Below are 115343 nucleotides of genomic sequence, written 5' to 3'. Positions count from 1 at the left end.
AGTTCGTTGGCTTTGATTTTGTGAAGTGTTATTTGCTTGCCATTGGCTGCCCAAACATTGTGCTACTTGATTTACGGCTAAGTCAAACGCGTCACGGCTTTGCGATTCATTATCGTATTGCTTTGCGCACTTGTAAGACACTCTTTCGTTATTCATACCGAGAATTTGACAACTATTGCCTAGCAAATGGTACTTTGGTGTCCATACATCGCCAAACTTAGTTTGAACGCGTGTCGCTTTTAGCGGCTCGAATTGATTTTCAAAACCATCAACTAAACCTTGAATTTTTTCACAAGGTGTTAAGTTATCAACGTAGGCTGTTTGTGTTGGAGTGAGTGTTGAGCCACAGCCAACTAGAAACAAAAACAGCGATGCAGCAGAAATTTTACGAAACATAATGCTATCCCTAATAATTTGTCATCAGCATAGCGAGACTTAAAAAGAAAATCTATGCTTAACGTATGCAATATTGTGATTTATCAAGTATCAACACGCGTATTGCGTAGCATTTAATCAAGCATCAAATTAATTAAATAAATAAAAGCTAATTTTTAACTTAGATTTAAAATTGTGGCATAGGAAATTGAGCCATTTGGCAGTAAAAACCGTACAACTTATGTTGTATTACCGTTTATTTATGAGCACTATTTGGAAGTTTAAATGAATTACCCTTGGATTGAAAAAGCAAACCGGATCTTCTCTGCGGTATTAATTGGCCAGTTTATTATTACGTTAATTATCGCATTCTTTACCGATACCTGGTTTGAAGGTATCGCAATTGGCCTGCTTATTGTCGCATTGCCGCTATTTTTAATTAACACTGCACCGTTTGCATCGGTTACTCGCCATGCTGTGGGTATCGCGGTTCAGTTATTTGCAGCACTCCATATTCAACAAGCCATGGGGTTAACCGAATTACACTTTGAAATATTTGTAATGCTGGCATTTTTGAGTTTCTACCGCGATTGGCAGGTGATTTTGTCCAGCGTATTATTTATAGCCGTTCATCATATTCTGTTTTTTATTGTGCAGTCGCAAGGCGCCTCGATTTACATATTTGAACAAGGGCATTTAGCGTTTTACATTTTGACTATTCATGCATTGTTTGCCATAACCGAAGGCGGCGTATTAATGTATGTCGCTAAATTAACGCATAGAGAGGCGGTAAGTGCTTATAAATTGTCAGAATCAATACACGACGTATTGAGTAAAGAGGGTAAGTTTGACTTAACCGCGTTTACAAACAAGCAATCAGATGGCTCTGATTATCAAAAGTTAATGACCTCATTAAGTGGATTTATAAAACAAACCAAAACCGTCAGTGAAGGTGTGTTACTACGCTCTGAAGCTGTGTTAGATTTAACTAACGATGTAGAGCGTGCGACCGACGAAAATGTCAGTCAAATAAACTTAATTGCGACTGCAACGGAAGAAATGACAGTAGCAAATGCGAACGTTGCGAGCCAAGCAAGTGAAGCAAACGAAAGTGCAAGCGATGCGTTTACCCGTACTGATAAAACAAAGCAAATAATTGATAGTTCAGCACAAAACATCGAAGGGCTTAAGGGAGACTTAGCGGCGACATCACAAACAATTGGTGAACTTGCGTTAAAGTGTAATCAGATTGAAGAAGTGATGAATGCAATTAAATCGATTTCAGACCAAACAAACTTATTAGCGTTAAATGCTGCAATTGAATCAGCTCGCGCCGGTGAGCACGGCCGTGGATTTGCAGTTGTTGCAGACGAAGTAAGGCAGCTTGCGATGAAAACGCGTCAAAATGCAGAGCAGATCAGTGAAATTACTGCGGCGTTAATTAATGAGGCGTCGTCTTCGGTTGAGCAAATGGACAAGTGTTTAGTTCAAGCAGAAGACACGGTTGCACAAGCAAAAGACGCATCTAACATGATGATGGGCGTGGTTGATAATATTGAAAGCATGGTTAATAACATGGCTTCTGTTGCAAGTGCAGCAAATGAACAAGCAACGGTGTCGGCGAGTATTTCTGAGTCGACACAGCGCTTATCACATAATTCTGAGCAATTAAAACACAATACTAATGAGTCCGGGCAACGCTTTAAAGAGATGAAGAACGATATTGAAAACTTAAACCGCGAGTTATCACGCTTTGATCTCTAAATTACATTGGGTTGTGTTAGCTGTATGGTCAGTTATTTTAACCAGCAGTGTGTTGTACTTGTCTACATTAAAAGCAAAGCAATTTGATGTAAACGGCTTGCTTTTGAGTAACGCGATGGACACTCAATTTGATAATCGCTTTACATCGCTTATTGAAGAAACTATAGGTACTAGTAATGGGGCTGTAGTGCATTTTAAAATGGATAATTGCTTTTGTGAGTATGTTGCCCAAAGCCATGTTATGTCAGTGAAAAACCTTGCATCGGAACACGGCTTTAAAAATCATGTTATAACGCTTAAAAGTAATAATCGTTTTAATATACCTTCGGTACCTGCGGTCGCAGTTATCAACCAAAATGGTAAGTTAACCTATCTTGGTCCGTATGCAACAGGAATGTTTTGTAGCGAAGGCGAAGGTCTTGTCGAGCAGTACATAAACGACGATACCGGTCACAACGCACTAGGCGCGACTATTTTAACTGATGCCCAAGGTTGCTATTGCAACCTTGGTTAAAGAGTAGAGATTATTTATGTCTATTTTTTAGTACATTAATAACTTGGCTAATATTGAGGCTTTGTCGTTGTAACAGAACTAATAAGTGATACAGTAAATCAGCTGATTCATTGAGTAACTCTTCGTTGTCATTTTTCATTGCTGCTAAGGCAACTTCAACACCTTCTTCGCCAACCTTTTGGCAACTTCGACTCAACTCTTTGGCAAATAAACTTGCAGTATAACTTTCGGCTGGGTCGTCATTTTTTCGCTTTGCAATAACACTGTTAAGCGTACCTAAAAAGCTTAAATCGGTGCTCGCATCACCAAAACAACTCTGTGTGCCTAAGTGACAAGTTGGACCTTGCGGTTTTGCGAGTATTAATAACGAATCTTGGTCACAATCAGTATGCATTGATACTAATTCCAGATAGTTTTCAGAGCTTTCGCCTTTTGTCCATAAACGTTGTTTTGAACGGCTATAAAAGGTTACTTTACCAATTTCTAAAGTCGTTTGCACAGCAGCTAGATTACAAAAGCCCTGCATTAAAATTTGCCCCGATTGCACATCCTGTACAATCGCGGGAATAAGCTCACTTTTATCAAAATCAAGAGCAGAAATATTGCTTAAATCTAATTTCATAATCGCACCGGAATTGTCTGTTGATTCAGGGTTTGTTTTAGCTCGGTTATATCAATTAAGCCTTTGTGAAAAACCGATGCAGCAAGTGCGCCATCGACATTGCTTTGTAGAAACACGTCGGCAAAATCTTGAATTTTACCCGCGCCGCCAGAGGCAATTAAAGGGACATCACAAATCGCGCGTATTTCACTTAATTGTCGGTTGTCATAACCCTTTCTTACGCCGTCTTGGTTCATGCAGTTAAGTACAATTTCGCCGGCACCTAAGTCTTGAACTTGCTTAACCCATTCATGAGTTTTATAACGTGTTTGGCTTGATGAGTTAGGATCGCCCGTTAGTTGATATACGAGGTATTCACCTGTGGTTTTGTCGTAAAAACTGTCGATACCAACCACAACACACTGTTTTCCAAACTCATCATGTAACTCTTTAATAAGCTCAGGCCTTGCTATTGCAGGGCTATTAATGCTGATCTTATCCGCGCCCATTTCGAGTACTTTTGCAGCGTCGGCGACCGATTTAATGCCGCCTGCAACGCAAAAAGGGATATTGATATAACGGGCAATTTGCTCCACCCAAGTGACATCAAGTAAACGCTTTTCGACGCTCGCTGTAATTTCATAGAACACTAGCTCATCGGCACCTGCTTGCGAGTACGCTTCGGCAAGTTGCAAAATATCGCCCACGATTTCGTGCTCTTTGAACTTAACGCCTTTTACAACTTGATTATTTTTAACGTCTAAACAAGGAATTATGCGTTTTGATAACACGTTACAGCCTCCTTAGCGCTAAACGCATTATCAAGTAATGATTTACCTAAAATTACACCACCGACACCAAGCGCTTTTAACTGCTTAATATCCTCAAGGGAACTAACACCGCCTGATGCTTGTACGCGAATATCATCAAACTTTGAAAGAATGTCTTGGTATAGCTTAAATGAAGGGCCGGTCATTGTGCCATCTTTACTAATGTCAGTGCACAAAAAGTCTTTTACGCCCAATTCTTTATAGAATTCTATAAATTCAAACAGATCGTAAGGTGATTTTTCGAGCCAACCGTGGGTAGCTGGGCGCCAGGTCTCGCCGTCTTTGTTAACATCCAGTGCGATTACAAATTTAGCTGCGCCGAATGTGCTTATCCAATTCTTTACTTGGCTCTTGTCCGTCACTGCTTTCGAGCCAATCACCACTTGATGTACGCCTGCGTTCAGCCAAGTGGATATGTCTGACTCGCTTCGAATGCCGCCGCCGATTTGAAAGGGTAGTTTGAGCTCGTTTGATGCTTCTTGAATGAACTGCCATTGCTTTTTGTCCGGATCACGGGCGCCTTCAAGATCAACAATGTGAATTCGTTCAGCGCCTGAATTTGCGTACTCTGTTAACCGTTGTTTAAAGTCAAAATCATAAAATTGTGCCGTGTCGTACTTGCCTTGGTATAGTCTAACAATTCGATTTTGTAAAATATCTAATGCGGGAATAATCATTATTGTTCCTATAACGCTAAAAAGTTTTTCAGCAAACGTTCGCCAACGCGGGCTGATTTTTCAGGATGAAATTGCATGCCAATAAAATTATCTTTGGCAATAATAGCTGAAAATTCAGTACTATAATTGCTTGATGCCAATGTGTATTGATTCGGCACATGAGCAAAACTATGCACGTAATACACTTGGTCGTTGCCATTGATGCCCGCTAAAATAGGGTGGTCTGACTTTAAATCTAAATTATTCCAGCCCATATGCGGTAGTGTTAGGCACTCGCTTTTAAGCGCATTTAGTTCTCCAGGAATGAGGCCAAGGGTCTTCACTCCACCTTCTTCAGTTTCATCGCACATTAACTGCATACCCAAACAAATGCCTAGTAAAGGCTTTTTGTAATTGCGTATAGCATCTTGCCAGTTGTTATCAATTAAGCGTTTCATTGCAACCGAGGCATGACCTACACCGGGTAACACAGCACGAGGAAAATCGTTAAGTTTTTCTGGCTCTGTAATAATTTCAACCTGAGCGCCTAAACGCTCAAATGCAAATCGAACCGAATTAATGTTTGCACAACCGGTGTTAATTATGGCTATCATAAACATCCTTTAGAACTGGCAGTGGTTTGGGTAACATCTTTGGCAATTGCCATGCGCAGTGCACGTGAAAACGCTTTAAATAGCCCTTCAACTTGATGATGGCAATTACCGTCTGACACACTTAAAATTAGGCTAATTGCCGCATTATCAGTGAGGCTTTTGAAGAAGTGCTCAACCATTTGCACGTCCATGTCTCCCACTTTTTCGCGAGAGAAATTAGCATTTAGTACGAACGATGCACGACCCGATAAATCAATCTGTGCGTCTGTTTTACACTCATCCATTGGCAACGAAAAACCATAGCGGCCAATTTGTGTTTTGGTACTCAGCGCTTGTTTAAGTGCTTGACCAAGTGCAATACCAACGTCTTCAACAAGGTGATGTTCATCGATGTGTAAATCACCAGATGCCTTAATATTAAGGCCGATATTACTGTGCGTACGAATTTGGTCGAGCATGTGGTCAAAAAAGCCAAGTCCCGTTTGTACTTCCCCTTGTTTGCCCGAATCAAGGTTTACGCTAACTGAGATTTGGGTTTCGCTGGTATTGCGATTAACTTCGCCGGTACGATTACGCGTCGTGAGTTTAGTTACGATCTCAGGCCAGTTGCCTGTATACAAAATACCTTCACAGCACAGGTTTTCAGCAAGTTGAATATCGGTTTGGCGGTCGCCAATCACATAGGAATTGGATAAATCGACATTGCCTGATTGCATCAGCTTTTTTAGTAACCCTGTTTTTGGCTTTCTGCAGGCGCAATTTTCATCGTCAAAGTGTGGGCAAATTAATACCTCATCAAAAGTGATGTTCGATGCGCTAAAAACCTGCATCATTTTATTGTGCGGAGCGTCAAAGTCGGCCTTTGGGAAACTATCTGTGCCTAAGCCATCTTGGTTAGATACCATAACCAGTTTATAACCTGCAGCTTGCAGTTGTAACAGCGCAGGTATAACGCCTGGCTCAAAAACTAACTTTTCGAGTGTATCAAGTTGTTTATCGATAGCTGGCTCTTCTACTAAAGTACCGTCTCTATCTATAAATAAGTAAGGAACTGCCATAATTATTATCCGTTTATTTCTACTAGCCAGTTGAATACAACGTTAAGCTCTTGTTCTGATCCAATACTGATGCGTAGCCAGTTATCTTCGCCATAAAGTGTAAAAGGGCGCATAATTAAGCCACTTTGCATAGCTGCTGCGATGTGTGCTTTATCGCTAAGCTGGATAGTGACAAAGTTTGCAAAACTCGGTAGCACCTTACGCACGTGCTTGCACGCAGATAACTGATTAATTAGCGTTGCACGATTGTTGTTTATAATTGACACTTGGCGTTTAACGCTACTGATGTTGCAGCTTGTAAGCGCTTGTTCGGCTATTGCGGCAACCACACTCGATACAGGGTACGGCGCTAGCACCTTTCGCATGGTATTAATTAGCTCTGGATTGCTTAACACAAATCCCGTGCGTAAACCTGCTAATGCAAATGCCTTTGATAAGGTTCTTAAAACCACCAGGTTTTGATACTTTTCTATTAAACCTGCCGCTGTAAATTCTTCACAAAATTCAATATAAGCTTCGTCAACGACGACAATGGCTTTATCTTCAAACGCTTTTACAATCTCTTCGATTCGAGACAGTGGAAGCACGTTACCGGTTGGGTTATTTGGATTACAGACAAATACCAACTTGGCGTTACCAACACTATCTAAAAGCTCTGACTGTGGTGCATTAATTAAAAGCGCTTGGCTTAAATCTACTAACGCAACATTGGCACTTTCTGCGGTTACCTTATACATGCCGTAAGTCGGTAAAAATTGTGCGATGCTGTCTTTACCATTTTGACAAAAGGTGCGTACCAATAACTCAATACCTTCATCTGCGCCACGTGTCATCAAAATGTTTTCGTCTGCAAGATTGCTATATCGCGCGTAGGCGTTGATGACGTTTTCAGGTTGCGGATCTGGGTAACGGTTTAAGTTATCTAAATTTAATTCATACTCTTTTGCATAAGGGCTTTCATTGGCGTTTAACCATGTTGAACCAGTTAGTTTTTCGCTTTTTGCAGAGCTATACGCTTTCAGTGATTGAATATATTCTGGGGCAAATTCACGGCTCATAATTTGGCCTCCTGTAACCTGATTGACACCGCGTTTGCGTGTGCGTCTAACCCTTCAGCTTCTGCTAGCGGCAAGATACTGTTTGCAAGTTGTGCTAAGCCAGACTGTGAAATGGTTTGCACTGAATAGGTTCTAAAGAAGTCCATTAAGTTAAGCGCGGAATAAACTTGGCTATAGCCATACGTTGGTAACACGTGATTTGTACCAGAGGCATAGTCGCCAGCTGATTCAGGCGTATAATCGCCAACAAACATCGAACCAACGTTATAGAATTTATCTACAATATCTGCAGCATTACGTGTTTGTACAATTAAGTGCTCCGGCCCATATTGGTTTGACACCTTAATTGCACTCTCAATGCTATCAACTAATATATAAGGCGAGTTTAACAATGCTTTTTGAGCAATCGCCTTACGCGAAAGCGTACTTAGTTGCGCGTCAATCTCACGTTTGGTTTCGTTTATTAACGTTTCGCAGTTTGATACTAAAACTACTTGAGAATCTTCACCGTGTTCGGCCTGTGATAGTAAATCTGCGGCAACAAAAGTGGGGTTTGCGCCATCATCGGCAATTACAAGCACTTCAGAAGGACCCGCAGGCATATCAATTGCAACACCAGTAGCTTGCTGAGCAACTAGCTGTTTTGCCATCGTCACATAGCTGTTACCCGGGCCAAATATTTTATTTACTTTGGGTACGGAATCCGTACCGAAAGCCATTGCTGCAATAACACCTGCACCACCTGATTTAATAAGCGTGGTCACACCACACAATTTTGCGGCGTACAAAATGGCTGGATTAATCGCCATATCGCCTTTAACCGGTGTTGCTAACACAATGGTTTTAGCGCCACTTAGTTTTGCAAGGGCTCCTTGCATTAATACCGACGAAGGCAGGGGAGCAGTACCACCAGGTACATAAATTCCAACTGCTTGAATTGGTTGATAACGTAGCTCACAACACACACCAGGTTGTGTTTCAATAATTTTCGTAACGGGTAATTGTGCTTGGTGAAATTTAGTAATGTTATTAAACGCAATATCAATAGCAGTTTTTAATTCAGTACTTAATAGCGCTGGTGAATTATCAATTTCGCTTTGTGGCACAATAAGCTGTTCACTTTGGTTATTATCGAACTGCTGATTAAAATCCAGTAGCGCTTTATCGCCATTTTCTTTGACGGTATCGATAATAGTTTGAACATGCGCTTGCAGTGCGCTCTGGTCTTGTTGAGCAGGGCGCGCCAATAAAGCCTTTTGTTTTGCAGCGGAAAGTTGCGACCAAACGTTCACGGTTTACTCCATCATCTTTTCGATTGGCATTACAAGAATCGAGCTTGCACCTTTTTCTTTTAATGCTTCCATGGTTTCCCAGAAAAGCGTTTCGCTTGAAACCATGTGCAACGCAACTAAATCGTCAGTGCCCGCAAGTGATAATACGGTTGGTTTGCCCGTACCTGGTAACAATTCGCAAATTTCGTCTAATCCCGCTTTAGGTGCGTGAAGCATAATATATTTGCTTTCTTTAGCCTGGCGCACCGCTTTTAGCCGAGGTAGCAAAGTATCAAGCAATGCTTGCTTTTGCTGGTTATCCATTGACGGGTTTTGAATTAAACAAGCGTTAGACTCTAAGATGGTTTCGCCTTGCAAAAGACCATTTGCTTCGAGTGTCGCACCCGTTGAAACCAAATCACAAATCGCATCGGCAAGGCCTGCACGCGGCGCTACTTCAACTGACCCTGAAAGTAGCACTGTCGATGCGTTGATCCCTTGATTTTTAAGATATTGCTTTAAAATTTCAGGGTAGGTAGTCGCAATCTTTTTGCCTTCAAACCAACTTAACGGCAACTGACCTAATTCTTGCGGCCAAGCAAGTGCTAGGCGGCAATAACCAAAATCGAGTTTTGCAAGTTTAGTAACCTCGGCATTTAGACTTTGTGCAGCGCGTTCTGCTTGGCTTTCAACAAGAACGTTTTCGCCGACGATACCTAAGTCACACACGCCGTCCATTACCAACCCAGGGATATCGTCATCACGTACACGTAATACGTCAATTGGCATGTTTGTAGCGTGTGCAATTAAGCGTTGTTCACGCAAGTTTAGTTTTACACCAAGTTGTTTAAGTAGGTCTTGGCAGTCTTTTGATAAACGTCCTGATTTTTGAATCGCAATGCGTAGACGGTTGTTATCACTCATTTTCTCATTCCCAATATTTAATTCTAATAATGCGTTAAATTTAATTTGGGCTACAAAAAAGCCCGAGGTTGTCCTCGGGCTCATTTTTGTTGATTACCAGAGGACATATTTTCGGAATAGCCCTCCAGCGAAATACCTGAAAGCTACTCCGTTGTATGATGGTGATGAATAGTGTTCAGTGTATTTAGCATGATATAAACCTTTTAAATAATAAGCCTGTTTGGCTTTTTGTATTTATAGAAAAACATGAATTTTAATGCTTTGCAATAAAAAATAGCATCTTAATTGTGAATACTATATTTCAAAAAATAACATATTAATAAAAACAATGCCTTATCCTTATTGGTTAACGCTTTAAAATTAGCTTGTATAGGCCTGTATATACAAGTTAAGTTGTCATTTTTAGGGTGTTTTGGAGATTTAATTGGTTAATGGGGTGTTTTGTCTTGTTTGATGGTTTATGTTTAACCTGTCGACAAAATTAGTCGAATAATTAGTATCAGATTTGATTAAGAAAGCAGCTTATCAAAGGGAAAATTATCAGCACTGCAATTTTAATGTACTCAATAGCTCATACATTAATGTTGAAAGATAATTAAAGTAATATGAACATTTTAAATGCAACAGAAACTCCCTAATTAAAAATAAAAGTATTAGGTCAAATTACGCTTGTTTTATAAAATAGTGTTTAATTTATCACTAGGGCTTAGCGTAAAGCGTAATTTGGACTTAGTTTGTTTGGTCTGGTAGTAAAGTAGCTGTTTTAACAACAGCGTTAGATTAGTTAATTGAGGTTAGATGTGAGTAAAACTTTGTGTGAATGGAAGCGCAAAGAAATTGAACAAAAGCTAGAAAAGCTAGCGGCGTTAGTTAATACCCCTCGCTTTGTCTGTAAAAAGTGCGCGCGCTGTGCAAATGACAAAAAGAGTTTATGTAAACCCATGCCATTATAAATGGATTTTATTGGACTCGTTTGGCGCGTTTTTTAAGTTACTGTTAACACGTAATAATTGTGCAATAAAAAATACATAAACTAATCTATAAGTTAATTGCATAAATTAGTTTTACATGGAAATGGAATCTAATATCTCGGCGACGCCGTTATATTTTGAAAAAGAATTAAGTTGGTTGTCTTTCAACGAACGCGTGTTACAAGAAGCAAAAGATCAAACTAACCCGATTATTGAGCGCATTCGCTTTTTAGGCATATTCTCTAATAATCTTGATGAGTTTTTTAAAGTACGTGTTGCCGATGTTAAACGCAGAATTTTACTCGATGAAGTTAAAAAGCTTCCTTCTACGCACATTCAGTTACTTGCCGAAATTCAAGAGAAAGTACTCAAGCTCAACGAGAAGTTTGACGATATTTACCAACAAATTTTAATCGATTTAGCGCGTTATAATATTTACATCTCAAAGCCAGAACAGCTAGATGAAGCAGCACGAGCATGGTTAAGTGAGTATTTTATAAATAATGTACTCGATCACATGACGCCGATTAAAGTGAGTGATGCCCCAGAGAAGAAAATTCACCTAAATGATTCGTGTGTTTATATATTGGTTTCGCTTAACGGTGAGCGAGAGCAATATGCAGCACTTGAAGTGCCACAAACCATTAATCGCTTTGTTATTTTACCTAGCAAACGTAACAAAAAAGATAAGCACATTGTCGTAATAGATGACTTAATAAAGTACTTTTTGCGCGATATTTTTACCGGGCTTTATAAGTTTGATGAAATCTCAGGTCACGCGTTCAAACTGACTCGCGATGCTGAGTACAACCTTGATGATGAAGTAGACGAAGGTTTACTTGATAAAATGTCTAAAGGGTTAAAACAACGCTTAAATTCTGAGCCTACGCGCTTAGTATATGATGATGATATGCCCGAAGCAATGTTACGAATTTTGTGTAAAAAATTGGGTGTTAAACAATATGATTCGACTATTGGTTCGGCACGATATCGTAATTTTAAGGACTTTATCGGATTTCCGAATGTTGGGCGTAAATACCTTGAAAACCGTCCATTACCGGCCTTAAAAAATAAAGAATTTAGTCAGCAAGACAATGTTTTTAAAGCGATTAGTCTTGGTGATATTTTACTTTATTATCCCTATCATACCTTTAATCACCTCACTGAATTTTTAAGGCAGGCAAGTTACGACCCAAAAGTGACGCAAATTAAGATCAACATTTACCGAGTTGCAAAGCACTCACGTGTGATCAGTGCGCTACTCAACGCGGCGAGAAATGGTAAAAAAGTCACTGTGATGGTGGAGCTAAAAGCGCGCTTTGACGAAGAAAATAATATTGAATGGTCTAGGCTGTTAAAAGATGCGGGCGTAAAAGTAATATTTGGCATTCCAAGTTTAAAAGTACATTCAAAATTATGTTTGGTGTACCGTAAAGAAAAAGGTGTTATTGAAAAGTATGCACACATTGGTACTGGCAATTTTCATGAAAAAACCGCTAATATTTATACTGACTTTAGCTTGTTTACTAAACATCCTGACCTAACTCGCGAAGCCACCGATGTATTCCGTTTTATTGAATACAGTTACAAGTCGTTTAACTTTGAACATTTAATGGTTTCGCCGGTAAATGCGCGTGAAAAAATCTATCAACTAATCGACAGCGAAATTAGCCAAGCAAAGTTAAAGCAACCAGCTGCAATTACGCTTAAGGTCAATAACTTAGTTGATACGGGCTTGGTTGATAAGCTTTATGAGGCGTCGACCTTTGGGGTGCAAGTTCGAATTATCGTTCGCGGTATGTGTAGTTTGATTCCCAATATTAAGGGAATTTCAGAAAATATTCGTATTATCAGTATTATCGACCGATTTTTAGAGCATCCTCGAGTTATGGTTTTTCATAATTCGGGTGACGAAAAGGTCTATATTTCGTCGGCCGATTGGATGACGCGAAACCTCGATCATCGAGTTGAAGTGGCGACACCAATTTACGATAATGCGTTAAAACAAATAATAATTGATATTCTTGAATTGCAATTTAAAGACCGCGCTAAAGCGCGGTTAATAGACTCTAGCCAACGCAACCATTACGTTCGTAGAGGCAATAAGATGAAGCTTCGCTCTCAAATTGCAATTTATGACTACCTGAAAAAGCGAGAAAACTCTTAATGAAAAGCACTGCAACAATTGCTGCGTTAGATATTGGTTCAAATAGTTTCCAGTTGATTGTTGCAAGGCAAATAAGCGGCCGTTTAGAAATCTTACACAAAGAAAAACTAAAAGTGCATTTAGCTGAAGGGTTAGACGCAGCCGGCAATTTAAGTGATGACGCGATAGTCAGAGCTGAAACTGCATTAAAAGAGTTTGCGACAACGCTGCAAGGGTTTAACGCAAATCACGTAAAAATCGTAGCCACATACACGGTACGAAAAGCAAAAAATAAATATCACTTTATTCAACGTGCGAAAAAAATCATTCCATTTAATATTGATGTAATTTCTGGATTGGAAGAAGCACGGTTAATTTACCAAGGCGTTGCTAATTATCGTGTTGATAACGATACAAGACTGGTGATAGATATTGGCGGTGGCAGCACCGAGTTTATTGTTGGCAAAGGACCCAATACGCATCAGCTTGCTAGCCGAAGCATGGGATGTGTTACATTTCAGCAAATGTTTTTTGCTGATAATACTATTTCACATGATAGTTTTAACCGTGCCATTGTTGCTGCGAGCCAAGAAATAGAGCCTATTCTTAATGCCTATCAAAATACCAACTGGCAGTGCGCTATTGGTACATCGGGTAGCTTTAAAGCAATTTTGAGTATCGTACAGCACACTCTCATTAATGACTCAGAGCATGATCAAATGACTTTGTCAGACTTAAACGTAATCAAACATAAATTGATTTCGTTTGGCGATATTAAACATATTGAGTTGCCAGGACTGAGTGAAGAACGTAAGGGTATTATCTGCTCTGCTGTTGCGATTGCCATTGCGTGCTTCGAGTTACTCAATATAAAGTCGTTAACGTATTGTGATTTTTCGTTACGCGAGGGGGTATTACACGAGTTAATTGATTGCAGCGATAATCACAACCTAAAGCAGCAAAGCATTGATAACTTCGCCCAGCGTTTTGACTGTGATAAAAGTCAATCTAGTCGTGTAAAAGCGATGCTTACTTGGTTGTTTGAACATGCAAACAAAGATTGGAATGTAAACTTGCAATTGCAGAAAATCGTTTTTTTTGCTGCAGACGTATATGAAGTCGGTTTAAGCATAAGTTCGTCTAACATTCGTAAGCATTCAGCTTACATAATCGCGAATAGTTTACTTCCCGGTTTTAGCCAAGAAGAACAGCAGTTATTAACCTTATTAGTACGGAATCATCGAAAGAAATTAAAACTTGAATCTGAACAGCTTGAATCAAACACAGATTTTAAAGAATTTATGCAGGCGATTTCTATCTTTAGATTAGCACTGTTGTTTACACAAAAGCGTCAATGTGACTTTGTTAAAATTGACCAGATCAGGTTTTTGGAGCACTCAATTGATGTAACGTTTGAGCAAAATTGGTGGCAAGAACAACCTCTATTACAAGCAGACTTCGAAAAAGAAGCTATGTTACTGGAACCCCATGGCATCAACTTAAATTGCATAAACCGTTAATATTAAAGCAAACTATAACCTAGCCGATATATAGATAAGTTCTAGGAGTAATGTATGGATATTTTAATCCCATTTTTGCCGCGTATTAACACTGTGCACCCAGTGGATAAATCTACCTTATATGTTGTTGGCGTGAGCGATAATAAGACTACAAAAGTGCGCCTTAAAAAGAATGAGGCGACTCTGTCCGAACTTAAAAAACAAAAAGAAGATACGACAAAAGAAAGCCATACAAGTGAAGATGATGAGGAGCATATTGACACTTGGGCTTGATTCTCCCCTAAGAGCTCATGTTTTAACACTGCCTTTAGTCTTATTAATACGCGCAAAAATTGCTGAGAACCCATAAAGCTATCTGTAGGGTGCTGATTTATTGAAAGCGGATTTACCATAACACCCATGTACATCCTACTTAGCCAATCAACACCGAAATACACCCTTTAACACATAAACTAAGCGGATTTATTGTGCTTCTAATACGCTACTAAATCAAAAGAGTAGGAGTAAAAAATGCGTTGTGTGTGTAAAGAATGTGATTTTCAGGTGTGGAAAGGTTTTGGGGAAATAGGTTTTGGTTGTAAATGCGGTTATTCATGGCTACCTGAAAAGTACTATGCAGCGCTTGATGGTAAGGGAAGATTTAACTTTAGCACTTTTTCAACGCATTTAAACACAACTAAAGGCACGGCAAGTAAATACGCATGCCCGCAATGTTCAAATACACTTTTTGATAAAAACTTGGCTGAAATAACACTTACACATTGTGAGAATTGCAAAGGCGTTTTGTTTAACCTTACCCAATCCCAAGCCTTTTTTGAATATTATAAGTTACCTAACTACGATAACCGTGCGTTACACATGCTAAGTGATTTGCCATTTATTTCGCTTTTGTTTAGTTGAGCTGTAAAGAACACATCACACTTATTAGTTGTTAAAGTTCAAAACGATGCTAATGCGTTAAACGCTTACATTTTTCACACCAAAGATATGCGAAGTACTGTTTCTTACAAGAGGAAAGTAACCTTACGAGGAACTCAAAAAAAGGCCCAATCTTTGAGTAATTCGGAATCTTTATAAGCTGGGCCTTTAGGGTTTAATTATTTACCTTTGGTCGGGGTGGTAAACAGTCGAGCGATAATATATCAGTAAGCTTGGGCCAAGGTTTGTCATAAGCTTGTCAATTTGTGAAAAAGTGTAGCATCTAACTTGCTTTCAATATTTGCGCTTTGTCGGCGCAATTAAGCCAAACTAGACCAAAACCGATTATATAATTCTCAAGCTTATATTGCCTTATTTGTGAAATTAGCGCCGCTTTGTCTTCATCATCAAGTCCAAGTAAATTTACGGTTGCTAATAACACGCTTTGACTAACTTCTGAATAATCATATTGGTACATAGGTTTAGAGCGCTTACCAAAATGCCCGTTTAAACCAAACCGGCTGAGTAAGCCTGGGTATTTTTGGCCAAATGTTAACCCGCGGTTTAAAGGTTTGTGCGTTTTGTCCCAAGGTAGTGCTGCAAGTTTCGGCGATAAATCAGATATTAGTTTGCGATGAAAAGCACTGTGTAATTTGTACTTTGCAGGTAGATTCAACATTGTACACACGACCTCATCATTTAAAAATGGGTGTGTGCGATTATAGTAACTGTCGAGTAATTGCTGTCCAGCGACAACCATTCGCTGGCAACGGGCTTTTAAGTAAAATTGATCAGCCTGCTTCGCTGCATCGACATATTTACAGATGTGCTCTTTGATAAAATCGTTAAGCGTTTTTTCCATACTAACACTGCCTTTTAAAAGCAGTTGAGCGATTGGCCACGTTTGTTTTGTTAATTCTTCACTGATATAACGTTCGATGCGAGGCACTGTATACTTGTTAAGTGAGCTTTGCCCGAAGAAACGAAAACCTGGCATGCCTCGGTCGTAGTAAAACGCACGATACGTTTCTGCGCCCGTACCGGTTATAATTGTTCGACCTTGGGTTTGATCTAATAGTTGATTGTCAATTAACGCATGCGCATGGTGAAACGGGACTTCGCCAATGCTCGCTTGCGTAATTCTTTTTATCGTTTGTGTATCAAAATGCGTGGTTGAACTTTTTGAATGGAACAGTTTCAAATTACATGCATTAGCAAGCTTAATCGCATACTGAACATCCGTACTATTAACTTCGCCATAACACAGTCCTTCGGGTTTCAAGTTCAAAACCTCACACACAGATAATATAGCGCGTGAATCTAGACCGCCTGACAAAGATACTAATGGATTACTATCGTTTTTGAAGCAATTTCTTACTGCTTCAATAAACGCATCTTTTGCATGGCTATATTTGGTGGTTTTGTTCAAACATTTAACATATTGCGCCTGTATTTTTTGTTTCTCAAGCGTGTGGTTGTTAAGGTTAACCTTAATCAGAGATTCACCTGTAAAATGTTGGGTGTGCTTAATTATACAATCGTTGTTAAAAAGCTGGCCAAGTGCAAGCAGGTTACGTAAGGCTGTCTGATTAAATTCAACGTTATCTTCTAAGCAATTGATTAGTGCAGTTCGCGAACTTGCAATAATGGTAAGTTGTTGATGCTGATACACCAGTAGCGGAAACGTACCAAATTCATCACTTGCGGCGTAAACAATGCGTGTTTCTTTATTAATTAGTACCCAAGAGCGACCGGTATAACACTTTTTTAGTCCATTCAGTAGATCATCGGTTATTTGCCTGTCTTGATTTCGATAGGCAACATCACCCCAAATATAAATGTCGAACAGATGTGTCGAATGACAGGTTGAGGCAAGGCTAGTGTTAAAGTCGGTGATATTTGCTTGAAACCATTCGCCAATTTCGTTTCCAATAGATTTTGCTACGTTAAGACTAAATTGCGCCATATCAGGTACTCAAATAATAGTTTTCTTTATCTGAGCAATGAACGTGCCTTAGTTAATTCGTTGATTTTTAGCGAATACTAAGGCTGAGTCAGTAAGTTTTCGCATTTTGCGACGCAATTTAAGTTTAAATCTACTCAATTACCATCAGTTTTCGGTATGTATCATAGGCAAATTGATCAGTCATATTGCCAATAAAATCTTGTATTAAACGTGCACGATAATAAAACTCGTAGATTGGATCGTTTTGATCAAACGCATCCAATGCATCGACCGATTTTTTATATACGGACAGATATTTCGATGAAATTCGGTTTAGTAAGCGCGATTCAACTGAAAAATTAAATTCACCAGCGAGTAGTTTATTAAAGTCGTTACGGGAATAGTCGAGCAAACACGCATATTCATTAAGCAACGTAGTAATAATCTTGTGTCCTTGTAATTCAAGCTGCTGCACTTCGTGATGACAAAATACATATTTAAACGCTACTGACTTAAGGGCTTTCGTAATCGCATGTTGATAGCTATTGTCTTCAATGAGAGAGGCATTAAAGCTACCATGGAAAATTTCTTCAATATTATCGCAAAATCGAATTGCACTGTGTTTTACTAACGGGTGGAGCAAGTTAACGCGCAGGCGAATAAAAAAATTATTCTCAATATTGTAATCGTGTTTTTGTGCGTAATCGTAGGCATGTTCGCACTTACGCTGCATAAATGAGCTAAGTTCATCTTCATTAATATTAAACTGTGATAGTACATTGCGGTATTCTCGGTCTAATATGTCTATTAAGAAAGGGATGGAAATCAATCCTTTTTCTACTGCATCCTCTATATCAGCTAAACAGTATGCGATATCGTCTGCGGCTTCCATAATGTAACTGGCAGGATGGCGGTGACCTAACTCTATGCCTAGTTCGCCACAAAGCGTTTCAATAAATTCACTTTCACTAAAGTAATAGCCAACTTTTTTCATTAAATACTGCTTATTTGCTGGCACCTGCTGTTTAGGCAATGTGCCACAGCGTGTGTATTTTAAGATACTGGCTGTTTGACAATAGGTTAGGTTAAGCGCAAATAAGCTGTGAACATTTCTTATCGCCTGTGCGTTACCTTCGTAATGACAAAGTTCGTGTAGTATCGATTGCGTCGGTGAAAGCGGGGAATCTTCACCCATATTGTTAGAAAATGCGTGCTTTGAAAGCGGATGAGCCTTTAAGTATTTACTAAACCAAGCATTTATCGCGGCTTCACCAAAATGACCAAACGCAGGATTACCGATATCGTGCATCAAGCACGCCATTTCAACTAAACTTTCTAATTCACGCTCAAGAGGCTTCAACCCGTATTGGGTCAGTTGGACTTCGTTCAGTGTATTAAATATGGTGTGTACAATAAATCGGCCATTTTGTTGCACTTCGAGAGAGTGGGTGAGGCGTGAACGAACGGCAGCATTGCGCTCAAGGGGAAATACTTGTGTTTTTTGCTGTAATCTTCGCAATCCTGCGCTATTTATAATACGTCCACGATCGCTCTCAAGTGCGGTTTTTGTATTGTTCGTTTGATTCAACGGACGTTTAGCATTTATTTTCTGTTTGAAATCCATAGCGATATCGTTTTTCTGTTTTTTACAATTTAACACTCAGGCAAAACGGATTCTAGCGTGTTTTACTTGGTTCACTTAATGTTCAGTTTAATTTTGGCATGATGATTCTAACTTAAAGCCTAAAAGATGATTTTAAGTTTATATCCCGAGTATTTATGAGTTTATGAAAAGCAAAAACCCGCTGGGCTAGCGGGTTTTTTATTATATAACGCGGCAAAAAATGCTCAAATCTGTTCGAATAACTTGTAGGTATTAAGAAATATAATTATTTTTTCAACCTTTTTTGATCTCGCTGCGACTAAGTAATAAATACTCAATATCTGGGATGATAAAAATGGATTTAAGTTACTTTTTAGCAAACTATGCAGACCTTCTAAGCCTATTACTTTCGCCGGTTGTAAGCCTATGGCTTTGTTTTATTGCAACACAATTACTCGTAAAGTCTAAGCATCAGGCCGTTTAAGCAACAAGATCATTAAATTACTAACTTAAAATCAATTTTTTTGGTGATTTTGCTTAAAAAATGACAAATACGTATTGCCAAGCCAGAAAAAATGCATAACTATAGGGTCTGCAAAGGCAAAATAATAAAGATAGGAATCTATAATGAACAAAGCACAATTAGTTGAAAAAATCGCTGCGGACGCAGAAATTTCTAAAGCAGCAGCAGCTCGCGCATTAGACGCATTCACTGGTGCAGTGTCTACATCATTAAAAGACGGTAACTCTGTAGCGCTAGTTGGTTTCGGTACTTTCTCTGTTAAAGCACGTGCAGCGCGCACAGGCCGTAACCCACAAACTGGTGAAGAAATTCAAATCGCTGCAGCTAACATCCCTACTTTCAAAGCAGGTAAAGGTCTTAAAGACAGCGTTAACTAATTTGTAAAAGTTATCATCCCAATAACTTTAAAAAGGAGCGTTAAGCTCCTTTTTTATTGTTTGTTATTCAACTGTAGGTTAAACCCATTTGGTAATTATTCGATAAAATGGTGCTGGGTAGAAACATGCTAACCAGGCTGAACCTGCAACGTAGTTATTTACATTGAATAATCCAACCTAGTTAGCAAAACAGCGTAATTATCTAACACGCTTTATAATTACTTTGGTCTTAACGCTTTGTCGCCACGACTTAAACCAACTGCGCCAGATCGCACGACCTCAATCACCTCTGTCTCATTCTTTAAGGTATCGATAAAGGATGCGAGCTTATCAACTGCGCCAACTAACTGCAGTGTGTAGGTTGTTTTACCCATATCTAAAATTGATGCACCGAAAATATCAACCACACGGGTTACGGCCGCACGTGTTTTCTCTTCATGAGCCATCACTTTAACTAACAATAACTCACGTTCAATATGACTTGCATCACTCAGGTCAATCACTTTATGTACATCTACTAGCTTATTAACTTGCTTAGTGATTTGTTCAAGAATACGGTCATTACCTGTAGTGGTTATTGTAATACGCGATAATGAGTCATCATCAGTTGGACCCACAGTTAAGCTGTCAATGTTGTAGGCGCGCTGCGAAAATAAACCAACAATACGTGATAGGGCGCCTGGCTCATTTTCTAAAAGAATGCTTAAAATATGACGCATTATGCTTTTACTCCTTTTTTCAGCCACATCTCATCAACTGAGCCATGACGAATTTGCATTGGGTACACGTGTTCATTTTCATCTACATTGATGTCGATAAATACCAGTTTGTCTTTATGGGAAAATGCTTCTTTTAACTTTTCATTCAGCTCGCTTGGGTGGTCAATGCGAATACCAATATGACCATAGCTCTCTGCGAGTTTTACAAAATCAGGTAGGGATTCCATGTAAGAACATGAGTGGCGACCCGAATAAATCATATCTTGCCATTGGCGTACCATGCCAAGTGATCGGTTATTTAAAGACACTATTTTTACTGGCAAGCCATATTGCATACAGGTTGATAATTCTTGAATATTCATTTGAATAGACCCATCACCGGTAACACATACTGATTCTTTATCAGGAAAAGCGAGTTTTACACCCATCGCTGCAGGAAAACCAAAACCCATAGTGCCAAGGCCACCAGAGTTAATCCACTGACGTGGTTTTGCAAAAGGATAGTGCTGTGCGGCGAACATTTGGTGCTGACCTACGTCTGAACTAATATAGGCATCGCCCTTAGTTACTTCGTAGAGCGCTTTAATTGCGGCTTGTGGTTTAATTTTTTTTGAGTCAGTTTCAAAACTTAAACAACGCTGTTCGCGCCAATTATTAATTTGTCGCCACCAATCTTCTTGCGCAGCGCGGTCAATTTGAATGTCGCTTTTACTAATCGCACTTTGCAATTGTGCAAATACAGTCGCAAGATCGCCAACAACCGGTATATGACAGTGAATGGTTTTAGAGATAGACGTCGGGTCAACATCAACCTGAACAATCGTCGCGTTGGGACAAAACTTCTTAACATTATTGGTTACGCGGTCGTCAAAGCGTGCACCCAATGCAAGAATAACATCGGCATTTGCCATTGCTTTGTTTGCTTCCAAATTACCGTGCATGCCAAGCATACCGATAAAGTTAGGGTGCGTGCCTGAAATACCGCCTAATCCCATAAGGGTGTTAGTACAAGGTGCGTTCAAGCTTTCAACTAGCTCTGTTAATTGCTCTGATGTATCAGATAACACAACGCCGCCGCCTGAGTAAATAACAAGTCGTTTAGCATTTAATATAGCGGATGCTGCTTTTTTGATTTGCTTTGGATGACCTTTGGTATTGGGGCTGTAGGAACGCATCGATATGTCATCTGGCATAATGTAATCAAACGCAAGTGCCGGATTCAATATATCTTTTGGCAATTCCACAACAACAGGGCCTGGTCGACCTGACGCAGCAAGATAAAATGCTTTTGCTAGGGTTTCTGGGATCTTTTCTGCATCACGACAGTTAAAGCTGTGTTTTACGATTGGACGTGAGCAACCAACAATATCCGTTTCTTGAAAGGCGTCATCGCCAATTAAATTGGTGGGTACTTGGCCAGATAAAACCACCATTGGAATTGAATCCATGTAAGCAGTTGCAATACCAGTAACGCAGTTAGTTGCACCAGGTCCTGATGTGGCAAGTACAACACCCACTTCACCTGTTGCTCGCGCAAAACCATCGGCCATATGTGTCGCAGCTTGCTCATGACGCACTAAAATATGATCAAGCTCGTTCTCGGCAAATAGGGCATCATAAATATCTAATACGCTACCACCGGGATAACCAAAAATATATTTAACCTTAAGTGCTTTTAACGCTTTAACAACAAGCTCAGCACCCGACATTTTATTACTGTCCATCCTCATTCCTCTGTGCAGTAGATAAAAAAAACCCCCGCTAGTTGCGGGGGCTTATTAAATTCAGTATGACAAAATTAACTAATAGCTCCCCGCTGGCGACTTAATTAAGACCAGGACGAAGACTGTTAGTAGAAGAAATAATGTCATTTAAATTTGCTCTAAAAATTGATTAACGTATTTGTATTATTTTTGTTAACTGTTGTCAACGGTGAATTCTTCAATTGACATAAATAATTCATTATTATCAGTATTAAAATTAAAAATGTGGTTTTTTTGGTTATCTTTGATTGCTGGTGAATTGAAAATGCAATCTTTTCAAAGTGTATACAATAATTTATTGTTACTGAATTAGTACTTTAATTTATTTCGGAATTTTGTACATAAAAAAAGGCCCAAATAGGGCCTTTATTTAAATAAGAAGCTAATTATTTATTTTCTTCTTTTTTCGCTTTTAAATTTGCTGCGTGGTCAATCTTGTACTCTGGCATTTCAGTTTTACCATTTAACAAGTAGTTATCCATCCAACGCATTAAACGTAGGCTGTAATCATATTTAGCAGCCATACGCTTGTTACCGTGACCTTCGCCTGGGTAGTAAATTAAGCGTACGTCTTTACCTTGTACTTTCATATAACGGTAAAGTTCCATTGATTGTGCAGGGTGGACACGAGGATCGTCTTTACCGTGCATGATCAATAATGGTGTTTTAGATTGACCAGCCCAATAAATAGGTGAACGCTCTAAATACCATTGCCATTTGTCCCAAGGGTAAGAACGCGCGTGTACTAGATGCATTTCGTTTGAAATGTCAGTAGTACCAAATTTTGATAATTGGTTAGTTACACCAACAAACATTACCGATGTTGCAAAATGTTCAGTGAGTTTTGTAGCAGCCCATGCTGACGCATAACCACCGTATGAACCACCTGTAATACCAACGCGTTTAGTATCAACTAAGCCTTTATCAACAAGGTGTTGCTTAAAACGAACAAGATCGTTGAACTCTTCTCCTGCATAGTCATTTTGACCAAGTTTAGAGTAGTCAACGCCTTTACCTGTTGAACCACGGTAGTTAGGGTACAGAACTGCGTAACCACGTGCAGCCGCTACTTGACCAGGACGAGAGTAGTTAGTTACCCATCCATCTTTGTCGTGACTTTCAGGGCCACCGTGAACCGACATAATTAGCGGATAACGAGTACCTTCTTGATAGTCTAATGGATAAACAAGTACGCCATCTAAACGTGTTCCATCTTCGGCTTTGAACGAGATAGTTTCTTGTTTAGCTAGACGCTTATCGTTTAACCACGCGTTTGAATCTGATACTCGAATATCTTTTTTACCACGTAGCATAAACGCTTCAGTCGGGTGTTTACGTGAGTGACCCGCAAACGCAACTGTCTTATCTGAATCTGAAATAGATAAACGGCCAGCAATTAATTTACCGCGTTTAAGCTTGGTTTTGTATTTACTTGAGCCTGGCTTAATTGTTGCGATAAAGCTTTCTGTATCAATTTGCGCTACGAAATGCAGGGTATTTGACTTATTTGCCCATTCGAAATCGCTGATGTGGCCTTCAAAATTAGGTAACCAGTTTTCAATTTTACCTGATTCTGCATCTGCCAAATATAAGCGGCCTGTTGCAGGGTCGTGCTTGTCTTGTGCACCAAGAATTGCGATATACTTACCATTTGGTGAAAATTCAGCTGCGCCTAATTTGCCTTCAGTTGCAAATGAAGTAACTACTTTTTTGCTCGAAAGATCAAAGATATGCCATGTTGATTTCATGTACTTATCGTCGATAAGTGCTGAAGGCTGTGTTTTAACTAGTAGTTTTTTAGCATCACTTGACCAGTTAACATCGCTTACGTATTGATCAATTCCTAACCCTTCAAGGGCGATTGGCTTTTCGTTTACAGCTAAATCAACAACCATTAATTCTGCAGTTGTTAAACCAAGCTCATAAGTTTCTGCTTTAAAGCCTAATTTTGCCAATTCTTTGTCTGTTTTCGGTTTAGCAGGCTTTGCAATTATCGCAACGTGTTTGTTGTCTGGACTTAGGTCATAAGACGAAATAGACGTGCCTTTTAAGGCAATTACTTTTTGCCATTGACCACCATTTACCGGAATGCGATAAAGGGTTTTAAATTTGTCTTCTTTAAACTTTGCTAAGAAGTAAACAAACTTACCGTCCACAGAATACTCAAGACTTGAGATATTTACTTTACCAGTAATGAAAGGGCGCTCATTACCTTTAGCATCAGTAAGATAAAGTTCGCTGTAGTTAAAACCATCTTTTTCTACATAAATTTCACGTGGCACAGAGCGGGTAAATGCAACTGCATCGCCATCTGGGCTAATTGCAGTTTGGCCAACTGATTGGATTTTTGTTAAATCTTCTAGTGTTAGTGTGTCATTAGCAAAGGCAGCGCTTGTAGATAAACCTAGCGCGACAGCTAATGCTGATTTGATTAGTTTCATTGTGTCCTCGTTTACTGATTGTCAGCGGGTAGTAGTCTAAAATGACGAAAGTAAAAGGCAAGAAAATGCGATAAAAAAAGGTGACTTACGTCACCTTTTTAAAAATTATAATGCTTCGATAACTGCTTGGGTAAAGTCAGTCGTTCCGTGGCTACCACCTAAGTCGCGTGTAGTACGGTCGCCTGTTTTAATTACGTGAGCAATGGCTTTACGAATACGCTCAGCTTTTTCTGCTTCACCTAAATACTCTAGCATTTGAATAGACGCAAGAATCACAGATGTTGGGTTTGCAAGGTTTTTACCAGCGATATCTGGTGCACTACCGTGTACCGCTTCAAAAATAGCAGCATCTTTACCAATATTTGCCCCTGGTGCCATACCTAAACCACCAACAAGGCCAGCACATAAATCAGAAAGAATGTCACCGAATAGGTTAGTTGTAACCATTACGTCGAATTCTTCTGGGTTCATTACTAGCTTCATACATGTCGCATCTACAATCATTTCAGCAGATTCAATTTCAGGATAACGCTCAGCAACCTCACGCGCTACTTTCAAGAAAAGGCCCGATGTCGATTTCAGAATGTTTGCTTTGTGTACAGCAGTTACTTTTTTACGACCTTCACGCTTTGCTAGTTCGTAAGCGAAAGTAACGATTTTCTCAGCACCTTCACGTGTGATCTTTGACATTGCCTCTGCTTCAGTACCATCTTCAGATACAACTTGGCCAAGACCTGAGTACATACCCTGTGTATTTTCACGGATTGTGATGATATCAATGTCGTCGTAACGCGCTTTAGTACCTTCAAATGACTTGACTGGGCGAACGTTAGCGTACAAGTTAAACTTTTTACGTAATGTAACGTTAATTGACGTAAAGCCTTCACCTACAGGTGTTGTTAGTGGGCCTTTTAAAGTGATTTTGTTGCGTTCGATTGCATCAAGGGTTGCTTGTGGTAAAAGCTCACCTGTTTTTTCAAGTGCAGCAAGACCCGCATCAACAAATTCATACTCATAATCGCAACCAACTGCATTTAGGATCTCAAGCGCTGAATCAATGATGCTTGGACCAATACCATCGCCTTTAATAACCGTAATGGTTTGCTTAGACATTAAATTTTCCTTTAACTGAATCGAGCTACCCGGTTGGGTAACTGTGTACGTGAGATTGTCACGAACAAGCATAGCATCGTGATGCCAACTGGTTAGTTATTAATGCTTGCTCATATTATTATTCAACGGCTATTTATAGCAATTTTTAGCAGATTAATCCACAAAAGGCGTAAAAATGACGGTATTTGTAATTATAAAACCCTGTTAACAGGACTAAAGTCTAATAACTTGGTTAAATAATTATCTAAATTTTCTATTTGAAGTTGTTGTTGAGCATAAATCATCTGCTGTTTTATGTACGCCGGCTGTTGTTCTAACGTTTGACCTAAGTAAACCAAATTACAAAGTACTAAGTGGACAAAACATGCACTGTGTACCTCTGTACCCTCAGTTAATTGATACCCGCTTTGGCTAATTTCAAAAAACGGATTTGCTTTTACCTGATCAGGTAATTCTTGGTTATGTAACGCATAGAAATTAACTAACGAATTGATATCTGTAATGCTGTGTTTGGGTGTAGTGGTGTTTATCGGCAAAACTATGCCGTGCGGAAACAGTTTAAACGTAAATGCGATGTACTTTAATGCGTAATTGATGACTTTTTGACATGGAAAATGCGGGTCGATAATTTTGTAGCTTTCAATAAACGCAATCAACAGCGAAACACGATTTTCAACGTAATGCCAATTGAGCTTTCCTAAACTACATAAACGTTGCAATAATTGCTGATTTTCTAATAAGTCAGGTAGTTGTTCAATGCCTACCAGTGCAATGGCGTGCCTAATATCTGATATGGGATTGTGTGAAAATCGCTGTGCTAAATTAAGCACTAACGTGTTGGCATTTGGATTTTTTTCAAGCTCGCCAAGTAATTTTCCAATACTAAAATGTGCCGCTTTGCGAATTACGCGTAAATCATGAGTAGTAAAGTATTCATTAATATGGGGTGCGTTGACGAACTTCACTAGCTCGGGCAATTTTTGCCACAAACCAATAAGCGATTCAATTTGATTCGTCGCGGCAACGCGATGCTTGACTAAACGTGCACTGGTTTTTACTTCTTTAAATGACTTACTATCGGTGTGGTAACACAGTAATTTATTGTTTGATACTTGTCCCAATACACGTAATTCGAGTCCTTCGTTTCGAACCGTCTCTCCGGGTAATGGGCTATTAAATAGTTGGCCAAGTTCAGTTAAAAGTGACTTATCTTCAGTACGGGTTGTCTTTAAATAAACAGTGTGTATAGCGTCACGTAAGGTGTGCGCTGGCATATCATCAACACAGGTAATTGCTTTAGCCAGTACGTAACTTAAACGCACAATTCGGTTATCGATAGAATAGTGCGGTTGCTGTTTTATTTTAGCGACAAGATCCGTTTGCAATAACGGTAATTTGCTTAAATGTGGTTTAACAAACTGATAGGTGTAGCGATAACGGTTTTTGTAGCGCTCATGTTGTTTTGCATTTAACAATGTTTTTGCAGCAACACAATTAAGTTCGTTAGATATGGTTACACAATGCGATATCGCACTTTGCAGTAATTTTACGCACGCGATACGATTTAAACCGCTTATCTTTGCAAAAATACAAATTAAAATACATTGGCGACTAATCAAATTAGTTGCGTAACTGTACTTTGCGTTATAAACAGCAAGGGTTGCTATCGAAACGTGTTGATTAGCGTGAAATGTTTCTTCAATGCGTGTCGCGGCATCAACAAGTAATGGGTAGGCTGAGCGCCATTGGGTTTTGTCATTATAAACGTTAAATAGTTTGTCTAAACTATCCACGCTCTCCATTAATTGCTGGGCTAAATCCACTCAAATGTTCACTTATTCTTCGTTAATTAACTCTATCATACGCAATTTCTGCGCCAGGACCCCACGCAACGAGTTGTTCATTTTTGAAAAACATCCCTGTGCATTCATCTTTGGTAGTAATACCATCAGAATGTTCATGCTGCGTGCGGTAATAGATAATTTGAAATACGTCGTCACCTTTGCGCTTTGCAAACGTTAAGTCAGGCGAACCTAAATTGTTGAATACTTGGTCTAAAAATACAGGAGAGTCGGCCTTTAATTTACTAAGATACCTTTTATTGAAAGATTCCCTGTCTTGCCAATACATGCCTTGTGGGTCGTCTTTATAAAAGTTGATAATAAGGCCCGCGGCAATCGCATAAATCCCTAACCCTAAGACAATGTATTTCAGAATTTTATTATTCATACTAAGAACTCGGTAAACGTAGTGCCTTCAAACTGAAACCAAGATGAATATCTTGGCGTAAACTTACCAATAGCTTAGCACGAATATAGGCATCATGATTGTCGTTTAACTTGTTGAAAACACGTTTTAACTCATCTGGATAGTCAGTCGCTAAAAGGGCGTCTTCAACTGACGGGAATTGCGTTAATAAATTGACTGCGCCTTGCTTGCCAATTCCACTTACCCCCGGAATATCATTCGTTTTATCGCCGTTGAGTGCCCAAAAATCGGTGAGTTGTGAGGGGGCTAACGAAAATTTTTCAATTACAGACTGAATCGAAATATATTCGCTTTTAAAGTAGTCATACACATGAATGTAGTCGCCAAGTAAAGGTAAAAAACCTTTGTCGGTAGAGACTATTGTTGACGTTACTTTATTGGTAGACGCTTTACTTGCCAGTGTTGCGATTACGTCATCTGCTTCATCGTGCTCAGGAACATAAACCGTTATGCCAAGTTCTGAAAATGCTTGGTAAAGTTTAGGCAGTGCGTCAGCCAACTCATTAGGCATTGGTTTTCGTGATTGTTTGTAATCTGAATAATAGTGATAGCGCCAGCTCGTATCACCATCAAAAACGGCAATAGCATGTGTAGCGTTCGTATTTTTTAACAGTTTTCGCGCCGCATTAACGACCCTAAAATAGGTGTTTTTGGTAGCCAAATTTGCATCATTTCCTGCTTGTTGACTATCAACAGCATAAATTCGCCTTATTAAATTAAGCGCATCAATGAGTAGTAAATGAGTTGCCATGAATACCTTAACGTTAAGAAAAACTAATACGCGTTGTAAATGAACTAAATTATGAACATAAAAAAGGCGCTAATGAAGCGCCATTTTACCTGTTTTTGTCCAGAATATTAAGTTTCTATACGATAGCAGGGGGTATAAACCGCACCAGGTAGTTTCATTCTTCCTTGAGCTACAAATGCAGCGAGCAGCTTATCCATTTTAGTCATTAATTCTTTGTCGCCCGAAAGTGCAAACACACCATGGCGCTTAATTGCTTTAATGCCTTCATCTTTTACGTTACCGGCAACAATGCCAGAAAACGCACGCCTTAAATTAGCGGCGAGTTGCTCTTTGGGTTGGTTTAAACCTAAGTTGAGGTTCGCCATATTTGTGTGAGTCGGCTCGAACGGTAATTGAAATTCAGGTTCAATTTTCAAAGACCAATTATAGTGGTAGGCATCGCCTCGTTCTTTACGGTACTCTCTAACGTTTGCCATATTTTGACTAAAATACTTACCAACCGCTTCAGGGTCATCAATGATCACTTTAAATTTAGAAAGCGCTTCGTCGCCAAGGGTCTCTTTTACAAAGTTAACTAACTCATCAAAATAAGCACGCGACGATTCAGGACCTGTTAACACCACCGGCAGTGCTTGTTTTGCATTATCTGGGTGAAGCAAAATACCCAATAAATAAAGTAATTCTTCGGCTGTACCTGCACCGCCCGGAAAAATAATTATACCGTGCGCAGTTCGAATAAATGCCTCTAAGCGCTTTTCGATATCAGGTAAAATTACCAGCTGATTAACAATTGGATTAGGGGGTTCGGCCGCAATAATACTTGGCTCAGTTAACCCTAAGTAACGGTTTTGCGTAAAACGTTGTTTAGCATGTCCAATTGTGGCGCCTTTCATTGGGCCTTTCATTGCACCTGGTCCACAACCAGTGCATATATTTAAATTACGTAAGCCTAGTTGATAACCCACTTCTTTGGTGTACTTGTATTCAACTTCTTTAATAGAATGACCGCCCCAACACACGATCATGTTGGGATCTTCGCTTGGCTTTAATACCCGAGCATTACGCAACATATCGAATACAACATGGGTAATGTGTGATGAACTCGTAAGGTTTATTTTACCATCTTGATATTTGTCTTTAATAAACACGATGTCGCGAATAACTGCGAGTAAATGTTCGTTAATACCGGTAATAATTTTACCGTCGACAAATGCATGCTGAGGAGGATTAATAAGTTCCACTTTGATACCACGCTCACGACACAGTAAGTTAATATCAAAGTCTTGGTATTTATCGTAAATTTCTACACTAGAGTCGGTATGGCTACCGACATTAAGAACTGCGAGCGAACAATTACGGAATAAGCGATAAAGCTCGCTGGTTGATGAGCGTTTAAGCGCTTCAACTTCTAATTGTGAAAGTAAATCTAACGCGCCTGTTGGATTGATCTGTACTTGCATAGGCGACTCCTTGTACGTCTAAACTATATTTAAATTATGCAAATTATAATAAGCACTTAATTTAAATATAGTTTTTTATCATCACTAAGCAAGCTAATTTTTTAGAACAATGCGGTCACGTCCTGAGTTCTTCGCTTGGTACAAAGCTTCGTCTGCTCGGTCGAAGGCTTCTTGCATTGAATCGCCTTCTTTTAATTGTGTTGCACCAAACGAGATAGTAATGGTTACTGCTTTTTGTTTAAATTTAAATGGAATTGCCTTAACGGAACGCCTTAGTTTTTCGAGTGGTACCGAAATTTGCTCTAACTTGCTATGGGGCATAATAAGTACAAATTCTTCACCACCAAAGCGAGCAATAAAGTCGGTAACACGAATGGCTTTTTTGAGTGCTTTAGCCACTACTTGCAGGGTTTTATCACCAGCGCTATGACCGTAATTATCATTAATTGATTTGAAGTGGTCGATGTCTGCAACAACAATACAGAGATCGTGGTGGTCACGTTTAAAGGTATTGTATTCAAGGGCAAAGCGCTCATCAAATGCGGCGCGATTTGGCAGTTGAGTTAGGCTATCTTGTAAACTCTTGAAACGTTGCTCGGCTAGACGCTCTTGATATTGCTCGGTTTCTTTCTCGAGTTTGTTAACACGCTCGCCCATTTCTTTTAACGTAGTGACCAGCTCTTCGCGTTCTTGTTGTTCTAGCTTTTCTTTATTAGCGAGATCAACCGTTAACGATTCCATTTTCTCAGAAATAAGCTGCTTCAGCGTTGTAATATTTTGCGCTTCATCTACGTCTTGGCTAATAGTGCGCATTTTGTGCTGAATTTGCGCGTTTAGATCTTCCATTTGCGAGTTTATTTGGCTAGAGCGCTTTACTGACTCCATTAAACTCGCTTGCAATAAACTTAGGGTTTCATTGATTGCAAATAAGAACTTTTGTGCAGACGCACGTTCTTGTGAAATTGTTTCAACAATAATTCGAATAATTTCAACGCAACAGTCGAGTAGTACAGGTAAGCTGAATTCCTGTGACACTTTTTGTTTTATTGAATCAATGCGTTTACCACTTTCGCCTTCAAACGCTAACTCACTGAGTAAATTTTGTAACTCTTGCGCAAGCTCTGCTGATTCAGCGATGGCGTCACTGCTGTCTTCCTTGTGCTTTTTCTCTAATACCGCATGGTAAATTTCTACAAGACGCGTTAAAACGGGAATAAACTCGGTAGTTGCTTTTACATTTTCTAAATCACTTGTCAGTAAAATGCGAAGATTGCGACGCAAGTCATCAGGCAACCCTTTTTGGCGCTGAAGTTTTCTGCCAGCGGAATCGACGCTTTGATGTAATGCTTTTAGATTGGTTTCTGCGCGAGTGGCTTGCTCTTTAAATAGTTTCGAGATCTCTTCAAGCAACGGTACTAACTGTTCGTAATCAACACCTTTTTGAATCGTGCTGCGATACTTTGCTAAGCGATTATCCAATTCAAGGTCTAAGCCTTTGCAAACTAATGATAGTTTGGCGATAAACTGGGTTAAATAGTCAACTTGTACTTTATAAGCATGTTCGAGTTGTTTACGCCCTTTGATTGCTGAGTCTAACTTTGTGCGTAGAATACTAACTTGCTGAGACACCGTGATTTTTACCTATTTCTTTTGAGCAGTTGAAGTTTATCTCAATGCGCTGTCAATTTCGAGTCAAAATATGCTTATACTAAAGCATAGTTGCTTTTTAAGAATTTGTTCTTATTAGATTAAATACATAAAATTTAAATAGTTAGCTTAGCTAATGTTGTGATGATTTGGATTAAGGTTTTGAATCTTCTAAGTTATAGCGATTTTGTTGTAAGTAGATTGTTGTTAATTTAATGATAATCATACTTCACAGTTATAATCATTTTGTTACCTCATGGTTACTCAAATTTTCATAACGTTACATATAGAATATAAACAGTAGGCGACTACCTCAGATGCTGGTATTAAAAAGTTAAAATTGCTAGGGTTACGTAATTTTCTACTTTGCTTAATGGTATTATGAAACGTTTTATTCCTGCTTTTCTCCCGTTTGCTACGGCGTCATTATTTTATACAAGTCCGGTATTTGCCAAGGTTGATTATCAATTAACGATTGCACAAGGTGAACATCATTTAGGTAATGTCAGCGCCGAGTTTCCGAGTGGTTCAGAACAATTAATCGTGAAGTTACCATCGTGGCGTACTGGCCGTTATGAATTACTGAATATGGCAAACGGCATTCGTTTATTTAGTGCACAAGACGAAAGCGGGAAAGCGTTAAATTGGCAAAAAATTGATTCTAACTCTTGGCAGATTAGCACCACACCTAATCAAAAAGTAAAAATCAGCTATCAAGTTTACGCAAACGAGTTAGGCATGCGTTCACGTCATATCGATGATAGCCATGCATTTATCGATGCATCAGGCTTTTTTATGTTTTCAGAAGCCTATCGTGACCAAAAGGTGACTGTGGACTTAAACGTACCATCTGATTGGCGCAGTGTATCAGGCATGGATAATGGTGAGCACGCACATCAATTCGTCGCAGATAACTATGATATTCTTGTTGATTCACCCATTGAAACCGGTATTAACAAGCTATTCAAATGGCAAGTAGATGATCGCGACTATGAACTTGTTGTATGGGGTCAGGGTAACTACGATACCGATAAAATGATCACCGACCTTAAAAAGTTAGTTAAAACCGGTTCAGATATTTGGCACGCCTACCCATACAAACGCTACGTATTTATGGTACATGCAACAAGTGGCGCACGAGGTGCGACAGAGCATCTCAACTCAACGATTATCCAACGTCAGCGTGACTCTTTTCGTGAAAGAGATGATTACATCGGATTTATTACCACCGCTTCACACGAATTTGTTCACACTTGGAATGTAAAAGGGTATCGCCCACAAGGCTTAACGCCTTACAACTATACAGACCATAATTACACAGATTTACTTTGGGTAGCGGAAGGCTCAACCAGCTATTTTGACGACTTATTGTTAATTCGTGGTGATATTATTACGTTGAAAGAATACTTTAAGGGGTTGTCTAAAAACATTAATAAACATCTTGCACGTCCTGGTCGTGAAATCCAATCGGCATCTGAAACCAGCTTTGACAAATGGATAAATCAAGGTGGCGACCATGATACTAACTTTTCGACCAATATTTACAGTGAAGGCGCGTTGTTATCGTGGGCGCTAGATGTAAAACTTATTTCAGATAGTAATGGTGATGTCAGTTATCGCGATGTACATCGCGCACTTTATAAAGATTTTGCCTTGCCAAAAGGATTCACTAGCGGTGATGTAAAAGCGATTTTAAAAGCGGTATCGGGCAACGATTACACCGAGTGGTGGCAACAAAATATTGATAGCCCCGCAACGCTTAATTTTGATGACATGCTAAACACTGTTGGCCTTAGGTTTGATTATCCAAAAAGCGTAAGTTTTAAAGCAAGTGCTGATTTAAGTGGTGATTATAAAGATGGCCAAGTATTTATAAATAAAGTTAAGCGCGAAGGAAGCGCATGGAAAGCCGGATTAACCACTAGCGATATTATTGTTGCGATTAACGGCAAACGAATTAGCGAACCATTTGATAAATATCTAAAACGCTTTAAGCCAGGTCAATCAATTGATATCAGTTATTTTAGACGTGACACCTTACATTCAACTAAATTAGTACTGAGTGAAAAAGCGAGTAGCCCTAAGGTGATTAGTTTAGTTAAAAAACCGTCTCGCAAACAAAAAGCATTGTTTAAAGCGTGGTTAGGTGTCGATTACCCTAAGAGCTTATAAGTTACTATTCAGTAGCGTGCTCAAACCGATTTTGAGCACGCTACTTTAATTTTCAATAAACCATTTCTGTTATTATTCATTTCCAATAAACGTACTTAGTAAATAACGTTTTGAAAATTAGTTGTTTACTTTGACCGCATTACACTCAAAAATAACATGACTCAATTACACCCTAAGGAATAGTCGTGTTTAAAAATATACTTAAGCCAGCGTTTTTATTGCTAGTACTTGTCAGTGTTTCAGCTTTTTCAAAGGATTATAGTAGCCTTTATAAAAAGCTCGATAAATCTGTTGTTATTATTTATTCAGACAGCCAAGAAGTAAGAGCGGAAGACGACAAGTTAGTGACCAAAACAGCAAGCAGCTTGGGCTCAGGCACACTGATAAATCAACAAGGCTTGATATTAACCGCGGCGCATGTAGTAAATAGCGCAGATGAACTTACGGTCACGGTAAAAGAACGCGGTACTTACAAAGCGAAAGTATTGGCTAGTTTTGAAGCTGCGGATATTGCATTAATTAAATTGATCAGCAACGAAACAGATTTTCCGTTTGTAAAACTGGGTGATTCAAATAAAGCTGAAATTGGTAATGAGGTGTTTGTTATTGGTACGCCTTATGGGTTAGAACACACATTAACAGTAGGTCACTTCAGTGGTAAACGCATTTATCAGCGACCTGGATTTAATAAAATTGAGTTTATTCAAACAGACGCTGCAATAAACCAAGGCAATTCTGGCGGCCCCTTATTCTTGGAAAATGGTGAATTAATTGGTGTTGTCAGCTATATCCAATCACGCTCTGGTGGTAACGAAGGTCTCGGTTTTGCAGCTAGCACTGCAATGGTTAAAGATATTTTAATCGCGCAACCTATGGTGTGGTTTGGTTTTGAATACACATTTTTAACACCGGTAATGGCTGCAGCGTTAAACATTCCGCAACGGGCAGGGTTGTTGGTTGAAAAAGTAACAACGCAAAGTTTTGCGGAAAAACTCGGGCTTAAAGGCGGAATAGTGCCAGCAATTGTTGATAACAACCCGATTATCTTAGGCGGTGATGTTGTTCTATCGATTGGTCCGCATATGTTAACGGGTGAAGAGCAAAATTATCTTAATATTCTAAATTACATGCGTTCACTGAAAGGTGGCGATAAAGTAACGTTTAAAGTGTTGCGCTTAGGTCATGAAATAGAACTTGACGCAGCGTTACCAAATTTGAAAATTAAACTTAAGTAAAACATTAAGCTCAAAGTAAAAAATAAAATTAGCACCTTAGTATCGTAAAGGTGCTAATTATTACTTTAATTAACAAGCTGATATCGAACGCGCTACAAATAAAAAAGAATATTTAACCCTTTCTTTTCAGGTAGTTTATAATTATGATAACGTCACATTAAAAGGAGTTTAATAATGGCAAAATCACAAGGCAAAGGATCTGTTCATAAAGACATCATATTGTACTTTATTCTTGTACTAGCGATCGCCGCAATTCCAATCTTATATTTTCAATTTATTCAGTAAGCGATATCAACACGCACAGTATTTGACTGTAGATAAACGATTCTCACCGTTGACCCTTTACTAAATTGCATTTGGTTATCGTAATCTTGTATTACCATAACGCGTTGTTTATCTTCAGTTAAAATCATCATTTCGATCAGCTTTAAAGTGCGCTGTCGGTAATCCGGAACATTATTTTTAGCAATCGACGCGCCAATGATTGAGCCCAGTATGGTTGCGGCAACTTGACCGCTGCCATCACCAAATTGATTACCAATAACACCGCCAATGAGTGCTCCACCAAAGTGTTTCCAACCAGCTGATTTATCGCGGATTAATTCGGTATCAGTAATATGACGAAGTGTTTCCACTTTGCCATAAACCACTTTTTCTACCGGAACCGCTTTATTACGTTCATAACCAACCGTTTGAAAACTGAATATAGCTAAAACGAGTGTCGAAATTATGACAACAATGCGCATATTCATAGCATTACCAACCTACACGTTTTTTCTCACGATTTTTACGTATCTCTGTTTCATCAGCCCATTCAACTAAGCCTGTTTTAAGGTCCATTAATCGCATGGTGAATTTGTAATAAACATCTTGTTTGTCTTTGTTGAACTTTACAATGCTTGAAAGGTTGCCATATAGCATATATTCAGCGCCAACATGCTGTCCAAAAGCAATCGCCTTACTTTGATCCACCATGCCACCATCTTGCTGAAACGTTAATTGCTCACGGGCTGCTTCAACACGCGCCATATCAACAAAACGCACGCTCCCTGAGCGTAATAGTTTAGTCGAGATAGAGTCTGTAATTGATTCTGTATCTATGTGTTCGCTGGTTTTGTTCTTGATACGTTCAACGAAAAAGATAGGCCTGCCATTTTGACTAAACTCTTTCATTGCAGCTGAAACTAATAGCGAATCCGTCATTTCTGCGGCGACTTTTTGCAAGTCGGTTGAACCAAAACCAATGTCGACGGTTTCAACTTCTGTTGCATCGCCGTATGTCACCACTTCTCGGTTTGCACACCCACTAATCGCTAACGTTGTTAATAGGCTTAATGTAAGTAAACTGTTTTTCATAGTAATTCCTTAATATTTTTCGCACAGAGGTTATGTACTAAAAACGATAAATTGTTTCGTTAATTTCGCGTACATACAAACGAAATTTCACAACGTCTTTTGTTGGCGCAATCGCACCTAAATTTACAACTTGATAACCATGAAGCGGTAATGACTTCCACGGCTCTTTACCTTGCTCAATTACAAAACCGTCTTTATCAAACCAATTAAAATGGTATTGAAGGTTTTGCGTTTTGTTATAGTTGCTGGTTAATTCTAAATTTACGTCAAGCAAGCCATTGGTTGTACGCGTGAGTACATTTGAAATGACTAATCGTTTTGCAAGTGTCGGGTTATCAACTTTTAAATGCGCCTGCCAATTATCGTTTGCTGTGATCTGTTCGGTTCCTGTGCCTGATGTGACGGGTTTACCGGCACAACCTTGTAACAACGCAAAGAAAATTACAATGCCAACTATGTTTTTCATTTTAATCACCTATATTGTATAAACCGTTGTGTTTAGCGTCGAACCAAGGTTAACGACCTTAATCAAAACGGGCTTGTTACCATCTGTTGAAAATGAAACGGGATGTGTTATCCCATTTAAATTAATCGAAAGCGTATGCTCACCGGTTGTAAGATACGTTTTTGCAATTTGATAATTATTCGCAAGCGTTAACCACGAGCGAGTATCTGCACGCTCGCTCGCAAGGTTGTAAAGTGTTGCGATTATATTGCCAACATCACCGCCATTGCGCGCGGCGCTTTTTCTAAATTGCTCTTTTGCGATTAGCCGTGTTATTTGCCTTGCAACAATGCCAGGCATACGCTCCTTTAAATCTTTTGCCGCAAGGGCTGACAATTTAACGATTGTTTCGCTTTGTAATGTTTGTTCACCAATATTAATAGATAGAGGTGCTGCGTGTTCATGGTTATTTGCATAACTTGGTAATGCAACACTATAAAAACGAATATCATCGCGGGATGTAAATATTGGCAAATCGATACGAGCTTCTGTTTTTTCAGGAATTAAGCCTTGCTCTATTAACACAAGCACTGGCACTTGGTTATTCTTTGTTTGGGGCAAATCAGCATTAAATCGTGCTTTGAAATAGTTATATTCGTCATCAAAGCCAAGGTACTTAGCTAAACGCAAAATATCTTGCTGTAAATAGGTGTTTTCAGAATATATATCGATTGCACGTTTGTAATCGATATAAGCGGCATTGTATTCACCCGTAGCTTCGTATAAAAACCCTGACAAATAAAACGTAAACGCATTTTGAAAGCCATTTTTAACCGAACCAATCATATCGTCCATAGTTGGATAGCGGCTGTATAGATCGTTTAAGTCTAACGATGTATTTGCTACTGCTTTTTCTAATTCGTCTTGGTTTTTCTTAAGTGCTTGTAGCTGTACTAAATTAGCGCGTCGAACTTCTACTAATGCACCTTCTATATTATTTAAAGCGACATAGTTGAGCGATTGCAGGGTGTGCACCATAGTCTGTTCAAAATAGGGGACGCGGTAGTCTCTTACATTGTCATTAGTTAAAAACGACGCCGTTGTTTGCAGTCCTTCACTGATTTCAATATTTGCTGCAAAATTTTGTTTATCAATCTGATACAGGGCATTTTCGAATGCAACTTTGCTGTCTGTGTAATTTTCAGAGAGTTGTGACACCCTTGCATTTTCAAGCTGACCTAGCGTATTAGATACGTTGTTTGCTGAATGTGTTGGTAGCAAACTCGCGGCTTGTTGCATATTTGCGCTCTGTAATGCGTTACGCGTAGGGGTGAGTTGTTCAGTGTAGTTTGAAAATAGCTGTCCGCTGGTTATGCTGCTGCAAGCAGACAAAAACACCAGTGCACATGTAATAATTAAAGCTTGAAATACTAAACGCAAATTTCACCTAACAGCCATAGTCATTAAATTTAATTCATATACAGTATGAGCGTCTAAATAGTTTATTTCACGTTTTATGTTGTTGAAATTTGTAAGTGATTAATAACAAAAAAGCCATGCAATGCATGGCTTTTTGTGGAGCTAACCTTAATTAGTTAAACGTTGGCATCGAACGCTCATCTCTTCTTGGTCTGCTTTTCTTTTTAAATGTTTTAATAGAGCGATCGTCGTTGCTACGCTCACGTTTACGAGGTGGACGCTTACCACGATTTTCAGAATCATATTGACCCGTTGCACCTTCAACAATGCTTGGGTTGATTTTATGGCGGCGAATTGTCACGTTCTTTAATTTTTCAAAACCTTGGCTAGGCAACGTTTTTGGTAATTCAACGTGACAGTGGTTATCAAACAGTTTGATATTACCGATTTCACGAGAATTAATACGTACTTCATTAGCAATTGCGCCAACGATGTCACTTGGTTTAACACCTTGTGCACGACCAACTGCAAATTTATAGGTAGCAAAATCACCTGGATTACGACGTTCACGACCGCCTTCACGACGACCATCTCTGCCACCGCGCTCACGGCCACCTTCACGACGACCATCACGTGCGCCACGCTTATCTACCGGATCCGCTTGTGGGAATAGTGGTAGTTTTTGCTGTAGTTGATACAACATTGCAGCTGCTAATTGTTCCGTTGTAATTTCACTTTCTTCAGTGAACCTTGCAAGTACCTCAGTGTATTTTTCAAGGTTCGGGCTTGCTGCAACGCTTAGTAGCTTTTCTTTTGTTTTTTCAATGCGGTGCTTGCTTAATTGGCTTGCATCAGGCATTTCAAATGGCGTAATTTGACCTTCAGTTGCACGCTCTAAACGGTTAAGAAGGCGCATTTCACGGTGTGATGCAAATAAAATAGCTTCACCTTCACGACCAGCACGACCAGTACGACCGATACGATGAACATATGATTCACTATCAAATGGTAAGTCGTAGTTAATTACGTGGCTGATACGTGGTACGTCAAGACCACGCGCTACAACATCGGTTGCAATAAGAATGTGAATACGACCATTTTTAAGTTGGTCAACGATGCGTTCACGGTCTTGCTGCTGCATATCACCATTTAGTGCTGCTGCCTTAAAGCCTTTGTTAACAAGGTGCTCTGCTAGCGTTAGGGTGTCGTTACGAGTACGTACGAAAACAATCATTGCATCGTAATCAACAACTTCTGCAATACGCTCTAGACCCGCTGTTTTACCAATAGCACCTACACGCCATGCACGTTGTGTGATGTTAGCTTTTGCTTGTTTTTCAACAGCAATTTTAACGTGAACAGGATCAGTTAAGAACTGAGACGTAATTTTCTTGATAGGTGCTGGCATAGTTGCAGAGAAGAACGCCATCTGCGTATCTTCTGGCACATGGTCTAAGATCCATTCAATATCGTCTAGGAAGCCCATGTTAAGCATTTCGTCTGCTTCATCTAATACACATGCTTTTAGGTTGTCTAGGTTTAAACGACCTTTTTCAATGTGATCCATCATACGACCTGGTGTACCAACAACAATTTGTGGGCCACGTTTTAGGTCGCGGTTTTGGATAGTATAAGATTGACCACCGTAAACAGTCGCAATATTTAAACCGCGAATGTTTTTAGCGAAATCTGTAATTGCTTCTGCTACCTGAATAGCAAGCTCACGTGTAGGACATACCACTAACATTTGTGGTGCGTTTAGGTTTGCATCTAGGCGTGCTAGTAGTGGTAAACCAAATGCTGCAGTTTTACCAGTACCTGTTTGCGCTTCACCTAGTACATCTTTACCTGCTAATAATGCTGGAATTGACTGTTGTTGGATTGGAGTTGGCTCTACAAAACCGAGTTCTGTAATTGCACTTAGAATAGGGGTAGGAAGGTTTAGTTCTTCGAATAAAATTTTGTCGTTTGACATCTACTACTCAACTTTTTTGCGGCTTTCGCCTAAATAAGATACACGGAGGTAGAGGCCAAAATGTAGAAATATACATGGCAGCATATAGCACCCAAATAGCGTTAGCTATTTTAGTTATGTTTGGTCTTTACCTCGTCACACAGTTAACGCGTAATTTAGCGTTCATTCCGACGATTGGCTGATAAAGTCCCAAAACACAGCGCTTGCCGGAGTTGGAGCACTATACAGCAATATACTGCCAATGCAAGTAATTTAACGGTTTCGCGTTGATTTTTTAAAATTGATCAGTTTATTATTTAACCACCCATTACTGTTAACAGCTTCTTTATTAGGACATTTTATCTTATAGGCTATACCCGTCCACGAGCTTTTAGTTGCGAGATTTTTAATAAAGGATTTACCGTTTTGTGCGTATGATTTTCCATTGTTATATTTTAATGTTAGGTGCTCAGCGGCACGTTTCGCTGAATGGGAAACGCCATTACGTATAAACGAACAATCGCTTTGTTTTATCTCGTTTATTAAAAATTTTACCTCAAGCGGCATTGCTCCGTGCGCAAACGTAGACAAACATAATAGTAATGTACTTAGTTTAATGCTTATTTTAGAGCTCATTGAATTCTAGCTCCGCAACAACAAAGGCATGATCCGATAAAGCGCCTTCAACATTGTAATATGACTTAAAAGTAAAGTGTTGCGAGACCATTATCCAATCGAGTCTTTTTGCGCCAAAGGTGTTGAGTTCATTAGACTGTGCGTTATAAATACGTAAGCCATAGCTATCTGATAAGGTTTTAACGATTGAATTTTGCCACCGCCAATCGGTATTAAAGTCGCCCATAATTATAATAGGGGCGTTCAAATCTTTGAGTTTGGTAAGAAGTTCCTTTATTTGCTTATTACGTACTGATGCTCTCGAGAAATCTAAATGCAAAGAAACCACAATGATATCTTGAGCTTGCTTATTTAAATTAACCTTAGCGTAACTAAAGCCCTTATTAGTTGTAGGCCAACTTGGGGCAAACGTTATGCCATCACAATTGATAAGCGGAAGTTTAGAAAAAAGCGCGGTTCCATAGTCTCCCCACCAGGCATTTACATGACTCGTAGCGACGTAATTTTGAAAATTTGTTCGTTTTAATAAGTAATCCACATGACTAAATTGACCACTCCACCAAGAGGCTTTGTCTATTTCTTGAAATGCAACAATATCGGGATTGATTTGATTCACCTTTGTCGCAATCGCGTTTAAATTTGTTTTAATCTGCTCAATTGAGCTGGTTATCTGAGAGAAATTGGTACCGCGCCCGTGGGCGATGTTGGCGCTCATTACCGTAACTGTATTTTTCTGAGTATGTGAGGCAGAGCGAGTGTTATCACAATAACTACTGGCTGCAACATTTAAACACCAGACGCTTATCATCAAAATGGTTAACTTAAATACTTTTTGCAAATTGGTCACCTTTAGCTTGCTAATTTCATCGTTAATATGAAAACAGCTTGTTAATGATGTGAGCTTAATGATTACTGAGTTAGTTTAATTTGTAGACAGTTTGGTTTTAGCTATATTCTCCATTGTTAAACTAAATTTAGCGTATATAATTCGCTCAAAATTCATTTAGGAGCTATATTATGCTTAAGTTAATTTCAGTACTTACTCTCACTATGTCGTCATTTGCCTTTGCAAGCAAAGATGTTTCTAAAGATACATTCTATACTTCTGTATGTAATGTAGCCAAAACGAATGGATTTCAAGCTGCTAAAGCATTTGCAAAAGAGCAGGGCGTATTTATCAGTGAACATTATTCAGATATCGCGTGTAATGGCGTTTCACTTAAAACCTTTGCGAAAACGCAAAAAGAAAATCAAAACTCATCGCAAGAGTTTAATTTAGTAGATGATAGTGACGCGACGCAATTATGTGCAAAAGCGGCAAAGCTTGGTGTTAAAGCGGTTGAGAAGCGAAGCAAGAATGTTAAAGCACTTACGTGTAATGGCATGCCAGTCACTGAGTTTGTGAAAAGCATTAATACTGCAAGCTAAAGTAAAATTGTATTTAATTAAAAAAGGTGTGATTTTTAATCACACCTTTTTTTGTATTAATTCGCTAAGAACTCAGCGCGAGTATTGCTATTGGTTTTGAAATCGCCACCTAATGCAGTGGTTGATGTTTCAGACGTGGCATCCATTACACCACGGCTTTTAACACAATAATGAGTTGCGTTAATTGATACTGCGACATTGTCAGTTTCAAGCAGAGCTTGTAAAGCAATGAGTATTTGCTGTGTTAGTCGCTCTTGTACTTGAGGGCGCTTTGCAAAAAAGCGCACAATACGATTGATTTTAGACAGACCGATGATCTTTTCATTTGGAATATAAGCGACCTTGGCGTAACCATCGATGGTAACAAAATGATGCTCACAGGTACTCGTTAGTGAAATGCTATTCACTTTAACCATTTCATCTACTTGCATTTTATTTTCAATTAACGCAATTTTTGGAAAGGTTTCGTAATCAAGCCCCGAAAAAATCTCATGCACATACATTTTTGCAATGCGATGTGGCGTTTCGGCTAGGCTATCATCATTAAGATCAAGCCCAAGTGTATCAACAACTTCTGTAAATAAGCCTTTTAGTTTGTCATATTTTTGTTCTGAACTAAGGCCTACGTCTTTGAGAGGTGTTTCTAACCCCTTAGCAATAAGCGCTTCTTTTACAAGAGTGGCTTCTTTGGAAATCATGTTACTTCCTAAATATGGCTGAACGATAGCCAGTGACCTCAATCAATAGTAATTGAGATGATTAACGACGCATTTAAAGGAGTATATTGTAGAGATTTTGCCGAAATTCACAATCATAAAAACGAATTCTATATTTCAAAACAACTACTTTGCGCAATTTATGCACTGGTAGTTATTTGGCAATACGCTATTAACACTTCATAAATAGTTTATTTTCTAATACCTATATCTAATTTACACACGCAAATGTATTTAACGCTAAAACTAGTAAAGTGAAAATAAGTAGGGTAGTTTTGTAGAATCTATGAATAAATAGTCAGTGCTTATTATGAAATTACTTGCGTTACTCTCTGTAGTAATTCTGTTTGTTTTGTTACTCAATCTCTTTGGAAAATTCTTAGCTAAGAAAGCGGGTAAAAATAAATAGGAATTTAAATTCGCTTCTTGGTAGAATAACTTCACGATTAGTAAAGAAGTACATACTATGGATTTAGTTCAGTCCCTTTTTAATTATGCTTGGCAGATTGTTGTTTACTTATTTTTGCTTTGGCTCGTTTATTATTTCTTTACTAATACCTCACGTACCACCAAAGTGTCTGTCACAATCGCATCAGCAATTATCATTACAGTAGGCGTAAGCACCGGCATGTTAGAAAGCCAATTCAACAATATTGATGCTGCGTCTGAGCAACACATTAAGCATATCAAAGCGATCCAAGAAACTTACGACTCTTAGCTATCACTTCCGTTTGAGTTATCAGCAAAGCTTTTTAAAGTTTTATACAACACATTCTTATCAATTGGTTTAGCAATGTGGCTGTTAAACCCGATGTGGTGATAGTTTAATACATCGTTTTTCATCACATTTGCCGTTATAGCAATTATTGGAATGTCACCATTTTCGCCTCTAATACGACGACAAGCTTCCATGCCATCCATTTTGGGCATTTGAATATCCATTAAAATTAAATCGGGTGAGAATTCAGTGAATTGTTCAACCGCCTCAGCACCATCAGTGACAAAGTGAAGAGAAGCATTAGTTGCCTCCATCATAGCTTTGATAATAACGGTGTTAAGCGCGTTATCTTCCGCTACTAAAATTGATAGATGCTTTAAATCGGGTGGGGTAATTGTTTGTTCTTCGCTCACCAGCGTGTTTTTATCGCTTTGCGGTAATGGTAAAAACACAGATACCTGCGTACCTTGGTTAATACCACTGGTTGCAGTAATTTTTCCACCCATTAAGGTAACAAGGTTTTTTGTGATTGCCATTCCTAAACCAGTGCCACCAAACTTGCGGGTGATACTTGAATCGGCTTGGGTAAATCGTTCAAAAAGTTGAAATAATGCCTCTTCACTCATACCGATGCCTGTATCGGTTACCACAAAATTTATTCCATCAATATCATTTAATTGTTTGCGGCAAACAGACACAGTTACACCACCAGTTTCAGTAAATTTGACTGCATTTGACGTTAAATTAAGTAAAATTTGCCCGACACGAACCGGATCACCAACCCACAAATCACTCATGTTGTTGTCTTTTTCTATGGCAAATGAAATGCGTTTATCACTAGCTAGCGGCAAAACATTAGATGATAAACCTTCTAAAACTTCACCTAATGAAAAATCAACCTGTTCTATATCAATTCGATTTGCTTCAATTTTGGAGAAATCCAAAATATCGTTAATGATTGTCAATAAAGCTCTACACGAAAATAATGCCTTTGAGGCTAAGTCGATATTTTTAACTTGTTTTAAATTACCTTGAAGTAATTGCAACGCTCCCATAATGCCGTTTAACGGTGTTCTAATTTCATGACTCATATTTGCAAGAAAATCAGATTTTACGCGCGCGCCTTCCAAAGCTTTGTTTGTTAACTCGTGTTCTTTTTTGTTTGCTGATATTAACTTAATAAAATAAATTGCGAATAAACAAAGAAAAATAACAATACTGGCAATATGAACGCTATACGCAACAGAAAAGTGGTTGTTAATTAATTTTCCTTCTTTTGTTAAACGAGAATTTAGTTGACTATCAAATTGTGCAAGCGCTTTAAGCGCGGGTAAATCATCCACTTTAACAACAGCATCAATTTGTTCACTGCTTTTACCTTGGCCAATCATGACTAAAACAACATTTAACTTTTGTTCGTAAGCGGTAACCGTTTTGCTTATAACCTTAATTGACTCAGGTGTATATTGATTAAACTCCTTAAGCTTCTCCAAGGTCAATTTTATGTCTTGTAGATTTTGATTAAGTAATGGCTCATATCGTTCAATGTCTTTACGTAACACCAAGTTCTTAAAATCATGTATGAACCCGCCATATCCCATTTTTTGTATAAGCGTGTCATGTAATGAGTATACTTGCTGTGCATCAGTTGAATACAAGCGCCATTGTTTATCAACCTGGCTATAAAAGTACAGTGAGACGAATGTAAGCGCGATACCAGTTACAATAACCGCGATTGTGTATACGCTAAGTAGATGACGTTGTTTTTTAAAGTCACTCATGTAAAACGTAATTTATAAAATAATTTGTTCTTTATATAGTTAAGAACTTAATTCGAAAATTGCACTAAAGAATTGATATAGCGAAACACATTAAAGCTTATAATGCACGTTATGTTAAATTGCGTGTTTTGCGTCATAAATGTGTCTAACTTCTTCCTGTCGTCTGGTGATTCTCGCGAGAACTCAGAATAACGCTCTATTCTGAGTTAATCAGTTTATTCTAAGGTGTAAGATTAATGTTGCAGTTTTTAATGCATAGAAAATATATTAACTAATAAATGGATCGTAGAATCGTGTATTCATATAAATTAGTACGAACTACGATCCAGCTTCAAATTAAGGATGGAGTTACTTTAAACTTTGTTATTTTAACTTTATAACGTTGTCTAAATGATATGGACCTACACCATATTCATCGTTGTTTAAATCATCTAACACCATCGAAGTACAGAAAATCAGTTGAAAATCACCTTCAATTTGGGAAAACAACTCTATAATCTTTTTCTGGAATTGATGGCTTCGAAAAGGTTTCATTCCTCCATTCTCGATAGAATCTAGCATTAGAAATCTAGGCAATCGATAAGCATTGTCTTGAAGAGACCTTAACAGTGTAGAAATGTGGAAAGTATTTTTCTTGATAAAGTTAGAGCTGGCTGAGAACTTTACTCTGCCATCTAAGAGTAATCTATCTTTAGCAAAGTCGATCTCTACATCATTTACACCAGACGAAAGAAAGCTTTCTTCGTAAGGTGAACCATCTTCTCTTTTCTCGCTATTTAATATGTTTACAATAGATTTTGATAATCCGTTGTATACATTATTTGAACGTCTTTGATTGGAAAGAGTTGCGTCTTCAATCTTCTGTTTAATTTCTGCAATTTTTTCTATTAGAGCAGTTTTTCTTGATTTCTTGGCATCTAAGCTTTTAATGATATTGATTTTATTCTTAGAGTTCTCATTTTGAGCTTCTAGAAACCCAATCTTCCTCGCATTATCTTCTCTTTGGCTTTGAGTAAGATCTACTACTTTTGCAACTTCAACAAGCCTGCTTTGTGCTTCTTTAAGCTCTCCCACAGTAATTTCAATTATCGCCTCAAGACCTTCTTTTTGGTCTAGATAATTTGTCATAACAGTTGAGTTACTCTTTATTTGAAAATTTAATTCAGTCAAAAGCTCTAAATAATTATCACTCTCTTCTTCTTTTAGTTCACATTTGCACAATGAACAATGTCCCTGTTCTACAGGTTCTACTTTCTCAAGGCACACTGGGCATTTATCAAAGCTAATTTCGCCAAGTGAGTTATATAATGCTTGTGACTCAAGAAGGGTTTTCTTCCTAAACTCAAGTGATTCCGAGTAAAGCTCACAATCAACAATTTCGCCAACTACCGTCCCTAAATCATCTTTGAAACTTTTCAACTTCCTAGAAATCAAGTTGATTTCATCTTCAACTCTTTTGTATTTTCTAGCTCTCTCTTTTTCTAAATTATCATTAGATACTGATTCAAATTTTTGCTCTCTTAGTAATACAATTTCCTCATTGTTTTTTACAATTTCAGTTTGCATACTCTCAAGGGTCAAACCAGAATCTTTCCCTAATATTTTATAAATAGCTGATAATTCAGATTTAATTGATTCAAACTCACGATCTGCCATTAAAAGTTCTTGTCTAAGCTGATGCGTATCTAGGTTATCTAAACCTAATAGGAACTCAGCAACAGCAATTCTCATTGTATCGCTATCAGCTCGTTTATTATCTTCAGCTCTAAAAAGTTTGAACGATGAAGTTTCCTGATCTGCGTATAGAAATCGTAATAACTGATGCATCGTGAGATTGGCATATTCTTCAGATTTTGATGACTCCCAGCCTAGTAGCTCAAACATACACTCTGAAAATGAAGCTCTTTTCTCGGTTCTCCTAGGGCCAAAATGTTTCCAGCCCAACACAGATTCGAGTGCAGCATTCATGTCATTAGAGAACATAGAAATATCAGGAATTTTCCCAACTTCAATCGCTCGCTTTAAGGTAAATGTTTTTCCATTTATATTTAACTGGCAAATAACGCTGTCACACTTATCCGCAGGATGTAGCCATTGATTAGCTTTGATCTCCCCACCTAATACATAGAAAATCAATTCTAAAATTGTTGTTTTCCCGACTGAGTGTTCACCTCTGATAACATTTATACCTTTGTGAAACTCTTCGTCATATACGAAGCGTCCTAGCTTCTCAACAACTAATCGCTCAATATAGAAATTTGACTTAATCATATTTGTATTCCATTAATCCACTACGAGCTTTTAATCCATTATTTCCAGACAACTGTACCTTTGGTAGCTCATTAACTAATAGCTTAAAAATGTCTGTTTTACTGAAAGAATCTTCTTCAAATGTTTTAACTAGCAAATTCGGAAGTTTTGTATCTATTAAACAAACATTGTTGTTAGTAACTGTGACCAATCCTCTATATTGAAGATTTGCTAATGCCACTTTTTGAAGAGATTTTAATTCGAAAAATAAAGCCCTAGAATTTGGAGTTACTTCGAATGGGTTCTTAATCCCTGAAATAAGCGACTTATAACGATGTAAAGGGGACGGCAGCTTTTTCATTTCATTTAGTAGATGAGGGTAAACGTAGTAAAAATCTACAAAGCTCAAAAGTGTTTTATCACACTGAAAGTTTGGAAATGACCGTAATAAATTTAGATATCTATAAGCACAGTGATGAGCATCATAGCTAGGATGGTACATGATCATTAGATCCACTCCACATGACACTTTTCTGTTAAAAAATATAGCATCCCTTCAACTAACTCACTGCTCATCATGCCACCCGCCATTGAGACTTCCTGCGATAAAGGCTCCAAAATTGTTGAATTAATAGCGCTGGCAATGATGACTTCGTCACATTGTTTTTGTAATAGCGGGAGTATATGTGCCTTAAATCGAGTTAAAATCAAACTCAAAACATGATCAAATATAATTTGATATGACTTAACATGCTGAAGTTTAGTGATCATTTTGGCTGCTTTTTGGCTTGAAATTAATGCGCCATCGTAATAATGCGCTCTATTCGCCAATCTTAGCTTATTTTCTAACCCTATTACTTTTCGGTTAGCTTTAGCGGTGATTTTTTCTTGTAGTTGCTCCAAAAAAAACTCGTATTCAGGAGAGTCCTCCCTCAATTTCTCATGGGTTGCAATTAATTCTTTTAAAGCTGCTGCACTAACATCAATATTAAAATTTGGCAGTTTTACTACAGTGCTTCCAACATTTAAGTCACCAGCCACTTCATTATTATTTATTTCGTTATTATGGACTGAACTTACCATTGCTAAATCCTGCTATCGGCATTAACCGATGTTCAAATCACCCTTAACTTTGTTTTTATTAATTTTATTATTCTTGATATCTGCTACTTTATATTTTTGGCCAATGTTTAAAGAGGATTCAACTTCATTTTCTTCAATTTCATTATCGAGAATTTGAGGTTTATTAGAGGAATCATTCTTTGGCATCGTCACGCGATAACAAACAAAAATGCAAAATAAGAAAACAATCGCCAAGAAAACGATATTCAGAAGAAGGTTATTTTGAAGTAGTTGAGATTCTGCCAGATAATTATTTGTTAAATTGTAAAATACATAAGTAACAATTACCGATGGTCCACCAACTTTTAATGCTCTATTCCAATCCATAGAAAAATTCCAAAACTAAAATATATATTTTTCAGATACTAACAAATAAAGTTTTCAATGCATAGAAAAGAAAACTAAAACAACCGACTACCACCTTCAGCAGAAGGATAAGTGGCTTCATAAACCTCAAATAACTTCTTGCGACTTACATGAGTGTAAAGTTGCGTAGTGAGGATGCTTGCATGACCTAGCATTTCTTGGATATGGCGAATATCAGCGCCATTATCGAGCTGTGTTGTGAGGATAAAGATGGCACGCACCAGTACGGTCAGACTTCCTCATTTCACATACTGTGATGCCATATCAGACAACTTACCCGGCACATTGCATTTACCATTGTTGGCTAGGAGTAGAGACTTGCCAGATCTAATACATGCAAAAATAAGTCTGATCTTACTAATGTAGAATGCTAGCCAATCACATCCTCGCTGGCTAATTTGTACCAAACACTCTTGTTTACCTTAACCATGATTGCGAACCAATTTGGAATTAAAGATAAAGTTAATACAGAAGAAAATAACCATTAAATTGATAACAATTTTAGGCTTATCAAGCTTCATAGATCATATAGCTTTTCATTAGAATATTGCTTTTTTCGTAATTTAATTACATTTTTTTGAAAAAAATTACATCGATTAAAATCAATGATTTGGAAAAGTGTCAAAAAATATCAAATTGTGTCAAAAACAATTTTAATTATAAAAACACACCTCTTTTCATTAATTTATGCCCTCTCCTTTAAAAATGACAGTTTATATAATTATAGTTATATTATGTTATTGAAAAATAACAGTATTTGATCAACCTAAAATCTTTGCTATTACTATATTACATTCAAATTTTAAATGAATATGAAATGAGCAAAGTAAAAGATTTAAAACTTCCTTTTGCAAAAGAACCCACGAGGTCATCTTGGTGGGCAAATATCAGTTTTCTTCCAAATATTAAATCGGACGGTTCGGATATGCTTAGGGTTGAAAGTTCACTTGAAGCTTTGTTAGTTATGAAGTTACTAATGGATCCAAAAGTAAAGTATGTAACAAGCGCTTGTAACTCTAAATATATTCAAAGCTTAGGTCGTCGTTATACCGATGATATTCAATACACTTATTCTGATGATGTATTACATCTTGTTGAGGTAAAACAGTCTTTAAAATTAATGGACGAAGATCTTAAGGAAAAAATTAAATTAATAACTTACGAATTAACAAGTAAAAACAGCGTATATGAAGTCATGACCGAACACGATATTTGCCCTGGCGAGGCTGCTTCAAATATCCTGAGATTTTTTAGACATTTCTACTGTAGCTACTCAAGTGAAGAATTAGAAAAAGTTGAAAAAATAGCGTTGTTACTTGATTCAGGCTCAGGTATCTCACTCAAAAACTTAATCGACTATTTAATATCTAAAAAAGTTTCATATCCTGCCCAAAAGGTGTGGCATTTACTCGCACACAAACGGTTGTCGGTAGAGGATGAATCAAAATACATTAACAGTAACACGCTTATATGGGCTTGATTATGTACAAGATAAATAATGAGTTTCTAATCAATAATGAAATTGTGAAGGTTACCTACTCAAGCTATGGCTACACTGTATTTAAATATAAAAAGGATGGTGTTGAGAAAGGCTATGACAATTATCAATTACATAGGCTTCACAAAAAAGGCTTATTCAAACCAGTTTTGAGAAAAGAAATTGATGAAGAATCTTTAAAAGCATCATTCACATTTCTTCCTGAAAACCAAAAAAATGAACTTAGAATAAAAATAGCTCTAGTAAACCAATTTATTGCCTCGCCGGTAAAAGCAGGAGAAGAAGCTAATAAAATAATACTAGATACACTTTTACTTTTGGGGGTTAGAACGCGTTTTGCTGAATCTACCGTTCGTGGCTGGGTTACTAGGTTCAAAAAAAGCGAGGGGAACATACTCTCACTTTTGGATGGCCGAAGAAAAAAGCCTAATTTCTGAGATGAAAAATGACTATCGAACATACGCACAAACAACTTTTACTTGAGCAACAACAAATGTTGTTCAAAAAAATTGTCCAAAAGTATATAGCAGTCAAACACCCATTAAATAGAACGCAAGCTCATAAAAGACTGGAAAAGTTACACAATAAGCTTGGTTATGATGGCGAGCCGATTGGATACTCGACTTTTTGTCGTTGGTTGAATGAAACTTATGATTCAGCATATATCGCGCAAAGACAAGATGGTCGTGTCGCTGGTAAAAGAGCTAGGCAAACAAAACTGAAGTCTAATGAAATGTTCGCGTTTATGGCAAACGTGCAAGTAGATTGTCTTCATGCCCCTATATTTTTTATCGATTCTTATTCATACAAACCTCTAGATAATGTTCCGATAGAATACTTTTCTCATGAGCAAGTCACTACTTGTCTCCTTGCAAATACTACAAATTTTGAGTCTGGTTCTGAACGGCGAGATTATTTAATTGAACACTTTAAATCCATGTTTTTGAGTAAACCGGATTTACATATTGATGTTGGTTATCCTAAGCCTTGGTATCCTTGTGGCTTGGTCATATCAATTAAGCTTGATGGTGCTAGTGCAAATAAATCAAATGATGTTCATCAATTCCTAGCTAGGTGGTTTACGATTGCGCATATGGCTAAAACGCAACACGGAGAGCAAAAAGGTAGTGTAGAGAGCTTCAATGACTGGTTTAAAGATAATGTTTTAAATGGTTTACCTGGCAGTTTTAATGACAAGCTACCTATTCATTTGAGAGACACTATTAACGCAAGAGCTAATGCGGCTTTAACAATCCGTGAATACCACATAATTAAAACAAGAATACTGTTAGACTATTTATATAGTAAGCACAAAGACAGTAAAACAGGACAAACTTTTTCACGTGAAGAGGAATGGATTAATCAATGTAGTTACAACCCTCCCCCCTATGTTGAAGATGTAGACGAGCTTTGCCTTTTCGGTGGTGTTAAAGAGCACCGTACAATAAACGCTAACGAAGGTATAACAATTATTCGTAACGGTATTGCTTATTGGTACAACGATACTGAACTTCAAACGTTGCGTAGATACCTTAGTCGTTCTATGGGAAAAAAATTCAGCGGTGAAGTAAGCGTTACCTATTCAATAATAAACGAATACTTTATTTGGGTGCTCAACCCAAAAACTAAAGCGATGCTCAAAATACCTATGGTAACCCCACCAAAGCAGACACCAAGAAATTCTGAAAATGACGACTTTTTGAATGAGATTCGAGATTACGATAACTCAATCGATCTAACTTCTATGACAAACGATGAAATCATTAACCATGCAGTTAAGCGAAAGCACAAAATTTTAGATTTTAAAAAAAGACGGAAACAAGCTTCAAAAAAACACGCTATCGATAGTAAAGAAGCACTTAACATCGAGTCACAAAAAGCTAAAGACTACAAAGAGAATCAAAGATTAGAAGCTATACAAGCAGTAAAGATAGATACAGGTGAAGCTGCTCAAATAAAGCCGACAACGACAGATGAAACGCCTACCTCACAAAATTATATAAACCAAGAAGATTGGAAGGATGATTTAGATTATGGAGAGTCATCATGATCGACCAAACTAAGATAAATGCGTTTTTAAATAGCGTAGTTTTCCATCGAAATCTAAAGCAATGTATTCAATCTGTATTAAACGCAGTCAAAGCAGTTGATACTGGCCCTTATGGTGTTTGTATTTTTTGCGAACCGGGTACTGGAAAGACAATGCTCGGTGACTATTGTGCTTTAAAACTTAATGAGGCAAGCAAGGTAACACGCGAAAGAAAAGAAATAAGAGCGATTAAAATTAATTTAGAAGAAGGTGCATTGGTCACGGATGTTAAAAGAAGCATCATTTATAAAATAACGAATGTTTATCCTAATGGTTACACAAGGCAGTTTTTAAATAACTATCTACTAAAGCAATTGCAAGTAGCTGGTGTGAAAATAATCATTATTGATGAATTCCATCATCTATTAAGAGGTGAGAAAAAAATAGACCAAAAAGTCGGCCAGTTTGTAAAGTCGCTTATAAGTACATATGGTGTGTCTGTTTTATTACTTGGGGTTCCGAGAGCTAAGAAAATACTTGAATTAGATCGCGAACTATTTTCAAGAGTTGTATATGGTGGAGTATTAAATTTATTAAATTGTAGAACAGACGAATCAAAAGCATACTTTTGCGAATTTTTACGTGTTTATAGCGTTAACTTCCCCACCCCTATAATAGACCTGTCAACAGAAAATATTGCTTATCGGATGGAGCTTGCTACTGGCGGCGACTTGAGACGGATACGTCTTCTTTTCCAGCAAGTGTTATTAACAGTTAAAGATAATGAAAAAGTAACACTTGAACATTTAGATGAAGCGCATCGTAGTATTGCACCACCAAATTTAAATACACAAAAGAAACATGAAACAGTGTGGCCGTTCTCTAAAAAAACTTCATTAAAAGAAGTTAAAACTGCGTTGACATATGAATAGCCCCTTCGAATTTACTTATGCGCCACTACCTTTTACAGATGAGTCACTTAGGGGCTACTTTGAACGATTGAATACCGTTAACGGTATGAAAGGTGCTCAAAATATTTGTAACAACCTAGCTACTACTTATATACCCGCAACCCGCCCTTATTCAAATCAATTTAATAATTATATTGCCTATTTGTCCAAAGCAATTCGTCTCGAAACAAATGAATTAGCCAGAATCTTTTACAAACAAACGTCCATTCAATATGTAAACGAAATAAAGTCAATAAATACTGTCCATATGCATCACAAGGGGTTTAGGTATTGCCCTGTTTGCTTAAAAGAAAAGTTATACATGAAAAGTGCATGGGACCTATCCATCGTAACTGAATGTGTAATACACAACTGTTCATTGATGAACTCCTGTCCGAAATGCTCTACAAAACTAAAATGGAATAGTTGGAAATTGGATGAATGCAACGAGTGTGGAGAGTCCATAGTTGATAACGTTCAACCAAACAGCAGTCCTTCCTTGCTATTAGCAGTAAGTGGTTTGGTCAATAGCATGTCGAATCTAGCGTATTTAGAGGCATTAATAATATCTCTACGGCGAATGCATAGACCTTTTGATAACTTACTCTCGATGCCTAATTTAGAGAAGTACGATATCAATACAACGCAAGATCTTCTTGAGCAAGCGTTAGGATTACTGCATAGCTCTCATTTTAGGCATGATTATTTTCTAGATTTAAAAAGGATAAAGTTAGTTTACCGAGACATTTCTATAGATTCTGTTTTAGAACCATGGGAAGCGTTTAACTATGAATGCGATTACCGATATGATAATGAGTTACCTAATTGCCTGTACACACCTATTGCAAAGTTAGATGTAAAGGATGGTGTTACAAAATCAAGGTTAAATACATATAAAAAAGTGACTTCAACAACGCTTACCCATCAAATCACATCAAAACGTTTAGCACACCTTATTGGTATTAGTGTCGATGAAATTACAACACTTGTTGAGCATAAATATTTAAAACCAGTAACGACATCAAGAAAAGGCAATGAAGTTTTATTTGACCTGAACTTAATTGCTAAGAAAATTTGTAAACTAGAAGTACATAGTACTGACAAGTTACATCATCCAATCAACTTTGAAGAAGTACAAGTTATCCTCCCTTTGTTTAATGCAAACATAGCCAATCTGTTTGAGTTAGTCTTATCACGAAAACTCCCAATGTATTGCCCTGGGGAGCACCGGCAACTTAAAAACTGTGTTTTTGAACAACAAGAGTTGTTTGTAATATTGAATGAACAATTAAGCAACCCTTCCATAGATGTAGGTATTCATGCATTAACAAAATTATTTTTTAGTAATGAAACACTAATAAAAAGACTTGAGAGTGCTGAACTAATTACATCTAACCACTGGGGTACGAATTTTGAAGTACATGCCTCAGACTTTTCAAAATTCATGAACAAATATATTTGTTTAAATCGCGTCGCTTATTTCGCTGATATTGGTTTAGATGATCTCTACTCAAGTTTACAAAATTCAAACGTTGAACCGATATTTATGGAGAAGTTCAGAGGTAAAACACTTGTTTTTACGGCTAAAACTCTTTTTGTGAAAGAGACTATTTATAAAATTATTCGATATTTCAAAAAGCATGACAATAAACGCTACTTTGGATTTTGACAACATAAGTAATTTAATTGAGGCCAAAATGACAGATGCTAACACAAATTATAACGATGCTTTTATAAAGGTTAAGAAATGGGCAAGTCATGATAAAGAATGTCCAAGCCTTGTTATTTCTGAAGAAACAGAGCTCATATACCTTGCATACTCAACTGGCATGGGGAACTCTGATTGCACACCAATTAATAAACTCCCTAGCCTTTATCTAAAGATTATTGAGGGCTTATATGAGTCAGGGGAACTTAAAGTATCAGGTAAAGAGTTTTCGTTATACCCAGGTAGTGGCTTTTTTAGAAAACTACAATATAAACCGAGTAATATATGACTGATTACGAGCAACTCAAAAAATTAGAAGAAAAGCACCCAGATCTATTCATTGAATTAAACCGGATGTTTGGTAGCGAAGAAATTATACTAAAGTGGCTCAAAACACCAAAACCAATGTTAAGAGGGAAATCTCCTGTATCACTGTTAAAAACGCATCCAGAACAGGTTATGGATTATCTGTACAAGATTAAGACTGGAGATTTTTCTTAAACTGCTCATATATTTTGAGCTGTAGCAACTCATTTCTGTTCTTAGAGTTTAGTTAACAGGCAGTTACTTTCTAGAAGATTCTGCTGTTCGTAATACCTGCATAAACAGCCGCATAAAATAGCGGCGATTGGTATAGACGTTGTTGGAACACTAAAACTAATCATTGTGTAGTTTTAATGTTCCAAACCATGTGTTTTGATGAGCGGCTAGATGAAATTATTGTGCGACTTAATCCACAACTCCGACAGCCATTCTTTGGGCAATTGCTTTATCTATTAGCTGCTGAACCGTTGGCATAACATTTATGAATGTGAATTTATTCATAAAAGTTAGAGCACCTGTCTGCATAAATAGTTTTCCAAAGGCCTCATCAGCAAAGCTACTTGACATTATTGGTATATTCTTTAAATCAACTACAATTTGTGAGCCGCTTACCATTTTCTCTAAATTAGATAGTTTAGTTCTCACTGGTTTACCTGAGACTCTACTACCGAATGATTGTGCTTCTTGTTCGACGATAAAGTGAATACTCCCATCATCATTTCTTTCATATTCAACTTCAACAAAATCAACAGGGCTATGCTCTTTACCCTTAAAATTAAGAGCCTTTTCTAGCAAACCCTGCTGTGTAAAATCGATGGTAGCCTCAACCATCGTTCCCCCGTAAGGTATCCTTTCATTAGATATAGATAAGCCTTTTTTATTATGAAATACTAACTTTGCATTCCCTGCGTCAATACGAAAGTGTCCTTCACACAAACTGCATATTTGGTAACTACCAAATAGCCCATTTCCTTGACCTACTTTAGTATCCCTAGTAACCCCTTCTCTAATAGCTTGATCCAGCGCATCAGTATCTGAAGTAAGCTCGGGTCGTCCAAGCCTAAGTGATTTAGGTATGCCCATACCAGCATCTGCAACTACAAATTGTACCTGTTTACTATTCCGTTTAAACGTAGAGACTTGGACAAGCCCTCCAATAGAGGATTCAGAATGAACTAACACATTATCTGTAATCTCATTAATCGCCCACTCAAATGCAGCAAAATCTTTACGCTGCATATCAGGGATAGCACCTAATATGACATTTACAATTTTATTAACTGCTTCATTCTGTTCAGATGGAGTTTGATATTGTGTAGCGGGTATTCGGGAATGGCCTCTAAACTGTGACTTTTTAAAGTTCTTAGGATCTAGTAGATAGTTCCAGTTAGCATTTTTAAATAAGTTGAATAATTTCATGTCTTTTGGGGCTTTTAGCGTAAAGTCAATCCCCGCTTTTCTATATGCAAGGACCTGGGCACAAAGTGAGAGCATTGGCCCTGGAAATGCGCTAGTACATTCCTCCATATCAAGCACTACATCTCTGTATTCTGCATCTTCAATTGCTTGATGTATTTGAGATAGAAGCCGGTGAAAATCGTAAAGATCTCCTTTAACAACAATACAGTTTTCTTTTCGATAAACAGAACTCATTTTAAGCCTTCATCCTTAATTATTTTTCTGTAAATTTCACACACAGTATTTGCTTGCTTAGTTGCATTTCGCACAACAAACCGGACATGTGTATTGGCACGTTTTTTTGCGAGTATTTTGGGATAAGCCCAATCTAAATTTGTTAAAAAAACAATTCCGTATAATTTTTATCAACAAAGTCATAAGGTTATCAGGTTAAGTTTTAGATGTCTAAGTGAAACTACTTTGTTGAGGACGGGCATTGAGGTATTCTTGCCAAAATATAATCCAAATAACCTGCCAATTTTAAATTGTTATCAGAGAATTTGACTAAATACAGGTATTAAATTTTTATAATTTTAACTATGGCCATGTTTCTTGTTATTCCAATCAGTTAATGAATTGTAAAAAAGAATATTCTGAGAATGAAATAACTAAAAACCTTCATTTTGAGTTATTTCACAACATACTGATTTATCTTCTGTCAAATTCTGAATTATTATAGGAATCACCACGTCGTTGTAACTCAAATCGAGAATCTCACGCAACCCCGTGAGATTTGTAATACCTCAGTAATTCTGTGAGTAGAGAAACTTAACGCAACTTAAATATTTTTAATTAAAGTCAGAGCGTTTCTAATACTAGAAAATTAAAAAGTTATTTAAATTTTGTTTTCAATATCAAAGAGCCATATTGAGTCGTCTAGCTACTGCTAATGGTTAAAATAAATAACAAACGCTAACCACAATTCATTTTTGGACAGAAACGAGCTAGACTCTCTGTGTTTTATTCGTACACTTTTATTTTAAGCTTTCCTGTAAAAGAGCATTAAATTTAGACAGGTTGTCTACTGATAATGTCTCGGACCCAATTATGAAGAGGATCTGCTGTCATCCTTTTGTGCCACGCAACTATGATTTCAAACGAAGGAAGTTCACGATCTTTATCAAAATATAAACATAAACTTTAAGTTATTTAATGACATTGACTTGGCCAAATCTTGGTTAAAAACATATGACATTGTATTAAATGATGAGCTAATTAATAAGCTACTTTGAATTTAGCTGTACATCATTCGATTCTGACCAGGTTCTTAACTCTTCCAAGATATGTAAAGCTGACTTCCCAAAATCAGTAAGTTCATAAGTAACTGCGATTGGTCTATCGCTTATAACTTTTCTAATTACCATACCTTCGTCTTCAAGTTCCTTGAGACGCTGATCAACCATTTTCTTTGTTGCGCCGCCTAACATTCTAGTTAAATCATTAAACCGGACGGGCTCATCTTTTAAATGATATATGATTGATCCTTTCCATTTTCCGCCGATTAAACGCATGCCTTTTTCAATTGCACAAGGCTCTGTACATGCGTTATAAACTTTTTTTCTTCCCTTACTATCTGTTTCTATTGAACTTTCCACAATTACCCACTTATTTATTCTAGGTTACTAAAAGTATACTAATTGATTGTTGTTAAAAGGTACCTAAAATATACCACAAATAACCGTTCAAAATAAATTTTAATTTTGGAGTAAACACAAATGAGCAATATTTTAATCATCAATGGTCATCAGTATTACCCTTTTTCTGAAGGCAAGCTTAACAGTACCTTAGTAGATAAAGCAGCTAGCTTATTAGAAGGAAAAGGTCATAAAACGCGTGTAGTAACAATGTCTGAAACGATAGATGTTGAAAAAGAACTAGAGAACCATCAGTGGGCGGATTTCGTTATTTTCCAATCACCAATTAATTGGATGGGGGTTACTTGGTCTTTTAAAAAGTATATGGATGAAGTGTATACAGCAGGTATGGGCGGTGCTTTGTGTAATGGTGACGGTCGCCACCATGACTCACCTAAAGAAAACTATGGTATGGGTGGCACACTAACTAATACGAAATACATGATGTCATTGACTTTCAATGCGCCAGAAGAGTCATTTAATGACGAAACTGAGTTCTTTGATGGCAAATCTGTTGATGATCTTCTGTTCCCTATGCATATGAACTTCAAGTTCTTTGGTATGAAACCAATGGAAACATTTGCGTGTTTTGATGTGATGAAAAATGCCGATGTGGAAAATGACTTAAAACGTTTTGAAGCGCACATTAACAAACATTTTTAAGGAGCAGTCATGAGCGTTGAATATACCAGTAAGTTACATGCAGGTGCTAATTTTCCAATTATCGAAGCCAAACTTTTGAATGGCGATATTAAAAAGTTGTCGACTCCTGAAAATGGTTTGGATTGGAAGATGGTCGTTGTATACAGAGGTCAGCACTGCCCGCTCTGTACCCGCTACTTAAACCAGTTAGAAAATGCAAAAGGCTTACTTGCTCAAACAGGCGTAGATTTGATCGCCGTTTCTGGTGACAGTAAAGCGCAACTAGAAAGTCATATGGAAAGACTTAATGTGACCTTCCCTATCGCATACGGCCTTACTGTTGAACAGATGGAAGAGCTTGGACTGTATATATCAGATCCTAGATCGCCTGAAGAAACGGATCACCCTTTTGCTGAGCCGGGTCTATTTGTTGTGAATAGCGAAGGAAAGCTCCACGTAGTGGACATTTCAAACAATCCATTTGTTAGGCCAGAACTTCAGTCATTGATAAGCGGCTTAGATTGGATAAGAAATCCCGCTAACAACTACCCTATTCGTGGTATGCGTAAATAGGAGCGCCTATGAAAAAGGTTGTATTGTCAGCTGTTATTTCAACGCTATTGTTTGGAAGTGCGCTTGCAGAGGACACGAAAGTCGAATCTGCGCACATTGCGTCTCCAAATCACTATGAGCTGCTGCTTGAGAACGCGGAAGTTATGGTGCTCAAGATGACACTAAAACCAGGTGAACAGGATAATTGGCATAAACACAATGCTGAGACTGTTTACTTCGAAAAAGGTGGCAAGGCGACGATAACAACGAATGAAAAAGACATGACTTTGGAGATCCCAGACGGCTATGTTATGTGGCATGACCAATGGGAACACCAAGTTAAAAATGTTGGTGACACAACAATCACTGCAATTATCGTTGAAAAGAGAAAATGATGTCAAAGATACAAATTAACATTGATATCGTTTCTGATGTGGTTTGCCCTTGGTGTGTCATTGGCTATGGCCGCTTAAAAGCGGCATTGGCCAATTTTGACACTAAATTCGACGTTAATATTGTCTGGCACCCCTTCGAGCTTAACCCCAATATGCCGAACGAAGGTGAAAACCTAAGACAACATTTGTCAAAAAAGTACGGAACTACATTAGAAGGCAGCATTCGAGCCAGGGCCATGTTGACTGAAGAAGGCAAGAAAGTCGGCTTCACGTTTAACTACTTTGATGAAATGAAAATGCTTAACACCCATCAATGCCATCAGCTACTTCATTGGGCGAAAGAAAGTGATTTGCAAAACCAATTAGCAGAAGCACTTTTTGAGCATTTTTTCAGTAATAGAGGCACATTTACAGCATCTGAACTTATCCAGATTGTTGACAAGGTTGGCTTGAATTCTCACCAAGCTCAGTCTGTATTAGCTAACAACTCATATAGAGAGGAAGTGAAGTTAAGCGAAGCGCACTGGCATCGAAATGGGATACATGGCGTGCCATTATTTATTTTTAATGGCAAGCAGGCCCTATCAGGTGCACAAGAAGTAACAACTTTCGAACGTGTACTCAATCAATATTTAAAATAGAGACAACTTATTATGTTTACATATTATGAACCGGATACGGCTCCAGAAGAATCGAAACCACTGATGGAGCAATCTTTAGCTGGTTTTGGCATGATCCCAAACCTCCACAAAATTTTAGCTGAAGCGCCAGCAACGTATAAAGCGTACAACCAAACCTTTACAAGCTTCATGAAAGAAACAACATTTAGCCCAGTTGAGCAACAAGTTGTTTTTATGACGTCAAACTTTGAGAATAATTGCCACTATTGTGTTCCGGGCCATACATGGATGATGAAGTCATCAAAAATGCCAGATGATGTTATTGAGGCGTTGAGAAATGGCACTAAACTGCCAGACGCAAAACTTCAAGCGCTTCATGATTTCACAAAAGCCTTATTAGACAACCGAGGTCATATTGGTGACGATAAGTTAAATGAGTTTTTGAATGCTGGATATACTAAGCGCCAAGCTTTGGAAGTGTTAACCGGACTGGCATCAAAACTAATCTCAAACTTCACAAATGCGTTAACCCATACAAAAGTAGATGACGCTATGAAGCCGTACGCGTGGGAAAAGCCGGAGAAATAGTATGTCACTAGAAAACCATCCAATGTGGCGATTGCCAAAGCACCACTTAGATCATGATGATGCCCATGCCCATGCCCATGCCCATGACCATGTGCATTGGGTTGAGTTATTTTATGACTTGATCCATGTGGTCATTATTTTCTTACTTGGAAACTTTTTAAGTGACCACTTAAGTGTGGATGGTTTTCTAGCATTTGCGGGACTATTTATCGCTGTGTGGTTTGCATGGGCGGACTCTAGTGTATTTAACTCGCTTTATGTCAGCACTGATGTAAAACATCGACTCATCATGTCTTGCCAAATTGTAACCGCCATGGTTATGGCAGCGTCGATTCCTCATGTTTTAGATAAAGGCTGGATGTATTTTGCTCTTGCTTATGCAGCGAATCGAACGATCACCGCCTATTTATATCACAGAACAAATAAGCTTGGTGTTGAAGCAACAGTGCTTTCACGAACAGTAAGCCGCAACTTCTTTGTTCTTGCTATCGTATTCGCAATAAGTGCTTTTCTACCCGCGCCATATAATTTTGCGTTATTTGCTCTTGCCATACTTTCGATCCAACTTCTGTATATGCTTCCCAAAATTGGCGTTTTAGAGTGTAAGCGATTTTTGCCTCGGTTAGGGCATATGTCTGAGAGATTTGCTCTACTGTTACTCATTGTTGTTGGCGAAGGATTCTTTAAGCTAGTGATTACTCTTTCCGAAAAGGGCGTCTATAAAGTTACTCCAGAAGTCCTATTTAACTTTATGTTTGGGGGTATAGCTGTATTTGTTCAATGCTGGATTTATTTCGACTTTGTAGGCAATGGAAAACCAAAAAATCAAGAAAAATGGACACTTGTGAACTGGTGGTTAGCCCATTTGTTTCTGATGCTTTCTGCTGTGATGGTGGGTGTTGCGCTTGCTGGTGAAGTAAAAGTAGGATTTTGGGACCCATACCCGCTTAAATATGGTGCAATAGGTTGTATCGGGCTTGCCTCATATTTACTGTGTCTACTTTGGATTCAATTCAATATCGAAGAACGCATTGCTCATCGATTTGCTACCGCAAATGTACGTATGTTTGGTGTTGCTTTGGCTTTAGCAACATTAATGGTCTTACCCTATGTGCCAGCTTTAGTAGGTAATCTTTTATGGGGAACGGCATTAATCTCTCAAATAGCCATTCCAGTGACAAGAGCCTACCTTACATTTTCCAAAGAAGAACAGACTAAAGCTTAAGAATTACGCATTAACAGTTAACTCAAAAATTAGCGGAAAAATTGATGAGCAAGGCACTAACAACTAGAAAAAAAGTATACGACATTCTCGAGCATGGGTTCGATGGCTCGAGGACTAGTGGATTATTTAGCGGCTTTATCGTAGTGCTTATCATTTTAAATGTGAGTGCCATTATTCTTGAGTCTTATAAACCCATAGGCGAAATGTACCATCAAGAGTTTGTCTTGTTTAACATGTTTTCTGTTGTTGTGTTTACGCTAGAATATTTCGTGAGGATCTGGGTTTCAGTTGAATCACCGCACAGTGACCGTTCTGAACCTATAAAATCAAGAATTAAGTATTCATTAAGTCCAGTGTCACTTATCGATTTGTTGGCAATAGCCCCTTTTTACTTATCGTTCATATTTGCAATAGATTTAAGATATCTGCGTATGCTTAGAATGCTTAGGTTATTGAAACTAACTCACTATTTCAAAGGACTTCGACTATTCATTGACGTCTTGAGAAAAGAATTACCCAGCATAGGCGCTGCAATTATAATAATGAGTGTTTTAGTAATAATGTCAGCCAGTGTTATGTATAGCGTTGAGCACGAGGCTCAACCAGATGTGTTTGATAGTATCCCTAGCGCCATTTGGTGGTCCGTAGTGACTATGACGACGGTTGGCTATGGTGATGTAACACCAATCACTTTCTTAGGGAAATTTATATCCATTTTTATCATGTTGTTAGGTGTTGGTATAGTCGCGTTACCTGCTGCTATGCTTGCAGCTAAGTTCGGAGATGAGCTGAGAACACGGAAACAACTACTAGAACGCGAGATAGCAACCGCACTGCAAGACGGTATAATTACGTCAGAAGAGCAAGCTGCTATTGAGAAATTATCTCAATCAATGGGGATCTCATCTCAAGAACTAGAGCAGGTAATATTAAACTATAACAGACACAATTCTAAACCTGTGACATGCACACATTGTGGTAAAACCTAGCTTTTTAGCGATTCAGCCTAAAAGATATAATAAACCAAGATCTCTAAATAATTTGGTTCACAAACGAGTTGGTTTAAGTCCACTCTGTAGAAGTCAGCCTATGACAGCAAATAACTGCGACTGCTCCTTCATCGCTCTATAGTGCCGGCTAATAATCATGTTTATACGATAAGCTAATAGGAGCTTCACCAGAAGACTGTACATAAGGTTTAAATTGAGGAAATAAATGGTTCATCTCACAGTAAAGGAATAAAGCGCTTCAATTTTTTCTAAATTTACACGATAAAAACAAGTCAAAAACTAAACTATTAATTGTTAGTTATTTATAAGTATGATTAGTCTGAGATTGAAATAACGAAAACTTCTAATTATGAGTTCTTTGATAACTTGCTGATTTATCGTCTATCTAATTCTGAATTCTTTCTGGAATCACCATTCACCTCTACTTAACATTACGCTAATACGTGTGCAAACAAGTTTATATATTTCACTTTACATAAGCCTGCTTTAAATTGGACGTTTACGTTTGATACGTTGAATTCCGCTAACGAGCTTAGTTTGCAACGTACTTATTATTTATATTTATAACGAGCGATGAATTTAACGCTGAAATTTACCAAATGAACTTTTAAAAGGCACACTCGCATTATAAGGTATTTGTTTTAAGTGATTTTTCCATTACATCTTTAGTGATGTTGTTATTTCTGTGATAACCAACGATGCGTTTAACGTTTAGTTTTTCTTGTAAAACGAATTGAATAAATTGATGACTATAGCTTGGTAGCAATTTTGCTATGGTGTTGTCGTTAGCGATTTCTAAAAAATCAGTTTGGAAAATAATACCTGCATTTTTAAAGTACGCAAAGCTTTGCTTTTTTGCCCGTGCGTTTTCTAACACAAAAAACTGGATGTCATACATTTTATGGCCATGTGTAATTGGCGAAAACTTAAAACGTGAAATATCATTTTTAAATTTTGCATACTGCTTAATGGCACTTATGGTGTAGCTATCAGCATAAACTGTTGCGCCATTGTCTACAAATGGCACTAACCCCGCAATATGATCGCTATATGGGTGTGTTACGTAAACGCCTGTAATAGATTTATCTGGTTGAACTTGTTTTATTTTTTCAATGATATCAACCGCCATATTGGCATTTCTAGGTACGCCTAAAACAGTAATATCATTATCATTCACATAAAATAATGTATTGTAATGATTGCTTTCATCAGTAATTAAATAAAGCTTGTTAGCAATAGAAGTTACTTTAAGCGCCCTATTGTTTGGGCTTTGTTTAAGGTAAAACCCTTGTGGTAAAACGAGTTTTTCAGGCTCTATTCTATCTATCGTATTAAACGCTTCAATTCGTGTTATAAAGCTCGGTAACGTGTCCCCGTTATAATGCTTAATTAGTGAATGCGCTAAGTAAAAACCATTATTGTATTTGTAGTCATCGTAAATAAAAATACGATTGCGCGTTTTATTATTAATTGAGTTTAAGCGTATCGGATTTGTGCTAAACGTATATTCTATTTCACTTTTTTGTGATGCGTGGTGAGTTAGAGTCACTTTATTATTTGCTTTCGAATACACGACATTTTGTGCAACGTTTTGTTCTTCTAGCAATGGATTGACTGCAAAAAAGTCAATATTCATCAAAGTTAGGTTTTTATAGCGCTCATAACTTTTCATATTCTGCGGCGCTGCACGTTTACCTAATGAAATACCGTTTCTTTCGTAGCGTAGACTATGTCTATCATTTTGAAAATGCACCTCATCAAAATACAAACCTCCAGTGTAATGATGCACAACATTTTGATAATAATGCTCGTTTGTCATATCAATGTCGGTTACTTTAAACGCTTTATAGCGAGTAGGAACCTTAAAGTCCCATGACTGATACGGGTTACTTTGCCCTAAATAACTGTGTGTTAACGAAAATGCTTTAATTGAACGGGTACTTTGGTAATGCTCTTTTAGTTCCTTTACAAACTCAGTAGCATTATTTGCATATGCTACCTGTGTAAAATTAAATATTAGTGACGCTGGGGCAAAAATAGTTAGGTAGGATTTCAAAATAAATTCCGTTTTTTCGTTTACACGCATCATTGCGAGCATATTGTTATTATTGATTAACTATTGCACAACTGTGAAAATATTGAAATCTTTAATTCGTAATTAACTCTTATTGTATTAAAGATTAAAGGGTAAGGGTCATGGGTATATCTACCATACCGTCTCTATTGCGTATGCCTGATAGTCGCTTAAAACCAAAAGATAAATAAACACTTTCAGCTGTTATTGCCGAATTAACCGTGAACTGCTTGGTATTATTGATACGCTCTGCATCACGCTTGATGATTTGCCACAAGGTTTTAGCAATGCCCCGCCCTTGGTGATTATCACAGACAAATAAATGATAAAGATGGCTATAATCTTTTAACCCCGCAACACCGATAAGTTGTTTGTTGGCGTTTTCTGCAAGCAAGTAATAGTAGCCATTTTGTAGGTTGTTGCTTACCTGCTTAGAACTCATTGAGTTCAGTAGTATGTGGTGAACCTTACTTTCACATGATGGTAATACGTACTTTACCGTTAATCTGCTTATCAGTTCACTAATCGCCACTGAATCGTTAAGTATTGCCTGTCTTACCAACATACGTGTCTTTAATTTAGAATAGGTAAAGATTTATTTTACATATAAACAAGTGCTTAGAAAGTAATTTATACGTTTAGATATGTAATTTTTAAATTTAAAATACAAAAAAGCCACCCGCAGGTGGCTTTAAACAATAGCTGAATAATATTAATCAGTAATGATACGTAACATTCTACGCAGTGGCTCCGCAGCGCCCCAAAGCAGCTGATCACCAACCGTGAACGCACTTATATATTCTGGGCCCATCGATAATTTACGAATACGACCGACAGGAATAGATAGGGTTCCGGTTACATTAACTGGCGTAAGTTCTTTACTTGTTACTTCACGTTCATTAGGTACAACTTTTACCCATTGATTATGTGACGCTAAAATTGATTCAACTTCTTCTACCGAAATGTCTTTTTTCAATTTAATTGTCATCGCCTGTGAATGACAGCGCATCGCGCCAATTCTTACACATAGTCCATCAACTGGAATAGGCTGCTTATTGCTACCTAAAATCTTGTTTGCTTCAACTTCCGCTTTCCATTCTTCTTTACTTTGACCTGAAGGCATTGGCACATCAATCCATGGAATTAAGCTACCTGCTAACGGCACACCAAATTGATCGGTTGGCAAAGTATCTGATTTAATTTTTTCAGAAACGAGTTTATCCACTTCTAAAATCGCCGATGCAGGATCAAGTTTGTCAGCCACTTCGTTATGAATTTCACCCATTTGCGCAATGAGTTCTTTCATATTACGTGCGCCTGCACCCGATGCTGCTTGGTAAGTCATTGGGCTTACCCACTCAATAAGGTCTTGCTCAAACAAGCCACCTAAAGCAAGAAGCATAAGTGAAACAGTGCAGTTACCGCCAACAAAAGTTTTAACCCCCTGCTCTAACCCTCGTTTAATTACATCAAGGTTTACGGGATCTAATACAATAATACTGTCATCAGCCATACGTAGTGCAGATGCAGCATCAATCCAGTAACCATTCCAACCGGTTTCACGTAATGCTGGGTACACAGCTTTGGTATAATCGCCGCCCTGACACGTGAGTACCACGTCCATTTTAGCCAGCTCATTGATGTCATTTGCGTCTAATAATGGTTTTGCGTCACCTGCGATATCAGGTCCAAGTTGGCCGGTTTGTGAGGTGGTGAAAAAGGTCGCATCAATTTTCGTAAAATCACCTTCCTGTTGCATACGCTCCATTAATATGGAGCCAACCATACCACGCCAACCGACTAAACCAACTTTTAACATAATTCTAATTCCTAAATAAAATGTAATAACTTTGATGCGTGAGAGTTATTAATGTTCTACAAAGTGCAGAAATTTGAATCTATCATTTAGACTTCTAGAAATCTACCGTATAAAAGGCTTTGTTGAATAAAAATCATAAAAAAAAGCCCAACCGAAGTTGAGCTTTTTGGCTAGGTAAATTAATACGCTAGGTTTAGTTGAAAGTCTATGTTGTTAGAACTCGTATGAGAAGTCTAAGCTGATTTCCGTTGGCATTTCTTTTTGACGAATTAATACGTCATTTTGCTCAACTTCAAAGTCTTGACCTAGTAGGTTTTTAACTTTGAACGTAATCGTTGAGTTAAAGTTTGGATAATAACTATATACAAGGTCTAACGAGTTAATTGGTTGCTCGTATGCATCGTCAAAGTTATTAACACCAGCCGCAAGAATACGGTCGCCAAATACATTGTAGATAACGGACGCTTGATGATTACCATTGTGAGAATCATAGTTAAGCTGAACGTTTGCAACGTACTTAGAGTGACCTGTCATTCGACGTTTAAGATTTGTTAAATCGCCGCGCTGACTCTCTAAAATTGTAACTTCTGAATCACTTATCGTTAAGTTACCTGATGTAAAGAACGCACCGCCTAACATATCAGCACTTAGTTCTGTCATCCACTCCGCTTCAATACCGTAAACAACTGCGTTGTCTGCGTTATCAAATTGCAGTGTAAAACGACCATCACTTTCAGTAAGTAACGCTTCAATTGGGCTATCAATATCTTTATAGAATGCACCAATTGAGTAGTTATCACCGTTGTCTAGGTAAAACTCCACACGTGTGTCAAAGTTATCAAGGTAACTTGACTCTAAGTACGGATTACCAAGGGTACGATAATCAGTTAGTGGGTCTTGATATTGAACAGGCGTAAGTTCACGTAGATCTGGGCGAACAACCGTGTTGCCGTAACCAAAACGTACTTGGTAGCTATCTTGACTGTACGTCATAGAAAGTGAGCCAAAGTAGTCGTCTTCCATTACTGTCGCTTGCTCAATGGCTTCGCTGCTTAGCTTATCTTCAAGTAATGCAGGATCAAATGCACTTCGTGAAAACGCTAACGCAACTTGACGGAAATCTTCATAACGCACACCACCGCTTAAACGCCAGTTGTTATTAATGGTGTAATCGAATGCACCAAAATATGCGTCAATCATTTGCGCTGCTAAGTAGTCATCTGCTGTTGGCTCTTGGAATAATAGCTCAACATCTGTGTTATCTACTGTGCTGTCGTTACTGAAGAAACTGCCAATGTTTAATGCATCATCTTCACTTTGAGCCAGTTCTACTTGCTGAGTTTGTGCAAAGCGGTAGTTAAAGAAGTCAGTGCGATAATCACGCGCTTTTTCTATAAAGTAACCACCACCTGAAAGCTCAATGTCAGAACCATCAAAGTAAAATACCTTGTTTACATTTACGCCCCAGTTTTCAACCTGATCTTCCATATCAACAAAGCGATATAAATACGGGTTGCCACCGAGTGAGCCATTATAGAAGGTACGTTGGTATTGACCGTCTTGATACTCATCGCGCACTGTGATTTCAAGTTCACCTGGAATTTCTGTCGTCGCCGTTGAATCGGTATAATGCCAATCTACACCAACGCCATCTAATACACTCCACGTTAAATTATGCTGACCGCGAACTTGAAGAATATCTAATTCACGCTCTTCAAATGACGTTGTATGACTGCGCTGAACTTGACCATCATCAATACTTAATGATTTTGATGGCTCTTGATAAATAGCAACTGACGCTTCGTCTTCGGTATCACGAAGTTTCATGTATGTTGCCGTTAATTCATGGCCATCAAGTTTATAACCTAAATTTAAAGAGGTATTTAGCTTGATATTATTTTTGGTAGTTTGCTTTTCATTTTTAGCCGAATAACAGGCAAAAGTTTTTGTTGAACACTGCGCTGCCTTGGCTGCATCGGCTGACGATAATACGGCACCAAACTCATTTGCATTAGACCACTCATTGTCATATGCAACGCTTGCCAAAAAGCCAAGCGACCCGCCAAAACCCAATACATCGTCAAAACGGTCACCATAAACTGCTTTAATGCCAAAATCTGGATTTAAGCTTTCTTCTTGTAATCCATAATCACGTGGCAGTGCTTTAATCAGATCTTTGTTTAACGCAATCGCAGCGTCTTGACCGATATCTTCACCAAGCGCTTTTGACTCAATATCACGAATGTTTCGAATAGAAATATCCGATAAACCGTTAACATAACGATTAAGTGCAGCACGCACCGTGCCAGGCATAGCACGTGTGCCGTCGTCGGTACCTAACCAATCATCGCTGCCACCTTCGTAGGTGTAACCTTCATCATTGGTGTCTTTATAGCTTGCACCGATATCCACTTTAAACACGCGATCATCAGGAATGCTTTTAGTACGAATATTTACGTCACCACCACCGAACGCCGCTGGCATATTTGGTGAATAGGCTTTTTGTACTGAAAGTGACTCGATAATGCTTGATGGGAAGATATCAAGTGGAATAACGCTACGCGTTAAATCTGGGCTCGGTACAGATGCGCCATTTAATCGAACGCTTGAGTAACGCTCACCTAAACCACGTACATAAATAAATTTATCGTTTACTAAGCTTAAACCTGTTACACGACGAAGCGCAGATGCAGCATCTGAATCACCGGTACGTGAAATTTGCTCAGCACCCATAATGTCGGCAACGAAAGCTTGGTTTTTACGCTCTTCAATTACTGCACTTGCACTGCCTTTTAAACGGCTTGCGGTTGCAACAACTTCTTCAATTTCCTTTTGTACTTGTGCCTGTTCATTCTCATCTGCAACAGAGGAAAATGACGAAAACGCACAAAGCACCGAAAGCGTAACTAAATTAGCTTTAAACTGCTTTTTTGGTTTCATTATATAATCCTCTAAACCTATAGTTTTTATAAAGAGGTGTGGCTAACGCCACACCTAAACTCACTACTTGGCTTAGATTAGTGACCAGCGCGCTCTAGCGACGCTTTAACAAATTCTGCCCAATCGCCTGTTGCACCTTCTTGAATTGCGCCAACAAAACCGGCGTTATCAAAGAACGGATTGACTTCGCTCATGTCTTTTGCAACAACTGTCACAGCGTTACCGTCTTTATCCATCATTGCCGATTTAGTAGATACGCCATCTGCTGCAAAAATGTTTTCAAAGTTAGCAAAGCCAATCGTTTGGTTGTTGTTACCTGCCGCAAACCACGCTGCGATATCGAAATCAGCTAATTCACCAGTTAACGGAGTGTCAATTTCTTCAAAGTTAAGACCACATGCAAAAATCGCGCTTTCAAATGAAATATCGCCATTTTTCGCGTTTGCATGAACACCCGCTGCACCTGATAAATCTTTATCGTTAAATAAATCTAAACAGCCTGCTCCAGCTTCTGTAGACGAGTTGGCAAACAGGATATTTGCCATTTGCACTTTACCCCATTCTTTCATTTCCATGCCAGCTCCGTCACGGCGGCCTTCTGCACCTGCAGATCCAGTTGCAACAACCGTTGCGTTAGCAATAATTGGGTTTGATACTGTTGTTACTAAGCCTTGGCCATCACCTGAAAGCGGATCTTTTTTCGCACCGTCAGTTTCAAAGCCGTGGTTACCGTATTCTTTTGAGTGAACAAGGATGTATTGGCCCATGCCTTTCCAACCCTCATCCCAGTCAATACCGTCATCGCCAGTTTCTGTTACAACAATGTGCTTAAGGTTCACTGAACCACCGAATAGCTCGATACCGTCATCGAAGCCGTTGTGAACGTGAACGTAATCGATTGTAGTGCCTGAACCTACCGCGTTAAGCGTTAAACCGTTAAGTTCATCACCTTCAACACCAAAACCTGCGTATTTGATAACAATATGCTTTAAAATACCGCTGTTATCTTGTGGATCGTTACCACCGTAGTATGAAACGATACCTTCTGCTGGGTGGTTACATAGGTCTTGGCTTGCAGCGTCTGCAGTACAACGAATTGAATGACCGCGACCATTTACTTGAATACCACCCCAGTCACCAATTTGTGCTGTTGTTGAATCATCGCCATCAATCTCTGAAATAGAGGTAAATACGATTGGCTTGTCTACTTCACCAATTGCTTCGATATTTGCACCACGTGCAATACGAATAAAGCTTTCTGGTTTAGTGAACGCAATAGTTGCGCCCGCTTCAATTGACAGTGTTGGACCATTATCGTCAATGGTTGCGCCCGTTGACGTATCAATGTCTTTACCAATAAATAAAGCACCTTCGAAGATATGTGCGCCGTTATCTTCAAGCGCTGGGATTACGAAAGAGCTTGTGATGTCTTTTGCGTTACTTGCAAATGCTTGGCTGTAAACACAGTTTACGCCGTCTGCTTCACCTGTGAACGATGCACCGTCAAGCGTATACGTTGCACATGAAATTGGGTCTGGATTTGAACCACCTGGGTTTGTTACAGAGTTGTCTACGCTGTTATCGACTGTAGTTGGTGTAATATTGATATCGCCGCCACAACCTGCAAGAGTAAGTGCTGATGCAACCATGCTCACTTTAAATAAACCAGAAAGTTTCATTGTTTTCTCCGTTGATAGTTTTTAAGCTTTTTCGCTTTTTATGTGCGTGTGCACTAATTTAGAACTGGCTCTAAGTTAGAGGGTTTATGTGTCAAATGGGTTACACTTACTTAACATGTGCGTGACAGTTTCTTGTCAAATTTCTTAAACACTACGAACTTACACGTATACATGAGTTGTTTTAAAAGTGTTTGAAATACAAAGAAATAAGGGACCATGAAGGTCCCTTAGGGTTGATTACAAATTTATTTTGATAGGTATGTTACAAATAGGCCTTGGCTAACGTGTCTTTATCAAGTTTTTCACGTTTCACATATTGCAGCCACTGGGCCGCTAAGCGTTCTGACTTTTTGTATTTTTTAGCTTGCTCAAATGCAAGGATAGCTGCATCGAAGTTTTCGAGATTGTATTGCGCCATTCCAAGCGCAATATAGGCGTTTGATTCTTGCTTTAAACTGCCTTTATTTAACGCAGCACGTGCCGAATCAGCCGCTTCATCAAATAATTCTAAGTTTAAGTACACCTCTGCTAAACGGCGATCATATTCACCAGTATCAGTTTGTTTTGCAGCCGCAATAAAATACGGCACCGCTTTTTTATCTTCTCGCGCTTGCATATAGGCTTCTGCTACAAAGATAAGGTTCTTTGCTGATTTTTCGATATTGCCTTTTTCAAACCCAAGCTCCATCGCGTTTGCTGCTTTGTAAGCAAGACCTGAATACATGTATATTTGTGCCAGATTTTTAAGCTTAGTTGCATCGTCCAAGAAACCACGTTGTTTTGCTGTTTCAATCAGTGCTAGTTGTTTATCGTCCTGGCCTACTTCGCCGTACATGCCAGCCAGCTGTACCCAGTATTCAGGTTTGTCAAAACGCAGCACCATTTCTTCTAGTACACGTACCACTTCTTTTGGTTGGTTTAGCGAATAGTGAGACGCACGCAGTAAGATAAACCAGTTTTCTTTTACGTCTTTATTGTCAACTTTGTTAAGGTTAATCGCGGTATTAATGTATTTAATTGCGCTTTGGTAATCCTTCGCTTGATAACTAGCGTTGGCTTTAAGCTCATAATAGTTTGCTTGTGGCGGTTTGGTATTAAGCGACTCCCAACTATCAAGATAACTCAGCACTTTATCGAATTGGCCTTCAGCCATTGCTAATTGCGCTAACGAGAAAATGGTATTGAGCTTTAAACTTTCTGGGATCGGGTCTTGCTTTACTACATTTTCAAATGCAGCCATAGCCTCACTAACACGGTTTTCGTTGTAATAAATAAAACCGTAAAAGTTGTACATCATGGCTACTTCATAGCTATTCATACTTGATGACTTTTTCTGTACAATATCAAGTGCTTCAAGGCCTGCTGCTACATCGCCGTCGTCAGCCAGTTTTTGTGCACGCGCTAGTTGCGTATACACTTTATTGCGAAGAGCTGGAACACGTTTCGTTTTAACTTCTTCAGCTGATACTGATGCAAGCTGTGTCTGGAACATCGCGTCGCTCATTGGCGCGCCAAATACACAACCAACTAATGCAATACTAATTAAATTTCTTTTCAACATTGTAATTCAACCTAACTATTTAAAGTGTTAGCGGGATGTTCCCGCTAACAAACTACCCATTAATTTGGAATGTAATTTTGTTTTGTACACCCGCTACTTCAACGGCTTCACCGTTAACAACGCGCGGTTTGTATTTAAACTTTAGCGCGGCGTCCATTGCGGCACGGTTAAAGATTTCTTCTGGCTCCGCTTGTATTACACGCGGCTCGCTTACAGTGCCAGATTTAGTTACGGTAAATTCAACAATAACGTAACCCTCAATACCGCGGCTTAACGCTCGACGTGGATAGACAGGTGATACCTTAACAATTGGTAGGTATTCACCATCACCCGAATCAAGCGCAAGCCCTGCAGCTAAATCAACATTGGTGTCAACATTGGCAGAAAAATCAAAATTACTCGCAGTATCCGTGCTTTCGCTGCTACTCGCTTGTGGCGCCATTGGCGGTGGTGGCTCTTTTGGCTTTGGCGGCTTTTGCGGCTTTCGTTCTTTCTTTTGTACAGTCTCTTCTTGTTTAAGACGCACAAAATCAAGAACATTGCCTTTTACCGGTTCACTTGCCACACCATCACCACTTTGAATTAGCGCCTGCATGCCGAAAAACAACAAGGCAGTTACAACAATTGCGATTAAAGTGGAAATTAAATAACGCATTGTTACGCTTCCTGAGCCGCAATTGATACGTCAAATACACCTGCCGAACGCGCCGCATCCATTACCTTAATTAAGGTATCAGTAGTGGCTTTTTTATCAGCTTGAATAACCACGCTGCCCTGCGGGTTTTCTGCGTGTAAACGTTCGATATTAGCTTGAACCGCACGTACATCTACTTGGCGTTTGTTAATCCAAATTTCGCCTTTATCTGATATAGCGACAAGGATATTGGCACGTTCTTTTTGTACTGCTGTTGCCGCTTCAGGTCGGTTTACATCGATACCCGCTTCTTTGACAAAAGTGGCCGTTACAATAAAGAAAATCAGCATGATAAATACAACGTCCAGCATTGGCGTCATATTAATTTCTTCGTTTTCTTCTTCTTGAAATACATTTGCTAATGGTGCTCTCATTACTAGCTCCTAAAATTCGTTTAAAATTGGTGTTAGTGGTCTAAGACCAATTTATCGTCAAGTAGCGCTACTTCGCGCTTTGCTTTACGCTGTAAATACGTCGAGGCAAATACCCCTGATAACGCACCTACCATCCCTGCCATTGTTGGAATAGTGGCTTTTGATACACCAGACGCCATTGAGCGTGCGCTACCCGTACCGGTAATTGCCATCACATTAAACACCTCAATCATGCCGGTAACCGTGCCAAGTAGACCAAGTAATGGACACAGTGCTACTAACATATTGATCATGGGTAAATTGTGATTTAGCTTTAAGCTAATACGCGAAATATTTGCTTGTTTGATTTGCTCCGCTTCCCAGCTATTGCGCTCTTCGCGTGCGAACCAGTTGGTGATCACTGATTTTTTACTTGAACGGTATGTTGTAAACAAAAACATAAAGCGCTCAATCACCAATAACCACATTGCGCAAATCAGGACTCCGATCACCAGCAGCACAGAGCCGCCGGTGTCTAGAAAATCGCGTATCGCGTTGATGAAGTCCGCAAAGATAACCATCTTACTGCGCACCTTTCTCACTGCGCTCAGCAATGATGCCTGCGCTTTGCTCTTGTAAAATTACCAGTAGGTTTTTAGAGCGGGTATTAAGTAGTGTGTAAATAAATACCGTCGGAATTGCCACAACAAGGCCTAACACTGTGGTTACAAGCGCTGTTGAAATACCGCCAGCCATTAGTTTCGGGTCGCCAGTACCGAATAACGTAATTGCTTGGAAGGTATTAATCATACCGGTTACAGTTCCGAGTAGACCGAGTAACGGCGCAACCACAGAAATGATTTTAATCAGCGTTAAGTTACGTGTAATACGCGGCATTTCACGTAAAATTGCTTCTGATAATTTGAGTTCTAGCGTGTCATAGGTCACATCTGGGTATTGATCTTTCACCTTCATTACACGACCAAGTGGGTTGTCATCTGATGCAACGTCCGTTTTAAGCTGACGTTTGATTTTGCCACCCATAATCATTAGCGAAACAAAGCGCTCTAAGGCAATTAATAAACCGATTAAACCTACCGCTAAAATAACGTAGCCTACCGCTCCACCTTGGTGAACTTGCTCTTCGGTACTTGGGGCTTGAACTAATAAACCAAGAATTGAGCCACCTGTTGGGTCTAGGGCAAAATCAACAAAACCTGAGTTTGCTGCTTGTAAATCTGCCGCACTTGACTGGAAACGTGAAGCGGGTTGACGCGTCAATTCTGATAATGTGTTTGTGGTCTCGTTGTAAGTAAGGTATTTGCCATCCGCGATTAGGTTGAATGAACCAACACGTACCACTTCTTTATTTACTTTTTCGCCGCCAGCAACAATCACATCGCGGTTAAAGCGCGATACTTTACCTTGCTCAGTCATTTCACGTTGTAATTCGAACCATACTTTTTCAATATCTTCGATTGACGCAAGTTTAGAGCTCGAACCCATTTTTTGTGCAAGTTCACTTAAGAAAGCACCACGACCTGGCAATTCAGCAGATACGTTTGACGTAATAAATTTACTTTGTGTATCGCCCGCTACTTGCTGTAACACACCAAATAGTTCTTTTAATGAACCCATACGTTTGTTTAGCGTTTCGCTCATATTCGCTAGTTTGATTTCATTTTCTTCAAACTGAGTTTCAAGACGCGTTGACGCAGAAATTAATCCGTCACGTTCATTAATACGCGAACGTAACATCGCTGCTTGTTGATTATTTGCTTTCGCAAACTCAGCTTCACGGCGTTGATTATCTTGTGATTGTTGGTAGTTACCCTGCTCAAGTGTTTTTAACAGTGAATCAAGATCTACTGGCTGTGCGACAACTGCACTTGCTGTGAATAGCGTGCTTGCAGCAATAACAGATTTTACGAATTTCTTAACTAACATAATGGCCTCTAATTAAACTGCTTTAACAGGTAGCGTTAACATGTCTGGTGCAAGTTGCTTTTTAGCAATGCGAATTGCTTTATTGATTTGTGAAATATTGCTATCTGGTAAGCGTTCAAACGCCTTAGCGTCGGTATTCCATACTCCCGCTTTTTTGCCATCTTTCGTTAGGTAAATAAGGTCAAGGCGACCAATACGTAAAAAGTCCACTTCACGCTCTTGGCCATCAACATCGATAAGACCGGTGTACGCTTCAATGGTACGGCCATAGTCAACTTCGATTTGATAAGCTTCTAATACGCGGCGGAATTTTTCACTTGATGCTACATCTGCGCGGTCCATTAACTGCTTTAATGTGGCTAAGCGTTCTGCGCGCTCGTTTGGTAAGAAAGGCACATCTAATGCTACAAACTGCTCAAGTGAGGTGATCATCTTAAGCATTAATGGCGTAATTTGACGTTCAATAACCGATACTTGGTCAATTGATACGTTAATGTTGTCCATTTCTGTTAATTGATTTGCGATTTGTTTTTCTAGTTGCTTGTTATAAATCGTTAAACCATCAATCTCTTTATTAACAGTTTTAAATTGCTGTAGGCGACCTTGCATTGTGTCAGCAATTTTATCTATTTTTGCTTGCGACTTTTGTGCTGATTTATTAATTTTATCTGCGCTGTCGATCACAGGCTTAAGTTGATCATTAGCAACGGCCGTTAGCGAACATCCAACTAGCGCTGTTACCAATATCTTTCTACTAAACTTAGTTGTAAACATTTTATGTAACCCTATTAAATGATTGCGCATAGTCTAGAGGCACAAAATGACACAAGGGTTTCATAAACATGTCATTTACATTACATGGCAGTAAATTTGAAATCTTTAGATATTTTTACGTTATAAATCAATTGTTAATGATTTGCATTTTATCTCGCACAGGGATTCTGTTAACGAATATGTAACCGTGATTTTTCATTGACATGACAAAAAATCGTGCGCGTTGTCATATTTCTTAGATGACTTTGAGCAAAACAGATACGGCAAAGTTGGCATGAAGTTGATTGGTAAGAATTGGCTATGCGGCAAAAATACGAATTAATGCCGCATGTGAAAATGAGATTGCTAGTTTTTCTTTTTAAACGTAACGCGATTATTGTTATCGCGATTTTGCAACAAAAACTCTCTTGAGTAGTCAGTGTTAGTAGCCTTTGCTAATCTGTCGTATAAAACAACATTAACCGTTGCTGCAAGATTCATACAGCCAACTGTCGGTACATAAACAACATCATCGCAGTGCTTTAGTACGTCTTTACGAATTGACCCATCTTCGGGTCCTAATACATAAATGGCGTTTTCGGGGTGCTCGAAATGCGGTAACGGTGTTGCCCCATCAATTAATTCAACAGCGATTATTTTAGTATCGGACTTAACAAGTGTTTCAATATTTTCAAGTGCACACAGTGGTATTTCATCGATACGCTGTTTTGTGTCGGTTGCAAATTTTTGCGCAAAACCATAACGATTACCTGTGTGATGAACCTTTTCAACGCCATAGCACCCTGCGGCACGCATTACGCCACCCACATTTGTTGCGCTTTTAGGGTTAATCAGTACCACTTGTACCTTGCTCATTAGTCGTGGTCCTCTTTAGGCCAATCGGCTATGTAATCTTCAAACAAATCCATATCGATTTGGTTATCTTTCATTACACGGCCTTTAACGCTAATCCCCATACGATGCATTACCGCTTTACTGCCGTTATTTAAAAGTGGATGCCAAGACGCAAGGCCACGCCCTTCATGTAGACGACGGTAGCTACAACTTGGTGGCATAAAAAAGATATTATCGATGTTATCTTTGGTCAGTTTTACACAGCTAGGCACTAAAGATGTGCGGTTTTCATATTCTGTACAAAAACACTTTTTAGTATCGAGATAGCGACACACAATCGCAGTATAGATAATCTCTTCGCCTTCACGCAGTACATCGGTACTTTCAAAACTTTCTTCTTGTTCATCGCTATCAATAAATGTGTGTAAACAACATTTACCGCAGCCATCACAAATGGCTTCCCATTCATCGTTGTTCATCTCTGCCAACGACTTTTTAAGCCAAAATTTATCTTCTAACATATGTGCCCCTAAATTTCAGGGCGACATTTTAAGCTAGTTGTGTGAGAAAAGCGAAAAGAAAAAGGTGCCAGATACAACGACTGGCACCGATAAATAGGTGATTAGATTTTAGGGTAACCGATACGGTCTGATAAATAGCCAACTGAAGTCGCAAAATAATAAGAACGATTCCAGTGCATTAGCGCCTTGTAATTGTCATATGCCAAATACATACGGCCATTTTCATCGTCTGGCATAACGAGCGCTGCGGTAATTCCAACATTTGGCAAATCAGTGCCATCAGTACGGCGAAGACCAAGTGCCTGCCAATCGGCTAGACCACGTTCTGATTTATTCCAATTCTCGAGCCATTGTTTGCGAGTACGCGTGCCACGCTGCAAAATATGTTCACTATTGAACCCCTCAGGCAACACCACCTGACGGCCCCATGTTAGTGAGTCATTCCAGCCCGCTTTTTTCAAATAGTTTGCAATAGATGCGAAGGCATCGAGCTTGTTTTGCCAAATGTCTTTTTTACCATCACCGTCGTAATCAACCGCGTAAGCATTAAACGACGTTGGCATAAATTGTGTTTGACCCATTGCGCCTGCCCACGAACCTTTAAAGTGGTCAAGATCAATATGGCCTTCTTCTAAAATCGTTAACGCAGCCCAAAGTTGGCGTTTATACAGCGCCTCGCGACGTCCGTCGTATGCTAACGTTACCACTGAAGAAATAACCGGATGTGAGCCTTGGATTTTACCAAAGTTACTTTCAAGGCCCCAAAGCGCAACGATAAAACGCGCTTGTACGCCATACTTAGCGGCAATTTTTTCAAGCTCTGTTTGATTTTCTTTGTACAGTTTACGTGCTCTATCTATCTTCCACTTAGGTACACGCTTTGGCAGATAAGTTTCTAACGTTTCTTTTACTTCAGGCTGATTTTTATCCGCTTTAATAACTTTTTTCTTAAACTTAACGGTTGCAAAGGCGTTATCAACAATTTTTTGTGAAAACCCTTTTTCAATTGCTTCTATTTTTAAATCTGCAACGTACTGGTTAAATTTTGCTTGCTCTTCATCTGCAAAGGTAGAGACCGAAATAAGGCTTGCTGTGATTAGGGCGAGTTTTTTAAACACTAGTCAGTGACTCCATTTTGTTTTCTAAATTCATCTAATAAACTTTCTTGTTTTGGCGGTAGCTGTAAATAAAATCCTTTTTCAGCTAATTCTTGCTTCACTTTTTCAAGGTCAGCCGTACCAAGTTGTTCACGTTTTGCTAAATTAATTAGCATTACAAAACTTGGTTGACCAAAAGTTGCCATTAAAGGTTCCGGAACTTTTGAAAAATCATCTCTTTTTTCAACGTACAGATAGGTATCTGCCTTTTTTTTACTTTTATACACTGCACTGAGCATTCAAACACCTTTTACTTCTTGCGTAACACTGCGTCACACTATACCATGGCATACACTAAAAGTGAGATAAATTGCGCTTAATGGCTGGATTCTTCTAAAAAATCAGCCTGTGATTTTTATAATAATAATTGAGATTATGTCGGAACAAATTTTTGAACTAAAAGGGAACCTTTTTACACTATCTGTATTGCATCTTTTTAAAAACGATCTAGATAGTTTGATTAGTCAACTTGACGAAAAAATTGCTCAAGTACCCAAGTTTTTCTTCGGTGCGCCAATTGTCGTAAACCTTCAGTCTGTACCAAACGAACACATTGACTTTGCAAAGTTAAAGCAAGCTTTAATTGACCTACAGCTTAACCCTGTAGGTGTTTGTAACGGTACGGACGAGCAAAACACTGCCGCTAAACTGCACAAATTATCAATACTAAATTACAGTAAAGACCAAACACCTAAAGCAAAGCCACAATCAGCTGCAAATACATCAATTGTTGAAAAAGAAGTATTTGTTCCAGCACAAATTATTAGTGGCAATGTGCGTGGTGGTCAGCAAGTTTATGCGAAGAACCGCGATCTCATTATTACAGGCTCAGTAAGTCCAGGCGCTGAAGTGATTGCCGATGGCAATATTCATGTTTATGGCACATTACGTGGCCGCGCTATCGCTGGCGCAAAAGGGCAAGAATCCGTTATATTCTGCCAAAAGCTTAATGCTGAGTTAGTTTCAATTAATGGAAACTACTGGCTGAGCGACTCACTGCAAGGTGAATCATGGGGCAATGCTGCATGTATTTCACTTGAAAACGAATCATTAAAAATTTCAGCTTTGGTTTAAAGGATAGATTTCATGGCAAAAGTTATTGTTGTCACATCAGGTAAAGGCGGTGTTGGTAAAACAACATCAAGTGCAGCGATTGGCACTGGGCTTGCGTTAAAAGGATACAAAACCGTTATTATCGACTTTGATATTGGTTTACGTAACCTTGATTTGATTATGGGTTGTGAGCGCCGTGTTGTTTATGATTTCGTTAATGTAATCAACAATGAAGCAAACTTAAACCAAGCATTGATCAAAGATAAGCGTGTAGAAAAGTTGTTTATTTTACCTGCTTCGCAAACGCGCGATAAAGACGCGTTAACCAAAGAAGGCGTTGAGCTGGTATTAAACGAGCTTAAGAAAGATTTCGACTTTATCATATGTGACTCGCCAGCGGGTATTGAAGCAGGTGCAATGATGGCACTGTACTTCGCAGACGAAGCAATTGTTACAACTAACCCTGAAGTTTCATCGGTGCGCGACTCAGATCGTATTTTGGGTATTTTACAAAGTAAGTCAAAACGCGCTGAAGAAGGGCTTGAAAACGTAAAAGAACACCTGCTATTAACACGTTATAATGCAGAGCGTGTTGCAACGGGTGAAATGCTGTCGGTAGAAGATGTTCAAGATATTCTTGCAATCGATTTATTGGGCGTTATTCCTGAGTCAAAAGCAGTACTTAATGCGTCTAACTCGGGTCAGCCTGTAATTCTTGATTCAGATTCTGATGCGGGTAAAGCGTATTCCGATGCGATTGACCGTTTATTAGGTGAAAAAGTAGATTTTCGCTTTTTAGAAGCTGAGAAGAAGGGCCTACTTAAACGGATATTTGGAGGTTAATGTGTCATTACTTGATTACTTTCGCTCACAAAAGAAAACAACAGCAAGTTTAGCTAAAGAACGATTACAGATCATCGTAGCGCATGAGCGCTCAAGTCGTGGTACGCCTGATTATTTACCACAGCTTAAACAAGATATTCTTGAAGTGATCCGTAAATACGTAAATATCGAGCAAGATCAGGTTCAAGTTCAGCTTGAGCAAAACGAAGATGACTTGGCTGTACTCGAACTCAATGTCACTTTGCCTGACGATAAGTAAACATAAAAAAGCCTGCGTGAAGCAGGCTTTTTTAATGTTAGTTTAAAACCAGTCTTTTAGTGAATGCTTAACCATTTCACCGCGCCAACTCGTCATTAAATCGGGTTTTAAGAGCGCACCTTCGTCAAACTTAGACTTGCCTTTCCACTTCCAGCTGATCAATTGATTCATCTGCTTTTTACTTGCTAGCACATCAAGTGGAATATCATTGTCTTTGGCGATTTTTTCAAGCTCAGCACGTAGCTCTTTTAACGTTTTTTTATAGCCATGAAAGTCTATTAAGCGTTGGATTTTTTCTGGATGCTCGGCTTCGTCTTTATCTAAACCGATTTTCACAAGATTTAACAAGGTTTTACCATAACGATTAAGTAAGCCTTGGTCGCCTTCACATAAACGTTTTAGTGCACCAAAATGAGTAGGCTGCGTTTTAGCTATCTCGAATAAAATGTGCTCTTTAACGATAAAGTTAAGTGCTAAGTTTTTCTCACGGGCGCGATTTAAGCGCCAAGCTGCTAACTGCTGCAGCACAGCTAATTGTTTCGGGTTAAGTTGCCACGCGTTTTTAATATCTAGATAGGCAAGTTCTAACGGCGTTTCATATTTGCGTTTATTAGCAATAACCGCACTTTCACCAAACACAATCCCTTGCTTATCGTCATTTAGTTTTTCTTTAATAATGTTAAAACAAGGCATTAAATAAAATACATCGGCAGCTGCATAATCTAACTGGGCTTTCGTTAAGGGGCGTTGCAACCAATTAGTGCGCGATTCACTTTTGTCGATTTGCTCTTCAAGTAACATTTCAACCATATTGGCAAAACCAACACAATTGCGTTCGCCTAATAAACTTAATGCAAACTGAGTATCAAACAAGGGCGCTGGAGTACAATTACCGTGGCGTGCAAATACTTCAAGATCCTCAGATGGCGAATGCAACACTTTTATAATATTCGGATTTTCCATTAGCTGCCAAAACGATGACAAATCAAGATCTAACGTTGGATCAATAAGGCAAATACGATCACCGTCGTAAATTTGCAATAATGCAAGCTCTGGGTAAAGGGTGCGACGTCGCATAAACTCGGTATCTACCGCGAGTACCGATTTGTTGTTATAGCTAGCGACCGCTGAGTCTAATTCTTGTTGTTCTGTAATAAATGAGTATTGCACTACTTTTCCTCATAAAAAAACCGGCAAATTGCCGGTTTTTCTTTTTAGGGTATTCCCTATTTAACTTGCTTCTTTAAGTGCACGTCTTAAAATTTTACCAACATTTGTTTTTGGTAAATCTTCGCGGAATTCCACAAACTTTGGCACTTTATAATTGGTCAAGTTTTCACGACAGTGCTTGATTATATCTTTTTCTGTCAGACTTTGGTCTTTTTTCACGACAAAAATCTTAACTTGTTCACCACTTACTTCATGTGGTACACCGACAGCCGCAACTTCAAGCACACCATCATGCATTGCTACCACTTCTTCCACTTCATTTGGGAATACGTTAAAGCCAGATACAATAATCATGTCTTTTTTACGGTCAACAATATAGAAGAAGCCTTCTTCATCGTATTTAGCAACGTCACCCGTTGCAAACCAACCGTCTTTTAAACATTCTGCGCTTGCTTCTGGACGATTGTAATAACCTTTCATTACCTGAGGACCTTTAACCCAAAGCTCCCCTGCTTCACCGAGTTCTGCTTCAGTGCCGTCTTCTTTTACGATTTTAAGTTCTGTGCTTGGTGCTGGTAAACCAATTGAGCCATTAAATGCTGCAAGGTCATACGGGCTAACAGTAACAAGTGGCGCACATTCAGTTAATCCATAACCTTCAACTAAGCGAGAATCAGTAACCGTTTGCCATTTTTCAGCAACTGGGCGTTGTACTGCCATACCGCCACCAAGCGATATTTTTAGCGATGAAAAATCAATTTCTGAGAATCCAGGCGTATTTAACAGGCCGTTAAACAAGGTATTTACACCTGTCATTACGGTAAACTTTTTGCCCTGAAGTTCTTTAATAAACCCTTTCATATCACGCGGATTAGTGATTAAAAGGTTATGACCACCGTACTTCATAAAGGTTAGGCAGTTGGCGGTTAAGGCAAAAATATGATAAAGCGGTAGCGCTGTTACTACCATTTCTTTACCTTTCTTAAGTAGTGGGTCTAAACAACCCGTTACTTGCTCAAGGTTTGCTACCATATTGCCGTGTGTAAGCATGGCACCTTTAGATACACCGGTAGTACCACCGGTATACTGTAAGAATGCTAAACAATCTTGCGTTAAATGTGGGCGCGTATATTTAGATACATCACCAGATTTCATCACATCTGTGAAATCGATAATGTTTGGTAGGCTATAGCTTGGCACCATTTTCTTAAGGTGTTTTACAACAAAGTTAACTAAGTGCTTTTTAACACCACCTAACATATCGCCGATTTCAGTAACTACGATGTTTTTAACATTCGTCTTTGGTAATGCTTCTTCAAGTGTACGAGCAAAGTTAGCAAGAATAATAATAGTGCTTGTTTCTGAATCGTTTAATTGATGCTCAAGCTCACGCGTAGTGTAAAGCGGGTTTACATTTACAACAGTCGCGCCCGCACGCAGTGTACCAAGAATTGCTATTGGCGTTTGCAATAAGTTCGGCATCATCACCGCAACTTTATCACCTTTTTTAACGCCCAGTTGATTTTGAAGATATGAAGCAAATCGTTTAGTTGCGTCATCCATCTGTTGGTATGTATATACCTTACCCATATTTTCAAAGGCAGGAAGATCTGCATAGTCTTGAAAGCTTTTTTCAAATAGTTCAAGCAGGGAGTCATAGTGCTGTGGATCTATCTCAGCAGGAACACCTGCTGGGTAACGCTTCAACCAAATCTTTTCCACGATAGGCTCCTATAAATTATATTTATTGTTTGTGTTTTTGTGTTCAACTTAAACCTTAATTCATGTAAGGCAATTTAACAATTGAGTAATTACTCTAAAGGGCTAATATTCACATATTTAAGCACGTTATACAAACTTTAGTTTACACCGTTTACGTAAACGTCAACCTCTTTCGCAATCACGTGCGCATATTCCATATGACAATGATGCCCACCAGGGATCTCTATTACACCTAAATTTGTATAGAGTTGTCCATAATTTTCAATCGCTTGCGATATTATTTTAAATCCATTTAGCGCTTTTATTAGGAGCATTGGTACAGTTGTATCTGTACAAATTGCTTGGCATTGGCTTGGACTAAAGCGAAAGCCAGAGTGATGTTTGAGTTTTGGGTCAGTCAAAAGTTTAATGCCATCCTCTACTTGCTGTGTGTTTCTTTTCATAATGAGTGCAGCATTGTCGTAATCTAAATCACTTACTGCAAGTCGCGCATTAACAACTTGGTCAAAGCGTTTAAACACGCGCTTACTACTTGGTTTAGCACGGCTTTCAATGGCATTTCTTAATTGCGCTGTTACTTCACTTTCTGGTGTTGTAACACACGCTAGTCCCTCAATTGCAATAACGCATTTAACTTTATCAGGAAAACAGGCTGCAAATAGATTAGCAACCATAGCGCCCATTGAATGACCAACAATAATCACCTTTTCATTTGGAGCAATTTGCTGCAACACGCGATAAACATCATCTACATAATCAATAAAATAATAATGCGCTTGTTTATTGCGCCAGCTTGAACGTCCGTGTCCTGGGAAATCAATCGCATACCAATCATATTGAGGCATTTGATTAATAAGTGGTAAAAATGAATTACTATTATCTTGCCAACCATGCAGTGCGATAATTTTTGTATTGCTATTGTCTAATCGCTGACATGCGATTTTTAATTCATCAATTTCGTACGATGTTTCTGTTATTGTAACTTGCAATGTAATTTCACCGATAAAAATGTAATTTAGTGCATAAATACGTTATGTTTAGCGCAAAATAACACAGAAAAACAATACACATGAAAAAATCGTTAATTGCCTCAACAGTATTATTGGCAAGCAGCAGTTTAGCGTATGCAGAAGCACCGAAGAATATTATTTATATGATTGGTGATGGCATGGGACCCGCCTACACTACTGGTTATCGCTACTTTAAAGATGACAAAAGTACTAAATACGTAGAGCGTACTATCTTTGATGAGCTATTTGTCGGCCTTGCTAGCACAAGCCCTGATGACGATACAGTAGTTACTGACAGTGCTGCGGGTGCAACAGCGCTTTCAACGGCAACTAAAAGCTACAATGGCGCAATTGCAGTTGATACCGCAAAAAAACCATTAACTACGATGCTGCAAATCGCTAAATCTAAAGGCCTTACTACCGCGTTAGTTGCCACATCACAAATTAACCATGCTACGCCTGCAAGTTTCGCCGCACATAACGAAAGCCGTCGTAACTATGACGAAATCGCAAACGACTACGTTGATGTTAAAGTAGATGGAAAGCTAGCGGTAGATTTAATGCTTGGTGGTGGTACTAAATATTTTATTCGTGATGACCGAAATCTTGTTTCTGAATTCAAACAAGCGGGTTATCAATATGTCGATGATTTTGACAAACTAGAATCGATTAAGTCGCTACCAGCGCTTGGCTTGTTTTCTGATGTGGCATTTGCGTATGCAATTGACCAAAACCCTACACGACTTGCTGATATGGCAAAGAAAACCCTGTCGTTACTTGATAACAATAAGCGTGATGGTTTCTTTGTAATGCTTGAAGGCTCGCAAATTGATTGGTGTGGTCACGCTAACGATATTGCCTGCGCGATGGCTGAAATGGATGATTTTGCCAATGCAATTAAGCATGCAAAACAATACGTAGACCAAAATCCAGATACCTTACTTGTGGTTACCGCAGATCACAGTACCGGTGGGTTAACTCTTGGTGCCAACGGCCACTATTCTTGGCATACCGATGTAATAAAAGGCGTTAACGCGAGTATTACTAAAATTGCCAAAGCGCTGATGAAAAGTGATCACCTTTTAACTACTTGGTCAGACAAAACTGGCATTAAGTTAGATAAATCGCAATCAGAGCAGCTGGCTATGCTTACCGCCAGTGCTAAGAGCGAAAAAGATGATGAGCACAAAGAAAAAGAAGCATTGGTAAAACATGTACGACAACTAATTAGTGATGCGTCAAATACAGGTTGGACTACAGGCGGTCACACCGCGATTGATGTACCAATTTTAGCGTATGGTAAAGGTGCCGACGCCTTTAAAGGCCACTTAGACAATACCGAAATCGCAAATCAGTTAATTAACTACATTAAGCAAAGATAAACCCAAACAAAGACTGTGCCGATAGTTATCGACACAGTCTTTATACTTAACCTATTCTCGGCCCGGTAATTTTTTCCACGTTACCGTGTCTCGCACATAAACAGGCTGCGCATCTGCGGCAACCACCGTATTGCCAGCGACCAGTTCACGCTCTGCTAATTTCGTCATAAAACGTGCGTTTGGTAGCGTTATCTCATCTAAAATCGTTAAATTTGTTGCTTCAAAGTGCACTTTATACGTTTGACAACCGGTACCCACAACTACGGCATCGTATTCTGGTAGGGTTAATTCTTCTGGTTTTATGACCATTTCGTGTGACATAAACGCTGCGAGATTATTTTCATCACGCTTAAATTCTGCGTAATAAATTTCGCCCATACGCGCGTCTATCGTTGCGATTGCATAATCCGCCTCTGTCGTGTCAAATGCCTGTTGTGCCATCATTTGTAAGTTCGATATACCGATCACAGGTAAATTTGCGGCATATGCCAGCCCTTGCGTAACCGAAACACCAACGCGCACACCAGTAAAGCTGCCAGGACCGCGGCCAAACGCGATAGCATCCAGTGCTTTTAGATTCGTGTTTGCGCTATTTAAAATATTATCGACCAACGGCAACATTTTTTGGCTATGTTGTTGAGGGCACACCTCAAAGTGAGCGTTTTCTAAATCACAGCTAACGGCTACAGACAACGCTTCTGTAGCAGCATCTATAAGAAGTATATTTGACATAATCTATTTAATTTTTTCTAAAAATGCAGACGCTTTTGCGAGATCGCGAGTGCGCGCCATATTGGGTAAACTTGCTAAAAAGATTCTACCATATTCCCTAGTCACTAAGCGATTATCACAGATCACCAGCACGCCTTTATCTTTTCGGTCACGAATTAAGCGGCCAACGCCTTGTTTTAACGCAATGACAGCCCCAGGTAATTGCAGCGAATAGAACGGGTCGTTGCCCTGCCCGCTATGGGATTTCATCTTTGCCTGTAATAAGGGGTCATCGGGCGCTGCAAACGGCAATTTATCAATGATCACGCACGACAGTGCATCACCTCGTACATCAACCCCTTCCCAAAATGATGCTGTACCAAGCAACACAGAGTTACCATGCATCACAAATTTCTCTAACAAAATACGTTTTGACGCTTGCCCTTGAACTAAAAGCGGATATTCAACGCTGTGCGATAAGCCATCTGCCACTAAGTTAAGCATACGATAACTGGTAAACAAGATAAAACAACGCCCTTTTGCTGCTTTAATCATTTGTTTTGCAATGCTAACGATGGAAAAACCCATTTCCGATTTACTCGGCTCAGGTAGGTAACGCGGTATACACAATAACGCTTGGTTTTCGTAGTCAAACGGGCTGTCGTACACTTCCATAATCTTGGTGTTTAAGCCTAAATCTTTTGCGAAGTGGGTTAAATCACCATTTACCGCAAGGGTTGCCGAAGTAAAAACCCAGCTCGACGTTGCATTATCAACAAGTGCCCGAAATCGTTCTGATACATTGAGAGGCGTAATACTGAACGTTAAATGACGCTTAGTTGTTTCAAACCAAAAACTAAATCCCGGTTTTTGTGCGTCATACATGGTTTCTAACTGGCCTTTTAGGCTGGCTGTGCGTTCAAACAATTTTTCAATTTTGTCACTGCGTTCAAGACATAATTTAAGCACTTGATATAAAAAGCTAATATCGTTTATTACCCGTTCAATGGCTCGATACACATTGGCTTGTTTGACCATTTGTTGCCAGTCACCACGTTGGCTTTCACTTGGAAATTGCAAGCGTAAATCAAATACCGCAGTTTCAAGTTTATCTAATGTTTTGCCCAGCTGGATCATGTCGAAGAGCTCAGCGCGATACACTAAGCGAATATCGCGAACAAGCTCGATTACCATACGTGTGCTTACGCGCGAGGCAAAATAATCTGATGCAATGTTTGGTAACTGATGTGCTTCATCGAATATATAACAATTAACATTTGGAATAAGTTCGCCGAAGCCCGATTCTTTAACAACTGCATCTGCCAAAAATAGATGGTGATTAACCACCACTAAGTCTGATTCAATGGCTTTAACACGGGCTTTTCTGACAAAACAATCTTGAAATGATGGACATTCTTTACCAAGACAATTATCAGTTGTAGATGTGACATAAGGTAAAACTTTGGCATCTTCTTCTATCCCGCTGCAATCGGCCATATCTCCCGAACGCGTTTCGCCCGAAAATTTTGCCACCATGGCAAGTTGATGCATTACGTCGGGGTCGTCTACTGGTACATGGGCAACGTGCTGATTTAAACGTTCAGTACATAAATAGTTGGAACGCCCTTTTAACAGCGCAATTTTTTTGCCTTTTCCGAGAATCTTTTTCAACGCAGGTAAATCACGATGGAATAATTGCTCTTGCAGTGCTTTGGAGCCAGTCGACACCATCACTTTTTTATCTGATAGTAACGCAGGGACCAAATAAGCAAATGTTTTACCGGTCCCTGTTCCTGCTTCAACAATTGCCTGCTCATCTTTTGCAATCGCTAAAGCGACCGATTTGGCCATATCAATTTGTGGTTGCCTGGGTGCATACCCTTTTATCGCAAGGGCGAACGGGCCTGATTTACCAAACAAATCGTCGATACTAGTCATTTAAAGCACGTGTTTTAAAAATGGAGTGCAAGTGTAACGATTAAGCATACTGACAACAAGAAAAAGGCCGTTTTAAATAAGCAAGCTAACAAGCATTAATGACTTAAATCACAGCATTAGCGCTATGATTTATCAGTAAACTCGCTTCTTCATTTGTTAGTAACATTATCGTTGCATTGTTGAAATCGAAATCTTCTAATTCGATTTTATTGTGTTGTACCAATAACGATAGCATTGCAAGTTGGTTAGCTTGATAAACACAGGCACCAATAGGATATCGCTCGGAATATTTTAGCAACTCATGCTCTGTGCTGATCTTATTTTGTACCGCTAAGCTTTCTAAAATTTCGCGCGGAAAGTTCCAAAGTTTTGCGATATCAAGGGTCAAACGCTGACCATAATCCGTTACTAAACGTTTAATATTTTGGGCGTTTGGCTGAGTATCAGGGCAGACGCTTGAAAACGCATCAATCATCAATTGAAAAATAACCATACTGCCTAGATTCACGAGCAAACCGACTAAATAAGCTTGCTCTGCGTTAATTTTATATTTAGCGGCTAACTGTTGGCTTAAACGTCCTGTAGTCTGGCTATGCGACCATAGGTGCTTACCATAGTTTTTAAAATAGATTTGTGCTTTTGGTACCATTTGAGCCACGAAGCCGTTAATCACTCCTTCAGACAACCCTTTTTGCCCGAGTAACATAAATGCTGCTTTTATATCTGAGATCGGCTTATTCGCGCGGTTGTAAAATGCAGAATTCGCCAGTTCAATGACTTTGGCCGCAATAACAGGGTCATCGCTAATCAGATTGACAAGTATTTCAACATCAAATTCCGCCTGATTGAGCGTATTCATCACTTGGGTTAACGAACTCGGTACAAGTGGCAACGCTTTCAAGATATATTGCGGTTGGCGTAATAACTGTAGGATTTTACTTTCAATAAATTCATTTATCGGGTCGCACTGAGATGTGGTAATTGCGCTATTAAATAACAGTTCAAAAAAGCGGTCCTGATAATGAACTGAATTGTTTAATTCAAAGGTAAGATCAGGCACGTCAGCAGTATTTTGATTATATTGAATATCTTGGTTTTCAGGCACATCTTTTGTGTCTTCAAAGAAGTAATGATTCGCTTCAACTTCTTGCTTTAAAGTTGGAAAAACCTTTGATATTAATCGTCTAAACATACTACTGCGATTCACGTTAAATAATGCTTAATTGTAAACCGTAACGTCTCAAATACGAAACGACAAATGCATTTAAATTTGCTATCGCTTTATACCTACCACATACAGACTTTTAAGTTTACTTTTGTTCCTTTAAACACAATTCCCTCTTGTTCCAGCAGCGATTTTTGCTGATGAAATTTTTCGCTGTTTTCGGGGAAACTAATTTTACCTTGTGAATTAATCACTCTAAACCAAGGAATACGGCTGCCAGTTGGCAGTTTTTTCATCACGGTTCCCACTAAACGGGCATGCCCATTTAGTGAAGCCATTTCTGCTACTTTGCCATAGGTACAGACCTTTCCGCTTGGAATGGACCCGACCACCAGTAAAATTGCTTGTACTTTTTCTTCTTGCGTCATGTTAAAATCTAAAAATTAGTAAAGTTCTTGTAGCCCTTGCCAAATTGCACTGGCAACCGGTCCGTAAAAATTACGATTACTTCGAAAAGCACGTAATTCAGATTGAAATTGGTCTTCGTCGTCACGTAATCTTATTTGCACTAGATCGCCATTTTCCAGTTCAGTTTTACACACGTGTTTTGCAGCTAACCCCCAACCCACGCCCTGTAATAATAAAGAGCGCAATGTTGCCAACTCTTCCACCATCACCACTTGCGAGCCTTTTGCAAACGACAATTTTTCATCGTCAAAAGGCAATTCAGTGGGTTTTAAAGTTAAACATGGAATAGCATCAAGTTCATCACTTGCTAAAGTTGTTCGGCCTTCAGGTAAGATTTTGGGTGACGCCACTAAAATAACGTCGATCGGTTTTAGCAAAACGCTTTGGAAATCCCCTGACGCGTGAAAAATATCAAACCAAGGACCAATGCCAATATCAACCTCTCCTTTGGCGAGTTTTTCAACTGCTTGAAACCGCGAACCACCGACTATTTTGAACTGCGTACGCGGAAATTGTTTAATAATTTTACCAAAGAGTTGGCTTATACGCTGGTCTCCCGCCAATTGCTCATACGCAATACAGATACTCGGTTCATAACCAAGTGCTAATGTTGAACTAATTTTATCAAGCTCATCGCAGCCAGATAACACCCGCTTAGCTTGCTTATAAAAGCGCTCACCAGCTGGCGTTAATTTTAAACGATAACCACTGCGGTCAATTAAGGTAAAACCGATGTCCTGTTCTAACTTTTGCATCGCCATGGTCAGTGCAGGCTGGGTTTTATGACACTTTTCAGCTGCCTGTTTTAAACTTTGAGAACTAACAATAGCGTCTAAAATCTTCAATTGACTCAACTTCATTATTAAAACTTATATAGTTAGTAATTTTTTATAAATATTATTTTATATTGTGTTTCGTTATTCTGGCTATAGTTAATTAACTTTTTCTTTTTAGGATAATAAGATGCGCGCTTTTTTACTGTGTTTACCAGTAATGCTATTAACTGCCTGCAAAGATGCAGCGCCAGAAAAAACTGAATCTGTCACTTCTCGTCCTGTTAAACTTTTTACCGTACCTGATTCAGGAAGTCCGAACATCAGGCGTTTCCCTGCTAAAGTAGAGGCAAATCAAGGATCTTATTTATCGTTTAGAGTGAATGGCGAGCTAATAGAATTTCCTACACTCGCAGGCCAAGCAGTTAAAAAAGGCGATGTGCTTGCCAAGCTGGACCCAGAAGATTTTAAACTGCAGCTCGCTGACAGAGAAGCGCGTTACAAACTCGCGAAAAATCAACTCGAACGTACCGAAACCCTAAAACAAAAAGGCATCGCATCACAAGCGGAATTAGATCAAGCAAAGGCCAATATGCAAGTTGCGCTCTCTGCATTAGAAAAAGCGCAAACTGATTTAGAATACACGGTTTTACGAGCACCGTTTTCCGGCACCATTAGTAAAGTCTTTATTAAGAACTTTGAGAGTGTTGTCGCAAAGCAAAATATTATGCGTATCGAAACCCGTGATTTGATGGACGTAACCATTCAAATTCCGGAAAAATTGGTAGCGCGTGTCGATAAACAAACGAATTATAAGCCACAAGTGGTATTCGATAGCTTTCCAAATAAGGCGTATTCACTGTCACTTAAAGAATGGGATACCCAAGCGGATCCGTTAACGTTAAGTTATCGTGTGGTATTTACCTTGCCGCTACCGAGCGATTTTAATCTGCTCGCAGGCATGACGGGCAATGTACTAATTGATTTAAATAAAGTGTTCCGTTCAGATCAACAAAAATTCACTATTCCAACGACCGCAGTATTTAGTGATGCAAGTGAAGATTCGTTTGTTTGGCGTTTTAAAGACGGTGCAATTGAAAAAGTTAAAATCACCTTAGGTGAAATTCACAAAAGTGGTATTGAAGTCGAAAGCGGCCTACAACCGGGCGACAAAATCGTGAGTGCAGGCGTACATCAATTATCTGAACAAAGCTTAGTGCGTCCATGGACTAAAGAGCGAGGCTTATAATATGAGCATTGCTGAAACGTCAATTGAAAAACGCACCATAAGCTGGCTTTTTACACTAATTTTATTACTCGGCGGTGTGTTTTCTTATCAGCAACTTGGTCGTTTAGAAGACCCTGAATTCACCCTAAAGAAAGCCATGGTGATAACACGCTACCCAGGTGCATCGCCAGAGCAAGTTGAACAGGAAGTTACTTACCCCATTGAAAACGTTATTCAACAACTGCCCTATGTTGATTATGTTACGTCTATTTCCTCACCCGGTTTATCGCAAATTGCGGTTGAGATGAAAAGTACCTATCGCAAAGAAGAACTAAGGCAAATTTGGGATGAATTGCGCCGTAAAATAAATGATTTATCACCGCGCTTACCTTCGGGTGTTTATCCGCCAAGTGTAATGGATGATTTTGGCGACGTTTATGGTGTGCTTTACGCAATTAACGGCGATGATTACTCTTATGAAGAACTTGAAAATTACGTAGATTACCTACGCCGTGAATTAGTATTAGTAGACGGCGTTGGTAAAGTTACCGTAGCCGGCGAACAAAAACCGCAAGTGACCGTCGAAATTTCGAGTCATAAACTCGCGCAACTTGGTATTTCAGCCAACGTGATATATCAGTTATTGCAAAATCAGAATACCGTATCAAACGCGGGTAAAGTAACCGTAGAAGGCGAATCAATTCGTCTCCATCCTACTGGCGAATTTAAAGATGTGTCGGAACTTGAAGATCTGCTGATCTCAAAACCAGGCGCAAAAGAAATTATCTATTTAGGTGATGTTGCCACGGTAAAACGTGAATACCCTGAAATACCTAATAACCCGACCCATTATGCAGGTAAACAAACTCTGCTATTAGGCGTGTCGTTCGCATCAGGCGTTAACGTGGTTGATGTGGGCGAGCGTTTGTCTAACCACCTTGCATCACTTGAATATCAAAGACCGTATGGCATTGAAATTAATACACTTTACAACCAGCCTAAAGAAGTTGAGAAGTCAGTTGATGATTTCATTATGTCGCTGGCACAAGCGGTTGCAATTGTAATTGCAGTACTGTTGCTATTTATGGGGTTTCGCAGTGGCTTACTCATTGGTGCGGTACTACTTATTACCGTTTTTGGTACCTTTATCTTTATGTTGGTTCAAGAAATTGACCTGCAACGTATTTCTTTAGGTGCTTTGATCATTGCGTTAGGTATGCTCGTTGATAACGCCATTGTTATAACAGAAGGTATTTTGGTTGGCCTTAAAAAAGGTTACAGCAAAGTAAAAGCGGCTAACAGCATTGTTAATCAAACTAAATGGCCATTATTGGGCGCAACGATTATCGCCATCACGGCTTTTGCCCCAATAGGCCTTAGCTCTGACGCAACCGGTGAGTTTGCTGGAAGCCTATTTTATGTCTTGCTAATTTCACTTCTATTGAGCTGGGTAACAGCTATTACAATTACCCCGTTTTTAGCCAGTGTGCTATTTAAGCAAAGTGAAATTGAACATAACCCTGACAATGAACTTGATGCTGACGAACTTTATAAAGGGGCATTATTCGTTTTTTACGGAAAAGTTCTTAAAACCGTTTTAGCGTGGCCAAAAAGTACACTTACAATTATGTTCGTGTCGTTACTTGGTGCATTAGTCCTGTTCGGTAATGTTAAACAGTCATTTTTCCCACCGTCAAACACGCCGATGTTCTACTTAGACTACTGGCGTTATCAAGGGTCTGATATTAGAGCAACGGAGAAAGATATTTCTGCGTTAGAAGAGTACTTACTTGCCAAACCACAGGTTGTTGAAGTAACGAGTACAATTGGGCAAGGTGCTCCTCGCTTTATGCTGACCTACGCGCCAGAGAAAATTCACCCTGCGTTTGGTCAATTAATTATCAGAACGACGGATCTTGAGTCACTTAATGAATTGTTAGCTGATGTACGCAATTATGCCGATGAAAATTTACATAATGCGGTTATTAAACTAAAACGCATGGAGATTGGTCCATCAACCGATGCAAAGATTGAAGCGCGTTTTCAAGGTCACGACCCTAAAGTGCTACGCGATTTAGCTAACCAAGCCATCGACATATTAAATGCCGATGGCGCGGCGTATAACATTAAACATGATTGGCGCGAATTAACGAAAGTTATCCGTCCGCAGTTTAATGAACAAAAAGCCCGTCGATTAGGCATTAGTAAAGCCGATTTAGACAATGTGTTGTTAACGACACTGTCGGGACGTCAGGTTGGTTTATATCGTGATGGCACACGCATGTTGCCGATAATTGCGCGCTCACCTGCATCAGAGCGTCTTAACGTAGATTCGCTTTATGACTTACAAATTTTCAGCCCAACGCTCGGTGTTTATGTATCAATAGAACAAATCGTCGATGGCTTTAATACCGAATGGGAAAATAACTTAATTTTGCGTCGCGATCGTAAACGCACCATAACGGTTATGGCCGATCCAGATATTCTAGGTGATGAAACCGCGGCAAATTTATTAAAGCGTGTAAAACCACAAATTGAAGCGATAAAACTGCCGCAAGGTTACCAATTAGATTGGGGCGGCGAGTTTGAATCTGCATCTAAGGCACAAAAAGCCATTTTTGGCTCATTACCGCTTGGCTACCTAGTGATGTTTATTATCACGGTGCTACTATTTAACTCGATTAAAAAACCGTTAATTATTTGGGCTACTGTACCGCTTGCGGTAATTGGCGTTACCATTGGTTTGTTTACCATGAGCAGCCCATTTAGCTTTATGGCCTTACTTGGTTTGTTGAGCTTATCGGGTATGCTAATTAAAAATGGCATTGTGCTTATGGATCAAATTGAACTCGAGCTGAGTGAAAATAAACACCCATACACCGCCGTTTATCATTCTGCACTGAGTCGTTTGAGACCGGTGTCTATGGCGGCCATTACAACGATTCTGGGTATGATTCCGCTACTATTCGATGTGTTTTTTAAATCGATGGCAGTGACTATTATGTTCGGTTTAGGATTTGCAACCATTCTTACTTTGTTGGTAATTCCTGCGCTGTATACTTTAGTATTTAGCGTAAAACCAGAAAACAACAAAGCCTAGCTATAACTGTCCCACGCTACAGCCTCTTAGCGTGGGACATCCACTTTCCAACACATCACTTTAAATGTGAATACCACGATTTTTAAACATTAGTTTAACTCGTTATTGTTAAAGGTATACTGTGGATAAAAAAACGGTGTGCTCAATTATGCTTCGTGATCCCTATTCGGTGCTTGTGGTAATTCAAAATACTCAAAATCAATTTTTGGTGATGCAACGTGCAGATGACCCGTCCTTTTGGCAATCGGTTACTGGTGGCATTGAACAAAACGAAACCGCCCTTGCCTGTGCATATCGCGAAGTGCTTGAGGAAACTGGCATTAATTGCCATAAGCAAGACCTTACAATCAAAGACCTAAATATTACTAATCGCTATGAAATTCGAACTCAGTGGCGTAGTCGTTATAAGCCTAACAGTACTATAAACACTGAGTTTGTATTTCATTTGTTGGTACCAATTACACAACCTATCGTTTTGCATCCAAACGAACACTTAGCTTATAAATGGCTTAATTACCAAGACACCCTAGAAATTTTATGGTCCGATTCGAACAAACAGGCAATAACGTATTGTTATGAAAATACAATGTGTAAACTTATTTAGCCATTTTTACAAAAAATCACAGTTAAAAAACCGTTTTCGTTAGCAGCAAAATTGCGATAGTCAATTTATGTTTTAGACTTAGTTAGGACTTAATACTGATTAATTCATTCATGGATTAGCACTAAGGAAGGTTATGACTAGGTTACCGCTAACTTTACGCCAATACTTTGCAAACATTAACTTATCTAAAAAGTTAACTCTGTCGTTTTTAGTTGTTGCAGTCATCCCACTGCTAATTGTGTTTATTATTGCCTATTACAACTCTTCAATCGCTATTAAATCACAAGTTTATAACCAGTTATCAGCGATAAGCAGTATTAAAAAAAGTGGGCTCGAGCGCTACTTTAAACAAGTTGAGCTAAAGCTAGTAACTACCGCACTGAGCCCCACGACAAAGTCAGCCGCCATCGAATTTCAACGCGCATTTGCTGAGGTTAATACCAATAACAATGCAAAACCTGCGCTCAAAAACTATTACGATACAGTTTTTTTTGATGAATTTAAAAAAACAAACCCGAATGTTCAGCAGCTTAACATCAATTTTGATGCCTTAAGTACAACCGCGGTTGCGCTACAAACTCGTTACATTTTAGATAATGCTAATCCAATTGGTAGTAAACAGCAGCTGCTTACAAGCGGTATAGGTGATTCTTACGATAATGTGCACAGCCGTTATCATAACTATTTTACCAATCTAACTGAATATTATGAGTTTTATGACTTGTTTATTGTTGATAATCGCACCGGCAATATTATTTACTCTGTTTATAAAGAGTTAGATTTTGCGACATCGCTACTTGACGGCCCTTATGCCAATAGCAACATCGCCAGTGTTTTCAAAAAGTCACAGAGCATAAAAACAGGAAATAACGTTGCGTTTATTGATTATCAACCTTATTTTCCCTCATATAACAATCCAGCAAGTTTTATCGCAATGCCAATTGATCGCGATACTACCTTAATTTTTCAGCTTTCGATTGATGCACTAAATAACATTATGAGTAATCGTGATGGTCTAGGTGAAACCGGCGAAACCTACCTTGTTGGCCCTGATAAGTTAATGCGCTCAGACTCGTATCTTGACCCGGAAAATCACTCGGTAATTAATTCATTTAGAAACCCAGAAAAAGGCAGTGTAAATACCTATGCCATAGAACAATCATTACAAGGCGTGGCGGGGCAAAAAATTATTGATGACTACAACGGCAACCCCGTACTTTCAACTTATCAACCACTTGAGGTGTTCGATATTACCTGGAGCTTATTAGCCGAAATTGATGAAAGTGAAGCATTTGCCGCAGTTGATAGACTTGCACTTATTCTTACCTTAGTGCTGTTATTAGTGATTGCGGCTGTTGCATACACAGCACCTAAGTTTGCTGCATTTTTAGCAGCACCGATTAAACATTTATCTGAATTAATGAAAAGCGTTGAAAATACCGGTGATTTTTCGAAACGTACGACTGAAATGAATAACGATGAGATTGGCGATACGGCGGGTGCTTTCAACAACTTGCTTGCGAGTTTACAAGCATCAATTATGGACACCAATCGCGTTATGCAACAACTTGCTAAAGGTGATTTTGACGCTCGCATAACCACAGAATGTAAAGGCGAACTGGCATTACTTAAACAAGCAACCAACGATAGCGCAGAATCCATAAGCTTAGCGATGTCAGAGTTAAACTCAGTCGTAAACGCAATGTCTCAAGGTAAGTTTGATAAAACCATCAATTCACCTATGGCAGGCGATTTAAATACATTAAAAGACAATATTAATTCAACGTTATCGACGTTAGATTTAGCAATAAGTGACATAGTTAATGTCATGCAATCTATGGCTCAAGGCGACTTTGAACAACAAGTGACGGTTGACTGTAACGGTAAGTTAGATGAACTAAAACAAGGAATTAACCAAACTATTTCAAGCATTAACAACGCCATAAATACCATAGATTACACGATGGCAGAACTTAGTGATGGTAATCTTGACGCGCAGATTAGTGTGCCACTCAATGGCCAATTAGATCTGTTAAAACAAAAAATTAACCAAACCATTCTAAATATTTCTACTGTTATTAACGACATTTCATTTGTTATGGCAAACGTCAGTGAAGGTAATTTTAGCTCTCAGGTTGAAAGTGAAATGACAGGTCAGTTCGCGCGCCTTAAAGATGATGTCAATATCAGTATCAAATCGGTAAATCACGCCATCAACGATATTAGCGCGGTAATGAATGGTATTAGCCAAGGCGATTATCGCCAACAAATAGACGCTAATATGAAAGGACAGTTAGATGCGTTAAAAACCAATATTAATAGTTCAGTCGACAGTGTTAAAGAAGTTATCGCATCACTTAGCGATGTCGCCGAAGCGATGAAAAAAGGTGACTTTACGCAGTTTATTGAACTTGAGTTTAAAGGTGATTTAGCGCAGCTGAAAACAGATATCAATAGCTCTGTGACGGCAACAGCCACGGCCATTAACGAGGTTTCTACCAGTTTAGAGGCGTTAGCGAATGGTGATTTGAGCAAACAAATGCAAGGTAACTTCCATGGTATTTTTTCGCAACTACAGCAGAATATAAATCGCACAACAAAACAACTAATCGATGTAATAGGCAATATTCAAGCGTCTGCCGAAGAAGTAAAACAGTGTGCGAAAGAAATCTCGCTCAGTAATACGGAAATAAGCGAGCGCACGGAAGAACAAGCTGCAAGCCTAGAACAAGCAAGCGCCAGCACTAAAACATTACTCGAAGAAGTATACGGCGTCGTAGAACAATCAAAACGTGCGGTATCGCAAAGTAACATTGCCACAGAAAGTGCCAAACAAGGTAAATCACTGTCGCTTGAAACCCAGCAATCCATTGAAGAAGTTGAAAAGTCCAGTAAGAGTATTAATGAAATTGTTGAAGTAATTGACGGACTTGCCTTTCAAACTAACCTATTAGCACTAAATGCCGCGGTGGAAGCTGCGCGTGCTGGTGAAAATGGACGTGGTTTTGCCGTGGTTGCAAATGAAGTGCGTGAACTTGCGAGTCGCAGTGCCAAATCGGCAAAGCAAATTCGCGATATTATTTCTGACAGTAACGATAAAGTCCATTTAGGTAGTCAGTTATCGGTTGCATCTGGTGAGAAGCTATTACAAATTGTGGAGCGCGTTGAAGAAGTAAATCAAAGTATTCATAAAATCAGTGAAAGCTCAAACAATCAAAGCCATAGCTTAAAAGAAGTCGATGTGGTTGTGCAGCGATTAGCGACTATCGTCCAACAAAATTCAGCGGTAACAGAAGAAACCATGGCAGCCGCTAACTTAATGGCTGAGCGTGCGAACAATATGAATCACTTACTGGAATACTTTAAAACCAACAACCCCACTGAGCCGACACCAATGATTTCAGGAGAGCTGATCCCAGCTAGTAGACGCGCATAAACATTACGTGGCGTAATATTTTAGACCGAGTTTTTGCAATTAGCGCTTAAACTTGGTTTCTAGAATAACAGAAGATGTAGTGCGCTCTACGCCATCTAAATTACCGATTTCGTCGAGTGTATGACTCAGTTGCTCTAACGAGCTTTCTTCTACGACTGCTATTAAGTCGTACTCTCCGCTTATTGCATAGAGCTGCGAAATAGCGGTGAATCGCTTTAATTCGACATTGGTTTGTGTTGTTAATTTTTGTTTAACCTTAATGGATACATGGGCGCTCACTCTATTTTTTAAATAATCTTCACCAAGCTTTACGCTGTAACCAGTTATGACACCAGTAGACTCCAGTCGGGCAAGTCTGTTTTGTATGGTTGAGCGGCTTAAAGATAGCTTTCTAGCTAAGTCTGAAACGCTCAAACGCGCGTTTTCTTTTAGCGCATTAATTAAACTTTTATCTGTATCACTAATCATATTAACTAAAAATATAAACAATTTGATAAATAATATCGTTAATATGGTTATTTTTACACTACAAAATGGCTTTAATTGATTCAATAATTGAAATAATTAAATTTTAAGTAATTAGACAACAAGATTGAGGAAAGAATAATGGCTGTAAATCGTGCTTTATTTGATGATGTAATGGTACCTAACTATGCTCCTTCAGCGGTAATTCCAGTTAAAGGTGAAGGTTCACGTGTATGGGACCAAAACGATAAAGAGTTTATCGATTTTGCAGGCGGCATCGCGGTAAACTGTTTAGGCCATTGTCACCCAGCTTTAGTAAATGCGCTAAAAGAACAATCAGAAAAAATTTGGCATTTATCTAACGTATGGACAAACGAACCAGCACTTCGTCTTGCTAAAAAGTTAGTTGATGCAACGTTTGCTGACAAAGTTTACTTTGCAAACTCAGGTGCTGAATCAAACGAAGCGGCGCTTAAACTTGCACGTCGTTTTGCCCTTGATAACTTCGGTGCAGAAAAATCAAAAATTATCGCATTTAACAAAGGCTTCCACGGCAGAACATTCTTTACCGTAACGGTAGGCGGCCAAGCGGCCTACTCTGACGGTTTTGGTCCTAAGCCTGGTGATATTGTTCACTGTGATTACAACGACTTAGATGCATTTGCAAAACTTATCGATGACAACACATGTGCTGTAATGCTTGAACCACTGCAAGGTGAAGGCGGTATTATTTCACCAACACCTGAATTTATCCAAGGTGTTCGCGAGTTATGCGATAAACACAATGCACTACTTATTTTTGATGAAGTGCAAACAGGTGTTGGCCGTACAGGCACACTTTATGCGTATGAAGGTTTAGGTGTAACTCCAGATATCCTTACGACAGCGAAAGCATTAGGTGGCGGTTTCCCAATTGGTGCGATGATCACCACGACTGAAATCGCTAAGCACCTTAAAATTGGTACTCATGGCTCAACATATGGCGGTAACCCTCTAGCGTGTGCAGTTGCAGAAGCTGCGTTCGATACTGTTAACCAAGCAGATGTGCTTGACGGTGTTAGCCAAAAAGAAGCGCTTTTCCGTGAAGGGTTAGATGCTATTAATGCTAAATATAATGTATTTAGTGAAGTACGTGGTAAAGGTTTATTAATCGGTGCAGTTCTTAACGATAGTTACAAAGGTCGTGCTCGCGATTTCCTAGTAGCGTCTGCAGATAACGGCCTAATGGCCCTTGTAGCAGGTGCAGACGTAGTTCGTTTCACACCTTCATTAGTTATTCCAAATGAAGATATTGCTGAAGGTCTAGCACGTTTTGAAAAAGCCGTAGCGGCGGTTGTTAACGGTTAATAACCAAGCTGGCTATGTTAGTACTTAGACCAATTACAAAAGATGACTTTGCTGCTTTGAAAGAAGTAGCAAAAGCGTCTGGCCACGGCTTTACATCACTCCCTGTTTGCGATGATTTACTCGAAAGTAAAATTAATCGCGCAGTGGAGAGTTTTGAAAAAGACGTAAGCGTTCCACGCGATGAAGGCTACTTATTCGTATTAGAAGACACCAATACAGGTGAAATTGTGGGCACTACGGCAATCGAAGCTGCTGTTGGACTTGATGTACCGCTCTACCATTATCATATGGGCAAGACAGTTCATCACTCAAGTACACTTGGTGTTTACAACACAGTTGACATTCTCACCATGTGTAACGATTACACAGGTGCCACTGAAATCTGTACCTTGTTCTTGAAAGAATCACACCGCAGTGGTTTAGCTGGTCGTTTTCTATCACGTATTCGCTTTTTATTTATGGCCCAGCATCAAGCACGTTTTTCAAACCGTGTAATCGCAGAAATGCGTGGTGTTTCTGATAAAAATGGCCATTCACCATTTTGGCAATGGTTACAAGAACACTTCTTTTCAATTGACTTCCCAACTGCTGATCATTTAATTGGCACGGGCAATAAGGTATTTATCTCCGAACTGATGCCTAAATACCCTATTTACGCCAATTTGCTCAGCAAAGACGCTCAAGCCGTCATCGGTAATGTTCATGATAAAACAAAACCTGCGTTAAGATTGCTAGAAAAAGAAGGCTTTGAATTTCGCGGTTATGTTGATTTATTTGATGCAGGGCCAACGGTTGAAGCGCAAATGGATAACATTAAAAGCGTACGAGAAAGCCGTTTGCTTACGGTGAAAATTGGTAAAGGCCAAAGTGTTGATACCTATGCGATTGCAAACCTTGAAGTAAATGCATTTAAAGCCGTATTTAGCTGTGATATTTCGATTGATGATAATGATGATACGGCAATCATCGACAGCGAATTAGCATCAGCGCTTAACGTTGGGTGTGGCGATTCAATACGAATTTTAAAATTAAGTTAGGTCGTGCTTAAACCTACTTTAATACACAATTACAGTGTTCAGGTCGCCCTGTTCACTAATACAAAGGTAACATTATGCACAACAATGTAGATACATTATTTGAAAACTTATGGCAAAGCTATTTAGACGTAACGCCATCAGCAGTTAAAGTTCACAAGTTATTAGGTGATACGCAGCAAACAGACGTGATTAATGACCACATTGCATTACGTACATTTAATATCGAAAAAGTGGGCCTTGAAAAACTTGCACAACACTTTTTAGCTGTCGGCTACACAGAGTGTGGCGAGTATCATTTTGAAGCTAAAAAACTGTATGCAAAGCATTTTGAGCACAGCGATCCGACTAAACCAAAAGTGTTTATTTCTGAATTACTTGTTGAAAAGTTTTCGCCTGAGCTACAAAAAACAATTCACGCATTAGTTGAGCAAATCGACGAAGACGCAATTACTGCTGATAATTTCTTATACTCAGGTGCGCATTGGCAAATTGACTCAGCGACCTATGCAACACTATTAGAAGAATCTGAATACGCTGCATGGACTGCTGCTTGGGGTTACCGTGCAAATCACTTTACGGTTAGCATTAATCACCTCGCTAACTTTGAAACAATTGAAGCTGTAAACACAGCACTTAAAGATGCCGGTTTTGAACTAAACAGTTCAGGTGGCGAGATCAAAGGTTCACCAGAAGTACTGCTAGAGCAGTCTTCAACGCTTGCTGACAAAGCAGACGTAACATTTAGCGACGGTGTTAAAGCGATCCCTAGCTGTTTTTACGAATTTGCCCTACGCTACGCAAAACCAGATGGCGATATTTACACCGGTTTTGTTGCAGCATCGGCAGACAAAATTTTTGAAAGTACCAACGCACGCTAATTGGTAGATAATAAAAAACGAGCCAATGGCTCGTTTTTTATTATTCGCTCACTATACTTAATAAACCGTGTTGTAACTGCCGCTATTATTTAGAAAGCGTGTTTATCAAGAGCCTAAATACCAATTGATGAAATATATTTTACTGCTTTTATTTATCTTACCTTTGCAACTAACCGCAAGACAAAACCAAGTTGAGGTATATACCTATCATAATATGCCGCCTTACGTTATCGACTTGGAACAAAAATCAGGATTATATTTTGAGTTCGTCGATTTACTCAACCAAATGAATTCTGGCTATCAGTTTAAATTGGTGTACATGCCGCGAAAACGCATCGACCATCGTTTGAAACAAAACAAACTAAACGGTGTAGTCATTGGTGTTAATCCCAAGTGGTTTAGAGATCCGACTCAATCACGCTATCATTGGACGCCGAAAATGATGTCCGATCAAGATATATTTGTGAGCTTAAGTAAGCACCCTGTGATTGTGAACGAATTATCAGATCTTGAAAGCAAACGGGTTGGTGGCATTCACGGCTTTAAATACGTAGGTGTTGATTCGTTAGCAAATCAGCAAAAATTAACCCGCGTAAATACACAAAGCGAAACGCAATTATTTGATATGTTGAAAAAAGAGCGTATCGATACTGCGATATTGAGCTATTACACCTTTCTTTATTTAAGTAAACAAGACCACAACGACTTCTACATTGCAGAAAAACATCACGATACATTTACTCGCCATATCATGTTGCCTAAAAGCCAAAATAACCGCTTATATTTAACGTTAAATTCAATTTTAATCTGTGAAGACTTTACGAAACACTGGAAACAACGCCTACTAAATTATACTATGCCTGTTCATTAGTATTTTATTTCTCTCACATGTCACATAAATATTGTCTGCTAGCTTCATTTATGACAGCGCTTGTCAGCGGGTGTTTTATTCTTTTAGATGTTGATTTTCTTCAACATTCTAATGAGATTTTTTGGCATGTTCCCTATCGCTCCTTTGTCATCATGCTATGCCTAGTTGCCGTCGCCTGCTCTGCAAAATTAATCGCACATTCAACATTTTTTCAACAGAGCATTGCTAATATTGGACTATACGCCGCATTAAGTTGGTTTCCAGTATCGTTAATTTCTTCTGGTAACGTGCGCAATATATTCAGCGCAAGTAGTTTAGTCAGTTATGATGTATGGCTTATGTTCAGTTTACTGCCGCTCGCGAGCGCAATCTTAATTAGCGTGATGGTTGTATACCATAAAATTTTTAGTCCCTAAGTTGTTGGTATTGTTACCGAGTACGTAACAATATTATTATCTGAATGTGCCACTTGGTGAGTCTCTAAGTTATTTGTTTTTAATCGATAACTAAAAAAGCAATGACTTGTATTGATTGCACCTAGCCCACCCAAAGACTTTAACCAAGGCTTTGCATACCAAGTGCCATAAAGTCCCATTGTATAAGCACATGAGCGTAAGTTCGTTAAATTTGGAAAATACTTAGACCACACCGTTGTATACAGCTCGGTAACAACCAAAGAATAAGGCGACGTATTATCACCATTATTTAATCGCGCCTCTAATGTATTCAACATTAAATTGCGACGTCGCCAATTAACCTCTGTTGTCGGTCTCGGTGGGTGCATTGCAAATATATCGAGAGTTTGCTTGTTAAATACTATGCCAAGAGACACCAAATCCCCTCTTTCATCTAAAAAGGAGGTTTTTTGCTTTTTACTGATTGCATACTTACTGATAATGGCAATATTACTTGGCAGACTTTCTTTTTTGCGAATACCGTAATTAAAGCGCCCTTCACTTAATGCTTTTAATTGATTGATATGCAATTCATTGACATTGAAAAGAATTATTAACCCGGCATTTTGTTGTGTTATTTCTTGATAAATCGGTGAAAGCGCCAAGTCGAGCGAATCATCAAACGTGTATTGCAACACTTTTATCGCATCGCCCTCACGTTGGTTAACTAACTCTTCTGTTTTGCTAATAAACAATGTGCTGTTTAGATAGGCATTAAAATTTGCAGCAATCAGTAATCCACTAACAAGTAGAAAAATTACCATCACGGTGCGATTCCAAAAGCCCAACAGTAGACTTAGTGCGATTGATAGCATCGCAAACTGGGTTTGTAGACTGGCTATCAAATCAATTTGATATATCGATTTGATGATTTCAAAGCGTGGCGTTAATTGCCCTAAAAAAACAACAAACAAAGCTAATAAAATCAGTGTACGCACAGTTATTCTCAGTTTTTAACCTAGTGTTAAAAGCGTAGTCTAATGTAATCATTTATGCTTAATTTTTGTTGATATGTTATGAAGATAGCTGCTTGGTTACAGTGCAATAAATCGCATGCGAGATAGATAAATCTTACACATAAATGCGTTATTAAAGGTATTCCAGTGCAAAAATAGGTGGCTCGCACCCATTGTTTATTTGCGTTTTAAACTTAACGTGCCTGAAAGGCGCTTAGCTGGTTTTCTAGATTGCTCTTGACGCTTGCGTTTATCGCGCGGTTTTTCGCTGGCTTTTGAGGTTTCATTTAGCACAGGTTTAAACGTTTTCTTCGCTTTTTTATTGTGGTCCGTTGAACGTTCTTGCGTTTTACTTGAATCGGCAATTGATGCATTAATTTGCGCCATTTCACTGTCGCTTAAAAAGCGCCAACGTCCCACCGCTAAATCATTTAACGATACATTCATAATACGAACACGTTTTAGCTTAATTACTTCAAATCCTAAGTACTCGCACATACGACGGATCTGTCGGTTAAGCCCTTGTGTTAAAATAATATTAAAGCGTTTCTTGCCAAGTTGTTTAACTTTACACGGTTTTGTAATGGTATCGAGAATAGGAATACCTGACGCCATCTTTTCAACAAAACGCTGGTCGATTTCCTTATCGACTGTGACAATATACTCTTTCTCGTGATTATTGCCTGCGCGCAATATTTTGTTGACGATATCGCCTTCGTTGGTCAAAAAGATTAGCCCTTCTGACGGTCTATCTAGGCGGCCAATTGGGAAAATTCGATCTTTGTAATTGATTGCAGAGACAATATTACTTTTAATTTTCTTTTCGGTTGTGCAGGTAACACCCACAGGCTTGTTGTATGCAATATAAACGCGTTTCGGTTTTGCCTTTAATGACTTACCGTTAACCGTAATGTTATCAGCATCAGATACTTTTAAGCCCATTTCAGCAACTGTTCCGTTAACCGTAACTTTACCTTCTGCGATTAACGTATCTGCTTCTCGACGTGAACAAATACCAGTTTCACTGATATATTTGTTTAAGCGTTTTAATTCACTCATATCTAAACAACTAAATAATCTATGGCGCTATTGTAATTCAGCCACATTTAAAACGCTTGCGTTTTCTCAGGTAAATGCACATGTTAGAATAGCGTTTTTGTTTTAGCACTTTGATTTTATGTTCTTAAAACCCAACTGGCGTATTCTTACCATTGGCGATGGCGACCTCACCTTTTCGTATTCGTTACTTGCTCATCATCAAATAACACATTTATCAGCGTCAGTATTAGATGCGAAAGCAACCATTATGGATAAATACAGTAAAAATGGCATTAACGGATTAAATCGATTAAATGCGAATGTACATTATGAACTTGATATAACAAACGCTAAAACCTGGCCAAATACCCTTTGCGGTGCGTTTGACTTAGTGATTTTTCAATTTCCGCTTGTTCCTGCAGTTAAGTCAAAAGATGCGTTTGATCAGGCCCCAAATCAAAATATTGTAAATCGTAACTTGCTACGTAATTATTTACTTGCATGTTTTGACTACTTTTTAGATAAAAACGGTGCACGTCTCAGTTACATCACTTCAAAAGAAGTTAAACCTTATAGCCATTGGCAGATAGAAACTGATCTTGTTACCGACACATCAATCGCTTACTTGGGTAAACAAGCGTTTAACTATTCACTTTTTCCTGACTATCAAATTCGTAATGTTGATCGTGATAAACAGGTTAAAGACACTAAAGGCTTTATTTATTGCTACTCCGATGTAACACAACCAGAATCGGTGATAAATCAATTTACCCCTTTTACTTTTAATAAAACCGGTTATTGCCCGCTATGTCGTGTCGGCCCGTTTACATCTGAGGAAAACAAGCAACGCCATTTGCTGTCGAAAAAACACATTAAACTAGCCGCATATCAACAGCAGTGGTTTGACTTCTTAGCACAGCAATAATCGCCGCTGTTTGGCAGCGTAACGCGCGGTTAACCGCATCAGCCTTGGTAATATCTACGTATTATGGTATGTTGCGGGCATTTTTATATTAACCGTTATTATTCATGTCAACGATAGAAGTAAACTCTCAAGATAACCAAAATAAAGGGTTGTTTAATCGCTTTTTAGCAACCGTCGAATTCCTCGGTAATTTACTGCCTCACCCAATCACCCTATTTGCAATGTTCTGTGTTGCTATTGTTATTTTCAGCGGTATTGCAGATTGGATGGGGGTTAGCGCCATTGATCCACGCCCAGAAGGTGCTAAAGGTCGTGCACCAGATGGTGTTATTGAAGTTGTATCGCTTATGAGCGCTGAAGGTTTACAACGTATCGTGACTGGACTTGTTACTAACTTCACAGGTTTTGCGCCACTTGGTACGGTACTCGTTGCATTATTAGGCGTAAGTGTTGCAGAGCATTCAGGTATGTTATCAGCGGCAATGCGCGGCATGGTAATGGGTGCGCCAAAACGCCTAGTAACGTTTATGGTAGTGTTTGCTGCGATTTTGTCTAACACAGCGTCAGAACTTGGTTATGTCGTACTTATTCCGTTAGCTGCAATGATCTTCCACAGCCTTGGTCGTCACCCGTTAGCAGGCCTAGCTGCTGCGTTTGCCGGTGTTTCTGGTGGTTACAGTGCCAACCTGTTGCTGGGTACAATTGACCCATTACTTGCGGGTATTACTACGCCAGCAGCACAAATGATTGACCCAACATATGAAGTAGGCCCAGAAGCAAACTATTACTTTATGGCCATTTCAGTGGTGTTAATCGCCTTTGTTGGTACGTGGGTAACGGAAAAAATTGTTGAGCCTCGCTTAGGTAAATACAACAATGATGAAGCAAGCATTGATTTAGCGGATAACAAAATCGACCACTTAACTGACGTTGAACGTAAAGGTTTACGTTACGCTGGTCTTGCTTTTTTAGCGACGTGTGCCGTACTTGCCACAACAATCGTGCCTGAAAACGGCATTCTACGTCACCCAGAAACCGGATTAGTAGCCGGTTCACCTTTCTTAAAAGGGATTGTTGTATTTATCTTTGTAACCTTTGCTATTCCTGGTTTTGTGTATGGTCGCGTTGTTGGTTCAATGAAAAATGACCGCGATATCATTGATGCCATGTCTAAAAGTATGAGCTCAATGGGTATGTACATTGTGTTAGTATTCTTCGCTGCACAATTTGTTGCATTCTTTAAATGGACCAACTTAGGTACTATCTTAGCGGTTAAAGGCGCGGCTATGTTAACTGCGTTAAACTTAACTGGCCCTGAAGTATTTGTACTGTTTATTTTTATGTGTGCAGTGGTTAACTTGAGTTTAGGTTCATCGTCGGCACAGTGGGCAATCACCGCGCCAATATTTGTACCTATGTTAATGCTTATCGGTTATGCGCCTGAAACAATTCAAGCAGCCTACCGTATTGGTGATTCGGTAACTAACCTTATCACGCCAATGATGAGTTATTTTGGCTTAATCCTCGCGGTGGCAACCAAATACAAAAAAGATATGGGCATAGGAACACTTGTCGCAACCATGCTGCCATATTCAATGTTCTTCTTTGTAGGCTGGGTATGTTTATTCTACTTATGGGTATTCGTGCTAGGTATGCCAGTTGGCCCTAATTCACCAATCTACTATACGCCATAGAAGGTTAAGCTTGCTAAGCGCTATTGGCGTAAGCTATTAGCAATTTGAAATAAAAAAGGAGCATTAAATGCTCCTTTTTTGTATTTAACTTTCGCTTTTTCAGCTACTCGATAACAACGAAATATTAAACTTAGTTGTTACTTTTTAAATGCTTTTCTGATTTTCTGACGATTTTGCATCTTGGCTTCTGCACCGTACTGCGTTGCTCGATTCGAACGAATACGCTTTTGCAGCGAGGTTTTCTTGCCGATTTTTTTAATTAAGCCATCACGGTTACTTACTTCAAAGCCAGGGTAATAAATACGCTTAACTTTGTCTTGAATTAAGTCTTCAATTTGCGCAAGTACGTGCTCTTCTTCACGGCTAACTAATGAAATAGCAAAGCCTTTTTGCCCGGCGCGACCTGTACGCCCGATGCGGTGAACATAATCTTCAGCAAGGTATGGCAAATCAAAGTTAATTACGCGTGGTAGTCCGGCAATATCCAAGCCGCGAGCCGCGACTTCCGTACCCACTAAAATAGTGGTTTTACCGTCTTTAAATTCACGTAAGGCGCGGCGACGATTGCCTTGGCTTTTATCGCCATGCATCACACCAACAGTAACGCCGTATTGTGTAAGCTCGTCAACAATTAACTGTACATCTTCTTTCATGTTGACGAAAACCAGTACTTGCTTCCATCCTTTACGACAAATAAGCTCCGACAATAGCTCTAATTTTCTGTCGTTTGATACGGGATACGCAACGTGGGTAATTGTACTCGCCGTTTCGTTGTCTCTACTTACCTGAACAATTTTCGGATTTTTAAGTGCTTTTGTAGCAAACTGTTTAACTGCCGACGGATACGTTGCTGAAAACAACAATGTTTGTTTATTTTTGTCACATTGCTCTAAGATGGTTTCAATATCTAAGCGAAAGCCCATATCTAGCATACGGTCTGCTTCATCAAGTACGACATAACACGCGTTATTAAGCGCGAAATTGCCTTTACGTAAGTGTTCAATTAAACGCCCTGGCGTTGCGACAAGAATATCGCAGCCTTTATTAACACGGTTAATTTGTTTGTCGTGCTCTACACCACCGAAAATTGCAACCGACTTTAAATTGTTAAACGCCGTAAATTGTTTAATGTTGTGATCAATTTGATCAACTAGTTCACGCGTCGGCGCTAAAATCACAGCGCGAATTGACTCGCCATTGGCGTTACTATCAAGTAGCTTTTGAATGATCGGCAGCGCAAACGCTGCTGTTTTACCTGTGCCTGTTTGCGCACTTGCAAGCACGTCGTGACCACGACGTACATGTGGTATCGCCATTTTCTGTACTGGCGTTAGTGATTCATAACCCATTTTCTCTAGTGCTGATAAAATCGAGTCAGCAAAGCTAAAGGATTTGAAATTCATAATATTGGAAACCTATTGAGGGAATTACGTTGATTATAACAAGGAAAGTACGGTGCAGAATAGCTAAAAGCGAGCGTTTAACCGATCGCTTTTATAAAAACGGGCGTTATGGGGTGATGATAAAATCGCTTTGTGCGAGTTGACTAAGCGAATCGCCAACAAGCTTATCTTCAAACTGGCGCATTAATCCCATACCTGTTTCGATTTGCTGATCGTTAAGCGGCACGTACGGTAAGCGGAACACAGGTTTTACCGCGCCCGATAACGCCAATGCGGTATTAATCGCAATTGGATTTGGCTCACAAAATAACCAGGCCATTAATTGCTGGCATTGGTCGTTAAGTTCATTATTTTCACGGTCCATTAATTCACGAAATACACTCGGAATTAAATTTGACGTAACTGAAATCACACCATGTGATTTGGCTTTATGGCGACTCTCATGGGCTTCGTCGTCGTTACCAGACCAACATGCAATGCCTTTGCTTTCATAATATTCAATTCGCTCATTACCGCCGCATTCTTTTACGCCAATAAAGTTTTCTGACTGAGCAAGCTGCTCAATAATATCAGGTGTTAAATCTTGACCCGTACGCCCAGGTACGTTGTAAATAAATGCAGGGCCAATCGCTAATACACGTTCAAAGTGAGCAATAACCCCTTGATTTGACGTGCGTCCGTAGTAGGGATTAATCTGAAGTGCTGCATCCATACCTGTTGCAAAACCATATTGTGTGGCTTTAATTGCTTCTTTAGTATTGTTACTGCCGGTGTTACCAATAATAAGTAATTGGCCTTTAAATTTGTTAACACTGTGGGCGATAAGCATTAAATGCTCTTCCCAGTTCATTAACTGGCCTTCGCCCGTTGTACCACCGACAATAATGCCATCTACACCGGCTTCGATTTGCTTTTCAACTAGCATGTCGTAAGTGGGTAAATCAATTTCGCCATTGCTGTGGTAAGGCGTTTTAATTGCGGTGATTAGACTCGCTTGTTTAATTGTGGCAACGTTTGTCATAGCTACTTATCATTATAAAAATTTGCACTATTTTAACCATAAACAAGGTGTCACGTAAGTAGGTAACAAGTCTTAGTTAAAATTTGTTGTTATTTTTATTGGTTACGATAAGATAACTGTACAAACATACAGTTAATTATTTTGCAATGGCTATATCCGAATACTTCGAAGATTATTTCTACTCGTTAAAACAGCTTTCTCTACACACAGGGGTAAAAGAGCACACCTTAAATGAGTGGCAAGACGCCTGTATTTTGCCAAGCGCTGCCTATCATTTAAAAAACCAAGTGCAGTCGAGCTCGTTTTTTGGCATTTGTGATTTCAATGAAGAGCAAGAGTATTACGCCCGAGGCTATACTAAATGGATAGATTTGTTAAAAAATCACTCAGAGCTGAGCTCAGCGCAAGCATATACCTTGTTCTATCAGCAATATGCAAAATCAGTAAACGATTTGGCGGCAAAAGGCTTTGAACTTAACGCCGAATACTTTGAAAATCTTGAAGAGCAAATTCAAAACCATTGGCAATTATTTTTGGCAGGTAAATATGGCGTTATTACAGCAAATGGCTTTATACATGAAATTGTTGCGCTAGAAGCGGTAGATTACTTAGTTAATAACTGTGAAATAGGCGACGTACAGTTAAGTAAATGTTTGCGTCTACTTGAGCGCACTTTAAGCTACCCACCACAGCAGCTAAATTGTGTGTCAAATGCCCATAAATTACTCAAGCGCCTGAAAGATTTATAGTCGGGTACTTAGCGATATTAAACATATCGCTAAGTACCCAAATCTAAAATCGGAACAGTAACGACACACTTAAAGTATCGGTTTTAATTTCAGCGATTTCAGTTTTCTCATAATCTAGGGTAAGCGCCATTGATTTGCTGATGCCGTAACCGATTCCCAGCCCACTTACTACAGACGTGCCGCGGTCGTCAATTTTTTGTGTGGCTAATGCGCTATCTTGATATATCAGTTGCTCCATTTTATTGTCCCAACCGATCACACCCACTTGCGCTTTTAAAAATAGCTTATCATTTATAGGCAATGTACCGACCAAACGTAAATCTGCCGCTAACGTTTCAAATTCGCCTTTATGCTTTGTCGTACTTGTTTTTTTGCCTTTGCTATCGGTGGTTTGTTCTGACACTTTGAAATCGGCTATCCCAAAACGCGACACACCGCCTTCTATGGCAACAAATCGGTTAAATTGAAAGCCAACTAAAACCCGTGCACCCAAACCACTATCACTAGATTTATACTTATATTCACCTAGGTTTTCGTCCACAACTGCTGGTTTAAAATCAAGCGATTTAAATTTTTGTTGTTGTAAACTCAATCCGTAATATGCAAATTGATTATGGTTTTTTGCATATGAATTAAGTGAAAACACGCTGACGATGAGAAGAAATAAATAAGTTAAGGGTTTCATTATTGTCCTTAAAATGAAAATAAAACGGTGATCGCACACCAGAAGCGATTAAAAAGCGCTTATCTGTTAGATAAGTGCTAAGACGTTATCAAGGTTTTAGAAGAAATGCCGAATAACGGCGCAATATAATGCAAATTGAAACATGATTTATCAAGTCAAATTACAATTATTAACAGTTAGCTACCAAATAATAGCTGCCAGAAACTGGGCTCATGAATTTTGTGATATTGCTTGCGTAATTTATCAATTTCGGTCAATTGTTTTTTAGCAGTTGGCAAGTCGTTTACGTTTTGCTTAATTAACGCAACGTGTTTAAGTACACGCTCGATTCCTTGGTTCGATTTCTGTGATTCACGGTTAAAGCCAATTTGTTGCGACTTACGTAAGGCCTTTTCAATATCGGTTAAATGAGCAAGCAACTCATCTGATGTTTGCGCTGTTTTGGCTTGTTTGTAACTTAGTGCCATTTCTTTCATCACTAACGCTAGCTCTGATTGATCAGCTGAGAGTGAAAAACACATTATAAAAATCGATAAAAGGAAG

Annotated in this window: 106 protein-coding genes (2 of these 106 only partly in view); 40 read left to right on the top strand and 66 right to left on the bottom strand. The window is 38.9% G+C overall.

Annotated elements, in window-relative coordinates:
• Positions 1-396, bottom strand: partial view of a hypothetical protein gene (locus tag PSPO_RS18110; RefSeq protein ID WP_010559129.1) — the 5' portion only. It extends 117 nt beyond the left edge of the window; the window shows 396 of its 513 coding nt (coding positions 1-396); its start codon is at positions 394-396; its stop codon lies off the left edge, out of view.
• Positions 397-660: 264 nt separating this feature from the next.
• Between PSPO_RS18110 and PSPO_RS18105 the strand changes: the two genes are divergently transcribed.
• Together PSPO_RS18105 and PSPO_RS18100 are read left to right on the top strand one after the other, a co-directional pair.
• The gene (locus PSPO_RS18105) at positions 661-2139 is read left to right on the top strand and encodes a methyl-accepting chemotaxis protein (protein ID WP_010559130.1); all 1479 of its coding nucleotides are present in this window, start codon (positions 661-663) and stop codon (positions 2137-2139) included.
• Positions 2129-2653 carry a DUF6436 domain-containing protein gene (locus tag PSPO_RS18100; protein WP_010559131.1) on the top strand — a complete coding sequence of 175 codons (525 nt, stop codon included), beginning with the start codon at positions 2129-2131 and terminating at the stop codon, positions 2651-2653. Before PSPO_RS18105 ends, PSPO_RS18100 begins: the two co-directional genes overlap by 11 nt.
• A gap of 10 nt (positions 2654-2663) precedes the next feature.
• On the opposite strand, the gene hisIE is transcribed toward PSPO_RS18100, so the two are convergent.
• Genes hisIE through hisG form a run of 8 tightly spaced genes read right to left on the bottom strand, consistent with a single transcriptional unit; the run spans position 2664 to position 9665 of the window.
• On the bottom strand, positions 2664-3275 hold the full coding sequence (gene hisIE, locus PSPO_RS18095; protein ID WP_010559132.1) for a bifunctional phosphoribosyl-AMP cyclohydrolase/phosphoribosyl-ATP diphosphatase HisIE: 612 nt from the start codon (positions 3273-3275) through the stop codon (positions 2664-2666).
• The gene (gene hisF, locus PSPO_RS18090) at positions 3272-4045 is read right to left on the bottom strand and encodes an imidazole glycerol phosphate synthase subunit HisF (RefSeq protein WP_010559133.1); all 774 of its coding nucleotides are present in this window, start codon (positions 4043-4045) and stop codon (positions 3272-3274) included. The genes hisIE and hisF overlap by 4 nt, the downstream gene beginning before the upstream one ends.
• Positions 4027-4761: a 1-(5-phosphoribosyl)-5-[(5-phosphoribosylamino)methylideneamino]imidazole-4-carboxamide isomerase gene (gene hisA / locus PSPO_RS18085; RefSeq protein WP_010559134.1), complete on the bottom strand. Its 735-nt coding sequence runs from the start codon at positions 4759-4761 to the stop codon at positions 4027-4029. Before hisA ends, hisF begins: the two co-directional genes overlap by 19 nt.
• 8 nt (positions 4762-4769) lie before the next feature.
• Entirely contained in the window at positions 4770-5354 is a 585-nt protein-coding gene (gene hisH / locus PSPO_RS18080) for an imidazole glycerol phosphate synthase subunit HisH (RefSeq protein ID WP_010559135.1), read from the bottom strand.
• Complete coding sequence (gene hisB, locus PSPO_RS18075; protein ID WP_010559136.1) at positions 5351-6412, bottom strand: bifunctional histidinol-phosphatase/imidazoleglycerol-phosphate dehydratase HisB; 1062 nt, start codon at positions 6410-6412, stop codon at positions 5351-5353. The genes hisH and hisB overlap by 4 nt, the downstream gene beginning before the upstream one ends.
• Before the next feature lie 5 nt (positions 6413-6417).
• Entirely contained in the window at positions 6418-7470 is a 1053-nt protein-coding gene (hisC, locus tag PSPO_RS18070) for a histidinol-phosphate transaminase (RefSeq protein ID WP_010559137.1), read from the bottom strand.
• Positions 7467-8762 carry a histidinol dehydrogenase gene (gene hisD / locus PSPO_RS18065; RefSeq protein WP_010559138.1) on the bottom strand — a complete coding sequence of 432 codons (1296 nt, stop codon included), beginning with the start codon at positions 8760-8762 and terminating at the stop codon, positions 7467-7469. The genes hisC and hisD overlap by 4 nt, the downstream gene beginning before the upstream one ends.
• 3 nt (positions 8763-8765) lie before the next feature.
• A complete protein-coding gene (gene hisG / locus PSPO_RS18060; protein ID WP_010559139.1) occupies positions 8766-9665 on the bottom strand; it encodes an ATP phosphoribosyltransferase in 900 nt (299 codons plus the stop codon).
• Positions 9666-10733: 1068 nt separating this feature from the next.
• On the opposite strand from hisG, the gene ppk1 reads away from it, so the two are divergent.
• The 4 genes from ppk1 (at position 10734) to PSPO_RS18040 (ending at position 15202) form a co-directional block, all read left to right on the top strand.
• A complete protein-coding gene (gene ppk1, locus PSPO_RS18055; RefSeq protein ID WP_010559141.1) occupies positions 10734-12803 on the top strand; it encodes a polyphosphate kinase 1 in 2070 nt (689 codons plus the stop codon).
• Entirely contained in the window at positions 12803-14302 is a 1500-nt protein-coding gene (locus PSPO_RS18050; RefSeq protein ID WP_010559142.1) for a Ppx/GppA phosphatase family protein, read from the top strand. The genes ppk1 and PSPO_RS18050 overlap by 1 nt, the downstream gene beginning before the upstream one ends.
• A 54-nt stretch (positions 14303-14356) precedes the next feature.
• Positions 14357-14575, top strand: coding sequence for a hypothetical protein (locus PSPO_RS18045; RefSeq protein WP_010559143.1), 219 nt, complete (start codon positions 14357-14359; stop codon positions 14573-14575).
• Between the two features lie 237 nt (positions 14576-14812).
• Positions 14813-15202: a zf-TFIIB domain-containing protein gene (locus tag PSPO_RS18040; protein ID WP_010559144.1), complete on the top strand. Its 390-nt coding sequence runs from the start codon at positions 14813-14815 to the stop codon at positions 15200-15202.
• Positions 15203-15503: 301 nt separating this feature from the next.
• Here PSPO_RS18040 and PSPO_RS18035 read toward each other — a convergent pair whose 3' ends face one another.
• Together PSPO_RS18035 and dgt are read right to left on the bottom strand one after the other, a co-directional pair.
• On the bottom strand, positions 15504-17186 hold the full coding sequence (locus tag PSPO_RS18035) for an asparagine synthase (glutamine-hydrolyzing) (RefSeq protein ID WP_010559145.1): 1683 nt from the start codon (positions 17184-17186) through the stop codon (positions 15504-15506).
• A gap of 130 nt (positions 17187-17316) precedes the next feature.
• Positions 17317-18789 (bottom strand): dGTPase, encoded by a 1473-nt coding sequence (gene dgt / locus PSPO_RS18030; RefSeq protein WP_010559146.1) that lies wholly within the window; start codon positions 18787-18789, stop codon positions 17317-17319.
• 606 nt (positions 18790-19395) lie between these two features.
• On the opposite strand from dgt, the gene PSPO_RS18025 reads away from it, so the two are divergent.
• Complete coding sequence (locus tag PSPO_RS18025; protein ID WP_010559147.1) at positions 19396-19668, top strand: HU family DNA-binding protein; 273 nt, start codon at positions 19396-19398, stop codon at positions 19666-19668.
• 218 nt (positions 19669-19886) lie between these two features.
• On the opposite strand, the gene ilvN is transcribed toward PSPO_RS18025, so the two are convergent.
• The 9 genes from ilvN to PSPO_RS17980 form a co-directional block, all read right to left on the bottom strand.
• The gene (ilvN, locus tag PSPO_RS18020; protein WP_010559148.1) at positions 19887-20387 is read right to left on the bottom strand and encodes an acetolactate synthase small subunit; all 501 of its coding nucleotides are present in this window, start codon (positions 20385-20387) and stop codon (positions 19887-19889) included.
• Complete coding sequence (locus PSPO_RS18015; RefSeq protein WP_010559149.1) at positions 20387-22111, bottom strand: acetolactate synthase 3 large subunit; 1725 nt, start codon at positions 22109-22111, stop codon at positions 20387-20389. The genes ilvN and PSPO_RS18015 overlap by 1 nt, the downstream gene beginning before the upstream one ends.
• Positions 22112-22536: 425 nt before the next feature.
• Positions 22537-24591, bottom strand: a complete 2055-nt coding sequence (locus tag PSPO_RS18010; RefSeq protein WP_010559150.1) for an alpha/beta hydrolase family protein — start codon at positions 24589-24591, stop codon at positions 22537-22539.
• Positions 24592-24696: 105 nt separating this feature from the next.
• A complete protein-coding gene (locus PSPO_RS18005) occupies positions 24697-25704 on the bottom strand; it encodes an isocitrate dehydrogenase (RefSeq protein ID WP_010559151.1) in 1008 nt (335 codons plus the stop codon).
• 191 nt (positions 25705-25895) lie between these two features.
• Positions 25896-27527 carry a hypothetical protein gene (locus tag PSPO_RS18000; protein WP_010559152.1) on the bottom strand — a complete coding sequence of 544 codons (1632 nt, stop codon included), beginning with the start codon at positions 27525-27527 and terminating at the stop codon, positions 25896-25898.
• A gap of 22 nt (positions 27528-27549) precedes the next feature.
• Complete coding sequence (locus PSPO_RS17995; protein WP_010559153.1) at positions 27550-27933, bottom strand: DUF3192 domain-containing protein; 384 nt, start codon at positions 27931-27933, stop codon at positions 27550-27552.
• A 1-nt stretch (position 27934) separates the two neighbouring features.
• Entirely contained in the window at positions 27935-28723 is a 789-nt protein-coding gene (xni, locus tag PSPO_RS17990; protein WP_010559154.1) for a flap endonuclease Xni, read from the bottom strand.
• A gap of 107 nt (positions 28724-28830) precedes the next feature.
• Positions 28831-30183, bottom strand: a complete 1353-nt coding sequence (gene ppnN, locus PSPO_RS17985) for a nucleotide 5'-monophosphate nucleosidase PpnN (RefSeq protein WP_010559155.1) — start codon at positions 30181-30183, stop codon at positions 28831-28833.
• Positions 30184-30276: 93 nt separating this feature from the next.
• Positions 30277-31812 carry a GGDEF domain-containing protein gene (locus tag PSPO_RS17980; RefSeq protein ID WP_010559156.1) on the bottom strand — a complete coding sequence of 512 codons (1536 nt, stop codon included), beginning with the start codon at positions 31810-31812 and terminating at the stop codon, positions 30277-30279.
• A gap of 399 nt (positions 31813-32211) precedes the next feature.
• Between PSPO_RS17980 and PSPO_RS17975 the strand changes: the two genes are divergently transcribed.
• The gene (locus PSPO_RS17975; protein WP_010559157.1) at positions 32212-34002 is read left to right on the top strand and encodes a M61 family metallopeptidase; all 1791 of its coding nucleotides are present in this window, start codon (positions 32212-32214) and stop codon (positions 34000-34002) included.
• 185 nt (positions 34003-34187) lie between these two features.
• Entirely contained in the window at positions 34188-35237 is a 1050-nt protein-coding gene (locus PSPO_RS17970; protein WP_010559158.1) for a S1C family serine protease, read from the top strand.
• A gap of 278 nt (positions 35238-35515) precedes the next feature.
• Here the strand turns inward: PSPO_RS17970 and PSPO_RS17965 are convergent, their stop codons facing one another.
• The 7 genes from PSPO_RS17965 to PSPO_RS17935 all read right to left on the bottom strand — a co-directional run bounded on the left by PSPO_RS17965 (position 35516) and on the right by PSPO_RS17935 (position 41885).
• Complete coding sequence (locus PSPO_RS17965) at positions 35516-35983, bottom strand: outer membrane lipoprotein (protein ID WP_040642621.1); 468 nt, start codon at positions 35981-35983, stop codon at positions 35516-35518.
• Between the two features lie 10 nt (positions 35984-35993).
• Positions 35994-36593 carry a penicillin-binding protein activator LpoB gene (gene lpoB / locus PSPO_RS17960; RefSeq protein WP_010559160.1) on the bottom strand — a complete coding sequence of 200 codons (600 nt, stop codon included), beginning with the start codon at positions 36591-36593 and terminating at the stop codon, positions 35994-35996.
• A gap of 37 nt (positions 36594-36630) precedes the next feature.
• Positions 36631-37059, bottom strand: coding sequence for a YcfL family putative periplasmic lipoprotein (locus PSPO_RS17955; RefSeq protein ID WP_010559161.1), 429 nt, complete (start codon positions 37057-37059; stop codon positions 36631-36633).
• A gap of 9 nt (positions 37060-37068) precedes the next feature.
• On the bottom strand, positions 37069-38478 hold the full coding sequence (locus PSPO_RS17950; RefSeq protein ID WP_010559162.1) for a COG3014 family protein: 1410 nt from the start codon (positions 38476-38478) through the stop codon (positions 37069-37071).
• A 151-nt stretch (positions 38479-38629) separates the two neighbouring features.
• Positions 38630-40432 carry a DEAD/DEAH box helicase gene (locus PSPO_RS17945; RefSeq protein ID WP_010559163.1) on the bottom strand — a complete coding sequence of 601 codons (1803 nt, stop codon included), beginning with the start codon at positions 40430-40432 and terminating at the stop codon, positions 38630-38632.
• A 252-nt stretch (positions 40433-40684) separates the two neighbouring features.
• On the bottom strand, positions 40685-40978 hold the full coding sequence (locus PSPO_RS22035) for a DUF5329 family protein (protein ID WP_420848536.1): 294 nt from the start codon (positions 40976-40978) through the stop codon (positions 40685-40687).
• 58 nt (positions 40979-41036) lie between these two features.
• Positions 41037-41885, bottom strand: a complete 849-nt coding sequence (locus tag PSPO_RS17935; RefSeq protein WP_010559165.1) for an endonuclease/exonuclease/phosphatase family protein — start codon at positions 41883-41885, stop codon at positions 41037-41039.
• 179 nt (positions 41886-42064) lie between these two features.
• On the opposite strand from PSPO_RS17935, the gene PSPO_RS17930 reads away from it, so the two are divergent.
• On the top strand, positions 42065-42475 hold the full coding sequence (locus tag PSPO_RS17930) for a DUF3718 domain-containing protein (RefSeq protein WP_010559166.1): 411 nt from the start codon (positions 42065-42067) through the stop codon (positions 42473-42475).
• 56 nt (positions 42476-42531) lie between these two features.
• Here the strand turns inward: PSPO_RS17930 and folE are convergent, their stop codons facing one another.
• Positions 42532-43173, bottom strand: a complete 642-nt coding sequence (gene folE, locus PSPO_RS17925) for a GTP cyclohydrolase I FolE (protein WP_010559167.1) — start codon at positions 43171-43173, stop codon at positions 42532-42534.
• A 484-nt stretch (positions 43174-43657) separates the two neighbouring features.
• On the opposite strand from folE, the gene PSPO_RS17920 reads away from it, so the two are divergent.
• On the top strand, positions 43658-43909 hold the full coding sequence (locus tag PSPO_RS17920) for a hypothetical protein (protein ID WP_010559168.1): 252 nt from the start codon (positions 43658-43660) through the stop codon (positions 43907-43909).
• Here PSPO_RS17920 and PSPO_RS17915 read toward each other — a convergent pair.
• The 6 genes from PSPO_RS17915 to PSPO_RS21915 form a co-directional block, all read right to left on the bottom strand.
• Positions 43906-45690, bottom strand: a complete 1785-nt coding sequence (locus tag PSPO_RS17915; protein WP_010559169.1) for an ATP-binding protein — start codon at positions 45688-45690, stop codon at positions 43906-43908. The two genes, PSPO_RS17920 and PSPO_RS17915, sit on opposite strands and share 4 nt — an antisense overlap.
• A gap of 363 nt (positions 45691-46053) precedes the next feature.
• The gene (locus tag PSPO_RS17910; protein WP_010559170.1) at positions 46054-47961 is read right to left on the bottom strand and encodes an SMC family protein; all 1908 of its coding nucleotides are present in this window, start codon (positions 47959-47961) and stop codon (positions 46054-46056) included.
• Positions 47954-48448, bottom strand: a complete 495-nt coding sequence (locus PSPO_RS17905; protein WP_010559171.1) for an ABC-three component system middle component 5 — start codon at positions 48446-48448, stop codon at positions 47954-47956. Before PSPO_RS17905 ends, PSPO_RS17910 begins: the two co-directional genes overlap by 8 nt.
• Positions 48448-49023 (bottom strand): ABC-three component system protein, encoded by a 576-nt coding sequence (locus tag PSPO_RS17900; RefSeq protein ID WP_010559172.1) that lies wholly within the window; start codon positions 49021-49023, stop codon positions 48448-48450. Before PSPO_RS17900 ends, PSPO_RS17905 begins: the two co-directional genes overlap by 1 nt.
• A gap of 21 nt (positions 49024-49044) precedes the next feature.
• The gene (locus PSPO_RS17895) at positions 49045-49389 is read right to left on the bottom strand and encodes a hypothetical protein (RefSeq protein ID WP_010559173.1); all 345 of its coding nucleotides are present in this window, start codon (positions 49387-49389) and stop codon (positions 49045-49047) included.
• A 74-nt stretch (positions 49390-49463) separates the two neighbouring features.
• Entirely contained in the window at positions 49464-49649 is a 186-nt protein-coding gene (locus PSPO_RS21915; RefSeq protein WP_010559174.1) for a tyrosine-type recombinase/integrase, read from the bottom strand.
• A 596-nt stretch (positions 49650-50245) separates the two neighbouring features.
• Between PSPO_RS21915 and PSPO_RS17885 the strand changes: the two genes are divergently transcribed.
• The 7 genes from PSPO_RS17885 to PSPO_RS17855 are packed head-to-tail and all read left to right on the top strand — an operon-like array spanning position 50246 to position 56114.
• The gene (locus tag PSPO_RS17885; RefSeq protein ID WP_010559175.1) at positions 50246-50908 is read left to right on the top strand and encodes a PDDEXK family nuclease; all 663 of its coding nucleotides are present in this window, start codon (positions 50246-50248) and stop codon (positions 50906-50908) included.
• Between the two features lie 2 nt (positions 50909-50910).
• Positions 50911-51363: a hypothetical protein gene (locus PSPO_RS17880; protein WP_040642560.1), complete on the top strand. Its 453-nt coding sequence runs from the start codon at positions 50911-50913 to the stop codon at positions 51361-51363.
• 8 nt (positions 51364-51371) lie between these two features.
• On the top strand, positions 51372-52976 hold the full coding sequence (locus tag PSPO_RS17875) for a hypothetical protein (protein WP_010559177.1): 1605 nt from the start codon (positions 51372-51374) through the stop codon (positions 52974-52976).
• The gene (locus tag PSPO_RS17870; protein WP_010559178.1) at positions 52973-53887 is read left to right on the top strand and encodes a TniB family NTP-binding protein; all 915 of its coding nucleotides are present in this window, start codon (positions 52973-52975) and stop codon (positions 53885-53887) included. The genes PSPO_RS17875 and PSPO_RS17870 overlap by 4 nt, the downstream gene beginning before the upstream one ends.
• Complete coding sequence (locus tag PSPO_RS17865; protein ID WP_010559179.1) at positions 53880-55574, top strand: TniQ family protein; 1695 nt, start codon at positions 53880-53882, stop codon at positions 55572-55574. The genes PSPO_RS17870 and PSPO_RS17865 overlap by 8 nt, the downstream gene beginning before the upstream one ends.
• Positions 55575-55602: 28 nt before the next feature.
• On the top strand, positions 55603-55902 hold the full coding sequence (locus PSPO_RS17860; protein WP_148665288.1) for a hypothetical protein: 300 nt from the start codon (positions 55603-55605) through the stop codon (positions 55900-55902).
• Positions 55899-56114 carry an MbcA/ParS/Xre antitoxin family protein gene (locus tag PSPO_RS17855; RefSeq protein WP_010559181.1) on the top strand — a complete coding sequence of 72 codons (216 nt, stop codon included), beginning with the start codon at positions 55899-55901 and terminating at the stop codon, positions 56112-56114. Before PSPO_RS17860 ends, PSPO_RS17855 begins: the two co-directional genes overlap by 4 nt.
• Before the next feature lie 228 nt (positions 56115-56342).
• Here the strand turns inward: PSPO_RS17855 and PSPO_RS17850 are convergent, their stop codons facing one another.
• Both PSPO_RS17850 and PSPO_RS17845 read right to left on the bottom strand, forming a co-directional pair.
• Positions 56343-57590, bottom strand: a complete 1248-nt coding sequence (locus PSPO_RS17850; protein ID WP_010559182.1) for an STAS-like domain-containing protein — start codon at positions 57588-57590, stop codon at positions 56343-56345.
• A 1028-nt stretch (positions 57591-58618) separates the two neighbouring features.
• Complete coding sequence (locus PSPO_RS17845; protein ID WP_010559183.1) at positions 58619-58990, bottom strand: winged helix-turn-helix transcriptional regulator; 372 nt, start codon at positions 58988-58990, stop codon at positions 58619-58621.
• Between the two features lie 120 nt (positions 58991-59110).
• On the opposite strand from PSPO_RS17845, the gene PSPO_RS17840 reads away from it, so the two are divergent.
• From PSPO_RS17840 to PSPO_RS17810, 7 genes are read left to right on the top strand one after another with little or no spacing between them, the layout of a single operon-like run.
• A complete protein-coding gene (locus tag PSPO_RS17840) occupies positions 59111-59692 on the top strand; it encodes an NAD(P)H-dependent oxidoreductase (protein ID WP_010559184.1) in 582 nt (193 codons plus the stop codon).
• A gap of 9 nt (positions 59693-59701) precedes the next feature.
• On the top strand, positions 59702-60244 hold the full coding sequence (locus PSPO_RS17835; protein WP_010559185.1) for a redoxin domain-containing protein: 543 nt from the start codon (positions 59702-59704) through the stop codon (positions 60242-60244).
• Positions 60245-60252: 8 nt separating this feature from the next.
• Positions 60253-60618 (top strand): cupin domain-containing protein, encoded by a 366-nt coding sequence (locus PSPO_RS17830; protein ID WP_010559186.1) that lies wholly within the window; start codon positions 60253-60255, stop codon positions 60616-60618.
• The gene (locus PSPO_RS17825) at positions 60618-61259 is read left to right on the top strand and encodes a DsbA family oxidoreductase (RefSeq protein WP_010559187.1); all 642 of its coding nucleotides are present in this window, start codon (positions 60618-60620) and stop codon (positions 61257-61259) included. Before PSPO_RS17830 ends, PSPO_RS17825 begins: the two co-directional genes overlap by 1 nt.
• Positions 61260-61271: 12 nt before the next feature.
• Complete coding sequence (locus PSPO_RS17820) at positions 61272-61826, top strand: carboxymuconolactone decarboxylase family protein (RefSeq protein WP_010559188.1); 555 nt, start codon at positions 61272-61274, stop codon at positions 61824-61826.
• 1 nt (position 61827) lies between these two features.
• Positions 61828-63051 (top strand): low temperature requirement protein A, encoded by a 1224-nt coding sequence (locus PSPO_RS17815; RefSeq protein ID WP_010559189.1) that lies wholly within the window; start codon positions 61828-61830, stop codon positions 63049-63051.
• A gap of 44 nt (positions 63052-63095) precedes the next feature.
• Complete coding sequence (locus tag PSPO_RS17810; protein ID WP_010559190.1) at positions 63096-64040, top strand: ion transporter; 945 nt, start codon at positions 63096-63098, stop codon at positions 64038-64040.
• A 646-nt stretch (positions 64041-64686) separates the two neighbouring features.
• Here the strand turns inward: PSPO_RS17810 and PSPO_RS17805 are convergent.
• From PSPO_RS17805 to PSPO_RS17735, 15 genes are all read right to left on the bottom strand, one after another.
• On the bottom strand, positions 64687-66117 hold the full coding sequence (locus tag PSPO_RS17805) for an MBL fold metallo-hydrolase (RefSeq protein WP_148665287.1): 1431 nt from the start codon (positions 66115-66117) through the stop codon (positions 64687-64689).
• Between the two features lie 124 nt (positions 66118-66241).
• Positions 66242-66700, bottom strand: coding sequence for a GNAT family N-acetyltransferase (locus PSPO_RS17800; protein ID WP_040642558.1), 459 nt, complete (start codon positions 66698-66700; stop codon positions 66242-66244).
• A 147-nt stretch (positions 66701-66847) separates the two neighbouring features.
• A complete protein-coding gene (asd, locus tag PSPO_RS17795) occupies positions 66848-67954 on the bottom strand; it encodes an aspartate-semialdehyde dehydrogenase (RefSeq protein ID WP_010559193.1) in 1107 nt (368 codons plus the stop codon).
• Positions 67955-68167: 213 nt separating this feature from the next.
• Positions 68168-70894: a TonB-dependent receptor domain-containing protein gene (locus PSPO_RS17790; protein WP_010559194.1), complete on the bottom strand. Its 2727-nt coding sequence runs from the start codon at positions 70892-70894 to the stop codon at positions 68168-68170.
• Positions 70895-70971: 77 nt separating this feature from the next.
• Positions 70972-72573 carry a hypothetical protein gene (locus PSPO_RS17785; protein WP_010559195.1) on the bottom strand — a complete coding sequence of 534 codons (1602 nt, stop codon included), beginning with the start codon at positions 72571-72573 and terminating at the stop codon, positions 70972-70974.
• Positions 72574-72835: 262 nt separating this feature from the next.
• Entirely contained in the window at positions 72836-74134 is a 1299-nt protein-coding gene (locus tag PSPO_RS17780) for a tetratricopeptide repeat protein (protein WP_010559196.1), read from the bottom strand.
• 52 nt (positions 74135-74186) lie between these two features.
• Positions 74187-74789 carry an energy transducer TonB gene (locus PSPO_RS17775; RefSeq protein ID WP_010559197.1) on the bottom strand — a complete coding sequence of 201 codons (603 nt, stop codon included), beginning with the start codon at positions 74787-74789 and terminating at the stop codon, positions 74187-74189.
• A 2-nt stretch (positions 74790-74791) separates the two neighbouring features.
• Complete coding sequence (locus PSPO_RS17770) at positions 74792-75202, bottom strand: ExbD/TolR family protein (protein WP_010559198.1); 411 nt, start codon at positions 75200-75202, stop codon at positions 74792-74794.
• Between the two features lie 32 nt (positions 75203-75234).
• A complete protein-coding gene (locus tag PSPO_RS17765) occupies positions 75235-75762 on the bottom strand; it encodes a MotA/TolQ/ExbB proton channel family protein (RefSeq protein ID WP_010559199.1) in 528 nt (175 codons plus the stop codon).
• Between the two features lies 1 nt (position 75763).
• The gene (locus PSPO_RS17760) at positions 75764-77128 is read right to left on the bottom strand and encodes a MotA/TolQ/ExbB proton channel family protein (protein WP_010559200.1); all 1365 of its coding nucleotides are present in this window, start codon (positions 77126-77128) and stop codon (positions 75764-75766) included.
• Positions 77129-77140: 12 nt separating this feature from the next.
• Positions 77141-77902 (bottom strand): DUF3450 domain-containing protein, encoded by a 762-nt coding sequence (locus PSPO_RS17755; protein ID WP_010559201.1) that lies wholly within the window; start codon positions 77900-77902, stop codon positions 77141-77143.
• A 345-nt stretch (positions 77903-78247) separates the two neighbouring features.
• Positions 78248-78757, bottom strand: a complete 510-nt coding sequence (locus tag PSPO_RS17750; protein WP_010559202.1) for an RNA methyltransferase — start codon at positions 78755-78757, stop codon at positions 78248-78250.
• On the bottom strand, positions 78757-79257 hold the full coding sequence (locus PSPO_RS17745; RefSeq protein WP_010559203.1) for a YcgN family cysteine cluster protein: 501 nt from the start codon (positions 79255-79257) through the stop codon (positions 78757-78759). The genes PSPO_RS17750 and PSPO_RS17745 overlap by 1 nt, the downstream gene beginning before the upstream one ends.
• Positions 79258-79358: 101 nt before the next feature.
• Positions 79359-80339, bottom strand: coding sequence for a lytic murein transglycosylase (locus tag PSPO_RS17740; RefSeq protein ID WP_395389411.1), 981 nt, complete (start codon positions 80337-80339; stop codon positions 79359-79361).
• A gap of 35 nt (positions 80340-80374) precedes the next feature.
• Positions 80375-80653 (bottom strand): YcgL domain-containing protein, encoded by a 279-nt coding sequence (locus PSPO_RS17735; RefSeq protein ID WP_010559205.1) that lies wholly within the window; start codon positions 80651-80653, stop codon positions 80375-80377.
• A gap of 136 nt (positions 80654-80789) precedes the next feature.
• Here PSPO_RS17735 and minC point away from each other — a divergent pair, with 136 nt between their 5' ends.
• The 3 genes from minC to minE are packed head-to-tail and all read left to right on the top strand — an operon-like array spanning position 80790 to position 82569.
• Positions 80790-81488, top strand: coding sequence for a septum site-determining protein MinC (gene minC / locus PSPO_RS17730; RefSeq protein WP_010559206.1), 699 nt, complete (start codon positions 80790-80792; stop codon positions 81486-81488).
• Between the two features lie 12 nt (positions 81489-81500).
• A complete protein-coding gene (gene minD, locus PSPO_RS17725) occupies positions 81501-82310 on the top strand; it encodes a septum site-determining protein MinD (RefSeq protein WP_010559207.1) in 810 nt (269 codons plus the stop codon).
• A 1-nt stretch (position 82311) separates the two neighbouring features.
• On the top strand, positions 82312-82569 hold the full coding sequence (gene minE / locus PSPO_RS17720) for a cell division topological specificity factor MinE (protein WP_010559208.1): 258 nt from the start codon (positions 82312-82314) through the stop codon (positions 82567-82569).
• A 42-nt stretch (positions 82570-82611) separates the two neighbouring features.
• Here minE and rnd read toward each other — a convergent pair whose 3' ends face one another.
• The 3 genes from rnd to PSPO_RS17705 form a co-directional block, all read right to left on the bottom strand.
• Positions 82612-83739: a ribonuclease D gene (gene rnd / locus PSPO_RS17715; protein ID WP_010559209.1), complete on the bottom strand. Its 1128-nt coding sequence runs from the start codon at positions 83737-83739 to the stop codon at positions 82612-82614.
• Between the two features lie 60 nt (positions 83740-83799).
• Positions 83800-85461 (bottom strand): long-chain-fatty-acid--CoA ligase FadD, encoded by a 1662-nt coding sequence (gene fadD / locus PSPO_RS17710; protein ID WP_010559210.1) that lies wholly within the window; start codon positions 85459-85461, stop codon positions 83800-83802.
• Positions 85462-85598: 137 nt separating this feature from the next.
• The gene (locus tag PSPO_RS17705) at positions 85599-86450 is read right to left on the bottom strand and encodes an alpha/beta fold hydrolase (protein ID WP_010559211.1); all 852 of its coding nucleotides are present in this window, start codon (positions 86448-86450) and stop codon (positions 85599-85601) included.
• A gap of 80 nt (positions 86451-86530) precedes the next feature.
• Here PSPO_RS17705 and PSPO_RS17700 point away from each other — a divergent pair, with 80 nt between their 5' ends.
• Positions 86531-87853, top strand: a complete 1323-nt coding sequence (locus PSPO_RS17700) for an alkaline phosphatase (RefSeq protein WP_010559212.1) — start codon at positions 86531-86533, stop codon at positions 87851-87853.
• 51 nt (positions 87854-87904) lie between these two features.
• On the opposite strand, the gene tsaB is transcribed toward PSPO_RS17700, so the two are convergent.
• From tsaB to PSPO_RS17675, 5 genes are all read right to left on the bottom strand, one after another.
• Positions 87905-88585 carry a tRNA (adenosine(37)-N6)-threonylcarbamoyltransferase complex dimerization subunit type 1 TsaB gene (gene tsaB, locus PSPO_RS17695; RefSeq protein WP_010559213.1) on the bottom strand — a complete coding sequence of 227 codons (681 nt, stop codon included), beginning with the start codon at positions 88583-88585 and terminating at the stop codon, positions 87905-87907.
• A gap of 3 nt (positions 88586-88588) precedes the next feature.
• Entirely contained in the window at positions 88589-90502 is a 1914-nt protein-coding gene (locus PSPO_RS17690) for a DNA repair helicase YoaA (RefSeq protein ID WP_010559214.1), read from the bottom strand.
• 103 nt (positions 90503-90605) lie between these two features.
• Positions 90606-91694, bottom strand: coding sequence for an HDOD domain-containing protein (locus tag PSPO_RS17685; RefSeq protein ID WP_040642555.1), 1089 nt, complete (start codon positions 91692-91694; stop codon positions 90606-90608).
• A gap of 95 nt (positions 91695-91789) precedes the next feature.
• Positions 91790-92095: an MGMT family protein gene (locus PSPO_RS17680; RefSeq protein WP_010559216.1), complete on the bottom strand. Its 306-nt coding sequence runs from the start codon at positions 92093-92095 to the stop codon at positions 91790-91792.
• Between the two features lie 15 nt (positions 92096-92110).
• On the bottom strand, positions 92111-92995 hold the full coding sequence (locus PSPO_RS17675; protein WP_010559217.1) for a LysR family transcriptional regulator: 885 nt from the start codon (positions 92993-92995) through the stop codon (positions 92111-92113).
• 103 nt (positions 92996-93098) lie between these two features.
• Between PSPO_RS17675 and PSPO_RS17670 the strand changes: the two genes are divergently transcribed.
• The 4 genes from PSPO_RS17670 (at position 93099) to PSPO_RS17655 (ending at position 101276) form a co-directional block, all read left to right on the top strand.
• Positions 93099-94157 carry an efflux RND transporter periplasmic adaptor subunit gene (locus PSPO_RS17670; protein WP_010559218.1) on the top strand — a complete coding sequence of 353 codons (1059 nt, stop codon included), beginning with the start codon at positions 93099-93101 and terminating at the stop codon, positions 94155-94157.
• Position 94158: 1 nt separating this feature from the next.
• The gene (locus PSPO_RS17665; protein WP_010559219.1) at positions 94159-97236 is read left to right on the top strand and encodes an efflux RND transporter permease subunit; all 3078 of its coding nucleotides are present in this window, start codon (positions 94159-94161) and stop codon (positions 97234-97236) included.
• 121 nt (positions 97237-97357) lie between these two features.
• The gene (nudB, locus tag PSPO_RS17660; RefSeq protein ID WP_010559220.1) at positions 97358-97840 is read left to right on the top strand and encodes a dihydroneopterin triphosphate diphosphatase; all 483 of its coding nucleotides are present in this window, start codon (positions 97358-97360) and stop codon (positions 97838-97840) included.
• A 133-nt stretch (positions 97841-97973) separates the two neighbouring features.
• A complete protein-coding gene (locus tag PSPO_RS17655; RefSeq protein WP_010559221.1) occupies positions 97974-101276 on the top strand; it encodes a methyl-accepting chemotaxis protein in 3303 nt (1100 codons plus the stop codon).
• 39 nt (positions 101277-101315) lie between these two features.
• Here the strand turns inward: PSPO_RS17655 and PSPO_RS17650 are convergent, their stop codons facing one another.
• Positions 101316-101744, bottom strand: coding sequence for an Lrp/AsnC family transcriptional regulator (locus PSPO_RS17650; RefSeq protein WP_010559222.1), 429 nt, complete (start codon positions 101742-101744; stop codon positions 101316-101318).
• A gap of 138 nt (positions 101745-101882) precedes the next feature.
• On the opposite strand from PSPO_RS17650, the gene PSPO_RS17645 reads away from it, so the two are divergent.
• The 4 genes from PSPO_RS17645 (at position 101883) to PSPO_RS17630 (ending at position 105874) form a co-directional block, all read left to right on the top strand.
• Positions 101883-103088: an aspartate aminotransferase family protein gene (locus PSPO_RS17645; RefSeq protein ID WP_010559223.1), complete on the top strand. Its 1206-nt coding sequence runs from the start codon at positions 101883-101885 to the stop codon at positions 103086-103088.
• 14 nt (positions 103089-103102) lie between these two features.
• The gene (gene astA, locus PSPO_RS17640; RefSeq protein ID WP_010559224.1) at positions 103103-104125 is read left to right on the top strand and encodes an arginine N-succinyltransferase; all 1023 of its coding nucleotides are present in this window, start codon (positions 103103-103105) and stop codon (positions 104123-104125) included.
• Positions 104126-104199: 74 nt separating this feature from the next.
• Complete coding sequence (locus PSPO_RS17635) at positions 104200-105003, top strand: DUF1338 domain-containing protein (RefSeq protein WP_010559225.1); 804 nt, start codon at positions 104200-104202, stop codon at positions 105001-105003.
• A gap of 127 nt (positions 105004-105130) precedes the next feature.
• Entirely contained in the window at positions 105131-105874 is a 744-nt protein-coding gene (locus PSPO_RS17630) for a type 2 periplasmic-binding domain-containing protein (RefSeq protein WP_010559226.1), read from the top strand.
• Between the two features lie 412 nt (positions 105875-106286).
• Here PSPO_RS17630 and PSPO_RS17620 read toward each other — a convergent pair whose 3' ends face one another.
• Together PSPO_RS17620 and rluF are read right to left on the bottom strand one after the other, a co-directional pair.
• Positions 106287-107267 carry a hypothetical protein gene (locus PSPO_RS17620; RefSeq protein ID WP_010559228.1) on the bottom strand — a complete coding sequence of 327 codons (981 nt, stop codon included), beginning with the start codon at positions 107265-107267 and terminating at the stop codon, positions 106287-106289.
• A gap of 195 nt (positions 107268-107462) precedes the next feature.
• The gene (gene rluF, locus PSPO_RS17615; protein ID WP_010559229.1) at positions 107463-108344 is read right to left on the bottom strand and encodes a 23S rRNA pseudouridine(2604) synthase RluF; all 882 of its coding nucleotides are present in this window, start codon (positions 108342-108344) and stop codon (positions 107463-107465) included.
• A 118-nt stretch (positions 108345-108462) separates the two neighbouring features.
• Between rluF and PSPO_RS17610 the strand changes: the two genes are divergently transcribed.
• Entirely contained in the window at positions 108463-109248 is a 786-nt protein-coding gene (locus PSPO_RS17610) for a Rossmann-like fold-containing protein (RefSeq protein WP_010559230.1), read from the top strand.
• 104 nt (positions 109249-109352) lie between these two features.
• Entirely contained in the window at positions 109353-110942 is a 1590-nt protein-coding gene (locus PSPO_RS17605) for an AbgT family transporter (protein ID WP_010559231.1), read from the top strand.
• 137 nt (positions 110943-111079) lie between these two features.
• Here the strand turns inward: PSPO_RS17605 and PSPO_RS17600 are convergent, their stop codons facing one another.
• Both PSPO_RS17600 and dapA read right to left on the bottom strand, forming a co-directional pair.
• Positions 111080-112345 (bottom strand): DEAD/DEAH box helicase, encoded by a 1266-nt coding sequence (locus PSPO_RS17600; protein ID WP_010559232.1) that lies wholly within the window; start codon positions 112343-112345, stop codon positions 111080-111082.
• Between the two features lie 106 nt (positions 112346-112451).
• Positions 112452-113366, bottom strand: coding sequence for a 4-hydroxy-tetrahydrodipicolinate synthase (gene dapA, locus PSPO_RS17595; RefSeq protein ID WP_010559233.1), 915 nt, complete (start codon positions 113364-113366; stop codon positions 112452-112454).
• Between the two features lie 146 nt (positions 113367-113512).
• On the opposite strand from dapA, the gene PSPO_RS17590 reads away from it, so the two are divergent.
• Positions 113513-114115, top strand: coding sequence for a DUF6058 family natural product biosynthesis protein (locus tag PSPO_RS17590; RefSeq protein ID WP_010559234.1), 603 nt, complete (start codon positions 113513-113515; stop codon positions 114113-114115).
• Positions 114116-114158: 43 nt separating this feature from the next.
• On the opposite strand, the gene PSPO_RS17585 is transcribed toward PSPO_RS17590, so the two are convergent.
• Positions 114159-114800: an outer membrane beta-barrel protein gene (locus PSPO_RS17585; RefSeq protein WP_010559235.1), complete on the bottom strand. Its 642-nt coding sequence runs from the start codon at positions 114798-114800 to the stop codon at positions 114159-114161.
• A gap of 176 nt (positions 114801-114976) precedes the next feature.
• Positions 114977-115343: the 3' portion of a cytochrome b562 gene (locus PSPO_RS17580; RefSeq protein ID WP_010559236.1), read on the bottom strand. Its footprint extends 11 nt past the window's final position; the window shows 367 of its 378 coding nt (coding positions 12-378); its start codon lies off the right edge, out of view — the gene reads right to left on this strand; the stop codon is at positions 114977-114979.

Origin of the sequence: Pseudoalteromonas spongiae UST010723-006, from assembly GCF_000238255.3 — a bacterium.
In the GTDB taxonomy this organism is placed as follows: Bacteria; Pseudomonadota; Gammaproteobacteria; order Enterobacterales; family Alteromonadaceae; genus Pseudoalteromonas; species Pseudoalteromonas spongiae.
This window is presented reverse-complemented; position numbering and strand designations above follow the sequence as displayed.

What these genes read in the sequence shown, in the direction of transcription:
- PSPO_RS18105 (WP_010559130.1), top strand. Translation starts at nt 661, where the DNA reads ATGAATTACCCTTGGATTGAAAAAGCAAACCGGATCTTCTCTGCGGTA.
- hisIE (WP_010559132.1), bottom strand. Translation starts at nt 3,275, where the DNA reads ATGAAATTAGATTTAAGCAATATTTCTGCTCTTGATTTTGATAAAAGT.
- hisA (WP_010559134.1), bottom strand. Translation starts at nt 4,761, where the DNA reads ATGATTATTCCCGCATTAGATATTTTACAAAATCGAATTGTTAGACTA.
- hisH (WP_010559135.1), bottom strand. Translation starts at nt 5,354, where the DNA reads ATGATAGCCATAATTAACACCGGTTGTGCAAACATTAATTCGGTTCGA.
- hisB (WP_010559136.1), bottom strand. Translation starts at nt 6,412, where the DNA reads ATGGCAGTTCCTTACTTATTTATAGATAGAGACGGTACTTTAGTAGAA.
- hisC (WP_010559137.1), bottom strand. Translation starts at nt 7,470, where the DNA reads ATGAGCCGTGAATTTGCCCCAGAATATATTCAATCACTGAAAGCGTAT.
- hisG (WP_010559139.1), bottom strand. Translation starts at nt 9,665, where the DNA reads ATGAGTGATAACAACCGTCTACGCATTGCGATTCAAAAATCAGGACGT.
- ppk1 (WP_010559141.1), top strand. Translation starts at nt 10,734, where the DNA reads ATGGAAATGGAATCTAATATCTCGGCGACGCCGTTATATTTTGAAAAA.
- PSPO_RS18050 (WP_010559142.1), top strand. Translation starts at nt 12,803, where the DNA reads ATGAAAAGCACTGCAACAATTGCTGCGTTAGATATTGGTTCAAATAGT.
- PSPO_RS18045 (WP_010559143.1), top strand. Translation starts at nt 14,357, where the DNA reads ATGGATATTTTAATCCCATTTTTGCCGCGTATTAACACTGTGCACCCA.
- PSPO_RS18040 (WP_010559144.1), top strand. Translation starts at nt 14,813, where the DNA reads ATGCGTTGTGTGTGTAAAGAATGTGATTTTCAGGTGTGGAAAGGTTTT.
- PSPO_RS18035 (WP_010559145.1), bottom strand. Translation starts at nt 17,186, where the DNA reads ATGGCGCAATTTAGTCTTAACGTAGCAAAATCTATTGGAAACGAAATT.
- dgt (WP_010559146.1), bottom strand. Translation starts at nt 18,789, where the DNA reads ATGGATTTCAAACAGAAAATAAATGCTAAACGTCCGTTGAATCAAACG.
- PSPO_RS18025 (WP_010559147.1), top strand. Translation starts at nt 19,396, where the DNA reads ATGAACAAAGCACAATTAGTTGAAAAAATCGCTGCGGACGCAGAAATT.
- ilvN (WP_010559148.1), bottom strand. Translation starts at nt 20,387, where the DNA reads ATGCGTCATATTTTAAGCATTCTTTTAGAAAATGAGCCAGGCGCCCTA.
- PSPO_RS18015 (WP_010559149.1), bottom strand. Translation starts at nt 22,111, where the DNA reads ATGGACAGTAATAAAATGTCGGGTGCTGAGCTTGTTGTTAAAGCGTTA.
- PSPO_RS18010 (WP_010559150.1), bottom strand. Translation starts at nt 24,591, where the DNA reads ATGAAACTAATCAAATCAGCATTAGCTGTCGCGCTAGGTTTATCTACA.
- PSPO_RS18005 (WP_010559151.1), bottom strand. Translation starts at nt 25,704, where the DNA reads ATGTCTAAGCAAACCATTACGGTTATTAAAGGCGATGGTATTGGTCCA.
- PSPO_RS17995 (WP_010559153.1), bottom strand. Translation starts at nt 27,933, where the DNA reads ATGAATAATAAAATTCTGAAATACATTGTCTTAGGGTTAGGGATTTAT.
- xni (WP_010559154.1), bottom strand. Translation starts at nt 28,723, where the DNA reads ATGGCAACTCATTTACTACTCATTGATGCGCTTAATTTAATAAGGCGA.
- ppnN (WP_010559155.1), bottom strand. Translation starts at nt 30,183, where the DNA reads ATGCAAGTACAGATCAATCCAACAGGCGCGTTAGATTTACTTTCACAA.
- PSPO_RS17975 (WP_010559157.1), top strand. Translation starts at nt 32,212, where the DNA reads ATGAAACGTTTTATTCCTGCTTTTCTCCCGTTTGCTACGGCGTCATTA.
- PSPO_RS17965 (WP_040642621.1), bottom strand. Translation starts at nt 35,983, where the DNA reads ATGCGCATTGTTGTCATAATTTCGACACTCGTTTTAGCTATATTCAGT.
- lpoB (WP_010559160.1), bottom strand. Translation starts at nt 36,593, where the DNA reads ATGAAAAACAGTTTACTTACATTAAGCCTATTAACAACGTTAGCGATT.
- PSPO_RS17955 (WP_010559161.1), bottom strand. Translation starts at nt 37,059, where the DNA reads ATGAAAAACATAGTTGGCATTGTAATTTTCTTTGCGTTGTTACAAGGT.
- PSPO_RS17945 (WP_010559163.1), bottom strand. Translation starts at nt 40,432, where the DNA reads ATGTCAAACGACAAAATTTTATTCGAAGAACTAAACCTTCCTACCCCT.
- PSPO_RS22035 (WP_420848536.1), bottom strand. Translation starts at nt 40,978, where the DNA reads ATGCCGCTTGAGGTAAAATTTTTAATAAACGAGATAAAACAAAGCGAT.
- PSPO_RS17930 (WP_010559166.1), top strand. Translation starts at nt 42,065, where the DNA reads ATGCTTAAGTTAATTTCAGTACTTACTCTCACTATGTCGTCATTTGCC.
- folE (WP_010559167.1), bottom strand. Translation starts at nt 43,173, where the DNA reads ATGATTTCCAAAGAAGCCACTCTTGTAAAAGAAGCGCTTATTGCTAAG.
- PSPO_RS17920 (WP_010559168.1), top strand. Translation starts at nt 43,658, where the DNA reads ATGGATTTAGTTCAGTCCCTTTTTAATTATGCTTGGCAGATTGTTGTT.
- PSPO_RS17915 (WP_010559169.1), bottom strand. Translation starts at nt 45,690, where the DNA reads ATGAGTGACTTTAAAAAACAACGTCATCTACTTAGCGTATACACAATC.
- PSPO_RS17910 (WP_010559170.1), bottom strand. Translation starts at nt 47,961, where the DNA reads ATGATTAAGTCAAATTTCTATATTGAGCGATTAGTTGTTGAGAAGCTA.
- PSPO_RS17905 (WP_010559171.1), bottom strand. Translation starts at nt 48,448, where the DNA reads ATGATCATGTACCATCCTAGCTATGATGCTCATCACTGTGCTTATAGA.
- PSPO_RS17900 (WP_010559172.1), bottom strand. Translation starts at nt 49,023, where the DNA reads ATGGTAAGTTCAGTCCATAATAACGAAATAAATAATAATGAAGTGGCT.
- PSPO_RS17895 (WP_010559173.1), bottom strand. Translation starts at nt 49,389, where the DNA reads ATGGATTGGAATAGAGCATTAAAAGTTGGTGGACCATCGGTAATTGTT.
- PSPO_RS17885 (WP_010559175.1), top strand. Translation starts at nt 50,246, where the DNA reads ATGAGCAAAGTAAAAGATTTAAAACTTCCTTTTGCAAAAGAACCCACG.
- PSPO_RS17880 (WP_040642560.1), top strand. Translation starts at nt 50,911, where the DNA reads ATGTACAAGATAAATAATGAGTTTCTAATCAATAATGAAATTGTGAAG.
- PSPO_RS17875 (WP_010559177.1), top strand. Translation starts at nt 51,372, where the DNA reads ATGACTATCGAACATACGCACAAACAACTTTTACTTGAGCAACAACAA.
- PSPO_RS17870 (WP_010559178.1), top strand. Translation starts at nt 52,973, where the DNA reads ATGATCGACCAAACTAAGATAAATGCGTTTTTAAATAGCGTAGTTTTC.
- PSPO_RS17865 (WP_010559179.1), top strand. Translation starts at nt 53,880, where the DNA reads ATGAATAGCCCCTTCGAATTTACTTATGCGCCACTACCTTTTACAGAT.
- PSPO_RS17860 (WP_148665288.1), top strand. Translation starts at nt 55,603, where the DNA reads ATGACAGATGCTAACACAAATTATAACGATGCTTTTATAAAGGTTAAG.
- PSPO_RS17855 (WP_010559181.1), top strand. Translation starts at nt 55,899, where the DNA reads ATGACTGATTACGAGCAACTCAAAAAATTAGAAGAAAAGCACCCAGAT.
- PSPO_RS17850 (WP_010559182.1), bottom strand. Translation starts at nt 57,590, where the DNA reads ATGAGTTCTGTTTATCGAAAAGAAAACTGTATTGTTGTTAAAGGAGAT.
- PSPO_RS17840 (WP_010559184.1), top strand. Translation starts at nt 59,111, where the DNA reads ATGAGCAATATTTTAATCATCAATGGTCATCAGTATTACCCTTTTTCT.
- PSPO_RS17835 (WP_010559185.1), top strand. Translation starts at nt 59,702, where the DNA reads ATGAGCGTTGAATATACCAGTAAGTTACATGCAGGTGCTAATTTTCCA.
- PSPO_RS17830 (WP_010559186.1), top strand. Translation starts at nt 60,253, where the DNA reads ATGAAAAAGGTTGTATTGTCAGCTGTTATTTCAACGCTATTGTTTGGA.
- PSPO_RS17825 (WP_010559187.1), top strand. Translation starts at nt 60,618, where the DNA reads ATGTCAAAGATACAAATTAACATTGATATCGTTTCTGATGTGGTTTGC.
- PSPO_RS17820 (WP_010559188.1), top strand. Translation starts at nt 61,272, where the DNA reads ATGTTTACATATTATGAACCGGATACGGCTCCAGAAGAATCGAAACCA.
- PSPO_RS17815 (WP_010559189.1), top strand. Translation starts at nt 61,828, where the DNA reads ATGTCACTAGAAAACCATCCAATGTGGCGATTGCCAAAGCACCACTTA.
- PSPO_RS17810 (WP_010559190.1), top strand. Translation starts at nt 63,096, where the DNA reads ATGAGCAAGGCACTAACAACTAGAAAAAAAGTATACGACATTCTCGAG.
- PSPO_RS17800 (WP_040642558.1), bottom strand. Translation starts at nt 66,700, where the DNA reads ATGTTGGTAAGACAGGCAATACTTAACGATTCAGTGGCGATTAGTGAA.
- asd (WP_010559193.1), bottom strand. Translation starts at nt 67,954, where the DNA reads ATGTTAAAAGTTGGTTTAGTCGGTTGGCGTGGTATGGTTGGCTCCATA.
- PSPO_RS17790 (WP_010559194.1), bottom strand. Translation starts at nt 70,894, where the DNA reads ATGAAACCAAAAAAGCAGTTTAAAGCTAATTTAGTTACGCTTTCGGTG.
- PSPO_RS17785 (WP_010559195.1), bottom strand. Translation starts at nt 72,573, where the DNA reads ATGAAACTTTCTGGTTTATTTAAAGTGAGCATGGTTGCATCAGCACTT.
- PSPO_RS17780 (WP_010559196.1), bottom strand. Translation starts at nt 74,134, where the DNA reads ATGTTGAAAAGAAATTTAATTAGTATTGCATTAGTTGGTTGTGTATTT.
- PSPO_RS17775 (WP_010559197.1), bottom strand. Translation starts at nt 74,789, where the DNA reads ATGCGTTATTTAATTTCCACTTTAATCGCAATTGTTGTAACTGCCTTG.
- PSPO_RS17770 (WP_010559198.1), bottom strand. Translation starts at nt 75,202, where the DNA reads ATGAGAGCACCATTAGCAAATGTATTTCAAGAAGAAGAAAACGAAGAA.
- PSPO_RS17765 (WP_010559199.1), bottom strand. Translation starts at nt 75,762, where the DNA reads ATGGTTATCTTTGCGGACTTCATCAACGCGATACGCGATTTTCTAGAC.
- PSPO_RS17760 (WP_010559200.1), bottom strand. Translation starts at nt 77,128, where the DNA reads ATGTTAGTTAAGAAATTCGTAAAATCTGTTATTGCTGCAAGCACGCTA.
- PSPO_RS17755 (WP_010559201.1), bottom strand. Translation starts at nt 77,902, where the DNA reads ATGTTTACAACTAAGTTTAGTAGAAAGATATTGGTAACAGCGCTAGTT.
- PSPO_RS17750 (WP_010559202.1), bottom strand. Translation starts at nt 78,757, where the DNA reads ATGAGCAAGGTACAAGTGGTACTGATTAACCCTAAAAGCGCAACAAAT.
- PSPO_RS17745 (WP_010559203.1), bottom strand. Translation starts at nt 79,257, where the DNA reads ATGTTAGAAGATAAATTTTGGCTTAAAAAGTCGTTGGCAGAGATGAAC.
- PSPO_RS17735 (WP_010559205.1), bottom strand. Translation starts at nt 80,653, where the DNA reads ATGCTCAGTGCAGTGTATAAAAGTAAAAAAAAGGCAGATACCTATCTG.
- minC (WP_010559206.1), top strand. Translation starts at nt 80,790, where the DNA reads ATGTCGGAACAAATTTTTGAACTAAAAGGGAACCTTTTTACACTATCT.
- minD (WP_010559207.1), top strand. Translation starts at nt 81,501, where the DNA reads ATGGCAAAAGTTATTGTTGTCACATCAGGTAAAGGCGGTGTTGGTAAA.
- PSPO_RS17700 (WP_010559212.1), top strand. Translation starts at nt 86,531, where the DNA reads ATGAAAAAATCGTTAATTGCCTCAACAGTATTATTGGCAAGCAGCAGT.
- tsaB (WP_010559213.1), bottom strand. Translation starts at nt 88,585, where the DNA reads ATGTCAAATATACTTCTTATAGATGCTGCTACAGAAGCGTTGTCTGTA.
- PSPO_RS17690 (WP_010559214.1), bottom strand. Translation starts at nt 90,502, where the DNA reads ATGACTAGTATCGACGATTTGTTTGGTAAATCAGGCCCGTTCGCCCTT.
- PSPO_RS17685 (WP_040642555.1), bottom strand. Translation starts at nt 91,694, where the DNA reads ATGTTTAGACGATTAATATCAAAGGTTTTTCCAACTTTAAAGCAAGAA.
- PSPO_RS17680 (WP_010559216.1), bottom strand. Translation starts at nt 92,095, where the DNA reads ATGACGCAAGAAGAAAAAGTACAAGCAATTTTACTGGTGGTCGGGTCC.
- PSPO_RS17675 (WP_010559217.1), bottom strand. Translation starts at nt 92,995, where the DNA reads ATGAAGTTGAGTCAATTGAAGATTTTAGACGCTATTGTTAGTTCTCAA.
- PSPO_RS17670 (WP_010559218.1), top strand. Translation starts at nt 93,099, where the DNA reads ATGCGCGCTTTTTTACTGTGTTTACCAGTAATGCTATTAACTGCCTGC.
- PSPO_RS17665 (WP_010559219.1), top strand. Translation starts at nt 94,159, where the DNA reads ATGAGCATTGCTGAAACGTCAATTGAAAAACGCACCATAAGCTGGCTT.
- PSPO_RS17655 (WP_010559221.1), top strand. Translation starts at nt 97,974, where the DNA reads ATGACTAGGTTACCGCTAACTTTACGCCAATACTTTGCAAACATTAAC.
- PSPO_RS17650 (WP_010559222.1), bottom strand. Translation starts at nt 101,744, where the DNA reads ATGATTAGTGATACAGATAAAAGTTTAATTAATGCGCTAAAAGAAAAC.
- PSPO_RS17645 (WP_010559223.1), top strand. Translation starts at nt 101,883, where the DNA reads ATGGCTGTAAATCGTGCTTTATTTGATGATGTAATGGTACCTAACTAT.
- astA (WP_010559224.1), top strand. Translation starts at nt 103,103, where the DNA reads ATGTTAGTACTTAGACCAATTACAAAAGATGACTTTGCTGCTTTGAAA.
- PSPO_RS17635 (WP_010559225.1), top strand. Translation starts at nt 104,200, where the DNA reads ATGCACAACAATGTAGATACATTATTTGAAAACTTATGGCAAAGCTAT.
- PSPO_RS17630 (WP_010559226.1), top strand. Translation starts at nt 105,131, where the DNA reads ATGAAATATATTTTACTGCTTTTATTTATCTTACCTTTGCAACTAACC.
- rluF (WP_010559229.1), bottom strand. Translation starts at nt 108,344, where the DNA reads ATGAGTGAATTAAAACGCTTAAACAAATATATCAGTGAAACTGGTATT.
- PSPO_RS17610 (WP_010559230.1), top strand. Translation starts at nt 108,463, where the DNA reads ATGTTCTTAAAACCCAACTGGCGTATTCTTACCATTGGCGATGGCGAC.
- PSPO_RS17605 (WP_010559231.1), top strand. Translation starts at nt 109,353, where the DNA reads ATGTCAACGATAGAAGTAAACTCTCAAGATAACCAAAATAAAGGGTTG.
- PSPO_RS17600 (WP_010559232.1), bottom strand. Translation starts at nt 112,345, where the DNA reads ATGAATTTCAAATCCTTTAGCTTTGCTGACTCGATTTTATCAGCACTA.
- dapA (WP_010559233.1), bottom strand. Translation starts at nt 113,366, where the DNA reads ATGACAAACGTTGCCACAATTAAACAAGCGAGTCTAATCACCGCAATT.
- PSPO_RS17590 (WP_010559234.1), top strand. Translation starts at nt 113,513, where the DNA reads ATGGCTATATCCGAATACTTCGAAGATTATTTCTACTCGTTAAAACAG.
- PSPO_RS17585 (WP_010559235.1), bottom strand. Translation starts at nt 114,800, where the DNA reads ATGAAACCCTTAACTTATTTATTTCTTCTCATCGTCAGCGTGTTTTCA.